104 protein-coding genes and 2 tRNA genes (1 of these 106 running past the window's edge) are annotated in these 115,343 nt (G+C 45.2%); 79 read left to right on the forward strand and 27 right to left on the reverse strand.

Features of this window, described 5'->3' with window-relative positions; all coding sequences use genetic code 11:
• The first annotated feature begins 340 nt into the window (after nt 1-340).
• The 45 genes from AWH66_RS12615 to AWH66_RS12835 all read left to right on the forward strand — a co-directional run bounded on the left by AWH66_RS12615 (nt 341) and on the right by AWH66_RS12835 (nt 43,654).
• A complete protein-coding gene (locus AWH66_RS12615; RefSeq protein ID WP_063606407.1) occupies nt 341-1,489 on the forward strand; it encodes a flagellin in 1,149 nt (382 codons plus the stop codon).
• A 138-nt stretch (nt 1,490-1,627) separates the two neighbouring features.
• Nucleotides 1,628-2,074, forward strand: a complete 447-nt coding sequence (locus AWH66_RS12620) for a flagellar protein FlaG (protein WP_063606408.1) — start codon at nt 1,628-1,630, stop codon at nt 2,072-2,074.
• Nucleotides 2,075-2,117: 43 nt separating this feature from the next.
• Complete coding sequence (fliD, locus tag AWH66_RS12625) at nt 2,118-4,040, forward strand: flagellar filament capping protein FliD (RefSeq protein ID WP_063606409.1); 1,923 nt, start codon at nt 2,118-2,120, stop codon at nt 4,038-4,040.
• Between the two features lie 27 nt (nt 4,041-4,067).
• Nucleotides 4,068-4,370, forward strand: a complete 303-nt coding sequence (locus AWH66_RS12630; RefSeq protein WP_063606410.1) for a hypothetical protein — start codon at nt 4,068-4,070, stop codon at nt 4,368-4,370.
• A 10-nt stretch (nt 4,371-4,380) separates the two neighbouring features.
• A complete protein-coding gene (gene fliS, locus AWH66_RS12635; RefSeq protein ID WP_006069957.1) occupies nt 4,381-4,791 on the forward strand; it encodes a flagellar export chaperone FliS in 411 nt (136 codons plus the stop codon).
• A 236-nt stretch (nt 4,792-5,027) separates the two neighbouring features.
• On the forward strand, nt 5,028-6,488 hold the full coding sequence (locus AWH66_RS12640; RefSeq protein WP_063606411.1) for a sigma-54 dependent transcriptional regulator: 1,461 nt from the start codon (nt 5,028-5,030) through the stop codon (nt 6,486-6,488).
• Nucleotides 6,489-6,667: 179 nt separating this feature from the next.
• Nucleotides 6,668-7,741, forward strand: coding sequence for a sensor histidine kinase (locus AWH66_RS12645; RefSeq protein ID WP_083400032.1), 1,074 nt, complete (start codon nt 6,668-6,670; stop codon nt 7,739-7,741).
• Entirely contained in the window at nt 7,741-9,156 is a 1,416-nt protein-coding gene (locus tag AWH66_RS12650; protein ID WP_063606412.1) for a sigma-54-dependent transcriptional regulator, read from the forward strand. Before AWH66_RS12645 ends, AWH66_RS12650 begins: the two co-directional genes overlap by 1 nt.
• A gap of 130 nt (nt 9,157-9,286) precedes the next feature.
• Nucleotides 9,287-9,598, forward strand: coding sequence for a flagellar hook-basal body complex protein FliE (gene fliE / locus AWH66_RS12655; RefSeq protein ID WP_006069961.1), 312 nt, complete (start codon nt 9,287-9,289; stop codon nt 9,596-9,598).
• A gap of 54 nt (nt 9,599-9,652) precedes the next feature.
• Nucleotides 9,653-11,365, forward strand: a complete 1,713-nt coding sequence (gene fliF, locus AWH66_RS12660) for a flagellar basal-body MS-ring/collar protein FliF (protein ID WP_394629034.1) — start codon at nt 9,653-9,655, stop codon at nt 11,363-11,365.
• Nucleotides 11,365-12,417, forward strand: coding sequence for a flagellar motor switch protein FliG (gene fliG / locus AWH66_RS12665; RefSeq protein WP_006069963.1), 1,053 nt, complete (start codon nt 11,365-11,367; stop codon nt 12,415-12,417). The genes fliF and fliG overlap by 1 nt, the downstream gene beginning before the upstream one ends.
• Nucleotides 12,418-12,472: 55 nt before the next feature.
• Nucleotides 12,473-13,273, forward strand: a complete 801-nt coding sequence (gene fliH, locus AWH66_RS12670) for a flagellar assembly protein FliH (RefSeq protein WP_063606414.1) — start codon at nt 12,473-12,475, stop codon at nt 13,271-13,273.
• Complete coding sequence (fliI, locus tag AWH66_RS12675; protein ID WP_063606415.1) at nt 13,273-14,595, forward strand: flagellar protein export ATPase FliI; 1,323 nt, start codon at nt 13,273-13,275, stop codon at nt 14,593-14,595. The genes fliH and fliI overlap by 1 nt, the downstream gene beginning before the upstream one ends.
• Before the next feature lie 7 nt (nt 14,596-14,602).
• Nucleotides 14,603-15,046, forward strand: a complete 444-nt coding sequence (gene fliJ / locus AWH66_RS12680) for a flagellar export protein FliJ (RefSeq protein ID WP_063606416.1) — start codon at nt 14,603-14,605, stop codon at nt 15,044-15,046.
• Nucleotides 15,047-15,166: 120 nt separating this feature from the next.
• Nucleotides 15,167-16,957 carry a flagellar hook-length control protein FliK gene (locus AWH66_RS12685; protein ID WP_063606417.1) on the forward strand — a complete coding sequence of 597 codons (1,791 nt, stop codon included), beginning with the start codon at nt 15,167-15,169 and terminating at the stop codon, nt 16,955-16,957.
• 33 nt (nt 16,958-16,990) lie between these two features.
• A complete protein-coding gene (fliL, locus tag AWH66_RS12690) occupies nt 16,991-17,485 on the forward strand; it encodes a flagellar basal body-associated protein FliL (RefSeq protein ID WP_063606418.1) in 495 nt (164 codons plus the stop codon).
• Nucleotides 17,486-17,492: 7 nt separating this feature from the next.
• A complete protein-coding gene (gene fliM / locus AWH66_RS12695; RefSeq protein WP_006069969.1) occupies nt 17,493-18,542 on the forward strand; it encodes a flagellar motor switch protein FliM in 1,050 nt (349 codons plus the stop codon).
• Between the two features lie 18 nt (nt 18,543-18,560).
• Nucleotides 18,561-18,971, forward strand: a complete 411-nt coding sequence (fliN, locus tag AWH66_RS12700) for a flagellar motor switch protein FliN (protein ID WP_006069970.1) — start codon at nt 18,561-18,563, stop codon at nt 18,969-18,971.
• Between the two features lies 1 nt (nt 18,972).
• Nucleotides 18,973-19,404 (forward strand): flagellar biosynthetic protein FliO, encoded by a 432-nt coding sequence (fliO, locus tag AWH66_RS12705; protein WP_143081506.1) that lies wholly within the window; start codon nt 18,973-18,975, stop codon nt 19,402-19,404.
• On the forward strand, nt 19,397-20,260 hold the full coding sequence (gene fliP / locus AWH66_RS12710; protein ID WP_063606419.1) for a flagellar type III secretion system pore protein FliP: 864 nt from the start codon (nt 19,397-19,399) through the stop codon (nt 20,258-20,260). Before fliO ends, fliP begins: the two co-directional genes overlap by 8 nt.
• 13 nt (nt 20,261-20,273) lie before the next feature.
• The gene (fliQ, locus tag AWH66_RS12715) at nt 20,274-20,543 is read left to right on the forward strand and encodes a flagellar biosynthesis protein FliQ (protein WP_006069973.1); all 270 of its coding nucleotides are present in this window, start codon (nt 20,274-20,276) and stop codon (nt 20,541-20,543) included.
• A gap of 7 nt (nt 20,544-20,550) precedes the next feature.
• Nucleotides 20,551-21,333: a flagellar biosynthetic protein FliR gene (fliR, locus tag AWH66_RS12720; protein ID WP_006069974.1), complete on the forward strand. Its 783-nt coding sequence runs from the start codon at nt 20,551-20,553 to the stop codon at nt 21,331-21,333.
• A gap of 18 nt (nt 21,334-21,351) precedes the next feature.
• A complete protein-coding gene (gene flhB / locus AWH66_RS12725) occupies nt 21,352-22,482 on the forward strand; it encodes a flagellar biosynthesis protein FlhB (RefSeq protein ID WP_063606420.1) in 1,131 nt (376 codons plus the stop codon).
• Between the two features lie 126 nt (nt 22,483-22,608).
• Nucleotides 22,609-24,708 carry a flagellar biosynthesis protein FlhA gene (gene flhA, locus AWH66_RS12730; RefSeq protein WP_063606421.1) on the forward strand — a complete coding sequence of 700 codons (2,100 nt, stop codon included), beginning with the start codon at nt 22,609-22,611 and terminating at the stop codon, nt 24,706-24,708.
• A gap of 28 nt (nt 24,709-24,736) precedes the next feature.
• Nucleotides 24,737-26,287, forward strand: a complete 1,551-nt coding sequence (gene flhF, locus AWH66_RS12735; RefSeq protein WP_063606422.1) for a flagellar biosynthesis GTPase FlhF — start codon at nt 24,737-24,739, stop codon at nt 26,285-26,287.
• A 12-nt stretch (nt 26,288-26,299) separates the two neighbouring features.
• Nucleotides 26,300-27,187 carry a MinD/ParA family protein gene (locus AWH66_RS12740; RefSeq protein WP_031495379.1) on the forward strand — a complete coding sequence of 296 codons (888 nt, stop codon included), beginning with the start codon at nt 26,300-26,302 and terminating at the stop codon, nt 27,185-27,187.
• The gene (locus tag AWH66_RS12745; protein ID WP_063606423.1) at nt 27,180-27,911 is read left to right on the forward strand and encodes an RNA polymerase sigma factor FliA; all 732 of its coding nucleotides are present in this window, start codon (nt 27,180-27,182) and stop codon (nt 27,909-27,911) included. Before AWH66_RS12740 ends, AWH66_RS12745 begins: the two co-directional genes overlap by 8 nt.
• A gap of 45 nt (nt 27,912-27,956) precedes the next feature.
• The gene (gene cheY, locus AWH66_RS12750; RefSeq protein WP_006069980.1) at nt 27,957-28,325 is read left to right on the forward strand and encodes a chemotaxis response regulator CheY; all 369 of its coding nucleotides are present in this window, start codon (nt 27,957-27,959) and stop codon (nt 28,323-28,325) included.
• A 31-nt stretch (nt 28,326-28,356) separates the two neighbouring features.
• On the forward strand, nt 28,357-29,073 hold the full coding sequence (locus tag AWH66_RS12755) for a protein phosphatase CheZ (RefSeq protein WP_006069981.1): 717 nt from the start codon (nt 28,357-28,359) through the stop codon (nt 29,071-29,073).
• Nucleotides 29,074-29,082: 9 nt separating this feature from the next.
• The gene (locus AWH66_RS12760) at nt 29,083-31,296 is read left to right on the forward strand and encodes a chemotaxis protein CheA (RefSeq protein ID WP_063606424.1); all 2,214 of its coding nucleotides are present in this window, start codon (nt 29,083-29,085) and stop codon (nt 31,294-31,296) included.
• A 13-nt stretch (nt 31,297-31,309) separates the two neighbouring features.
• Nucleotides 31,310-32,437, forward strand: coding sequence for a protein-glutamate methylesterase/protein-glutamine glutaminase (locus tag AWH66_RS12765; protein WP_063606425.1), 1,128 nt, complete (start codon nt 31,310-31,312; stop codon nt 32,435-32,437).
• Between the two features lie 2 nt (nt 32,438-32,439).
• The gene (locus tag AWH66_RS12770; RefSeq protein ID WP_006069984.1) at nt 32,440-33,219 is read left to right on the forward strand and encodes a ParA family protein; all 780 of its coding nucleotides are present in this window, start codon (nt 32,440-32,442) and stop codon (nt 33,217-33,219) included.
• A complete protein-coding gene (locus AWH66_RS12775) occupies nt 33,209-34,216 on the forward strand; it encodes a chemotaxis protein CheW (RefSeq protein WP_063606426.1) in 1,008 nt (335 codons plus the stop codon). Before AWH66_RS12770 ends, AWH66_RS12775 begins: the two co-directional genes overlap by 11 nt.
• 71 nt (nt 34,217-34,287) lie before the next feature.
• Nucleotides 34,288-34,782 (forward strand): chemotaxis protein CheW, encoded by a 495-nt coding sequence (locus AWH66_RS12780; protein WP_006069986.1) that lies wholly within the window; start codon nt 34,288-34,290, stop codon nt 34,780-34,782.
• On the forward strand, nt 34,782-35,285 hold the full coding sequence (locus tag AWH66_RS12785) for a DUF2802 domain-containing protein (RefSeq protein ID WP_063606427.1): 504 nt from the start codon (nt 34,782-34,784) through the stop codon (nt 35,283-35,285). Before AWH66_RS12780 ends, AWH66_RS12785 begins: the two co-directional genes overlap by 1 nt.
• 289 nt (nt 35,286-35,574) lie before the next feature.
• Nucleotides 35,575-36,192: a cytochrome c biogenesis heme-transporting ATPase CcmA gene (ccmA, locus tag AWH66_RS12790; RefSeq protein WP_006069988.1), complete on the forward strand. Its 618-nt coding sequence runs from the start codon at nt 35,575-35,577 to the stop codon at nt 36,190-36,192.
• 1 nt (nt 36,193) lies between these two features.
• The gene (gene ccmB / locus AWH66_RS12795) at nt 36,194-36,862 is read left to right on the forward strand and encodes a heme exporter protein CcmB (protein WP_006069989.1); all 669 of its coding nucleotides are present in this window, start codon (nt 36,194-36,196) and stop codon (nt 36,860-36,862) included.
• A gap of 66 nt (nt 36,863-36,928) precedes the next feature.
• Nucleotides 36,929-37,678, forward strand: coding sequence for a heme ABC transporter permease (locus AWH66_RS12800; protein ID WP_062457918.1), 750 nt, complete (start codon nt 36,929-36,931; stop codon nt 37,676-37,678).
• 5 nt (nt 37,679-37,683) lie between these two features.
• On the forward strand, nt 37,684-37,890 hold the full coding sequence (gene ccmD / locus AWH66_RS12805; protein WP_006069991.1) for a heme exporter protein CcmD: 207 nt from the start codon (nt 37,684-37,686) through the stop codon (nt 37,888-37,890).
• Complete coding sequence (gene ccmE, locus AWH66_RS12810) at nt 37,887-38,372, forward strand: cytochrome c maturation protein CcmE (RefSeq protein WP_006069992.1); 486 nt, start codon at nt 37,887-37,889, stop codon at nt 38,370-38,372. Before ccmD ends, ccmE begins: the two co-directional genes overlap by 4 nt.
• A complete protein-coding gene (locus AWH66_RS12815) occupies nt 38,369-40,330 on the forward strand; it encodes a heme lyase CcmF/NrfE family subunit (RefSeq protein ID WP_038229391.1) in 1,962 nt (653 codons plus the stop codon). The genes ccmE and AWH66_RS12815 overlap by 4 nt, the downstream gene beginning before the upstream one ends.
• Complete coding sequence (locus tag AWH66_RS12820) at nt 40,330-40,884, forward strand: DsbE family thiol:disulfide interchange protein (RefSeq protein ID WP_006069994.1); 555 nt, start codon at nt 40,330-40,332, stop codon at nt 40,882-40,884. Before AWH66_RS12815 ends, AWH66_RS12820 begins: the two co-directional genes overlap by 1 nt.
• Nucleotides 40,881-41,366 (forward strand): cytochrome c-type biogenesis protein, encoded by a 486-nt coding sequence (locus tag AWH66_RS12825; protein WP_063606428.1) that lies wholly within the window; start codon nt 40,881-40,883, stop codon nt 41,364-41,366. The genes AWH66_RS12820 and AWH66_RS12825 overlap by 4 nt, the downstream gene beginning before the upstream one ends.
• Complete coding sequence (gene ccmI / locus AWH66_RS12830) at nt 41,366-42,583, forward strand: c-type cytochrome biogenesis protein CcmI (RefSeq protein WP_063606429.1); 1,218 nt, start codon at nt 41,366-41,368, stop codon at nt 42,581-42,583. Before AWH66_RS12825 ends, ccmI begins: the two co-directional genes overlap by 1 nt.
• 195 nt (nt 42,584-42,778) lie before the next feature.
• On the forward strand, nt 42,779-43,654 hold the full coding sequence (locus AWH66_RS12835) for an MlaA family lipoprotein (protein WP_083400033.1): 876 nt from the start codon (nt 42,779-42,781) through the stop codon (nt 43,652-43,654).
• 72 nt (nt 43,655-43,726) lie between these two features.
• On the opposite strand, the gene AWH66_RS12840 is transcribed toward AWH66_RS12835, so the two are convergent.
• The 4 genes from AWH66_RS12840 to AWH66_RS12855 all read right to left on the reverse strand — a co-directional run bounded on the left by AWH66_RS12840 (nt 43,727) and on the right by AWH66_RS12855 (nt 48,054).
• The gene (locus tag AWH66_RS12840; RefSeq protein WP_063606541.1) at nt 43,727-44,965 is read right to left on the reverse strand and encodes an outer membrane protein transport protein; all 1,239 of its coding nucleotides are present in this window, start codon (nt 44,963-44,965) and stop codon (nt 43,727-43,729) included.
• Nucleotides 44,966-45,262: 297 nt separating this feature from the next.
• Nucleotides 45,263-46,534, reverse strand: coding sequence for an outer membrane protein transport protein (locus AWH66_RS12845; protein WP_063606430.1), 1,272 nt, complete (start codon nt 46,532-46,534; stop codon nt 45,263-45,265).
• A 262-nt stretch (nt 46,535-46,796) separates the two neighbouring features.
• Nucleotides 46,797-47,513, reverse strand: a complete 717-nt coding sequence (locus tag AWH66_RS12850) for a DUF3379 domain-containing protein (protein WP_063606431.1) — start codon at nt 47,511-47,513, stop codon at nt 46,797-46,799.
• Nucleotides 47,506-48,054 carry a sigma-70 family RNA polymerase sigma factor gene (locus AWH66_RS12855; RefSeq protein WP_370736766.1) on the reverse strand — a complete coding sequence of 183 codons (549 nt, stop codon included), beginning with the start codon at nt 48,052-48,054 and terminating at the stop codon, nt 47,506-47,508. The genes AWH66_RS12850 and AWH66_RS12855 overlap by 8 nt, the downstream gene beginning before the upstream one ends.
• Before the next feature lie 480 nt (nt 48,055-48,534).
• Here AWH66_RS12855 and fadI point away from each other — a divergent pair, with 480 nt between their 5' ends.
• Complete coding sequence (gene fadI, locus AWH66_RS12860; RefSeq protein WP_394628870.1) at nt 48,535-49,857, forward strand: acetyl-CoA C-acyltransferase FadI; 1,323 nt, start codon at nt 48,535-48,537, stop codon at nt 49,855-49,857.
• Nucleotides 49,857-51,974, forward strand: coding sequence for a fatty acid oxidation complex subunit alpha FadJ (gene fadJ / locus AWH66_RS12865; protein WP_063606432.1), 2,118 nt, complete (start codon nt 49,857-49,859; stop codon nt 51,972-51,974). Before fadI ends, fadJ begins: the two co-directional genes overlap by 1 nt.
• A gap of 38 nt (nt 51,975-52,012) precedes the next feature.
• Here fadJ and AWH66_RS12870 read toward each other — a convergent pair whose 3' ends face one another.
• Nucleotides 52,013-54,796, reverse strand: a complete 2,784-nt coding sequence (locus AWH66_RS12870; protein WP_063606433.1) for an insulinase family protein — start codon at nt 54,794-54,796, stop codon at nt 52,013-52,015.
• A gap of 293 nt (nt 54,797-55,089) precedes the next feature.
• Here AWH66_RS12870 and sixA point away from each other — a divergent pair, with 293 nt between their 5' ends.
• Nucleotides 55,090-55,554, forward strand: a complete 465-nt coding sequence (sixA, locus tag AWH66_RS12875; protein ID WP_063606434.1) for a phosphohistidine phosphatase SixA — start codon at nt 55,090-55,092, stop codon at nt 55,552-55,554.
• 4 nt (nt 55,555-55,558) lie between these two features.
• On the opposite strand, the gene smrB is transcribed toward sixA, so the two are convergent.
• Nucleotides 55,559-56,089 (reverse strand): endonuclease SmrB, encoded by a 531-nt coding sequence (gene smrB, locus AWH66_RS12880; RefSeq protein ID WP_063606435.1) that lies wholly within the window; start codon nt 56,087-56,089, stop codon nt 55,559-55,561.
• Nucleotides 56,090-56,151: 62 nt separating this feature from the next.
• Here smrB and prmB point away from each other — a divergent pair, with 62 nt between their 5' ends.
• The 3 genes from prmB to fusA all read left to right on the forward strand — a co-directional run bounded on the left by prmB (nt 56,152) and on the right by fusA (nt 60,615).
• Complete coding sequence (gene prmB, locus AWH66_RS12885) at nt 56,152-57,084, forward strand: 50S ribosomal protein L3 N(5)-glutamine methyltransferase (protein WP_063606436.1); 933 nt, start codon at nt 56,152-56,154, stop codon at nt 57,082-57,084.
• A 157-nt stretch (nt 57,085-57,241) separates the two neighbouring features.
• Complete coding sequence (gene aroC, locus AWH66_RS12890; protein WP_063606437.1) at nt 57,242-58,327, forward strand: chorismate synthase; 1,086 nt, start codon at nt 57,242-57,244, stop codon at nt 58,325-58,327.
• A gap of 272 nt (nt 58,328-58,599) precedes the next feature.
• A complete protein-coding gene (gene fusA, locus AWH66_RS12895) occupies nt 58,600-60,615 on the forward strand; it encodes an elongation factor G (protein WP_063606438.1) in 2,016 nt (671 codons plus the stop codon).
• Between the two features lie 97 nt (nt 60,616-60,712).
• Here the strand turns inward: fusA and AWH66_RS12900 are convergent, their stop codons facing one another.
• Together AWH66_RS12900 and AWH66_RS12905 are read right to left on the reverse strand one after the other, a co-directional pair.
• A complete protein-coding gene (locus AWH66_RS12900; RefSeq protein WP_006070010.1) occupies nt 60,713-61,183 on the reverse strand; it encodes a hypothetical protein in 471 nt (156 codons plus the stop codon).
• Between the two features lie 179 nt (nt 61,184-61,362).
• Entirely contained in the window at nt 61,363-61,986 is a 624-nt protein-coding gene (locus AWH66_RS12905; RefSeq protein ID WP_063606439.1) for a trimeric intracellular cation channel family protein, read from the reverse strand.
• Between the two features lie 194 nt (nt 61,987-62,180).
• On the opposite strand from AWH66_RS12905, the gene AWH66_RS12910 reads away from it, so the two are divergent.
• From AWH66_RS12910 to AWH66_RS12925, 4 genes are all read left to right on the forward strand, one after another.
• Nucleotides 62,181-62,711: an elongation factor P hydroxylase gene (locus AWH66_RS12910; protein WP_063606440.1), complete on the forward strand. Its 531-nt coding sequence runs from the start codon at nt 62,181-62,183 to the stop codon at nt 62,709-62,711.
• Nucleotides 62,712-62,735: 24 nt separating this feature from the next.
• Nucleotides 62,736-62,999, forward strand: coding sequence for a YfcL family protein (locus tag AWH66_RS12915; protein WP_063606441.1), 264 nt, complete (start codon nt 62,736-62,738; stop codon nt 62,997-62,999).
• A 113-nt stretch (nt 63,000-63,112) separates the two neighbouring features.
• Nucleotides 63,113-63,634 (forward strand): NADPH-dependent FMN reductase, encoded by a 522-nt coding sequence (locus AWH66_RS12920; RefSeq protein WP_063606442.1) that lies wholly within the window; start codon nt 63,113-63,115, stop codon nt 63,632-63,634.
• Between the two features lie 151 nt (nt 63,635-63,785).
• Nucleotides 63,786-64,763 carry a Gfo/Idh/MocA family protein gene (locus AWH66_RS12925; RefSeq protein ID WP_063606443.1) on the forward strand — a complete coding sequence of 326 codons (978 nt, stop codon included), beginning with the start codon at nt 63,786-63,788 and terminating at the stop codon, nt 64,761-64,763.
• Nucleotides 64,764-64,809: 46 nt separating this feature from the next.
• Here AWH66_RS12925 and AWH66_RS12930 read toward each other — a convergent pair whose 3' ends face one another.
• Both AWH66_RS12930 and AWH66_RS12935 read right to left on the reverse strand, forming a co-directional pair.
• A complete protein-coding gene (locus tag AWH66_RS12930; RefSeq protein ID WP_063606444.1) occupies nt 64,810-66,036 on the reverse strand; it encodes an MFS transporter in 1,227 nt (408 codons plus the stop codon).
• A gap of 227 nt (nt 66,037-66,263) precedes the next feature.
• On the reverse strand, nt 66,264-67,880 hold the full coding sequence (locus tag AWH66_RS12935) for a long-chain-fatty-acid--CoA ligase (protein ID WP_063606445.1): 1,617 nt from the start codon (nt 67,878-67,880) through the stop codon (nt 66,264-66,266).
• 335 nt (nt 67,881-68,215) lie between these two features.
• Between AWH66_RS12935 and AWH66_RS12940 the strand changes: the two genes are divergently transcribed.
• The 7 genes from AWH66_RS12940 (at nt 68,216) to AWH66_RS12970 (ending at nt 76,453) form a co-directional block, all read left to right on the forward strand.
• A complete protein-coding gene (locus AWH66_RS12940; RefSeq protein WP_063606446.1) occupies nt 68,216-69,052 on the forward strand; it encodes a response regulator transcription factor in 837 nt (278 codons plus the stop codon).
• Nucleotides 69,053-69,717: 665 nt separating this feature from the next.
• The gene (locus AWH66_RS12945; protein ID WP_063606447.1) at nt 69,718-71,349 is read left to right on the forward strand and encodes an ABC transporter substrate-binding protein; all 1,632 of its coding nucleotides are present in this window, start codon (nt 69,718-69,720) and stop codon (nt 71,347-71,349) included.
• A 98-nt stretch (nt 71,350-71,447) separates the two neighbouring features.
• On the forward strand, nt 71,448-72,368 hold the full coding sequence (oppB, locus tag AWH66_RS12950) for an oligopeptide ABC transporter permease OppB (protein WP_006070023.1): 921 nt from the start codon (nt 71,448-71,450) through the stop codon (nt 72,366-72,368).
• 15 nt (nt 72,369-72,383) lie between these two features.
• The gene (gene oppC, locus AWH66_RS12955; protein WP_063606543.1) at nt 72,384-73,286 is read left to right on the forward strand and encodes an oligopeptide ABC transporter permease OppC; all 903 of its coding nucleotides are present in this window, start codon (nt 72,384-72,386) and stop codon (nt 73,284-73,286) included.
• Between the two features lie 22 nt (nt 73,287-73,308).
• Nucleotides 73,309-74,280 carry an ABC transporter ATP-binding protein gene (oppD, locus tag AWH66_RS12960; protein ID WP_006070025.1) on the forward strand — a complete coding sequence of 324 codons (972 nt, stop codon included), beginning with the start codon at nt 73,309-73,311 and terminating at the stop codon, nt 74,278-74,280.
• Nucleotides 74,281-74,285: 5 nt separating this feature from the next.
• Nucleotides 74,286-75,278 (forward strand): murein tripeptide/oligopeptide ABC transporter ATP binding protein OppF, encoded by a 993-nt coding sequence (gene oppF, locus AWH66_RS12965; protein ID WP_063606544.1) that lies wholly within the window; start codon nt 74,286-74,288, stop codon nt 75,276-75,278.
• A gap of 233 nt (nt 75,279-75,511) precedes the next feature.
• Nucleotides 75,512-76,453: a glutathione S-transferase family protein gene (locus tag AWH66_RS12970; RefSeq protein WP_063606448.1), complete on the forward strand. Its 942-nt coding sequence runs from the start codon at nt 75,512-75,514 to the stop codon at nt 76,451-76,453.
• Between the two features lie 61 nt (nt 76,454-76,514).
• Here the strand turns inward: AWH66_RS12970 and pta are convergent, their stop codons facing one another.
• Together pta and AWH66_RS12980 are read right to left on the reverse strand one after the other, a co-directional pair.
• A complete protein-coding gene (gene pta, locus AWH66_RS12975; protein WP_063606449.1) occupies nt 76,515-78,659 on the reverse strand; it encodes a phosphate acetyltransferase in 2,145 nt (714 codons plus the stop codon).
• 128 nt (nt 78,660-78,787) lie between these two features.
• A complete protein-coding gene (locus AWH66_RS12980; protein WP_006070029.1) occupies nt 78,788-79,984 on the reverse strand; it encodes an acetate kinase in 1,197 nt (398 codons plus the stop codon).
• 338 nt (nt 79,985-80,322) lie between these two features.
• On the opposite strand from AWH66_RS12980, the gene yfbV reads away from it, so the two are divergent.
• The gene (gene yfbV / locus AWH66_RS12985; RefSeq protein ID WP_006070030.1) at nt 80,323-80,775 is read left to right on the forward strand and encodes a terminus macrodomain insulation protein YfbV; all 453 of its coding nucleotides are present in this window, start codon (nt 80,323-80,325) and stop codon (nt 80,773-80,775) included.
• 71 nt (nt 80,776-80,846) lie between these two features.
• Here the strand turns inward: yfbV and AWH66_RS12990 are convergent, their stop codons facing one another.
• Nucleotides 80,847-81,953: a PQQ-dependent sugar dehydrogenase gene (locus tag AWH66_RS12990; RefSeq protein WP_063606450.1), complete on the reverse strand. Its 1,107-nt coding sequence runs from the start codon at nt 81,951-81,953 to the stop codon at nt 80,847-80,849.
• Between the two features lie 391 nt (nt 81,954-82,344).
• Between AWH66_RS12990 and AWH66_RS12995 the strand changes: the two genes are divergently transcribed.
• The 4 genes from AWH66_RS12995 to malZ all read left to right on the forward strand — a co-directional run bounded on the left by AWH66_RS12995 (nt 82,345) and on the right by malZ (nt 87,101).
• Entirely contained in the window at nt 82,345-83,310 is a 966-nt protein-coding gene (locus AWH66_RS12995; RefSeq protein ID WP_063606451.1) for an ABC transporter substrate-binding protein, read from the forward strand.
• 71 nt (nt 83,311-83,381) lie between these two features.
• Complete coding sequence (locus AWH66_RS13000; protein WP_006070033.1) at nt 83,382-84,323, forward strand: ABC transporter permease; 942 nt, start codon at nt 83,382-83,384, stop codon at nt 84,321-84,323.
• Nucleotides 84,320-85,114 carry an ABC transporter ATP-binding protein gene (locus AWH66_RS13005; RefSeq protein ID WP_006070034.1) on the forward strand — a complete coding sequence of 265 codons (795 nt, stop codon included), beginning with the start codon at nt 84,320-84,322 and terminating at the stop codon, nt 85,112-85,114. The genes AWH66_RS13000 and AWH66_RS13005 overlap by 4 nt, the downstream gene beginning before the upstream one ends.
• A 154-nt stretch (nt 85,115-85,268) precedes the next feature.
• Nucleotides 85,269-87,101, forward strand: a complete 1,833-nt coding sequence (gene malZ / locus AWH66_RS13010) for a maltodextrin glucosidase (protein WP_063606452.1) — start codon at nt 85,269-85,271, stop codon at nt 87,099-87,101.
• A 10-nt stretch (nt 87,102-87,111) separates the two neighbouring features.
• Here the strand turns inward: malZ and dusC are convergent, their stop codons facing one another.
• Entirely contained in the window at nt 87,112-88,074 is a 963-nt protein-coding gene (gene dusC / locus AWH66_RS13015; protein ID WP_063606453.1) for a tRNA dihydrouridine(16) synthase DusC, read from the reverse strand.
• A gap of 123 nt (nt 88,075-88,197) precedes the next feature.
• On the opposite strand from dusC, the gene AWH66_RS13020 reads away from it, so the two are divergent.
• A complete protein-coding gene (locus AWH66_RS13020; RefSeq protein ID WP_063606454.1) occupies nt 88,198-88,800 on the forward strand; it encodes a YecA family protein in 603 nt (200 codons plus the stop codon).
• A gap of 72 nt (nt 88,801-88,872) precedes the next feature.
• Here the strand turns inward: AWH66_RS13020 and dsbB are convergent, their stop codons facing one another.
• Complete coding sequence (dsbB, locus tag AWH66_RS13025; protein WP_063606455.1) at nt 88,873-89,415, reverse strand: disulfide bond formation protein DsbB; 543 nt, start codon at nt 89,413-89,415, stop codon at nt 88,873-88,875.
• Between the two features lie 80 nt (nt 89,416-89,495).
• A complete protein-coding gene (gene nhaB / locus AWH66_RS13030; protein ID WP_063606456.1) occupies nt 89,496-91,088 on the reverse strand; it encodes a Na(+)/H(+) antiporter NhaB in 1,593 nt (530 codons plus the stop codon).
• A gap of 672 nt (nt 91,089-91,760) precedes the next feature.
• On the opposite strand from nhaB, the gene fadR reads away from it, so the two are divergent.
• Complete coding sequence (gene fadR, locus AWH66_RS13035; RefSeq protein ID WP_006070040.1) at nt 91,761-92,600, forward strand: fatty acid metabolism transcriptional regulator FadR; 840 nt, start codon at nt 91,761-91,763, stop codon at nt 92,598-92,600.
• A gap of 49 nt (nt 92,601-92,649) precedes the next feature.
• Here fadR and AWH66_RS13040 read toward each other — a convergent pair whose 3' ends face one another.
• Nucleotides 92,650-93,456: a hypothetical protein gene (locus AWH66_RS13040; protein ID WP_063606457.1), complete on the reverse strand. Its 807-nt coding sequence runs from the start codon at nt 93,454-93,456 to the stop codon at nt 92,650-92,652.
• A gap of 200 nt (nt 93,457-93,656) precedes the next feature.
• Complete coding sequence (metG, locus tag AWH66_RS13045; RefSeq protein WP_063606458.1) at nt 93,657-95,723, reverse strand: methionine--tRNA ligase; 2,067 nt, start codon at nt 95,721-95,723, stop codon at nt 93,657-93,659.
• A gap of 167 nt (nt 95,724-95,890) precedes the next feature.
• Between metG and apbC the strand changes: the two genes are divergently transcribed.
• From apbC to AWH66_RS13060, 3 genes are all read left to right on the forward strand, one after another.
• On the forward strand, nt 95,891-96,967 hold the full coding sequence (apbC, locus tag AWH66_RS13050) for an iron-sulfur cluster carrier protein ApbC (RefSeq protein WP_063606459.1): 1,077 nt from the start codon (nt 95,891-95,893) through the stop codon (nt 96,965-96,967).
• Nucleotides 96,968-97,170: 203 nt separating this feature from the next.
• Nucleotides 97,171-97,812, forward strand: a complete 642-nt coding sequence (udk, locus tag AWH66_RS13055; protein WP_063606460.1) for a uridine kinase — start codon at nt 97,171-97,173, stop codon at nt 97,810-97,812.
• 157 nt (nt 97,813-97,969) lie between these two features.
• Nucleotides 97,970-100,078, forward strand: a complete 2,109-nt coding sequence (locus tag AWH66_RS13060) for an AsmA family protein (RefSeq protein WP_063606461.1) — start codon at nt 97,970-97,972, stop codon at nt 100,076-100,078.
• A gap of 86 nt (nt 100,079-100,164) precedes the next feature.
• Here AWH66_RS13060 and AWH66_RS13065 read toward each other — a convergent pair whose 3' ends face one another.
• The 3 genes from AWH66_RS13065 to cobO form a co-directional block, all read right to left on the reverse strand.
• Nucleotides 100,165-100,458 (reverse strand): hypothetical protein, encoded by a 294-nt coding sequence (locus AWH66_RS13065; RefSeq protein WP_063606462.1) that lies wholly within the window; start codon nt 100,456-100,458, stop codon nt 100,165-100,167.
• 223 nt (nt 100,459-100,681) lie between these two features.
• Nucleotides 100,682-101,890: a NupC/NupG family nucleoside CNT transporter gene (locus tag AWH66_RS13070; RefSeq protein ID WP_063606545.1), complete on the reverse strand. Its 1,209-nt coding sequence runs from the start codon at nt 101,888-101,890 to the stop codon at nt 100,682-100,684.
• 324 nt (nt 101,891-102,214) lie between these two features.
• Complete coding sequence (gene cobO / locus AWH66_RS13075; protein WP_063606463.1) at nt 102,215-102,823, reverse strand: cob(I)yrinic acid a,c-diamide adenosyltransferase; 609 nt, start codon at nt 102,821-102,823, stop codon at nt 102,215-102,217.
• Nucleotides 102,824-102,919: 96 nt separating this feature from the next.
• On the opposite strand from cobO, the gene AWH66_RS13080 reads away from it, so the two are divergent.
• Entirely contained in the window at nt 102,920-103,369 is a 450-nt protein-coding gene (locus AWH66_RS13080) for a low molecular weight protein-tyrosine-phosphatase (RefSeq protein ID WP_063606464.1), read from the forward strand.
• A 52-nt stretch (nt 103,370-103,421) separates the two neighbouring features.
• Here AWH66_RS13080 and ansA read toward each other — a convergent pair whose 3' ends face one another.
• The gene (gene ansA, locus AWH66_RS13085) at nt 103,422-104,435 is read right to left on the reverse strand and encodes an asparaginase (protein ID WP_038229467.1); all 1,014 of its coding nucleotides are present in this window, start codon (nt 104,433-104,435) and stop codon (nt 103,422-103,424) included.
• A 113-nt stretch (nt 104,436-104,548) separates the two neighbouring features.
• Entirely contained in the window at nt 104,549-106,402 is a 1,854-nt protein-coding gene (gene sppA / locus AWH66_RS13090) for a signal peptide peptidase SppA (protein WP_063606465.1), read from the reverse strand.
• A 297-nt stretch (nt 106,403-106,699) separates the two neighbouring features.
• On the opposite strand from sppA, the gene AWH66_RS13095 reads away from it, so the two are divergent.
• The 3 genes from AWH66_RS13095 to AWH66_RS13105 all read left to right on the forward strand — a co-directional run bounded on the left by AWH66_RS13095 (nt 106,700) and on the right by AWH66_RS13105 (nt 111,396).
• Nucleotides 106,700-108,703: an NADPH-dependent 2,4-dienoyl-CoA reductase gene (locus AWH66_RS13095; protein ID WP_006070052.1), complete on the forward strand. Its 2,004-nt coding sequence runs from the start codon at nt 106,700-106,702 to the stop codon at nt 108,701-108,703.
• Nucleotides 108,704-108,794: 91 nt separating this feature from the next.
• Nucleotides 108,795-109,343, forward strand: coding sequence for an NAD(P)H nitroreductase (locus AWH66_RS13100; protein WP_038229472.1), 549 nt, complete (start codon nt 108,795-108,797; stop codon nt 109,341-109,343).
• A gap of 100 nt (nt 109,344-109,443) precedes the next feature.
• Nucleotides 109,444-111,396, forward strand: a complete 1,953-nt coding sequence (locus AWH66_RS13105) for a DNA topoisomerase III (protein ID WP_063606466.1) — start codon at nt 109,444-109,446, stop codon at nt 111,394-111,396.
• An 18-nt stretch (nt 111,397-111,414) separates the two neighbouring features.
• Here the strand turns inward: AWH66_RS13105 and AWH66_RS13110 are convergent, their stop codons facing one another.
• Nucleotides 111,415-112,101, reverse strand: coding sequence for an SDR family oxidoreductase (locus tag AWH66_RS13110; RefSeq protein ID WP_063606467.1), 687 nt, complete (start codon nt 112,099-112,101; stop codon nt 111,415-111,417).
• A gap of 54 nt (nt 112,102-112,155) precedes the next feature.
• On the opposite strand from AWH66_RS13110, the gene AWH66_RS13115 reads away from it, so the two are divergent.
• From AWH66_RS13115 to AWH66_RS13125, 3 genes are read left to right on the forward strand one after another with little or no spacing between them, the layout of a single operon-like run.
• Complete coding sequence (locus AWH66_RS13115; RefSeq protein WP_063606468.1) at nt 112,156-113,085, forward strand: histone deacetylase family protein; 930 nt, start codon at nt 112,156-112,158, stop codon at nt 113,083-113,085.
• Nucleotides 113,082-113,570: an NUDIX domain-containing protein gene (locus AWH66_RS13120; protein WP_063606469.1), complete on the forward strand. Its 489-nt coding sequence runs from the start codon at nt 113,082-113,084 to the stop codon at nt 113,568-113,570. The genes AWH66_RS13115 and AWH66_RS13120 overlap by 4 nt, the downstream gene beginning before the upstream one ends.
• A gap of 54 nt (nt 113,571-113,624) precedes the next feature.
• On the forward strand, nt 113,625-113,813 hold the full coding sequence (locus AWH66_RS13125) for a DUF2986 domain-containing protein (RefSeq protein WP_063606470.1): 189 nt from the start codon (nt 113,625-113,627) through the stop codon (nt 113,811-113,813).
• A 372-nt stretch (nt 113,814-114,185) separates the two neighbouring features.
• On the opposite strand, the gene AWH66_RS13130 is transcribed toward AWH66_RS13125, so the two are convergent.
• The 3 genes from AWH66_RS13130 to AWH66_RS13140 form a co-directional block, all read right to left on the reverse strand.
• Nucleotides 114,186-114,276, reverse strand: a tRNA-Ser gene (locus AWH66_RS13130).
• Nucleotides 114,277-114,437: 161 nt separating this feature from the next.
• Nucleotides 114,438-114,514, reverse strand: a tRNA-Pro gene (locus AWH66_RS13135).
• A 63-nt stretch (nt 114,515-114,577) separates the two neighbouring features.
• On the reverse strand, nt 114,578-115,343 hold the end of the coding sequence (locus AWH66_RS13140) for a DUF3413 domain-containing protein (protein WP_063606471.1). Its footprint extends 1,058 nt past the window's final position; 766 of the gene's 1,824 nt are visible here — the last part of the coding sequence; its start codon lies beyond the right edge, outside the window; the stop codon is at nt 114,578-114,580.

Here is a 115,343-nt window from a genome sequence, read left to right on the forward strand (position 1 = left end):
CTTCAAGTTCGATTTTGGCACAAGCAAAGCAAGCGCCAAACGCAGCATTGAGTCTACTAGGCTAAGCACCGCCTTAGATGACAAACAAAAACCAGAGCTTCGGCTCTGGTTTTTTTGCATTTGGCTTTAGAGCGTTGCAAACGCAACTATCCTCCATTCGAATCTCCGATCTAAATCACATTTATCCAATCAATTGAATTAATAGTAAAAAAAACGCCAATTTGTTCTAAAGCTTCTAAATTTATCGCCGTTACAGGGATTGAGAGAAATAAAATCGGATGTGCCAATGTGAGGTGAGAGACACAAAGGCCATCTATCCTAAATGCCTAAGGAGATCAGTATGGCAATTAATGTAAACACGAATGTGTCTGCAATGACTGCTCAGCGTTATCTGAATAACGCAGCAGAGAACACACAAAAATCAATGGAACGCTTGTCTTCGGGCTACAAAATCAACAGTGCGAAAGACGATGCAGCAGGTCTGCAAATCGCGAACCGATTGAATGTTCAAAGCCGCGGCTTAGATATGGCTGTAAAAAACGCAAACGATGGTATCTCTATTGCACAGACAGCTGAAGGTGCAATGGATGAAACAACTAACATCCTTCAACGTATGCGTGACCTATCTCTACAATCTGCAAACGGTTCTAACTCGAAAACTGAGCGTGTAGCAATCCAAGAAGAAGTGACGGCGCTCAATGACGAGCTAAATCGTATCGCGGAAACCACGTCTTTTGGTGGCAACCGTCTTCTAAATGGTACTTACGGTACTCAGTCGTTCCAAATCGGTTCTAATAGCGGCGAAGCAGTTATGCTGAGCATGAACGACATGCGCTCTGATAATGCACAAATGGGCGGATCTTCTTATAAAGCGGCTAACGCGAAAGATGAAAGTTGGACAGTTGCAGCGGGTTCAACCTTAACAATTGACCTAAATGACAAAGCGGGTAACGCAATGACTCAGATTGCTATCACTGGTAAAGAAGGTGATGACATCGAGCAACTTGCGACCTACATCAATGGTCAAACAGATCAAGTTCAAGCGTCTGTCGATGAAGACGGTGCTCTGCAAATCTTCGCAAGCAGCAACGGCGAAGCGGACAGTGCTTCACTAACGTTCGGTGGTTCACTTGCAGGCGGTTCTGAGCTTGACCTATCTGGCGCAGCAAGCGCAGTGTCAGTTAATGACATCAACGTTACTTCTGTAGGTGGTGCACAAGAATCAGTAGCGATTCTAGATGCGGCGCTAAAATACGTAGACAGTAACCGTGCAGAACTTGGTGCGTTCCAAAACCGCTTTAATCACGCAATCAATAACTTAGATAACATCAACGAAAACGTTAATGCATCTAAGAGCCGTATCAAAGATACCGATTACGCGAAAGAAACGACGGCAATGACCAAGAACCAAATCCTGCAGCAAGCGAGTACTTCAATTCTAGCTCAAGCGAAGCAATCGCCTTCAGCTGCACTTAGCCTACTAGGCTAAAAAAGGCTTACACCTTAGGCAAGTGTGTTGGTGATAGGGTTACTCTATCACCAACTTCCAATTTCAAGCTTATTGCTCAACTAGTTTTACCCCAGTTGGAGTTGGACAATAGAGAAGGTTAGAAACGGGAGAACGAAAGTGGATATCTCATCCTACGCGTCGAACATTCAGCCTTTTGCCTCTTCTAGTGGCACAGAACTTGCTTCGAAAAATACTAATAAAACAACACCATCAGTTGATACCGATAAAGGCTCACAGCCGAAAAAGGTCAATGAACTGAGAACGGCGGAAAGTGTGGCGTTTTCTAGCCAGAAAACTTCCGAATTGATTCAGAAAATTGCGACCGAGCGTCATGACCTCAATCAGGCAGAACGTGAAAATATGGTCAAACGTCTAGATGAGTTTCTCACCTCAATGAATACGGGATTATCGTTTCGAAGAGATGAAGAATCAGGGCGCGACATCATTACTGTTTATGCGAAAGACAGCGGTGAGATCATTCGTCAATTTCCAGATCAAGAGCTTCTCGACGTACTAAAGCGTGTTGAAAAACATGGCGCACTCAGCATTGACATGTTGGTGTAGTCGCATCACTAAGATGCAATAGTATTAAATTCGAAGTGGTTTGGTGAATATGGGCCCGATAGGGATGTCTTCAGGCATGGATATCAATTCCATGGTGAGCAAAATAGTCGATGCTGAGCGGATTCCGAAACAGCAACGTCTCGACTATGAGCGTAGCAAAATTGATACCGGTATAAGTGCCTACGGACGACTCAAAGAGTCACTAGATACGATGAAAAATCTTATGGCAAGCTTTCGCCAGGAGAAGGCGTTTGCGCTGAGAAGCGTCAACACCTCCGAAGAAAGCGTTGTCACGGCAACAGCGTCAACCGATGCTATTGCTGGCAAATACGCTGTCGATGTATTGCAGCTTGCTCAAAGCCATAAAATCGCTTCGGATGCTATTCCTGAAGATACGAAGTTTGGTCCAGGTAAGCTGCAAATTTCAATGGGTGATGACAGCTTTGATATTTCCCTTCGCAGTAATTCTCGCTTAACCGATGTGGTTCGTGCTATTAACGGCGCGAGTGACAATCCCGGCGTACGCGCATCTATCGTTAAAGACATTAACGGTCCTAGGCTAATCGTGGCGGCCAACCAATCAGGGGCTGAACATGCCTTGATAATTGAGGTGGACGCTGAGCCCGGCAACGATCTCTATCGATTCGAATACAAAACTATTGAGCAGCGCGTTAAGGCGTTGGAGCAAGCTCAGGCTGACGCTTTAGCTTTACTGGACATTCCATCCCCTGAGGAAGATGAAGCTAAAAAAGCAGACGAGGTGAATGAAGCCACTGCTAGTGAGTCTTTGACAGAGGAAAGCGCCAAGGAAGAGCAAAGCGCAGAATCTGTTGAGCAAGAGGCAACATCTGGCCGCCCTGAAGACACTATTCCCGGTTGGACAGAAACTGCATCAGGAACATTGATGGATTCCTATCAAGCGCCAGAGCCGGAGCTTGACCAAAAAGCACTAGAGAAATCGGGTGAGGTCCCGGGTTGGAGTAATACGGCCTCAGGCACTTTGACCGACTCTTATGTAACACCAAGTGAAGCGCAGGCTCAGTTAGAGCAAGAATTGGCCGATGAAAAAGCGGCTATTGCCCAAGCCGTTGCGGACGGTGATATGACCGAAGCGGAAGCCAAGCAACTAGAGCGCGCTAAGCTATCACCGGAAGAACGTGAACGTTTAGAAAAAGTAGAATCCGTTCAAGCTGAACTTGCCGAAGCACAACGGTCGCTGCAAATCTACAATGGCATGTCACAAGTCCAAGCGGCACAAGATTCAAAAGTTATACTCGACGGTATTGCTGAGCTATCAAGTCACAACAATGTCATTGAAGGTGCTATTGAAGGTGTGGATTTAACGTTGAAAGGCACGACCAAGCAAGGGGATCGTCCAGCTGAAATTGGTGTGGAATATGACCGTGCCAGTGTGCGTGCCGATATTGAGCAATTTGTCGCCGCCTACAACCAGTTTTATCAAGTGTCCAAAGAGCTTTCTAGTGCAGACCCCACAACAGGTCAAACCGGCCCGTTGGCGGGAGACAGTGTGGTGAGAAGTGCGGACTCGCGTTTGAAAAGTGTCTTTTCATCTGCAGTAGAAGGTGCTCCTGAGGGACTGGAGACATTAACTGAGTTTGGTGTCACTACGACACGCCAAGGTAATCTCGAAATAAACTATCAAATGCTCGATAAACAGTTGAATAATAACTTCAACAAGCTGGGCGAATTTTTCGGCGGCAACAACGGATTTGCCAAACGCGTCGAAGATGCCATTCACAGTATGACTGGCGTTACTGGGACGATTCGTACTCGAGAACAAAGCTTAGTTGAACAAAATTATCGACTGAATGACCAACAGGTCAATCTAGACCGTCGAATGGACAGCCTACAGAAGCGAACTCACGACAAATTTGCCGCCATGCAAGACGCCACAGGAAAGATGCAGTCGCAATTAGCGGGCATGATGAGCGCGATGGGTGGGTAAGCTGATGTTAAGAGTAGGGTCTACTAATTGAGCATATTCAAACAATTAGGTGATTTGGATCACCGTTTACAATCTGTTTTAGAAAATGATGAGCTGGATACTGAAGAAATTCACCTTCTGGTCGATAAGAGAGAACAGATAATCACGAAGTTAATAGCCGCTTGCCAAAGGAATCCGAACCTAAAGCAGAGTGATGAGTGGCTGCAAGTGGAACAGTCGACACGTCGAATTGCGATCCAGATGCAAACTAAAACGGATCAATTGGGACTGGAACTCAGAAAGTACCGACATGGTAGAAAGTCCCTACAGCAGTACCAAAAATTTATTTGAGAGGATAGTGATGCGTGGTTCATTACAAGCATATAAGAAAGTATCTGTAGACAGCCAATTGAGTGCTGCGTCACCGCACAAAGTTATCCAAATGCTAATGGGTGGTGCGATAGAAAGACTGATTCAAGCCAAAGCAGCGATGGAACAAGGCAATGTACCTGTGAAAGGCGAGCGTATCGGCAAAGCTTTAGACATCATTATTGCACTACGTAGTTGCTTGTCTATGGATGATGGCGGCGACATCGCTAAAAACCTCGATCAGTTATATGAATTCATGATTGCTCAAATCACAACGGCCAATCACGAAAACAACCCAAAACCAATTGATGATGTGATAGAGATCATACGAGAGATAAAATCTGCTTGGGATCAAATTCCTAGTGATTACCACAACTTAACAGCACAAGAAGTTGGAATCTAAGCGGAATTAACCTCTTAAAGTCAACGTGACAAAGTTGCTATATCAGAATAATGTCAATAGAATAGACGCCATTCCCAGCCTAATGGCGTTTTTTTATATCTAACCACTTGTTTTATAAATTGCTTGTCAATTTTATAAGGTGTTTTTTGGCTTTTGTTAGCTCGGCGTAAAATTGACGAATGACAAAAAATTGACGCCACTGTGGTTGGTTTTGATCAAGGCATAATTCCTGACTCATGCAAGGCTTAGCTAAACTTCTTGTTATTGCTGATGATCCGCAAATTCGCACTAATCTAAACACCATTTTGGAGTTTGTTGGTGAGCATTGTGTGGCGATTCCATCTACTGACATAAACCAAATCGATTGGTCCCAGACGTGGTCGGGTTGCATCGTAGGTGCTTTGGAAAGCCCAAATCTATCTCAAGTCTTGTTATCGCAGCTTTCGCTGTCTAATCATGTTCCTTTACTGGTGACGAGTGAATTTACTGGCGCGGTTGAGCCACTTTCCAACTTTGTTGGCGAGTTAGAGCTCCCTCTCAACTACCCGCAGCTCAGTGATGCACTGCGCCATTGTCGCGAGTTTTTGGGGCGTAAAGGCGTTCAGGTTCCGTCGAATCTTCGTAAAAATACGTTATTTCGTAGTTTAGTTGGACAAAGCCCTGGTATCCAGGAAGTCCGTCATCTGATTGAACAAGTCTCTGGTTCAGAAGCGAACGTGTTGATCCTGGGCGAGTCCGGCACGGGTAAGGAAGTTGTTGCTCGCAACATTCACTACCATTCAACTCGTCGTAGTGGGCCGTTTGTTCCAGTGAACTGTGGCGCGATTCCACCGGACTTGCTAGAAAGTGAGTTGTTTGGTCATGAGAAAGGCGCCTTTACGGGGGCGATCACTTCTCGTAAAGGACGTTTTGAGCTTGCTGATGGTGGTACCTTATTCCTTGACGAAATTGGTGATATGCCAATGCCGATGCAGGTCAAGTTACTGCGCGTATTGCAAGAGCGCGTGTTTGAGCGCGTTGGCGGCAGTAGTGTGATTAAAGCCAATGTGCGCATTGTTGCCGCAACGCACCGCGATCTTGAAAGTATGATCCAACAGGGTGACTTCCGTGAAGACTTGTTCTATCGCTTGAACGTTTTCCCGATTGAAATGCCATCGCTTCGAGAGCGCAAAGAAGATATTCCTCTGTTGTTGCAAGAGCTGCTAGCGCGAATGGAAGCAGAAGGGGGGCAACCTATCTGTTTCGCACCTCGTTCCGTTAATTCGTTAATGGAACATGATTGGCCGGGTAACGTTCGTGAACTTGCCAACCTTGTTGAACGTATGGTGATCTTGTATCCAAATAGCTTGGTGGATGTGAATCACCTTCCGGTTAAATACCGCTATAGTGATATCCCTGAATTCCAGCCAGAAATGAACGCGTTCAAGACGATTGAAGAACAAGAGCGTGATGCGCTCGATAGTATATTCGCGGAAAACTTTACCTTTGAAGAGGCTGAACTGGAAAGTCACAACGCACCTCAATCGTTACCACCTGAAGGTGTTAACCTGAAGGAAATGCTGGCCGACCTCGAAGTGAATATGATCAGCCAAGCTTTGGATGCTCAAGAAGGTATCGTTGCTCGTGCTGCTGATATGCTTGGTATGCGTCGTACCACCCTTGTTGAAAAAATGCGTAAGTATAACTTACACCGCTAGATTGGCGTTGTTTGCGATGTGATTCAACTCACACTTAATTTGTGGCGACAATTTATTGACGCGTCTAACCTGTTGAAATATATGAACTTAAGCCCGGCATGCTTTTTGCATTTTCGGGCTTAAGTCTTTTATGGGCTACATATTTCTGCGAGTCGTATTTGAGAAGGAACATCTCGTAAATGGATCAGATGGCAACGGGCGTATCACAACAAGATGAGCAATCAAGCTCGCACTTAGACTCCTTGGAATCGCAAGTAGAACGATATCAGCAGGTGATAGAAGCGATGCCTGCAGGTGTTATTTTGTTGGATACACAAGGCGTGGTCAGGGAAGCGAACCCAGAAGCGCACCGTATTCTCGATATTCCTCTTGTTGGACAGAAATGGTTTCACCTAATTCAAGTCGTTTTTGACCCCAAAGAAGACGATGGTCATGAAGTCTCTCTGCGCAATGGTCGCAAGGTTAGACTGGCTATTTCTGCTTCTTCAACCGGACAGTTGATTCTCATTACCGACCTGACTGAGACGCGCTTGTTGCAATCAAGAGTCAGTGATTTACAGCGTTTATCGTCTTTGGGAAGAATGGTCGCTTCACTTGCTCATCAGGTTCGTACGCCGTTATCCAGTGCTATGTTGTATGCCTCTAACCTTGGCGCGCCTAACCTTCCACAACCTACTCGTGAACGCTTTCAAATCAAGTTGGTCGACAGGCTCCATGATCTTGAGAAGCAGGTCAATGACATGTTGTTGTTTGCAAAGGGGGGCGACAATAAGGTCATAAAGCCGTTCACCTTAAAACAGCTGGTGGATGAGTATCAGCCGATGGTTGAGACCACACTAAAAAGCAACAACATCGACTATTGCTTAGAAGTAGAGCAAGAAGAAGTGGCGCTGCTTGGTAACGTCAATGCGGTTGCTTCTGCCTTGAGTAACCTTGTACTTAATGCCGTGCAAATTGCAGGTAAAGGGTCGCAAGTGGATGTGTTTTTCCGTCCAGTTAATAACGAATTAAAAATCTCTGTTCAAGACAGTGGACCAGGCGTGCCTGCTGAACTGCAACAGAAAATAATGGAACCGTTTTTTACTACTCGTTCACAAGGCACGGGCCTTGGTCTTGCGGTAGTGCAAATGGTTTGCCGTGCTCATGAAGGACGGCTTGAATTGATATCAGAAGAGGATGATGGCGCATGTTTTACCATGTGTTTGCCATTGGCAACGTCATCTCAAGAAGTAACAAATGAAGGAATAAGCTGATGGCTCAAAGCAAAGTACTTATCGTAGAGGATGATGAAGGTCTTCGCGAAGCTCTCGTCGATACATTGGCTCTTGCAGGTTATGAGTGGGTCGAAGCCGATTGCGCTGAAGATGCCCTAGTGAAACTCAAAACTCAGCCGGTAGATATTGTTGTTTCCGATGTGCAGATGGCGGGTATGGGCGGATTAGCGCTCCTGCGAAATATTAAGCAGCATTGGCCTAATTTACCTGTGTTGTTAATGACAGCTTATGCCAACATTGAAGATGCCGTCGCCGCCATGAAGGAAGGTGCGATTGATTACATGGCGAAACCTTTTGCGCCGGAAGTGTTGTTGAATATGGTCAGTCGTTATGCGCCAGTGAAGTCAGATGATAATGGTGATGCGGTCGTTGCGGATGCTAAGAGTATTCAATTGCTTTCTTTGGCTGAAAAAGTTGCTAAGACTGACGCCAGTGTCATGGTGTTGGGGCCGAGTGGCTCAGGTAAGGAAGTCATGTCACGCTATATCCATAACAAATCGCTACGTGCGGATGGCCCTTTTGTTGCAATCAACTGTGCGGCGATTCCTGACAACATGTTAGAAGCGACCCTATTTGGCTATGAGAAAGGGGCGTTTACAGGTGCTATTCAAGCTTGTCCGGGCAAATTTGAACAAGCTCAAGGTGGCACCATCCTGCTTGATGAAATCAGTGAAATGGACTTAAACCTTCAAGCTAAATTACTTCGAGTACTACAAGAGCGTGAGGTGGAACGTTTAGGCAGTCGTAAAAGCATTGCGCTAGACGTTCGTGTATTGGCGACCAGTAACCGCGATCTTAAACAATATGTTCAGGAAGGTAACTTCCGTGAAGACTTATATTATCGTTTAAATGTGTTCCCAATTGCGTGGCCAGCTCTATGTGAGCGACCTGGAGATATCGCGCCTCTCGCTCGTCATTTAACCGAGCGCCACTGTAAGAAATTGGGAATGCCAGTACCAGAATTTGGTCAGTCAGCGTTAGCAAAACTCATGAGCTACCCTTGGCCGGGTAACGTTCGCGAGCTAGATAATGTAGTGCAACGCGCTTTGATCTTATGTGACGAGTCGACTATTTCCGCTGAGCATATTTTATTAGAAGGTGTGGACTGGCAAGATGCGTCGAGCTTACAACAAGTAGTGTCGAGCCCTGAACAAGTTGCACCGGAGATTGCTCCTGTTGCTCAGGTTTCAAGTGATATGATGGGCCGCAGCGCAGCATCAAGTGAAGGCCTGGGCGGTGAACTTCGTGACCAAGAGTTTTCAATTATTCTGGAGACGCTCAAAGAGTGCGAAGGTCGCCGTAAAGAAATGGCGGAGAAACTTGGTATTAGCCCACGAACCTTGCGCTATAAGTTAGCAAAGATGCGCGATGCTGGTATTGAGATCCCGAGCTAAGATGTGACCTTTAGTGTTGGTTTAGAGCTAACACTTTAGGTTTAAACCATGGCATAATTTTTGCAATTTTCAGGAAAGAATCAAGATATTGTAAGGACACTGTCAAAAGATTGACGGCGATTGATAAAGCATGAAAGTAGACGGATTACACAATGAAATGCAGACCATGATGTTGGAAGCGGCCAACTCAAAGCCTGCAGCAAACGCCCACCAGGTTGGTGCTAACTTTGGCGACATGCTTTCTCAAGCGGTGAATAACGTGAATGGTCTGCAAAAATCATCCGGTGATCTGCAAATGCGTTTTGACCGAGGGGATGCAGACGTATCTCTTTCTGATGTCATGATCGCTCGAAATAAGTCTAGCGTCGCCTTTGAAGCAACCATTCAAGTGAGAAATAAGCTTGTAGAAGCTTATAAAGAACTCATGAATATGCCCGTTTAATCTAGGTAGTAAAAAGTAGTGGCTCAAGAAAATCATTCGACAGACGTAGCGTTAATGGATAGTGGTTCAGATACCGCAATGGTGACGAGCTCAGACATCGCCGCAGAAAGTCAAAATCCAGACATCAACGAGAAAAGCAGCTCTAAGTTTGACTTAGCCGTAGGCGATCTCGATCTTCTCAGACAAATCGTGCTAGTGCTGTCTATCTCTATTTGTGTGGCGCTCATCGTGATGTTGTTCTTCTGGGTTAAAGAGCCAGAGATGCGCCCGTTAGGCGTATATGAGACCGAAGAGCTTATTCCAGTTCTTGATTATCTTGACCAAAAGAAAGTGCAATACAAGTTAGAAGGTAATGCGTTGAGTGTTCCTGCGAGTGAATACAATAACCTCAAACTTGATATGGTGCGTGCAGGAATAAATCGGGCATCAAACACCGGAGACGATATCCTGATGCAGGATATGGGATTTGGTGTTTCTCAGCGTCTTGAACAAGAACGTCTTAAGCTAAGCCGCGAAAGGCAATTAGGCAAAGCTATCGAGCAGATGAAGCAAGTGCGCACCGCTCGTGTGCTTTTGGCACTGCCAAAACAAAGTGTTTTTGTTCGCCATAATCAAGAGGCATCCGCTTCAGTCTTTCTCACCCTAGCCACAGGCGCTGTATTAAGGCAGCAAGAAGTCGACTCCGTTGTGGATATGGTGGCGAGTGCGGTACCGGGCATGAAGCCATCACGTATTACCGTTACTGATCAGCATGGTCGCCTATTGAGTTCGGGCTCTCAAGATGCCGCTTCTATGGCGCGTCGAAAAGAGCAAGAACTAGAGCGAAATCAAGAGCAAACGCTACGTGAGAAAATTGATTCGGTATTGATTCCGATTCTTGGTTTAGGTAACTACACCGCGCAAGTTGATATTGAACTCGACTTTAGCGCCGTTGAGCAAACGCGCAAGCGCTTTGACCCAAATACGCCAGCAACTCGAAGTGAATACACCTTAGAAGACTACAACAACGGCAATGTTGTGGCCGGTGTACCGGGTGCACTTAGCAACCAGCCACCTGCTGATGCTTCTATTCCTACCGATGTCGCGCAAATGAAAGATGGTTCAATCATGGGGCAGGGTTCAGTTCACAAAGAAGCGACACGTAACTTTGAACTCGATACCACGATTAGTCATGAGCGCAAACAAAGTGGTGTGGTAAATCGCCAGACCGTTGCGGTTGCAATCAAAAACCGTTCAAGCGTGGACCCAGATACGGGCGAGGTCACCTATCAGCCGCGTTCAGAGAGTGAACTGGCTGCAATTCGACAAGTACTTATCGGTGCCGTTGGTTTTAATGAAAACCGTGGTGATTTACTCAATGTCTTGAGTATGACGTTTGAAGAGCCTGCCGCGGATCTATTACCAGATGTACCAATCTGGGAGCACCCTAATTTCAATGATTGGATTCGCTGGTTTGCGAGTGCCTTGGTGATCATCGTTGTGGTCTTTGTTCTAATTAGACCGGCAATGAAGAAACTGCTTAACCCGGCAGCTCAGGAAGACGACGACCAGCTTTACGGTCCAGATGGTCTGCCGCTTGGCGCTGATGGTGAAACCAGCTTGATCGGTACTGATATTGACGGCAGTGAGTTGTTCGAGTTTAGTACCGGTATTGACCTACCAAACCTACACAAAGATGAAGATGTGCTTAAAGCAGTGCGAGCGCTGGTGGCGAACGAACCAGAACTAGCTGCACAAGTTGTTAAAAATTGGATGGCTGAAAACTAATGGCAAATGAGATCGTGGCAGCAAATGGCGGCCAACTTGCAGAAACCAGTGTCGACATTTCTAGCATTGGTGGAGATGAAAAAGCGGCTATTTTGCTACTCAGTTTGAATGAATCCGACGCGGCCAGCATCATTCGTCATCTTGAACCTAAACAAGTTCAGCGTGTAGGTAGTGCTATGGCGAAAGCCAGCGATCTGAGCCAAGATAAAGTGGGGGCGGTTCACCGCGCCTTCTTAGAAGATATCCAAAAGTACACCAATATTGGTATGGGTAGTGAAGACTTCATGCGCAATACTTTGGTAGCTGCGCTAGGTGAAGATAAAGCCAACAACCTTGTGGACCAAATCCTTCTGGGCACGGGCTCCAAAGGTTTGGATTCATTGAAATGGATGGACCCACGTCAAGTTGCCAGCATCATTGTCAACGAACACCCACAAATTCAAACGATCGTACTTTCTTACTTGGAAGCTGATCAATCGGCAGAAATTCTTTCTCAGTTCCCTGAGAGAGTTCGTCTTGATTTGATGATGCGTATTGCGAACTTGGAAGAAGTTCAGCCGTCTGCTTTAGCAGAACTGAACGAGATCATGGAGAAGCAGTTCGCAGGCCAAGCAGGAGCTCAAGCGGCGAAAATTGGCGGCCTGAAGGCGGCAGCGGAGATCATGAACTACCTCGACAACAACGTCGAAGGGATTCTTATGGATCAAATTCGCGACCAAGACGAAGATATGGCGACTCAGATTCAAGATCTTATGTTTGTATTCGAGAACCTTATCGAAGTGGACGACCAAGGTATCCAAAAGCTGCTTAGAGATGTGCCGCAAGATGTGTTGCAACGTGCTCTTAAAGGAGCCGATGATGCGCTTAAAGAGAAGATTTTCGACAACATGTCGAAACGTGCTGCTGACATGATGCGTGAAGATATTGAGGCAATGCCGCCAGTACGTGTTGCTGATGTAGAAACGGCACAGAAAGAAATTCTCACGATTGCTAGACGAATGGCGGACAACGGTGAGCTGATGCTTTCTGGTGGCGCAGATGAGTTCCTATAAAAATTCATAACATATTCACTTAGAACACTTTCTGAAGAATAAAAGGGAAGGCTTGATGTCTGGAGATAGAAAACGTGGCTTTTTGCGTCCGTCAGAAGACAATACCATAGAGTCTGCTCATTCTTGGGGGTTACCAGATTACACCTCTCAAACTAATCAACATGCCAAAGAAACTGCGCTGAACTACGATCCTGGCTGGGCTCCTCTAGAAGAAGCACCAGCTGAAGAAGAGCCTCTGATGCTCACTGAAGAACAGATTGAGCAGATCAAACAAGGTGCTTATCAAGAGGGCTTGTTCCAAGGCCAAGAAGCCGGTTTTAAGCAAGGCTACGACAAAGGCAAGGACGAGGGGACTCAAGCAGGACATGCAGAGGGACTTGAGTTAGGCAAAGCGGAAGGCGTTGCTGCGGGTGAAGAGTACATTAAGCAGCAGGTTGAAGTCTTCATGAACATGGCGAACCAATTTGCTCAACCGTTAGAGCTAATGAACAACCAAGTTGAAAAACAATTGGTCGACATGGTGCTCGCGTTGACTAAGGAAGTGGTGCATGTTGAGGTACAAACCAATTCGCAAGTCATTCTCGATACCGTTAAGCAATCGGTCGACGCGTTACCGATTGTGGGTCATGCAATTACGTTAAAACTTCATCCGGCTGATGTTGATATTATCCGTGCCGCTTATGGTGATGAAGAGCTTGATATTCGCAATTGGACGCTTGTTATTGAACCGTCACTCAATCGTGGTGATGTATTTATCGAAGCGGGTGAATCGAGCGTGAGTTACAAACTCGAAGAGCGCGTGAAAAGCGTATTACAAAGTTTTTGTGGGACCAATCGCCATCAGGGAGGCGAGTGATGCAAGCACTTGCCGAGCGACTGGCCAATTACAAAATTGAAGGGCATAAGTCTCGCGCGATTGCGTCTGGCAAATTGGTTCGTGTTGTTGGATTAACGCTCGAAGCCGTCGGTTGCAAAGCGCCCATTGGTAGTGTGTGTAAAGTGGAAACCATGCACGGCGAAATGGACGCTGAAGTGGTAGGTTTCTCCGGTGAACATTTGTACCTGATGCCAAGTGAACAGATTACCGGTGTGCTTCCTGGCGCTCGGGTAACGCCAATGACTTCTGATGCTGGACTTCCAGTGGGAATGGAACTACTCGGTCGAGTTATTGATGGCGTGGGGAACCCACTTGATGGACTGGGTGAAATCTATACAGATAAACGCGCGTCGTTCAATGCAGAGCCTATCAACCCACTAGCACGCAAACCTATTTCCGAACCACTTGATGTTGGCCTTAAAGCCATTAATGGCTTACTGACCGTTGGCAAAGGCCAGCGTATTGGTCTTTTTGCAGGTTCAGGTGTTGGTAAGTCGGTCACGCTAGGTATGATGACCCGTGGTACAACGGCACAAGTGGTTGTGGTGGGACTGATTGGTGAACGTGGCCGAGAAGTTAAAGAATTTATCGAAGAGATTCTAGGGACATCGGGTCGTGAGCGTTCGGTGGTCGTTGCAGCACCGGCTGATGCGTCACCACTTATGCGTTTGAAAGGCTGTCAAACCGCTTTAACCATTGCTGAGTACTTCCGTGATCAAGGGCTTGATGTCTTACTCCTAATGGACTCGTTAACTCGTTTTGCGCAGGCGCAGCGTGAGATTGCGCTTTCAGTAGGTGAGCCACCTGCGACCAAAGGTTATCCGCCGTCGGTCTTTGCCAAGCTCCCTGCTTTAGTTGAGCGTGCGGGCAACGGCGATGTGAATCAAGGCTCCATTACTGCGTTCTTCACTGTGCTTACCGAAGGGGATGACTTACAAGATCCTATCGCTGATGCGGCGAGGGCGATTTTGGATGGTCATATCGTGCTGTCTCGTGAAATGGCAGATGCTGGTCACTATCCGGCCATTGATGTAGAAAAATCGGTGAGTCGTGTCATGCCACAAATTACCGATGATCAACATGTACTAATGTCTAAAGCTGTTAGGCAGGTGCTATCGGTTTGCCGCAAAAATCAAGATCTGGTCTCCATCGGTGCTTACAAACCTGGAACCGACCCTGCTATTGATAGCGCCTTTACGCTCAAACCTAAACTTGACCAGTATTTACAACAAAGTATGCGTGAAACTGTGCCATACGATATGTGTTTGGGTATGCTCAAGCAACTGTTGCAGGTAAACTGATTCGGTTATGGATAATGCTCTCGATTTTCTTCTAGAACAAGCCAAAGACAGCGAGCAACAAGCGGTGTTAGCTCTCAACAAAGCACTATCAGAGCTCGAAGACTATTACAACCAAGTAAGGCAAATTGAGCAGTATCGCCTGGATTACTGTAACCAGCTTGTAGAGCGTGGTAAAGGAGGACTGACGGCGAGTGAGTATGGTCACCTAAATCGTTTTTTGACACAGCTAGATGAGACGTTAACCAAGCAAAAATCCGCAGAAAGTCACTTCAAACAACAGGTCGAAGACTGCCAAGACTACTGGCACAACACTCGTAAACAACGTCGTTCCTATGAGTGGCTTATCGATAAAAAAGCCACAGAGAAACAACTGCAAGAACAAAAGCTTGAGCAAAAGCAGATGGATGAGTTTTCTAATCTGCTTTTCGCTCGTCGTCGCTCTGCTCGTTAACCCTATCCTTAAGTAAAATTTACGCTTCGGTACAAATTTTGCATCGTTAGATGACATAACTGTAAGCGGCGGCATTTTGCCACCTAGCGTATTTAACTCTTCTTTACGGGCCTTAATGGAATGAGTCTGGCAATTACTAACAACAGTATTTCAGCGACACCAAATGCTAAGTCTAGTGACAAAACCACCTTGGTCGATTCCGTCGATAACGCGGAAGAACAGGGCTTTTTTGATAAGCTTAAAAGCGCAATTTCTTCAGAAAATACTGAGGAAAACCAAAAGGTTGAAGGAAAAAAGCTAGGAGATAAGGTGACGTCGAATTCGACGGGCGCTTTATTGGAAGATGGTGCTGAAGTAAGTGGTGAGGTAGGAAAAGCTACTGAGACCACTAAGTCTTCACAAGACGCCTCAACGGTAGTAAAGAGTCAGGCGAGTGATGAAGATGCGGAGGGCGCGGAAGATAAGGGCGTCAAAAAAATGGCGGCGACCGGAGGTGCTATAGCTGTTAGCGATGAGACGCTTCGCTCGGATTCTCAAGGCAGTGGTGTCGAAGCCAAAAAAACCGTGAATGACAGTGCTGAATTGCTCAATCGTTTAGATGAATCGAATAGTGCGTTAAAACCCAAATCAACGTCAGTTGAGTCTCAAGATGAAGCCAAATTAGCAGGAGCCGCGATATTAGGGGCTGCGACTGTAAACGCTCAAAGCACTCAAACGACGAATCAAGTCGATGGAAGCGTAGCATCAATGAGTGGCGACGGCTCGTCATTAGAGAAACAAAGCAAAAATGCTCTCGCTGCTGATGGAGTTACCAATGACGCTACCGCAGAAGAAATGGCGGCTGGAGTCGTGGCACTTTCAGCGTCTCAGGGTAATCCTTCGCAAAGTGGGTCTACGTCACATAACCCTACACAAGGTAGTGCTTCGGTTTCTAGCAATAACCTCGAAGGGTCGAATACATCTAAGGCGGTCGCTGCAGGAGCGGCAGCACATTTAACGTCTGGCCAAGAAGCGAAAACAACCACGGTTGATGGGGACACAAAAGCTAGCATACAAAACCAGATTGCCTGGTCTAAGCCTGATGCAGAGCATGGCAGCAAATTGGACGCCAAAACTCTAGCAGCGACGGCTTTTACTGCAGATAAGCTGCATTCGAGTACGAGTCAAAGTGCCGCTATGGCGACGTCGGCGACGCACGCAACAGCAGTGCCATTACATAGTGCAAGTCAAGCTGGCTCAGAAGGCGCGATGACTGCGAGTGTATTAGCAGCTAATGCGGCCAAAACAAGTAACAGTGCCAATAATCCATCGTTAACCTCGGGCAGTGCGAGTTTAGCTGGCGTGCAAAAACAAAAAGGAGCAGCTGGCCTTGGACAAGCAAATGACGGCTCTGCCGGCATAACGCATGCAGCTGCAGGCGTGACTGCTAATCAACTGCGAGCTGAGCAATCACAAGCACCTGCAAACGTACAGTCGCCTTTGGTACTCACTAAAGAGAACGCGAGTGACCAAGTGGCAGAGCGCGTTCAAATGATGATGGCGAAAAACTTGAAGCATGTGGATATTCGTTTAGATCCACCAGACTTAGGTCGAATGCAAATTCGCATGAGTTTAAATAATGATTCTGCAACGGTGCATTTTACGGTTCAAAACCAACAAACGCGCGATATGGTTGATCAAGCGATGCCAAGGCTTCGTGAAATGCTGTCTCAACAAGGGATTCAACTGGCGGATTCGTCGGTTCAGCAACAGAGTCAAGGTCAGCAACAACGTCATGCTTCTCACGAGTCTAGTGGCTCTGGCTCTCAGTCTGGTAGTCAGTCGAATCATGGTGTCGATGATACTGAAGAAAGCGTAAGCTTGAACGTGAATGTTGCCAATAAAAAAGATGGTATTAGTTACTACGCCTAAGGCGAGTAATCTCATGGAAAATAGAAGAACACAATGGCAGAAGAGACTTTAGAACAACCTAAGAACAACAAAAAACTGTTGTTCATAATTATCGCGGCGTTGGTGCTATTGCTGGCTGCTGGTAGTGTTGCCTATTGGTTGCTTGGCTCTGAAGAGACGTCAGTAAGTGCACCAGTGGCACAAAGCGGCGCAGCAGCGGTGACAGTCGACCCAATCTCGTATGTGAATATCGCCCAACCATTTATCTTTAATGCCACTGGTAAACAACGCGATCGTGTTGTTCAGATCAAAGCACAGCTTATGGTGCGCGGCCTAGATAACGAAGAAGTGGCGCGTTATCACTCCCCTTTAATTGAAAGTACATTGCTGTCGACGTTTGCGTCGGCGACGGTTGAGCAACTACGCAGCACGAATGGCCGCGTTGAATTACGTGACCAAGCTACCGCGGATGTTCAAGCCAGTTTGTCTCAGGTTGTCGGTAAGCCTGTAGTCGAAAGAGTGTTATTTACCGATTTTGTAATCCAGTAGGTATTGTGTGACCGATTTATTAAGCCAAGACGAAATTGATGCGCTTCTCCATGGAGTAGACGATGTCGATGAAGTTGAAGATGAGTTAGATCAAGACCCCAATGATGTGGTGCATTTTGACTTCTCGTCGCAAGACCGCATTGTTCGTGGTCGAATGCCTACGCTCGAGCTTATCAATGAACGTTTTGCGCGCCATATGCGAATCAGCTTATTCAATATGTTGCGAAAAACCGCTGAAGTGTCGATTAACGGCGTTCAGATGATGAAGTTTGGTGAGTACCAAAACACCTTATACGTGCCAACGAGCTTGAACATGGTACGTTTTAGACCGCTAAAAGGGACCGCTCTCATTACTATGGAAGCTCGTTTGGTCTTTATTTTGGTAGAGAACTTCTTTGGTGGCGACGGCCGTTTTCATGCCAAGATTGAGGGTCGAGAATTTACCCCAACAGAGCGCCGTATCATTCAGTTGTTGATGAAAACCGTTTTCGAAGACTATAAGGAAGCGTGGTCGCCAGTTATGGGGGTTGAGTTTGAGTATTTGGACTCAGAAGTGAACCCTAGCATGGCGAATATTGTCAGCCCAACCGAAGTTATTGTGGTCAGCTCGTTCCATATCGAAGTGGATGGCGGTGGTGGTGATTTCCACGTAGTGATGCCGTACTCTATGGTAGAGCCTATTCGCGAATTACTCGATGCAGGTGTCCAGTCGGATAAGATGGAAACCGATGTCCGTTGGAGTAGTGCCTTGCGTGAAGAAATCATGGATGTTCCGGTGAACTTCCGTGTAAACCTGTTAGAAAAAGACGTATCACTTCGCGATCTTATGGAGTTGCAAGCCGGAGATATCATTCCTATCGATATGCCGGAAAATGCCACCATGTTTGTCGAGGAATTGCCGACGTTCAGAGTGAAGATGGGACGAACTGGCGAGAAAGTTGCCGTACAAATTTCCGAAAAAATAAGACGCCCAGATGTAGTGAAAACCGACTTAGCTTTCCTTGGTAAGGATATTATGGCTGAGTTGGAACATGTGGAAGACGCAGACGAAGAATAACCAGAGTAGATATAAATAATGACGATTAGTGACGACCAAAAACTTGCAGACGAATGGGCAGCCGCTTTGGGTGAAGATCCAATGGCACCCGAAATTGATGTGGATGAAGTACTCGCCGCACCACTGGACGAACTGCAAGACTCGCCAGCGCCGATTTCAGAGGATGAGCGTCGTAAACTGGATACGATTATGGATATTCCAGTGACCATCTCTATGGAAGTTGGCCGTTCACAAATTAGTATCCGCAACCTACTACAACTGAACCAAGGTTCGGTGGTGGAATTAGACCGTATTGCCGGTGAATCACTTGATGTCATGGTGAATGGTACCTTGATTGCCCATGGTGAAGTGGTTGTAGTAAACGACAAGTTTGGTATTCGTTTGACGGATGTCATCAGTCAAACCGAGCGAATTAAGAAGTTACGTTAATATGGCGATAAAGCTTTTGTCTAAAGTTCTGCTAGTGGCAGCTTCAGTGGGAGGGGCTTCGACGGCGGTTGCCTCTCAAGAGAATGCTCCACTAAGCGCTTCTGGCTCTCCATTTGACCTAGCGACTACGCTAGGTTCTTTAGTGTTAGTCATTCTAATAATTCTTGGTTTGGCATGGGTGTTAAAACGCATGAAAGTGCCCTCGTTGGTCAATCAGCAAGGGCTTAAGATTGTTAGGCAAATTCCGGTCGGGACAAAAGAACGTATTGCTATAGTGCAGGCGGGCGAAGAGCAGTTTTTGGTGGGCATTACCTCGCAGTCGATTCAGCTCATTTCAAAGCTGGAGACACCACTAGAGGAAGCCGACACAGCTCAACCTGCGTTTGCTGCGCAGCTATCGAAATTGATGAAGAAACCGAATTCCCATGACTAACTTAACTCGACTGATTTTTATCTGTTTGACGTTGCTTCTTGCGCCGCTGTCATGGGCAGAAGAGGCGGTAGCGACACCAGTACCGAGTAATGCTGCGTTAGATACGGGTGTAACTGTCACCGCTATGCAGAATGACCGCGGGGCAGGGGGCAGCGCCACCTCAAGCTCGTTTGGTACTGGGCCTGGTATTCCGGCGTTCACCATGAAAACCAATCCTGATGGCAGCGAAGACTACTCAGTAAACTTGCAGATTTTGGCACTGATGACGATGTTGGGCTTTTTGCCTGCCATGGTTATTTTGATGACTTCATTTACCCGTATCGTGGTTGTGATGTCGATACTACGACAAGCGATGGGTCTGCAACAAACTCCATCTAATCAGGTGATTATTGGTATCGCGATCTTCTTGACGTTTTTCATCATGTCACCGGTATTGAATCAGGTGAATGACCAAGCAATTCAACCCTACTTGAATGAACAAATCACGGCAAAAGAAGCGTTTGATCAAGCACAAGGTCCGATGAAATCCTTCATGCTGAAGCAGACGCGAGTAAAAGATTTGGAAACGTTTGTTGAAATGTCCGGTTCGACGGCACAAAACCCAGAAGATGTGTCAATGGCGGTATTGATTCCGGCATTCATTACTTCAGAGTTGAAAACAGCATTTCAGATCGGCTTTATGTTGTTCTTACCATTTTTAATTATCGACTTGGTAGTAGCGTCGATACTAATGGCGATGGGTATGATGATGTTGTCGCCAATGATCGTATCGCTACCATTCAAATTGATGTTGTTCGTGTTGGTGGATGGATGGAACTTAATACTGTCCACGTTGGCCGGCAGTTTTGCCTTGTAGCTGGAGATAATCGATGACTCCAGAGGTATTTGTTGAACTGTTTAGAGACGCATTATGGATGGTGTTGATCCTCGTCTGCGCCATTGTAGTGCCAAGTCTCCTTGTCGGTTTAGTGGTGGCAATTTTCCAAGCTGCTACGTCTATCAACGAACAGACGTTGAGTTTCCTACCAAGATTGATAGTCACCATATTGGCGTTGATTGGCTTTGCTCACTGGGGTACTCAGATGATGATGGAGTTTTTCTATGAAATTATAGAGAGACTGCCACAGGTACTCTGGTAATAACGTTATGGAGTACCCTACCAGCGCTGTACTCGAATGGATCAGTAATTACTTTTGGCCTTACGTCCGTATTTCCGCCATGTTGATGGTGATGTCGGTAACGGGAGCCAACTTTGTGTCACCTAGAATTCGATTGTTTTTGGGGTTAGCGCTGACACTGGCTGTCATGCCTTCTATCCCTGCCGTTCCGCAAACTATCGAGTTGTTTTCTTTCCAAGGCTTTCTTACCGTCGCAGAACAGATACTGATTGGCACTGCGATGGGGATGACGACTGTCTTCATGATTCAGACATTTGTTATGCTAGGTCAGATCCTCGGTATGCAATCGAGTCTGGGTTTTGCTTCTATGGTCGACCCGGCAAATGGTCAAAATACTCCTTTGCTTGGTCAGCTGTTTATGTTCCTTGCCACGATGTTTTTTTTGGCAACGGATGGTCATTTGAAAATGATTCAACTGGTGGTGATGAGCTTTAAGACGCTGCCTATTGGGTCTGGGCATCTTTCGAGCGCTGACTTTCGCGAGATGGCTGGTTGGTTGAGTATTATGTTTCAAACTGCGTTGAGTATGGCCTTAGCCGGGATTATCGCTCTATTAACAGTGAACTTGTCGTTTGGTGTGATGACTCGTGCGGCACCGCAGTTGAATATTTTCTCTCTTGGTTTTGCCTTTGCATTGTTGATTGGTTTGATGATTTGTTGGTACATCATGGCTGGCCTGTACAGTCACTACCAATTGTATTGGCTCGAAGTGGAAGGTCAGGTATGTCGCTTGATCGACCTGAACTGTTAAGCGAGTAGGAGGCTGACGATGGCAGAATCAGATGGCCAAGAACGCACCGAAGACGCCACACCCCAGCGGCTTAAACAAGCTCGTGAAAAGGGGCAGGTGGCACGTTCGAAAGAGTTAGCGTCCGTCTCTGTGCTTATTGTAGGTGCGCTTTCGCTTATGATGTTTGGCGAAGGGCTCGCGCGCGCTTTGTTTGGTTCTATGTCTAGGCTGTTCGACTTGAGCCGAGAGGAAATCTACGATTCAACCAAACTGTTTGATGTGGCGCTTGGTGCACTTTCTAGTCTACTGCTCCCACTTCTGCTTATCCTGTTTGTTTTATTTGTTGCGGCGCTAATCGGCGCTGCTGGTGTTGGCGGTATTAATTTTTCCGCAGAAGCGGCCATGCCGAAGTTATCTAAAATGAACCCGCTTAGTGGCCTTAAACGCATGGTCGGAATGCAAAGCTGGGTCGAGCTGATCAAGTCGATTTTAAAGGTAACGCTGGTGGCGGGGATGGCGTTCTATCTGGTTAACGCCTCCAGGGCGGACTTGTTCCAGCTTAGTATGGAAGTCTTTCCACAAAACATTTTTCACGCGCTTGATATTTTACTTAACTTTATCTTGTTGATTAGTGCGACACTTTTAATTGTGGTCGCCATCGATATTCCATTCCAGATTTGGCAGCATGCGAATCAACTTAAAATGACCAAGCAAGAAGTCAAAGATGAGTTTAAAGATACCGAAGGTAAACCCGAGGTGAAGGGACGGATTCGAATGTTACAAAGAGAAGCCGCCCAGCGAAGAATGATGGCAGAAGTGCCGCAGGCCGACGTTATTATTACCAACCCGGAGCACTTCTCTGTAGCGCTGCGCTATAAACAAGGACAAGACAAAGCGCCAGTTGTGGTTGCGAAGGGTATCGATCACATGGCACTCAAGATACGAGAAGTGGCTAGAGAGCACAGCATCTATGTCATTCCTTCGCCTCCGCTAGCGCGTTCTCTTTATCATACAACAGAACTGGAACAGGAGATTCCAGATGGTTTGTTTGCCGCGGTTGCTCAGATATTGGCGTATGTGTATCAGCTAAAACAATACCGTAAAAAAGGCGGACAACGGCCGACATTGCAAAACGACCAAATCAGTATTCCTAAAGATATGCGCTACTAGCCCAATTTTCGGCATTGGTGTCAAAATAATGACGCCTTTCTTGGCTTAATTCTTGCTTTTTCTCAAGTCATTATAGGAAAAACAATACGCCGCTTAATATAGAGTGGTAGTGCAGTGATGTAGTACATGAAGTTAACTTTACCTTTTGCCGACAGGTTACCGACGATTCCTCGTCGTGCATTACCTGCGATTGGTGCGCCAGTGATGGTTCTCGCAGCGCTTGCGATGATCGTACTGCCGATCCCGGCATTTCTTCTCGACCTGTTTTTTACCTTCAACATCGCGTTAGCGATGGTGGTGCTATTGGTGTCGGTTTATACCCGTCGTCCTCTCGACTTTGCTGCTTTTCCGACGGTGTTGCTCATCGCTACTTTGCTGCGTTTGGCACTAAACGTTGCTTCGACTCGAGTGGTGTTACTGTATGGTCACGAGGGAAGTGGTGCAGCGGGTAACGTTATTGAAGCCTTTGGTAACGTAGTGATTGGCGGTAACTACGCGGTTGGTTTAGTCGTGTTTATGATTTTGATGATCATTAACTTTATGGTGGTTACCAAAGGTGCGGGGCGAATCTCTGAAGTCAGTGCTCGCTTTACTTTGGATGCCTTGCCAGGTAAGCAAATGGCCATCGATGCAGACTTAAACGCCGGTCTTATTGATCAAGAGCAGGCTAGGACGCGTCGATTTGAAGTAACCAAAGAAGCGGATTTCTACGGTTCGATGGATGGTGCATCAAAGTTCGTCAAAGGCGATGCCATCGCCGGTATTCTGATTCTGTTCTTAAACATTGTTGGTGGCTTGAGTATTGGTATGATGCAGTACTCACTCAGTTTTGGTGAAGCCATCCAAATCTACACGCTATTGACCATTGGTGATGGTCTCGTAGCACAGATTCCATCACTTCTCCTCTCTATAGCTGCGGCAATCATGGTAACCCGTCAAAATACTGACGAGGATATGGGCCAACAGGTTGTTTTCCAACTGTTTGATAATCCAAAAGCTCTAACCATTACGGCGGGGATCCTAGGCGTGATGGGTATTGTGCCTGGCATGCCTCATTTTGCTTTCTTGATGCTGGCATTGATCGCGGGCTTAGGCGCTTACTGGTTACACAGAAAACAAGCTAAGAAAGAGGAACAGAAGAATCTTCCTGCTGAGATCAGCAGCAACGAAACCTCGTCAACACCCAAAGAACTGTCTTGGGATGATGTGCACCCTGTGGATGTTATTGGCTTGGAAGTGGGTTATCGATTGATACCACTTGTTGACCGAGACCAAGGTGGTGAATTACTCGAGCGTGTTAAAGGAGTTCGTAAAAAGCTGTCACAAGACTTTGGCTTCCTCATTCCTGCTGTTCATATTCGAGATAACCTAGAGCTAACACCAAATTCCTATCGAATCACGTTGATGGGTGTCGCGGTGGGTGAAGCGGAAATTCGCCCTGACCAAGAGTTAGCCATAAACCCAGGACAAGTTTATGGCTTGATCGATGGAGAACAAACTATCGATCCAGCATTTGGACTTGAGGCGGTCTGGATTCAGGAAGCACAGCGAGAGCATGCTCAAGCACTAGGCTATACCGTTGTGGATTCATCTACCGTGTTGGCAACTCACTTAAGTCAACTGCTGACCAACAATGCGGCGCAATTGCTTGGGCACGAAGAAGTGCAAAACCTTCTTGAAATGCTGGGACGCAGTGCGCCAAAACTGGTCGAAGATTTTGTACCAGAACAATTGCCTTTGGGAACTGTGGTGAAAGTCCTGCAAAACTTGCTACATGAAGCCATACCAATCAGAGATATTCGAACTATTGTGCAAACTTTGGCCGAGTATTCCGGTAAGAGTCAAGAACCTGACGTTTTAACAGCAGCAGTTCGGATAGCGTTGAAACGACTAATTGTTCAGGAAATCAATGGAATAGAGCCAGAATTGCCAGTAATTACTCTTATTCCTGAGCTGGAACAAATATTGCATCAAACAATGCAAGCTTCCGGTGGTGAATCAACCGGAATTGAACCTGGATTAGCCGAACGACTGCAAGCATCGCTAACTCAAGCGACACAAGAGCAAGAGCTAAAAGGTGAGGCAGCAGTGCTGCTGACATCAGGGGTATTACGTTCGACATTGGCGAAGTTTGTGAAAAATACCATTCCAAACTTACGTGTATTGTCTTACCAAGAAATTCCAGATGAGAAACAAATCAGAATTGTGCAAGCCGTTGGTAATTAGCGGTTTGGATGGAAAATGGATGTAACAGTTGAAAATTAAACGATTTTTTGCCAGAGATATGCGTCAGGCACTGCTCCAAGTGAAAGAAGAACTTGGTGCTGAAGCAGTGATCATGTCCAATAAAAAAGTGGCGGGTGGGGTAGAAATCGTTGCTGCCGTCGATGGTGATAGTTCATCATCGGAACCACGTCAGATGCAAAGCAACGCATTGGCGGCGCCAACACGTCCACAAAGCGGCTATGACGGTGGTCGCCAGACCAATGACCGTTATGCTGATGGTAGAAGCCAGAACAGTGGACGCAACCTCAAGGATGACGTTGTGAATCTCAATCAAAAAAGTTCAGCAAGCACACCGTCGGTCACCGATCGATTTGCCAATATGCTTAAGAATTATCGTGGTGCTGACAGCAACGCGAGTAAAAGCGCATCGACACCGCCAGATTCTCTTTCCGCTTTGTTAGAAAGACAGTCGGAGCGAACCAAGTCGGTCAGTGATGGCTATCAAAACAGCGACCGATATCAATACGCGCAAGAAAATCGCTCAGATTTTGACACTCGTGATAATCGTTCGAGCCTACTTTCCACAGGACGTCATCAATTGGCTGAAAATAGCTCAGATGCACCGCGCCGAGGCTCCAATCCACGTGACGCTAAAATCGGTGAAGAGCTCGAAGCGATGAAGGAAGATATGTCATCTATCCGTCGTCTTCTTGAACATCAGGTGTCCGGTTTAATGTGGCAAGAAGTTGAGCGACGAGAGCCACTTCGAGCCATGCTAATCAAACGATTAGAAAGAATGGGTCTGTCCCCAGAGCTTTCCGACCAGCTTGCTTGTTATATCCCAGAAGATACGCCTCCTCAAAAAGCATGGAAAGCGTTATTGTCTTTAGTCTCAGATCAAATCGTAGTGAGCAAGCAAGATATTCTGCGCAAAGGTGGGATAGTCGCGTTACTTGGGCCTACAGGGGTTGGTAAAACGACGACGGTGGCTAAGCTAGCGGCAAGAGCTGCCATGGAATATGGCTCTGACAATGTAGCGCTAGTCACAACGGACACCTACCGAATTGGTGCTCATGAGCAATTATCCATTTATGGCAGAATTATGGGATGTCCCGTCAGAGTTGCTAAAGATTCTGAAGAACTTGCCGATGTACTATATCAGTTAAGAAACAGACGATTAGTGCTAATTGATACCGCAGGTATGGGGCAGCGAGACGTTAGGCTTTCCGAACAGCTCGATACGCTGATGCAGGAGAGCGGAGAAGTAATACATAGCTACTTGGTGCTACCGGCGACAGCGCAGCGTCAAGTGTTGCAAGAAACGTTAGACCACTTTAGACGCATCCCGTTATCAGGATGCATTATGACTAAGTTGGATGAGTCGTTAAGCTTGGGCGAATTTATCAGTGTTGTAGTACAAAATGCGCTACCAGTCACCTATATTGCCAATGGACAACGGGTGCCAGAAGACATTGTAATTGCGCAGCCCAAATATATGGTCGCGAAAGCGAACGAACTATTAGAGAAGTCGACAGAGAATGAACCCCACTTCTGGAACAGCGATATGGAGGGGGTTTAGGTGCAAGCGAATATGACAAATAACATGATACATGACCAAGCGAGTGGCCTAAGACGTTTGACTCAGCCAACGTTGACGAAGGTAATTTCAGTTACTGGCGGTAAAGGTGGTGTTGGTAAATCCAATGTGACGCTTGGACTTGCAATCTGTATGGCTCGTCAAGGTAAAAAAGTAATGGTGTTGGATGCCGACTTAGGTCTGGCAAATGTCGACGTCATGCTTGGTATTCGACCTAAGAAAAACCTCGGCCATGTATTAGCAGGCGAATGTGATTTAAAAGATGCTATTGTCGAAGGTCCTCACGGCATTCGAATTATCCCAGCGACATCTGGCACGCAAAGCATGACGGAGCTAAGTCATGCTCAACATATGGGATTGATTCGAGCGTTTGGTAGCTTAGAAGAAGAAATGGACGTCTTGCTTGTTGATACCGCAGCAGGCATTTCCGATATGGTGGTGAGTTTTTCTCGCGCAGCGCAAGATGTAGTAGTGGTGGTTTGTGATGAGCCAACCTCAATTACCGACGCTTACGCGCTTATCAAGCTACTTAGTCGAGAGCATCAAGTTCAGCGCTTCAAAGTGGTGGCGAATATGGTTCGTAGCTATCGAGAAGGGCGAGAATTGTTTACAAAATTGACATTAGTCACAGAACGATTCCTCAATGTGAGTCTTGAGTTAGTCGCATGTATCCCATTAGATGATAAAGTGCGACAAGCAGTGAAGAGACAAAAAATAGTAGTTGATGCATTTCCACGCTCACCTGCTGCTTTAGCGCTAAGTTCTTTGGCGAACAAAGCGTTAACTTGGCCAATTCCAAAAGTACCAAGTGGACACTTAGAGTTTTTTGTCGAAAGGTTACTAAATAGACCAGAAGCGCTAGAGGAACCGTTTAGTGAATAAAGCTTTGACCTATGACCAACATGCCAATTTGAGTGGTCAGCAAGCTTTCTTAGAGAAGTACTCAGTATTGGTGAAGCGTATTGCCCACCATTTAATTGGGCGACTTCCACCGAACGTGTTGGTTGAAGACTTGATTCAGGCTGGAATGATCGGCCTGATTGAAGCACAAAAAAATTACGATTGCAGTAAAGGCGCGAGCTTCGAAACCTATGCAGGGATTCGGATTCGAGGAGCCATGCTTGATGATATTCGTCGCGGTGATTGGGTGCCACGTTCGGTACATAAACATAGCCGTGATATCTCCCAGGCCATTTCGGTGTTGGAAGTCGAACTTAATCGAGATCCAACCGATTCTGAGGTGGCTAACTATTTGGGGCTGAGTCTTGCTCAATACCACAAAGCTCTGACCGATATTAATTGTTCGAAGTTGGTGGGAATAGAAGATTTAGGCGTTTCGGAAGATTCTGTCTCTGTTTCAGATGAAGAAGATAATACTCCGTTTCAAGGTGTCGCGGACGATGCGTTCCGTGAAGCGTTAATAGAATCAATAAAATCGCTACCAGAGCGTGAAGCATTAACGTTATCCTTGTATTATGACGAAGAGTTAAATTTGAAGGAGATAGGTGAAGTATTGGGCGTCAGCGAATCGCGCGTTAGTCAAATATTGAGCCAATCGATGCAGCGTCTTCGCACCAAGCTAAGTGCTTGGACAGATAATAATTAATAAACACTGATCTTGCTTTCAGTGGAGGCAATTTTGAATAAAAACATGAAAATCCTTATTGTTGACGACTTTTCAACAATGCGCCGTATTGTCAAAAACCTTCTACGCGACTTGGGCTTTAGCAACACGCTAGAAGCTGATGACGGTTTAACGGCACTACCAATGCTCAAGAAGGGCGATTTTGACTTTGTCGTAACCGATTGGAATATGCCAGGCATGCAAGGTATCGATCTACTACGACACATCCGAGCGGATGAAGAACTTAAACACCTACCCGTTCTTATGATCACTGCAGAAGCTAAACGCGAGCAGATCATCGAAGCGGCGCAAGCTGGTGTAAATGGTTACATCGTTAAACCATTTACCGCAGCAACACTAAAAGAAAAATTAGACAAAATTTTCGAGCGTTTATAACGCGCTCATCATAGCGAATGGCTATATCAGAATGATTTCATTAGAACAAGCTAAGCAGCTTGTTGATTTGTTGGAAAACGACAAACAACAAGAAGCCAATGAGCTGGTCATGATGATTCAAGGCGGCAACGAAAGTCGAGTACTTCAAGAAGTTGGCGCTCTGACTCGTGACCTGCACGATGCTTTAAAGGAATTCAGCATTGATACGCGTCTTAATGAGATTGCCAATGATGAAATCCCTGAAGCTCGCGACCGCTTAGAATACGTCATCAACAAGACGGAAATTTCTGCCAATACCACAATGGACGCGGTAGAACGTTGTCTGCCTATGGCGGACAATCTCCATGAATGTTTATTACAAGTTCGTCCACAGTGGAACGAGCTAATGCATGGCAGGCTTGAGCTAAAACAATTTAAAGACCTGTGTCATCGTATTGATGATCTACTTAGTCAGGTGGAAGGGGATGGTACCGAACTGCGTACTCAGCTCACCAACATTCTAATGGCGCAGGATTTTCAAGACCTTACTGGACAAATCATTCGCCGCGTTATCACTTTAGTCAGTGAAGTGGAAACGAGGCTGGTGGAAATCTTGAAAGTGTTCAGTGACGAACAACAACCAATAACAACAAAACCAAAGCAGGCACCAGTTGGCGTCGAGGGACCGATTATTAACCCTCATGAGAGAGACGATGCCGTCTCTTCGCAAGACGAAGTCGATGATTTGCTTTCGAGTCTTGGGTTTTAGGGGTGGACAATGAGCTACGAATTAGATGAAGAGATTCTACAGGACTTTCTAGTAGAAGCGGGTGAGATACTCGAGTTGCTTTCAGAGCAGCTAGTCGAACTAGAGAACAACCCTGAAGATAAAGATCTTTTGAATGCGATATTTAGAGGCTTTCATACCGTAAAAGGTGGTGCGGGATTTCTAGCATTAACTGAACTTGTTGATACCTGCCATGGTGCCGAAAACGTCTTCGATATCCTTCGAAACGGCCAGCGCTCAGTGAGTGCCAGTCTGATGGATACCATGCTTAAAGCGTTAGACACCGTTAACCATCAGTTCCAATCAGTTCAGAACATGGCTCCGATTGAACCTGCCGATCCTGCACTGCTCGAGGAACTTCATCGCCTAAGTAAGCCAGAGTCCGCAGATGAGGCTGTAGCTCCTACGGTTGAAATCCCAGAACCTCCGACCGTCTCTGAGCCAGAACTCAGTGTGGTTGAATCTACAACGGTGGTGCAAGGCGACTCCATCGATGACATTACTCAAGATGAGTTTGAGCGTCTTTTAGATGAGCTTCATGGCAAAGGCAGTGGCCCGAGTAAAGTTGCGGCTGCGCCTACCATTTCCGCGGTGGATAGTGCGCCCGTGGCGCCAGCGGAACTTAGTTCGTCAGACATCACGGACGATGAGTTTGAAAAACTGTTGGACGAACTGCATGGTGTTGGGAAGGGACCTTCTGCGTCAGATGTTGCCCCAGCGGCGACACCTGTAGTGGCCTCTAAGCCAGAGATTAAAGATACACCTGCAGGATCTGACAGCGGTGATTTGATGACGGACGAAGAGTTCGAAAAACTGCTGGATGAATTGCATGGTGTCGGCAAGGGGCCTTCTCCAGATGAACTGGATGTAGCAACAAAACCTGCTTCTCAAAACGTTGCAGCGGCGACGATTGAGCCTAAAGTAGCAGAACCTACCAAAACGGCGGCACCCGCTGTTGCACCAGCCCCAGAAAAATCCTTACCAGCGGAAAGCAAGAACACGGCAGTACAGGTCAAGAAACCACAGGCCGAAGCAACAGTTCGCGTTGATACTTCAACATTGGATACCATCATGAACATGGTTGGTGAGCTGGTGTTGGTCCGTAACCGCTTAGTAAGTCTTGGTCTAAACAGCAATGATGAAGAGATGTCTAAAGCGGTATCCAATCTCGATGTTGTGACAGCAGATCTGCAAGGCGCGGTAATGAAAACCCGCATGCAGCCTATCAAGAAAGTCTTCGGTCGCTTCCCACGAGTGGTGAGAGACTTGGCGCGTAGCCTTAACAAGGACATCGTTCTTGAAATGCAAGGTGAAGATACCGACCTTGATAAGAACTTAGTTGAAGCCCTAGCGGATCCGCTGATTCACTTGGTTCGAAACTCGGTTGACCATGGTGTGGAGATGCCAGATGTTCGTGAACAGTCAGGTAAATCTCGCACAGGTAAGATAACGCTTTCTGCCTCGCAAGAAGGTGACCATATCGAACTTGCCATTATCGATGATGGCGGTGGTATGGACCCTGAGAAGTTGCGCGCTATCGCAGTAAAACGCGGCATGATGGATGAGGATGCCGCGTCTCGTCTAACCGACAAAGAATGCTTTAATCTTATCTTTATGCCGGGCTTCTCAAGTAAGGAAAAGATCTCGGATATATCGGGTCGCGGCGTAGGCATGGATGTGGTGAAGACCGCCATTAATACCTTAAACGGCTCTATCGATATTGACTCAGAGCTCGGCAAAGGCACCAAAATTACCATTAAAGTTCCGCTTACATTAGCGATACTTCCGACCTTGATGGTGGGCGTGGGGGGTAATCCATTTGCACTGCCTTTGGCAAGCGTGAATGAAATTTTCCACCTAGATTTAAGCCGTACCAATGTGGTTGATGGTCAGCTGACGATCATTGTTCGTGATAAGTCTATTCCTCTGTTCTATCTGCAAAACTGGCTCGCACCGCATGCGGGTCGAGCGGAACAGCGCACGGGTCATGGGCATGTGGTTATTGTTCAGATAGGCAGTCAGCGTGTTGGCTTTGTTGTGGATACTTTGATCGGCCAAGAAGAGGTGGTGATTAAACCGCTAGATAGCCTATTACAAGGTACACCGGGCATGGCTGGCGCAACCATAACCAGTGATGGCCACATTGCATTGATATTAGACGTACCTGACTTACTTAAGCAGTACGCAGCGGCATCGCGTATCTAATTTAAGGAAGTCTATGTCACTTAAAGTACTAGTCGTCGACGACTCGAGTTTTTTCCGCAGACGTGTTAGCGATATTATTAATGCGGCACCTCGCTTAGAAGTGGTTGATGTTGCTGTGAATGGCAAAGAGGCAGTCGAAAAGGCGCTGTCTCTAAAACCCGATGTGATCACAATGGATATAGAGATGCCAGTTATGGATGGCATCTCTGCAGTACGTGAGATCATGGCGTCTCAGCCGACCCCGATACTTATGTTCTCGTCTTTGACGCATGAAGGTGCGAAAGCGACTTTGGATGCGCTGGAAGCCGGTGCTTTAGACTTCATACCAAAGAAGTTTGAAGATATTGCGCGTAACAAAGACGAAGCTGTCAACTTGTTGCAGCAACGTGTGCAGCAAATTGCTAGCCGCCGTGCATTGTTACGCCGAACACCTATTCGCCCAATCTCAAGACCAACAGGCACGGTAACATCAAGAATTGCTGCTTCACGTGTTGAACCTGCAACTAGTGCTGTCAAGACTGCCGCGCCAGTGACCTCAGCCGCACGTTTTCGTGCTAGTGGTAAATCATATCAACTGACAGCGATTGGTACTTCAACGGGCGGACCGGTCGCTCTGCAAAAGATCTTAACCAAGTTACCTGTTAATTATCCTCACCCGATTTTGCTTGTTCAGCATATGCCTGCGACGTTCACTGCGGCCTTTGCGGCACGACTTAATTCCCTTTGCCAAATTACGGTCAAAGAAGCGGCGGATGGCGATATGTTGCAACCTGGCGTTGCATATTTGGCGCCCGGCGGAATGCAGATGATGCTTGAGGGACGCCCTGGGAATACCAAGATCCGCATCATTGATGGTGGCGAACGCATGAATTATAAACCTTGTGTTGATGTCACTTTTGGTTCTGCTGCCAAGATTTATCAAGACAAAGTGCTGTCGATGATATTAACTGGAATGGGTGCAGATGGCAGAGAAGGCGCTCGTATGCTTAAAGCTGCGGGATCGACTATTTGGGCTCAAGACGAAGAGTCTTGCGTAGTTTATGGCATGCCTCAGGCTGTAGCGAAAGCAGGTATTTCGACGGAAGATCTGCCGTTGGAGCGCATCGCCGAACGTATTTTAGTAGAGCTCAAGAGGCACTAACTATGATTGTTTGGAGCGTGGCTAACCAAAAAGGTGGAGTGGGAAAAACCACTACCACGGTAACTTTAGCGGGACTATTGAGTCAAAAGGGGCATCGAGTTTTGTTAATCGATACCGACCCTCATGCGTCATTGACCACCTATCTGGGTATGGATTCGGACGAGCTGACTCATAGCTTGTTTGATTTGTTCCAACTGAAAGAATTCAGTGAGACACGCGTTAAAGCGTTAATTCACCAGACCGAGATAGATAATATTGATATTTTGCCTGCTCATATGTCGCTGGCGACACTCGATCGCGTTATGGGCAATCGCAGTGGTATGGGACTTATCTTAAAACGCGCATTATTGGCACTTCGTGATGAGTACGATTATGTGTTGATAGACTGTCCACCAATACTAGGTGTGATGATGGTTAATGCGTTGGCGGCGAGTGATAGGATTTTAATCCCAGTGCAGACCGAGTTTTTAGCTATGAAAGGGCTGGAAAGAATGGTGCGGACGTTGGCTATCATGCAGAAGTCACGTCAACGTCCATTCAAAGTAACTATTGTCCCTACCATGTATGACAAACGGACTCGTGCATCTTTACAAACCCTGACTCAGCTTAAACACGATTACCCATCGCAAGTTTGGAGCTCCGCAGTACCTATCGATACTAAATTTAGAGATGCAAGTCTTAAGCACTTACCTGCGTCGCATTTTGCCGCAGGAAGTCGTGGCGTATTTGCCTATAAGCAGTTGCTGATTTATCTAGAGAGGTTGGCTCAAGATGAAAGCTGATACGGCTCCCCTCTCCAGCGAACAGGCGCTAGACGATTACTTTACGTCATTATTGGGGCTAGAAGATGGCTTTGATCTCGATAATGGTGAGTCTGAGCAAATCGAAGAGAGTGAACCGGGTTCTCATGTTGAATCTTCAGAAGCTGAGGCATCCACAGAGATCCAAAACTCACAATCTACGTGGCAGCCTGAAGTTCAGTTAAGCCAACCAAAAGAAGTAGCACGCTCCTACGACGAACTTATCGCGGAAGCTGAACAGCCCGATCTGCAACATCTTGAGAAGCTGTTTAGTGGATTGCAGCATCAGCCAGAAGTTCAGGCTCTCGAAGAGTCAATAGTTACTGAGCCAGAGGTGGCAGTTCAGGTTGAGTCAGGGCAAGTTGTTGTTGAACCAGCAACTGAAGAGATTCAATCGTGGGATCTTGAAGTAACCTCTGATGTAACTCGTGGCATTAAAGTTGACTCTGAAATTGCCGATACAGTTGAGGTAGAACTTGATACCGCAGATGCTGGTTCTATTGAACAGAACGTTTGGCAAAATGGCGAACGCACAGAGGGTTTTCAGGTGCTGTATTTTGACGTCAATGGTATGACGTTTGCTGTACCTCTGGATGAGCTGGGTGGTATCCACCAGATTGGGGAATTAAACCATTTGATTGGTAAACCCGCTTGGTATCTGGGACTGCAGTCGAGTCGTGATAGCCAACTTGATGTGGTGGATACGGCGATGTGGGTAATGCCAGATGTTCTCAATGACGATAGCTACAAAGATGCCTATGAGTATATTGTGATGTTAGGTGAGAGTCATTGGGGACTCGCATCCACAGAACTTAAAGGTACTGAGCTACTTAGGCCAGAAGCGGTGCGCTGGAGAGAGAAATCCGGTAAGCGTCCTTGGCTTGCTGGGATGGTAAAAGAACAAATGTGTGCGTTAGTTCATGTGTCTGAGCTAATTGACATGCTTAATGCTGGATTAGATGTTAAATCGGTACAGTAACCAACAAAATTAATGCTATTTGCTTCCATTTTTATCATGAAGCAAGGCAGAAATGAATTGAGAGGAAGACTATGTCTCAAACGATGGATGTTGAACTAAGAAAAGATCAAGCTAACGATGAAGTACTGCAATGGGTGACGTTTCAGTTAGAAGAAGAAACCTACGGCATCAATGTTATGCAAGTTCGAGAAGTACTTCGTTATACAGAGATAGCGCCTGTACCTGGAGCACCAGATTACGTATTGGGCATTATTAACCTGCGTGGCAACGTGGTCACGGTGATTGATACTCGTTCACGCTTTGGTCTGATGCCTGGTGAAATCACTGATAATACTCGTATCATTGTTATCGAATCTGAACGTCAAGTTATTGGCATTTTAGTCGACAGCGTGGCTGAAGTAGTTTATCTGCGCTCCTCTGAAATTGATACTACGCCAAGTGTTGGTACAGATGAAAGCGCGAAGTTCATTCAAGGGGTGAGCAACCGTGAAGGCAAACTATTGATTCTTGTTGACCTAAATAAACTGCTCTCGGAAGATGAGTGGGACGAAATGGCTTACCTATAATGATTGACTCTGTGTCTTTGATGTCACCACTGCTTTGGGGAGCGGTGGCATTAGCAATTATTCTCTTTGTATGGTTGGTAAAGGTTCATCGTGGCCTGAATCTGCATAAGGCACATGCTCGTCAGCAAAAGCGAGCGTTAGAGAAAGATGTAGAAAAGTGCAATAAACAGCTTCTTGAAGTACGTTCAGTGCTAGTTGGACTTGGTCAGAAAGTATCTGAACAAGAGGAAATTATAGCTCACTTAACCGAGCGTATTATTGAGCTGGAAAATGTCGATAGTGATGGTCGTTTGTACACTCGCGCTAACAAAATGGTCAAACTGGGAGCGGATATCAACGAGCTTATCGAAGAGTGCGAACTACCAAAGGCGGAAGCAGAGCTGATGCTTTCGCTGCAGAACAAAATTGCGGGCAAAGAAAAAGTGCCGCCTTTACACAAGGCAAAACAACCTGTTCGAGTACCTGCTAACCAAGGTTATTCCTCCCTTAAAAAGAATAGATAGGCGTAACGGAACATCAATAACCCATTGATGTTCTTGTTCTATTTTAATAACAACGTTAACAATTCTTTACCTTTTTCTAGTCGTCATAGGTATACGGTTTGCTATTCTATGGTTCGGTATGATATGACAGATTAAGAAAATATATACTACTTTGTGGGTATATATTTCGTTTTAAGAACAGCAATTTATAGTTTCTTACCAAGTTTCGTGAAGCGAGTTTGATCATTATCGTTTAACGCTATTTTAGCTATGGTAAGATGGACGCCCTGTCGAACCAGTACGTAAATGAATGTTAGAAGTAACAAAATTAACAGCGATTCGCGATGACCGCGTATTATTTGAGAATTTATCTTTTTCTTTACAATTAGGCGATCTCGTACAGATTGAGGGCCGAAACGGTACCGGTAAAACTACGCTGATGCGTATTGTTGCTGGACTGGGAGATAAAGAAGAAGGTGAGATCAAATGGAACGGTGAAAAAATCGAATCCAGTCGGGAAGATTATCACCAATCTTTGTTGTTTCTAGGACACCAAACTGGCGTCAAACGCGATCTTACCGCGTTCGAAAATCTAAAGTTTTATCAGTCTATTCATGCTCCTGACACATCGACGGAACAGATTTTTTCTGCGTTAACTCAAGTCGGCCTTGCTGGTCGAGAAGATGTACCTGTTGCTCAACTTTCAGCAGGTCAACAACGCAGAGTAGCATTGGCTCGTCTTTGGCTCAGTAAGCAACCATTGTGGATTTTGGATGAACCACTGACAGCGATCGACAAGCAGGGTGTTAAAGTGCTAGAAGATCTATTTCTCAATCATGCGGAACAGGGCGGTATCGTATTGTTAACGACTCACCAAGATATGTTTAGCGACAATCCTAAGCTCAAAAAGATCAAACTTGGAGAGTAGTATGATTGCGTCCATGATGAAAATAATCCGTCGAGAGCTACTCATTGCATTTCGTCGTCAAGCCGATATTTTCAATCCACTATGGTTTTTCATCATAGTGATTACTCTTTTTCCATTAAGTATCGGGCCTGAGCCAAACTTACTGGCGCGTATTGCTGCTGGTATTGTGTGGGTAGCCGCTTTGCTTTCTGCACTCTTGTCATTGGAGCGACTGTTTAAAGATGACTTCCAAGATGGGTCTCTTGAACAGATGATGCTCATGCCTATTCCCCTGCAACTGGTTGTTATAGCTAAAATTATCGCTCACTGGTTGCTGACAGGACTGCCTCTTATCATTATTAGTCCACTGCTGGCGATTTTGCTATCACTGGACTCAAATACATGGATTGCTGTCGTCTTAACTTTATTGGTGGGGACACCTACCTTGAGTTTTATAGGCGCTATCGGTGTTGCATTGACTGTAGGGTTGCAAAAAGGTGGGGTGCTACTGAGCTTGCTCGTATTGCCTCTCTATATTCCTATTCTAATATTTGCTACTTCTGCGATTGATGCTGCATCATTGGGTGTTGCGTATAATGGTCAGTTAGCTTTGCTAGCTGCTATGTTAGCCGGAGCCATGACTCTGACTCCGTTTGCTATCAGTGCCGCACTAAGAGTTAGCGTAAACTAAAAATATACCACGCTTACATTGCCGATTCGGCGATGAGAGAAATGTCGTCAAAGAGTGAGAAACACTATGTGGAAATGGCTCCATCCTTATGCCAAACCCGAAACCACTTACCAATTGTGCGGTAAGCTTTTACCATGGTTTGCCACGATAGCATTGCTATGCTTATCTATCGGCACCATCTGGGGGCTTGCGTTTGCACCTGCAGATTATCAACAAGGTGACAGCTTCCGTATTATCTATATTCATGTCCCTTCTGCGATCTGGTCTATGGGTGTGTATATGTCGATGGCGATTGCAGCATTTATTGGCTTGGTGTGGCAAGTTAAACTGTCTAGCTTAGCCGCACTAGCTATGGCGCCGATCGGTGCTGTATTTACATTTATTGCCTTACTTACTGGCGCAGTTTGGGGTAAACCGATGTGGGGAGCATGGTGGGTTTGGGATGCTCGTTTAACTTCCGAGTTGATTCTGTTATTCCTCTACTTGGGTGTTATCGCTCTTTACCATGCGTTTGACGATCAAAAAACTGCGGCTAAGGCGGCGGGCATTTTGGCGATAGTTGGTGTCATCAACCTACCCATTATCCATTTCTCGGTAGAATGGTGGAACACGTTACACCAAGGTGCAACGATTACTAAGTTCGCTAAGCCATCTATTTCGAGCGACATGTTATGGCCACTGCTACTGAATATTTTCGGATTTGCCTTCTTCTTCGGAGCTGTGACGATGATTCGTTTACGTAATGAGATCATCAATAAAGAGGGGCATCGCCCGTGGGTGATCAAACTGGCTGAACAAGCCAAGCAAAGAGGTTAGATATTATGCATTTTGAATCTTTGGGTGATTTTTTCGCTATGGGAGGTTATGCCTCCTATGTTTGGAGTGCATTTGGCATCACCTTTTTGTCCATGATTATTCTTCTTGTGACTAGCGTGTCACGAGGAAAAAAACTACTTAAAGACGTTCAAGCTAAAGTCGATAGGCAGGCGCGTATCGAAGCAGCGAAAAATATGGAGAACACTCTATGAACCCAAGGCGTAAGAAAAGGCTCGGCATTATTCTGGCCATTTTCATTGGTATCGGTGCGACTGTTGGCTTGATCATTTATGCACTTAATCAAAACATGGATCTGTTCTATACACCAACGGAATTGGTGAATGGTAAGAAAGACGGCTCAAAACCTGAAATTGGCCAACGTCTGCGTATTGGTGGAATGGTGGTTGCAGGTTCGGTAAGTCGTGATACAGAATCACTGCGCGTCAGCTTCGATTTAGCTGATGTCGGTCCTAAGGTGACAGTGGTTTATGATGGTATTCTTCCTGACTTGTTCCGTGAAGGGCAGGGCATTGTTGCTCAAGGAGTATTAGTGGAGCCTACTAAGATTGAGGCTTTTGAAGTACTAGCTAAGCACGATGAAGAATACATGCCTCCTGAAGTAGCAGAAGCTATGAAGAAGACGCATGAACCACTGCAATATTCTCAAGAACAGAAACAAGGAAGCGGTCAATGATTGCTGAAATTGGTCACTTTGCACTGATACTCTCGTTGAGTTTATCTGTGCTACTCAGTATTTTGCCGCTCATAGGCGCATCGAAAAACAACACATTGCTAATGAACACAGCAAGGCCCCTCTCTTGGGGTATGTTCATTATGCTGCTGTTGTCCTTTGTTATTCTCGAGTGGGCGTTTTACGTTAACGACTTTACGTTGCAGTATGTGGCGAATAACTCGAATACTCAGTTGCCTTGGTACTACCGTCTAACGGCAGTATGGGGTGCTCACGAAGGCTCACTGTTACTTTGGGTGCTGATTCAAGCGGCTTGGACCGTAGCTGTAGCTAGCTTTAGCCGTGGTATGCCTCAAGAGTCAGTCGCGCGAGTGCTAGCAGTGATGGGCATGATTACAGTAGGTTTCTTACTGTTTATTATTGTTACGTCAAACCCATTCTTAAGAACGTTACCTTTCTTCCCAGTTAACGGACGAGATCTCAACCCACTGTTGCAAGACCCTGGTTTGATCATCCACCCTCCAATGCTTTATATGGGTTATGTCGGCTTCTCGGTTGCGTTCTCATTTGCGATTGCATCATTGATGTCAGGTCGCTTGGATACTGCCTGGGCTCGCTGGTCTCGACCTTGGACAACCGCTGCATGGGTTTTCCTAACGCTAGGTATCGCACTGGGTTCATGGTGGGCATATTATGAGCTTGGCTGGGGTGGCTGGTGGTTCTGGGATCCAGTTGAAAATGCCTCGTTCATGCCTTGGTTAGCGGGTACCGCATTAATGCACTCATTGGCAGTGACTGAAAAACGCGGCACGTTCAAAGCTTGGACGGTATTGTTGGCGATTTCAGCATTCTCTTTGAGTTTGTTGGGTACCTTCTTAGTACGTTCCGGCATTTTGGTCTCAGTACACGCATTTGCCTCCGATCCGTCGCGCGGTATGTTTATCCTTGGTTTCTTAGTATTCGTGATAGGTGGTTCATTACTGCTGTTTGCTTTGAAAGGTGCCTCGGTGAGAGTACGTGGTAACTTCGACTTGCTGTCACGTGAAAACGCGCTGTTGGGAAACAATGTTCTGTTGATGGCAGCACTCGTCGTGGTGCTTGTTGGTACTTTGCTACCACTTGTTCATAAACAGATTGGTTTGGGCTCGGTATCGATCGGTGCGCCATTCTTTAATATGTTGTTTACTTGGCTAATGGTGCCATTCGCGTTCCTACTGGGTATTGGCCCTCTGATTCGTTGGAAGCGTGACAAAATGTCGACGCTTATTAAGCCAATGGTCATCTCTGGTGTTATCTCACTCGCTTTCTCTGCGCTGATGGTAACCGTTTTGGCTGAATACTTTACAGGTCTCGCATTCCTTGGATGGTTGATGGCATCTTGGATCATTACCATGCATGGTTTTGAACTTTACGAGCGTGCAACTCACCGCCACAGTTTTGCTAAAGGCATTACTAAGCTACCTCGCAGCCACTGGGCGATGATGTTGGGTCACATCGGCTTAGCGGTAAGCGTGATTGGTATCGCTATGGTGCAAAACTACAGCATTGAGCGCGATGTGCGTTTAGCACCGGGTGAGCATTACCAGATTAATGACTACGATTTCTACTTCAAGGGTCTGCGTGACAAAGATGGCCCTAATTACGATGGTTATATCGCTGACTTTGAAATCACCAAAGATGGTAAATACATCAACACCCTTCATGCAGAAAAGCGTTTCTATCGCACTGCTAAGTCTATGATGACTGAAGCCGCTATCGACCGTGGAGTGACTCGTGACTTGTATATTGCGATGGGTGAGCGTCTAGATGATGGTAAGTCATGGGCAGTTCGTATCTACCACAAACCGTTTGTTCGTTGGATTTGGTTAGGTGCACTGATTATGTCTATCGGTGGTGCATTAGCTATCAGTGATAAACGTTACCGTTTCAGAAAGACAGCGAAGGCGGAAGGAGACGCATAATGAATAAGAAGATCCTATTTATTCCTTTAGTCGCATTTCTAATTCTGGTGTCGGTCTTTGCCGTTCAGCTAGGGCGTAACCAGGCTGGGGACGATCCTACCAAGCTAGAATCGGTGCTGATTGGCAAACACGTTCCAGAGTTTCGTTTAGAAGATCTTGCCGAGCCTGGAAAGCTATACAATCAGGATATCTTCAAAGGTGAGCCTTTACTGCTTAATGTTTGGGCCACATGGTGTCCAACTTGTTATGCCGAGCACCAATATCTCAATGAGCTTGCGGGGAATGGCGTTAAAATCATCGGTTTGAACTACAAAGATCAACGTAACAAGGCGATTCAATGGCTTAATGAGTTGGGTAATCCTTACTTGATTAGCCTGTTCGATGGTGATGGCATGCTAGGTCTCGATTTAGGGGTTTACGGTGCGCCGGAAACCTTCTTAATCGATGCTAATGGTGTGATTCGTTACCGTCACGTTGGCGATGTGAACGCTCGTAACTGGAGTGAGAAACTTCAGCCTCTATATCAGCAAATGTTAGAGGAGGCGAAAAAATGAAAAAGTGGTTAATCGCTTTAGCTTCTTCATTAGTGCTCGCGTTGGCAGCTAATGCTGCAATCGAAGTTCATGAATTTGACTCGTTAGAACAGGAAAACCAGTTCAAAGAGCTAAACCACACGCTGCGTTGCCCTAAGTGTCAAAACAATACTATAGGTGACTCTAATGCTGAGCTTGCTGTAGACCTTCGTCAGAAAGTCTATGAGATGACCAAAGAAGGTAAATCTAAGCAAGAGATTATCGACTATATGATCGCTCGCTACGGTAACTTTGTGACTTATAATCCACCGCTGACATTCGCAACGGCGATCCTCTGGGTTGGCCCGTTATTTGTCGTGGTGTTCGGTTTTGGTCTGATTGTGATGCGCAGTCGTAAGAACCGCGCTAAGCAAACTGAGCAAGCAGGCAGCGAGTGGAGCGATGAAAAAGAAGCTCAACTGAAAGCGTTGCTGGATGAAAAAGAGACTGGAGATAAGCAGTAATGACACTTTTTTGGATATCAACAGTCGGTCTTGTTGTCGTTGCAATCGCACTGCTGGCAATCACTCTTAGCAGTAAGAAAACCAACAACGATGAACAGCTTCGTGATGAATTAAACAAGGCATTCTATAAAGATCGTCTTTCAGAGTTGGAAGTAGAAAACGAAGAAGGCTTGGTAGAGAACCAACAAGACTTAATCGATGACCTTAAACAATCACTGCTTGACGATATTCCACAACAGCAGCAACAAACCGAGAAATTCAATATTTCGCCAATGGCGATACTGATTCCTTCAGTTGCTTTGGTTGTGATCTTGACTTACGGCATGTACATGCATTTTGGTGGCGCAACCAAGGTGAAAAATTGGCAAGAAGTCACAGCTAACCTTCCTGAATTGTCCAAGAAGCTGATGGCGGGTTCGGCTGAGCCAATGACTGAAGATGAGATGCAAGATCTTACTTTGGCATTGCGTACACGTTTGCACTATCAGAAAGACGATGCAACGGGCTGGTTGCTATTAGGTCGAATCGCCCTTGCGAATCGCGACGTGACAACCGCAACAGACGCGATGGAAAAAGCCTATCGCTTAACGCCTAATGATGCGGATGTTAAGTTAGGTTACGCTCAAGCTCTGATGATGTCTCAAGATGAAATGGACAATAATCGTGCAAGAAGCCTGCTTACTAGTTTGATTCAAGAAGAGTATGTAGATCTTCGCGTGTTCTCGCTATTAGCATTTGACGCATTTGAGCGTGAAGACTTCTCTGGTGCTATCCGTTACTGGTCGATTATGCAGAAAATGATTGGTCCAGAAGACAGCCGCTATGAAATGCTTTCTCGAAGCATTGAGAGCGCTAAAGCTCGTATGGGTGAGCCGATTGTTCAAGGTAAGTCTGTGGCGGTGACGATTTCACTAAGTCCCGATGCTCGTATTCCCGAAGATGCAGCACTAATTGTCTCAGTACACCCAGCAGACGGTTCGCCAATGCCAGTTGCGGCAGCGCGCTATCCGCTAGGTACTTTCCCACGCACTGTTGTTTTGGATGACAACAACAGCATGATGGAAGGCCGTAAGCTATCAAGTTTAGATGGCCTTATCGTGAGAGTACGCATTGACAGTGATGGCAATGTTGCGACTCGCGATGGCGATTGGTTTGGTGAAAGCCAGCCTGCTGAATTAGGTGATACCGTGGAGGTGTCCATTAATCAGCAGTACTAATGCCTATAACATATAGTCATACTGATTAATAAATATTGGCCTAGATTGTTGCTTTAACTAGCCTGTGTAGTTGCATACCGCTATACTCATTACTAGTGGTTATAACAACAATCTAGAGCTTAATTCCTAATTATCAAAGCATTAGGACAAAAAAATACGAAACTGCTCAGATTGTCATGGCTTATGGATGAGGTTATGCAGTCAGCATCAACCGGCAAAAAGATCACTCTTTTTGCCGTTTTTGTTTCTTGCGTATTTCTGTTTGGTTGCTCTTCATCTCCTGAAGATACCCAACCAATAGAAGGCCAAGAGGCAACTTCGACTTTGGATTCTAGCTCAAGTGAGTCCAGCGATCTGCAAGTCGAGAACAATGAACAACAACCTGACAATGATACGACTCAGGTTGGAACCGACGTCTATGATCCCTTCGAGAGCTTTAACCGAGCAATGTGGGCGGTTAATTATGACTATTTAGACCCCTATTTTGTGCGTCCCGTCTCTCTCGCCTACGTAAACTACACACCGGATCCAGTAAGACTAGGGGTACGTAACTTCCTAGCGAACCTTGATGAACCATTTAGTGCTGTGAACAACGCTGTCATGGGTAATGGTGGAAAAGCGCTGGATCACTTCAATCGATTTTGGATAAACAGCACATTAGGTTTATTGGGCTTTATTGATATCGCGTCCGCTGCTGGTATTGAAAAGCGCGATAAGAAAGAGTTCGGTGATGCTATTGGACATTATGGAGTTGGTACGGGTCCATACTTTATGATACCGGGTTACGGACCGATTACTTTGCGTGAAGGTGCAGATGTTGTTGATGGATTATATCCGCCAATATCCTTCTTGAACTTTTGGGCTAGCTTTGGCAAGTGGGCCTTGGAAGGAATGGAAAAACGCGCGCTAGTCGTCCCTCAAGAAGCAACACTCGAACAGTCGCCAGATCCTTATTCGCTTACTCGGGATATTTATATCCAACGTCAGAACTACAAAGCAGAAGTGGTGGATGATGAAGTGGATGCGGAGGAAGAAGCTTATATTGATGACTACTTGGAGGATTTCGAGTAGTTCGAGAAGGAACTTTGTAAAGAGATCCTCATTATGAATAATAGAGGATCTCTTAGTTAGCCTTAGAGACTATTAGAAACGATAGTTCGCTTGTACGCCTACAATCCAAACATCACCTGAGATTTCACCAGTGAAATCACCAAAAACTGACGCGGCTTGGTCATGTGAGTCGCGAGGTTCAACAATCGGAGCTTTACGCGCCATAATATAAGTTAAACCACCATCCAAAGTGAACTGCTCTGTAAATGCATAGCTAGCACCAGCACTTAACCATGTGCGATCTGTTTCCGGAATGGTGGTTGTACGATACTTATCATCAACAGCTGACATATCGTAAGCAACACCACCACGCAACGTAACTTTTTTATTTAAACTGTACGTTGTACCTAGAGCGAAACGGTAGCTATCTTTCCAGTATTCACCTTTAATATGATCACTCATACCATTGTCGTATTCGGCAACAAGTTTGTCGAAGTCACTCCATTGAGTCCAGTTGATGCTTCCGTGAATTGCCCATTTTTCATTTAGTTGATGGAATGAAGCTAGTTCAAGAGTTGCTGGTAGAGGGACTGATAGCGTTCCGCCAATACTTTGGTTTGGTACTAATAAACCACTAGCGTCACCTTCAAAGTCCATAGTCACTTTCGACTTATATGCAATACCAATACGGTTGTCAGGATTGATCTGCCAAGCAGCACCAAGTTGGTAGCCCCAAGAGCTATCTTTTCCTTCCATATACTTCAGGTCAGTACCTGCTACGGGAACTGATGCGCCAAAATGTCCTTCTCCAGTGACGAAACGAATACCGCCACCAATACTAAATTGCTCATTGATTTTATAACCTAAGCTAGCGACAGCTTCTACAGTCATTACTTTCGCTTGATTGCCATATTGAGTCGCAAGAAAGCTACTATCAAGCTCTGTTTCCATACCGTAGTTTGACCCTAGAGCGAGGCCAGCAGTAAAACTATCATTAATTTGATGTGACACGTATAAGTTAGGTACAGGTGCACTATGAGCAATGTCTTTAGCTTCAGTGTAGCCAAATTTAGAAGAGGTACCGGTAACGTCTATATTTGGGTCGACATAAAGCACACCCCCAGATATCTGAGTCCCCTCTAGATACGTCAACATTGCTGGGTTACGCCATTGTGCGCTTGCATTGTCAGCCATTGCTGCCTCACCTGCAAATGCACGCCCTAGACCAGTCGCTGAATATTCTGCTAGTTGAAAACCTGCCGCTGAGACCTGTGAAGAGGATAGCAGCCCCAAAACCACTGCAAGAGATAGGGGAGTTCGTTTTGAAATTATCATTGTTGTTCGCTCAAAGTATTTCCATTTAGAGCGGTGATTCTATTTTTAGAGTAAATGCTTTAAAACTAATTTATTACAAATACATCATTTTTGAATTTAAATATCGTATAACTAAATTTTTATGGGTTAATAATCTAGATGTTATAGTGATGTTTCAAAAATTCAGCTTACACCTGTATACAAAAATCAAGAAAAGGTATGACCAGTTGTATGCTGAAAGTGAGGGGGAGAGTAGGGCGGGGAGATAGAAAAAAGGGTCGGAATACCGACCCTTAAGAAGTTTAGCTGTTTAGCTTAGAAGCTGTAGCTGTATTGGATACCTGCTAGCCATGCGTTAGCATGTGTAGTTGCCGTTAGCATTGTACCTTTAGTTGGGTCCAGCGTTTCTTCGACTTTAACATCTTTGCCCATCAAGTACGTTAGGCCAAAATCAACAGTGTGGTGTTTCTTAAAGTTGTAACCAAAACCAGCCGATAACCATTGGCGGTCAGAGTCTGGAACTGAGATAGAGGTTAACTGGTCTTGCGCGGCGGTATCATACATATAACCCGCTCTCAACGTCCACTCGTCGTTCAGGTAGTAAGTACCACCAATAGCTGCATGGTAGCCATCTTTCCATTCGTAATCCTTGATTGGAACACCACCGTCAGTCTCTAGTGTGTCAAATACACTCCAACCAATCCACTGTACACTATAGTGGACTGCAAACTTGGTATCTTCAATTCTGTGGTACCCAGAAAACTCAGCCATACTCGGTAGAGATAGCTTTAGCTTTTGCCCATCGATAAGGTTGGCACCAGGAGTCAATGTCGGGTTGTAATACATATCACCCGAAGCTTTGATTTCTGGGCTATAGTGATAAGCGAAACCAAATCGGTTATTTTCGTTATACTCAAAAACCGTACCTAGATTGAAACCAACTCCAACGCCATCTGCTTCAATATCAAGTGCTTTAACGCCAGGAGCTGCTGAGCGAATGAGTTTTCCGCTTCCCTGAACAATATCAATACCGCCACCAACGCTCCACTGTTCATTGATTCGGTATGCTGCATTCAAAGTGTAATTAATACTTGAAATTTCGGTAGTACCACCGAAGATACTGGCATTAGGTACTCCTTGGGCTAAGTTGCCGCTATTAGCGCCCCAGCTATCATCAAAGTTATTATTAGTTCCGAAGTTTGAGTATATGCCGGCACCTAAAGCCCACTTGTCATTAAGTCGGTGGATATAATAGATGTTAGGCACAGGTGTGCCACTGCTATTATTTGCATCTTGTACTGGTGCACCAGTAAAGTAGTTAACGTCCTTAACATCAATACTAGTTTTAATATAATTCACACCACCAGAAAACTGGTGCGAATCAAACAACGTCATCGCTGCCGCGTTACGCGCCATTACCGAAGCGTTATCCGCAATTACTGCATCACCCGCAAAAGCACGGCCTAGACCTGTTGCTGATTGAGAGTTAAGTTGGAAACCTGCTGCTGCTGCATGTTGAGAGGCGAAAGTGAGTGACGAGACTGCCACTGCTAATAGTGTTTTTTTATACAGACGCGAAGTAGTCATTTAGTATACATCCTTTTTTGTAATCGCCTCTTTGGGCGTTAGTGAAAATTGAGTTAATGCTCAATTTCGGGGCTGATCCTAATCGCTAGTATAGGCAATAGAAATCAGACCAGTAACTAAAATCGCGTAAAAAGTATATAAATGATGACTATTTGGCAGGAAATGCATCGAAAAAGGTTATTTCTAGAGTTTGTACTCTAAAAATGGCGATATCAATAAAAAAAGAGCCCTACTCAGAAATAGGGCTCTTTTATCGGTAAAATTAAGCAGGGTTAAGTATTTTCTTAATGTTTTCGCCGATTTTACTAAAGTCTTCGCCTTCTTCACCAACAAGGATGAAACTGGCGTCGCCAATCGGTTCGACCATTCCCGCCATTCCATCTTTATCGAAAGACTTAGTTTGCTGGCTCGCAATGCCTGTTAAGAACAGGGTAACTTTGCCTTTTTCGCCTTGGAATACCATATGCATTGCATTGGCTTCACCAAAACCGCAGTGATTCAAATAATAAACATGGTAAGGAAAGCTCTGGCCGATCTGATACGCAAATGGTAGCAACTTAGCATTGATTTGAGCCTTAGAGACGTTTTCATCAAGCGGCTCGATAAAGCCCATCTCTTCATGAACGTGTTTCATAGCAGTATCAGATAACGAAGCTTGTGCCGGTGAAACGACTACATTTCCCCAATTAACTTGGCCTACTAGTAAGCCAAATGCGAAAGCGATGGACGCCGCTAACGAAAGCGCGCGCTTACCGAATTTCACTTTGACCACATTGCTTTCTGGTTGGCTAAATAAGATCCGGTCAGCTAAATCATCGGGAACATCGACTTTCATCGCTTGTTCGATGCGAGCGTCCAATGACAAAATATCGTCCATATATTTCGCATTGCTTTCACTTTGTTGGATCGCTTCTAATAACTCAGCATCTTTCGCCTTCGGATCGGACATAATACGACGACGGAATTCTAACTCATCCATTGTGTTGCCCCCTAGGTGAATCCGCAGACTCCAACATTTCTTTGAGCTGGTTGCGTGCTCTAAATAATCGAGTCATTACAGTATTTTTGTTAAGGTCGAGGATCGAGCCGATTTCTTCACCACTAAAGCCACCAACGACTTGCAGAAAGAGCGGTTCGCGATACTCAACATCGAGTTTCATAATTTGTGCTTGAAGCCATTCCTGCTGATGGTGCGGATCATCAGAAACCTTTGCATCATTGCCGTAATCATCGATATCAACGAGATCAAATTGCTTACGTTCAAAACGTCGAGCATTCTCTCTACGTAGAATCGTGATAAGCCATGACTTCGCGGCTTTTTCGTCTTGGAGACTATCCAGAGACTTCCAAGCTCGCAAGCAAGTTTCTTGTACGAGATCTTCGGCGACCGGCTTATCTTTGCACAACCAATAAGCGTATCGATACAAATCTCTATGATAAGCACGAACCAGTGCTTCGTATTTTCTTTGTTTGTCCATATTCGAGTTGACCGGACCACTCGAAGATTTCTTTCCAAACATTTTAATAAATGCCACAGGAGTCCCCATTTTGCTCTGTGATTCGTGTTTTTTTCCCTGGATTGATGGCAAAGTCACTCAAAATTGATCTAGTTCAAAATTAAGACCTGAGGAGCGGTTATATTAACCCTTGTCATCTCGTTGGTCTTTCGGGACTAACATGTTGAGCAAGATGACACTTCCTTTTGAAGGCTGACTTTACTTTCTCCTAATCAGGAAACTGATTATTTTCAATTGGCGCAAGTTAATTGCTTTATAGATTCCAACCACACAATTTACTGTGTGGTTTTTTTTTGCTCGTAGAATCTATCTTCTTGTTTTAACTGTTCCTATTGTCGCTTAGCTTACGTCATTCTCATATTCCATTTTGGTCGACCATATCACGTTATTCAATAAATCCATCAAGTTTTATTAAACGACTGTTTTAAATTCTTAACATCTTCGTTACAATGCTGTGGTCAGACCTCTTAGGAAGGAGAAATTATGAGCAGTAAGGAAGTGGGGAAAATCGATCTCACCACCCGTAACGGCGAACGTATCGCTGTAGTTGCAGGTTTGCGCACCCCTTTTGCGCGCCAAAGCACCGAATTTAGCCAAGTACCCGCTGTTGACCTCGGAAAGATGGTCGTTGCCGAAATGATGGCACGTACCGATATCGACCCTAAGTTAATCGACCAAGTGGTATTTGGTCAGGTTGTTCAGATGCCAGAAGCCCCAAACATTGCGCGAGAAATTGTTCTTGGTACAGGTATGAACATTCATACTGACGCTTATAGTGTGACAAGAGCTTGTGCGACAAGTTTCCAAGCCGCTGCCAATGTCTGTGAAAGTATTATGGCTGGCACTATAGATGTTGGGATTGCTGGTGGCGCCGATTCATCTTCTGTTTTACCTATTGGGGTCTCTAAAAAACTGGCGGCGAACCTACTTGCTTTGAGTAAAACCAAAACAGTCGGCCAAAAACTTAGCATTCTTAAGAAGTTGTCTTTCAAGGACCTTATGCCTGTGCCACCTGCAGTCGCTGAGTATTCGACTGGTTTATCTATGGGACAAACGGCTGAGCAGATGGCAAAATCTCATGGAATCACCCGCCTTGAACAAGATGAGTTAGCGCATCGCTCTCACTCCCTTGCAGCGCAAGCTTGGAAAGAGGGCAAAGTGCGTGATGAGGTAATGACGGCCTTCCCTGAACCGTATAAGAACAGCCTAGATCAAGATAACAACATTCGTCATGACTCAGAGCTTGCTAGCTATAGTAAGCTTCGTCCAGCATTCGATCGCCAATATGGCACCGTAACTGCGGCTAACAGTACGCCGCTGACCGATGGCGCTGCAGCTATTATGTTGATGCGTGAAGGCCGAGCTAAAGAGCTGGGTTTAGAAATCAAGGGCTATATCCGCTCGTATGCGTTCTCCGCAATTGGCGTTCGTGAAGATATGCTGATGGGACCATCTTATGCGACACCTATGGCACTCGATCGTGCTGGTATCTCGCTATCAGATTTAACGCTTATCGACATGCACGAAGCCTTCGCTGCCCAAGCACTTTCTAACGTCAAGATGTTTGCAAGCGAGTCATTTGCTAAAGAAAAGCTTGGCCGTTCGAGTGCAATTGGTGAAATCGATATGGAGAAATTCAACGTACTTGGTGGTTCACTTGCCTATGGCCACCCATTCGCAGCCACTGGTGCACGAATGATTACGCAAACACTGAACGAACTTAAGCGTCGCGGTGGTGGATTAGCGCTTAACACCGCTTGTGCGGCTGGTGGTTTAGGTGCGGCAATGATTCTGGAGGTAGAATAATGAGTGAGCAAAAAGCCTTTCATCTTAATGTTGATGAGCAGAACATTGCATGGCTTGGAATAGATGTTCCAGGTGAGAAAATGAATACCCTTCAAGCTGCGTTTGCCGATGAAATGGCACAAGTTTTTTCTGAGCTTGAAGAGAAAAAATCGGCACTTAAAGGGTTGATTGTCCACTCGTTAAAATCGGATAACTTTATTGCCGGAGCAGATGTGAGAATGCTTGACGCATGTACATCTGAAGAAGAAGCACAAGCGTTAGCTGCAAAAGGGCAAGAGATGTTTCAGCAGCTTTCCGATCTCCCATTCCCTGTTGTTGCTGCGATTCACGGTCCCTGCTTGGGCGGTGGTCTAGAACTCGCACTTGCCTGTGATTACCGAGTATGTAGTGACGCGGATATTACTAAGCTAGGACTACCAGAAGTTCAGCTTGGTCTGCTTCCTGGCTCAGGTGGCACACAGCGACTACCGAGACTTATTGGGCTACTGCCTTCTCTTGACCTTATTCTTACGGGTAAGCAACTTCGCGCCAAAAAGGCCAAGAAACTTGGTGTCGTCGATGCGAGTGTACCGCACACTATCTTGTTGGACGTGGCAAAAGATTTCTTAGATAAGGGCAAAAAGCGCAAAGCGAAAAAGCTCTCCAAGAAAGAAGTGTTGATGTCAGGTACCGGTCTTGGTCGTAAAGTTATATTTGATCAAGCTGCGAAGAAGACCAACGAAAAAACACGTGGTAACTATCCTGCCGCCGATGCCATTTTAGATGTGATTCGTTATGGTCTCGAAAAAGGCATGAAGAAAGGGCTGGAGAATGAAGCTAAACGCTTTGGCGAATTAGTGATGACTTCAGAATCTAAAGCGCTACGTTCTATTTTCTTCGCTACCACAGAGATGAAGAAAGAATTTGGTAGTGACGCACAGCCTAAAGCCGTCGACAACGCTGTGGTACTTGGTGGTGGCTTAATGGGGGCAGGTATTACTCACGTCACCGTATGCAAAGCGAAAGTGCCAGTTCGCATTAAAGATGTTGCTAATGAAGGCATTGTGAATGCGCTTAACTACAACTTTAAGTTGTTAGAGAAAAAGCGTAAGCGTCGCATTATCTCTAAAGCGGATCTACAAGCGCAAATGTTGCAAATGGCTGGCGGCACAGACTTTACCGGTTTTGCCAAGGCCGATGTTGTGGTCGAAGCGGTATTTGAAGATCTGTCGTTGAAACAGCAGATGGTGAATGACGTAGAGACCAACGCCAAGCCAGAAACCATTTTTGCTACCAACACTTCATCCATTCCTATTGCACAGATTGCTGAAAAAGCGGAACGCCCGGAAAATGTGGTTGGTCTGCACTATTTTAGTCCAGCCGATAAAATGCCGTTGGTGGAAGTGATTCCGCATGAAGGTACATCGGATGAAACTATAGCAACTATGGTTAAGTTTGCCAGAAAGCAAGGTAAAACACCGATTGTTGTTAAAGACCAAGCAGGCTTCTACGTAAACCGTATTCTAGCGCCTTATATGAATGAAGCGGCAAACGTCCTACTATCAAACGAGCCGATTGAAGCACTTGATAACGCTTTGTTGGACTTTGGTTTCCCTGTCGGACCTATCACATTGTTAGATGAAGTAGGTGTTGATATTGGCGCGAAGATCATGCCGATTCTAGTCGCCGAGCTAGGCGAGCGATTCCAAGGTCCGGATGTCTTCGACAAGCTATTAAACGATGGTCGTAAAGGCAGAAAAACAGGTAAAGGTTTCTATACTTATAAAGGTAAGAAGAAGTCGGTGGACAGTTCGGTATACAGCGTTCTTGGGCTGAAACCTGAAGCTAAGATGTCTGAGAAGGATATCGCTATTCGCTGTGCTCTACCTATGTTGAACGAAGCCGTGCGCTGCTTAGACGAAGGCATTATTCGCAGTCCACGTGATGGTGACATTGGTGCGATCTTCGGTATTGGTTTCCCACCATTCTTAGGTGGTCCTTTCCGCTATATGGATACGATTGGAATTAAGAAAGTCGTTGAGTTGATGAACCAGCACGCTGAGAAATATGGTGACCGCTTCGCGCCATGCGATGGCTTGTTGACTCGAGCTGGACTTGATGAAACCTTCTACAAATAAGCGTTAAAAAAGAAAACCCCTCGAATGAGGGGTTTTTATTATCCTAAATCCGTATCCTTCGGCCTTAATTGAAACTCTTCAATTGAGCCTATCTCTAAACCTAGGTCTAAACGCGGCGCATTTATATGCGCTTTACCTTGGCTGTGCATGATCAGTCGATTGGCGGTTCTTGGCTTTAGCTCATTCACTACAAAACGAATCATATCAGCCCTTGTGAGTGATTTAAGTTCAGCTAACACCTTCTCTCGTTGGTTAAACTCGGTGTCTTTGTTGCCAATAGCAATCCACAGTCGCTGAGCTCGTCCTCGCAATGTGGTATCAGGGGTTGAGATTTGATTCCAAAGCCCTTTCTTACTGCTGTGCCACTGGTAATCATTAAGTTCTAGTAACACCATGTAGAAGGCGTTAAGAAACTCATCGATTGAGCGAATCAAATCGTTGGGCGCCGCATTTGGCGATTGGACATACAACACAATACCAGGGTGGCGGTTAAGCGGCATATTACCGGTGCCAACCATATAGCCGAGTTGCTGCTTGGTACGAATTTCATGGAAGAAGGTGGCGGACATTAGGTGGTTCGCCAACGAGTACAGCGCAATGCTTCTTGGTTCAATATCTTCACACTGATAGTAAACCACGATGGCAGAATCATCTTGGTCGCAGAACACTTCTTTTTGGAAACTGCCATTCTCCCCAAGCATGACCAAAGGACGTAGGCTTTCTTCGTATTTTTGATTATTCAGTCTAAGGGCATCTTTCAAAGTAGTGGCGATATCGAGCGCGCCTTGACGATGCCAATCACCGTAGACAAACATTTCAATATGCAGCTCGGACAAAATAGACTGAACGAAGTTCGGTAGCTCGTCCACCTCGATAGACTCAAGTGCTTCGATTAGCACCGGATAAGGTGGGTTGTTCGGTTGCAATATCCCGGTCATGGTGTTGAACAGCTGAGAAATAGGACGATCTTTTGCGGTATTGCGCCAGCTTCTCAGCAGTTGAGATTTGATGCTTTCGAACCGGGCAGGGTTAAATTCCCTAGACGCAAATCGTTTAAGAATCATTTCCAGTAACTGCGGCTGTTTCTTACTGAATCCTGAGATGGACAGTGTAACGCCACCTTGGTGTGCATACATATCATACCCAAGGCCAGCGACTTCAGCGGGATAAGTTTCTTCAGACAATGAGTCGAGGAACATTTCAACACATAAGCGAGTCTTGACAATGTTCTTGGGCGAATTGACAGAGTGAGGACTATCGATAGCAATAAACACTACGCCTTTTGGGACGTTGAATTTATCGTCTTGTAGGTGCCACAGCCTAAAGCCATCAAGGTCTTCAATTAGCTCAGGGTGCTCACCATTGGACTCAACAGGGTAGGTCTTTAAATCGTAGTTAATAAATGGGTTTTTCTCTGGCAATCCAAATGGAAGCTCAGAAAACGCAGGCAACTGATTAAAGAATGCTAACTGTTCGTCAGTAAAACGCGTTACAGAATAGGGTGTAAAATACCACTTCGCTTGTTGGTCGTAATGTTGCTCTTTAGCGACTAAGGTTGCTTTCAAATTGTCTGTGGTGAGATAGGAACCATATTGTTTCAATAGCTCTTCATCATAACCAGACATTTTATAGTCGCCGTAGACAATATCTTCTGGCAAATAGTTTTGCATGTTCATTACGAGGTGGCTAACGAGATCTAATGGGCGTGCAGGTTCTTGAAACTGGAACGCTGATTCGGTGACAGCCCTTTTTTCATCGTAGCGCCATTCATCCATGCCGTCGGACTTTATTAGCGCGGTAAACTGGAAAACGGCTTGGATGATCTCATCGACATGCTCTAAGCCGACAGGTGTCAAAGAGACGCTGACACTGAACTCACGAAAGTTACTGCCTGACGCTCCACCACCCGCAGAGAGCGAGGTAATCCACCCTTTGTTTTTAAGATAAAGCATTAAGCTGCCTTGACCTTCGTAGCCCAGTAAGTTGGCGAAGTATGACATTGGCTTTTGATGATAATGCTGATTCGTGGCCGGCAATGGGAAAGAGAGAATCAGCTTGCGGATCTCTTTAATAGGTTCTACTTGAATTAGAACTTCGGTATGTTCTTCAGTCGTAAAAGGGACATCAACGACTTTACCGTGTAATTGATTATTACCCACATCACTAAACTTGCCAGCAGCCCATTGCTCTAGCTCATCAAGCTCATGAGGACCTATGAGTGCCAATGTCATAAGGTCAGCAGAGTATTGTTCGTTATGAAAACGAACAATTTCTTCGCGAATACTTTGCCCATTTCTATCACTTAGCGTGTCGATATTGCCGACGGAAAATTTAGAAAATGGGTGAGCTTGGTTAATAGTCTCTTTTTGGACCTGATACAAACGTCGTCCATCTTCATTCAGCTTTAGTTTGTACTCTGAATCTACCGCTTGACGTTCTTTGTCGAGCGCTTCCTCATTAAAAAGAGGGGCAGAAAAAAACTGGCTGAAACGGTCGAGACCTTTTTCAAAGGCGTTTGGATAAATATCGAAGAAAAAGCACGAGTGCTCAGTGCCTGTCCACGCATTATTTGAGCCACCATGTTGGTTAATAAAAGACTGGAATTCACCAACTTTGGGGTATTTGTCTGTGCCGAGAAACAGCATATGCTCCAGGTAATGAGCTAGCCCTTCACGATCGTCAGGATCGTCAAAATGACCGACATTAACGGCCAGAGCGGCGGCCGATTTTTGAGCCTGCATATCTTGAATAAGCAGCACTCTTAGCTCATTGTTGAGAGTAAGGTAGCGATAGGAGCGACTATCATTAGGACTTAGATGCACTTATCTTCTCCAGATTAAGCGGAAGCTTGGACAGCTCAACCAAGCACCTGGCAACAAAAGCAATGTCTCACTATTGGTACTAACAGGGTTTACCAATACTTAAGTAAAATAATTATGACGATAAATAAGAGACACGCAAAAACAAAGTTACAAATATTTTTAGACTACTTATTAAATTGTTAAGAAAGTCGAAGCCTTTAGCAAGTGAATTGATATAATTAATTTTTTTAAATAAGTATAGCTCTGTATCGATGGAACGATGAAGTTAACCATCAGTAGAATCAGGTAAACATATGAAAGTTTTTATAATGCGCCATGGCGAGGCTGTCCATTACGCGCCTAGTGACGAAGAGCGCGCTCTAACATCTCACGGTAAAGAATGCTCGGTAATCGTTGCGAGAGCTTGCAAACAGCAAGGTTACGCGGAGTTTGACAAAGTACTGGTGAGCCCATACCTGAGAGCGCAACAAACTTGGGCTGCAATTAGTAGTGAGTTTAGTAGTAGCGATGTAGTGACTTCTGACGGTATTACGCCTTATGGCCAAGCGGAAGACGTTGTTGAGTATGTTTCAGCTATTGCTGAATTAGAAAATCTAGAATCAATTTTACTGGTGTCGCACTTGCCGTTGGTTGGTTACCTAACCGCCGAATTTGTCGGTGATATCAGTGCGCCAATGTTTCCAACATCCGGCCTAGTGTGTATTGAGTATAATGTGGAGAGACGGCAGGGCGAAGTGCTCTGGCACATTCACCCTTAGTACGTTACTTTTCTGGTATTGAAAGCAATACCAACAGAGCACCATCACCACCAAATTCGAGTGGTGCTTGGTGAAACGCCATTACGTCTGGATGCTGCGCCAACCAAAGAGGCGCCTTTTGTTTCAGAATATGCTTGCCGATGCCATGCATAACGCAAGCACAATGAATGTTCTCTTTCACGCAATGAGCAATCATTGCGCCTAATTCACGTTTTGCTTCTTGTTGTGTCATGCCATGCATGTCTAAGAAAACATCAGGCACATAGACGCCACGACGTAACCTCTTTACTTCATACGTAGACACATCATCGCGAGCATAGCGCGTTGGCCCTTCATCGCTTAAGTGCGGAACAAACTCGTCCGAGAAGTAAAACTCTGCGTCTTTCGCTTCTCTATTGGTTCTTTTCGCTTCTTTTTGTTTCTTATTTCGGTTTGGCTGCTGGACTATGGTATCCTGTCGCAACTTTTTTACGCCTTGTACTGCGTCCCGGAATAGACCGAAATCATCATCGGCATTGTCGTCTTTCTGGCTCATTAATGGGAACAACTCATTAAATTAGGTTATTAGCAGTATTGTAGCGCTTTTTGGAGGCAATTTTGGATAAGATTTTTGTGGAAGAAGCCGTTTCTGAGCTTCACACATTACAAGATTTGATTCGTTGGACGGTTAGTCGTTTCAACGCAGCGGGTCTTTTTTACGGCCACGGCACCGACAATGCTTGGGATGAAGCGGTTCAGCTGATTCTGCCAACGCTGTACTTACCTATCGATGTGCCACCGCATGTTTTGAACTCACGCTTAACAAGTAGTGAGCGTCTTCGAGTCGTTGAGCGTGTGATTAAGCGTATTAACGATCGCACTCCAACAGCTTACTTGACTAACAAAGCGTGGTTCTGCGGTTTAGAGTTCTTCGTTGATGAGCGAGTATTAGTGCCGCGTTCTCCAATTGGTGAATTAATTGAGGCGCAGTTCCAGCCATGGTTAAGTGAAGAACCGGTACGCATCATGGACCTGTGCACTGGCAGTGGCTGTATTGCGATTGCATGTGCACATGCTTTCCCTGATGCCGAAGTGGACGCGATTGATATCTCTACCGATGCATTGGAAGTTGCAGAACAAAACGTTCAAGACCACGGCCTCGAGCAACAAGTGTTCCCAATTCGTTCTGATTTGTTCCGCGATCTGCCGAAAGAGAAATACAACCTGATTGTCTCTAACCCACCATATGTGGATGAAGAAGATATGAATTCTTTACCAGAAGAGTTCACTCATGAGCCGGAGCTTGGCCTTGCAGCAGGGACTGATGGATTGAAATTGGTGCGTCGTATTCTTTCTAATGCACCAGACTACCTAACTGATAACGGTATTCTTATTTGTGAAGTGGGTAACTCCATGGTTCACATGATGGAACAGTATCCTCATATTCCATTTACTTGGCTTGAGTTCGAGAACGGTGGCCACGGCGTGTTTATGCTGACACGAGAGCAGCTTGTTGACCACGCTGAGGAATTTGCAATCTACAAAGATTGATCGTTAACGAGATGACTGAAGGCGCCGCAATGAGAATTGCGGCGTTTTTTTGTTTGGGGGTTTACAACGTCTGCCTTTGTCGTCACTATGAAATCACGAAGAACAGACAGGCATTGAACAAGCTCGGTATAGCTTGTTCTGACAGACAGAGGAAGTAATGGCAGGAAATAGCATCGGACAACATTTTCGTGTAACAACATTTGGAGAAAGTCACGGTATTGCATTGGGTTGTATCGTTGATGGTTGTCCTCCAGGGTTAGAAATTACGGAAGCCGATCTGCAAGTAGACTTAGATCGTCGCCGCCCAGGTACCTCAAAGTACACTACTCAGAGACGTGAACCTGATGAAGTGAAAATTCTCTCTGGGGTGTTTGAAGGTCAAACGACAGGTACATCCATTGGCCTGCTGATTGAAAACACCGATCAGCGTTCTAAAGATTATTCGGAAATTAAAGATAAATTCCGTCCCGGCCATGCTGACTATACCTATCACCAAAAGTATGGTGTGCGTGATTATCGAGGTGGTGGTCGTTCATCAGCTCGAGAAACCGCAATGCGTGTTGCGGCTGGTGCAATTGCAAAGAAATACCTGAAACAAGAATTTGGTGTAGAAATTCGCGCTTACTTGTCACAAATGGGCGATGTGTCTATCGATAAGGTCGATTGGAATGAAATCGAAAACAACGCGTTCTTCTGCCCTGACGTTGATAAAGTCGAAGCATTTGATCAGCTGATTCGTGACCTAAAAAAACAGGGTGATTCCATTGGCGCTAAGCTGCAAGTAGTGGCAACCAATGTACCAGTTGGCCTTGGTGAGCCTATCTTTGATCGTCTTGATGCCGATATTGCTCATGCATTGATGAGCATTAATGCTGTTAAAGGTGTCGAGATTGGCGATGGCTTTGATGTGGTAAACCAAAAAGGCAGCGAACATCGTGACCCTTTAACGCCTGAAGGCTTTTCAAGCAACCACGCTGGGGGCATTTTAGGTGGTATTTCTACCGGACAAGATATCGTTGCGAATATTGCTCTAAAACCAACATCAAGTATTACCGTTCCGGGAGACACAATTACTCGAACTGGTGAGCCAACTCAGCTAATTACTAAAGGTCGCCACGACCCTTGCGTGGGCATTCGTGCTGTGCCAATCGCGGAAGCGATGCTTGCGATTGTTCTCCTTGATCACTTATTGCGTCATCGTGGTCAAAACCATGGTGTAACAACAGAAACTCCCTTTATCTAGTTGGAATAAGTAACAGACTTGAAGCCTCGCAGTACTGCTGCGAGGCTTTTTTTGTACCTCATCACGTCTTGGACAATAAATGCTCAAAATTAATGATGATATGAAATTAGTCACAATATTTTTAGGGGTATAGGGTCACACTAGAACTTCATCGAGAAAAGGAGTGCATTTATTGGACAGAAGGATCCGAAAAATGACTTGGAAGACGAGCTGGCGGGTAACCGCCGACTCGATGCAACTGTGCTTGTTTCCAATCATTTTAGGAGTCCATTATGTCTCAACATGAAATCAGAAATATTGCCTTTGTCGGTCAAACAGGAACCGGTAAAACCAGCCTAATTGAACGCCTGCTTTTTGAGTCCCATTCCAGCCAACATCTTGGTCATGTGGAAGATGGTGACACCATCACTGATTTTGATGATCAATCCATACACTACCAGCATAGTGTTGAAGCAACCCCCATCACGCTCTCTTGGCAAAAACACCAGATGAATATTATTGATACTCCGGGACAGGCTGAGCTGCTTGGCCGCACTTTGAGTATCTTTCCTGCTGTTGAAACGACAGCATTGATTCTTGATGCCAGTTTACCGATTAACCAAGTGTCAGAACGCCTTTTCAAATTTGCTCAAGAGCAGAAAAAATGCCAAATGATCGTGGTGAACAAGATTGACCAACACTCCGATAAATTAGCGGCACTATTAGAAGATATTGAGCAACGTTTTGGTGCTCAGTGTTTACCAATAAACTTACCATCCGATAAACCCGCAGAGGTCATAGACTGTTACTTCGAACCTAACCCAGAGCAGGCGACCTTGTTTAGCGGAGTTGAAGATGCCCATGAACTACTTATCGATCAAGTAGTAGAGGTAGATGAAGCTTTGATGGAGCTTTATCTAGAACAAGGCTCAGAGTTAACACCAGAGCAGCTTCATGACCCATTTGAGGAAGCATTGCGCACTGGGCATGTGATACCAGTATGTTTCGTATCGTCCGATACGGGGGCAGGTTGTGATCTTCTGCTTCGTACATTGGCAGAAATTATGCCAATGCCTGATGAAGGTAACCCACCTTTATTAGAGAAAAATGGCAAACGAGTATCAATAGATTGTGATAAACGAGACCATACGGTAGCACATGTCTACAAAATAAATGTAGATCCATACATGGGCAAGCTTGCTTATGTTCGAGTTTTCCAAGGAGAGCTCACAACAGGTAGCCAGTTGTTTGTTGGAGATAGCAGCAAGGCATTCAAAGTGGGCCATTTATATAATCTGCAAGGTAAAAAACGCCAAGAGATAAGCAGTGCTAAGGCCGGCGATTTATGTGTGCTTGTTAAGGTGGATGACCTGGAGTTTGATTCAGTCATTCATGACTCCCATGATGAAGATGGAGTGGCGTTTAAAACTCTAAACTTCCCTGAATCTATGTACAGCCTAGCCCTGCGCCCCATAAAACGCGGGGATGAGCAGAAGCTATCTGATGTTCTAGCTAAGATTGCCGCAGAAGATCCGACGCTGAAAATTGAGCATCGTACCCGCACCAATGAAACGGTCTTGAGTGGACAGGGCGAGTTCCACCTCAAAATTGCGCTCGAAAAAATGCTTAAAGTGTTTAAGTTGGACGTTGAAACCAGTCAGCCAAGCGTTGAATACTTCGAGACCATTACTAAGCCAGCAGAAGCTCAATATCGTCATAAGAAACAAAGTGGTGGAGCTGGGCAGTTTGGAGAGGTACAGCTAAAAGTAAAACCGCTGGCGAGAGGTACAGGGTTTAAGTTTGTCAATAAAGTGGTAGGTGGTGCCATTCCAACGGCATTAATCCCAGCTGTGGAGAAAGGCATTCAACAGGCCCTTGAAGAAGGGGCGATTTCCGGTAACCCAATTCGCGATATTGAAGTGACAGTGTTTGATGGCAAATACCACTCTGTTGACTCAAAAGAAATTGCCTTTGTTATCGCAGGCAAGAAAGCCTTTTTGCAAGCGGTTGAGGAGGCAGGTCCAATAGTATTGGAGCCGATTGTGGATTTAACACTTGAGATACCAACTGCGTCAGTAGGTGATGTATCTGGCGACTTGTCCGGTAATCGCGGGTTGATTGTTGGCAGCGAACAGGGGGCGTTTGGTAGTACATTACTGGAAGCCAAGTCGCCAATTAACGAACTACAAGATTACTCGAGACGCCTCAAAGCACTGACGGGTGGCGAAGGACGATTTAGTATGACGCTCAGCCACTACGAACCTGCACCGCCAACGATACAGAAGAAAGTATGTGAAGGCGCTGATTGATTCTGATATTTCCTAAACTATGAAAAAAGCCCCGCACCTCGAATGAGGTTGCAGGGGCTTCCAACCGACGTTGTTGTTATTCTTCAAACGCTATAAGTTAGGATCTGTCACTCTCTTGTTGTGATTCTAGTTTAGTTGTAGTTTGGTCATTTTCCGAATCCGTGGCTTGTTCTTGCTGCTCCATCTCTGCGATTTGCTGCTCAAGTTCTTTAATTCGAATTTCTGCTTCAAGCTCGGCAACACGTTTTTCTGATTCGCTGCGCGTATCTTTGTCCAAGCTCTCGGCAAGGATCTCGGTACGTTCAGTTTCTCTCGCTTCTGCGGTATCTTTCATGGAGCCCGATACGCCACCGGCAACCGCACCCATAGTGCCAGCTTTTACCGCGACTTCAGGGCTACCAGTTAAAGCACCTGCTGTGACGCCAATAAGTGCACCACCAATAGCACCACGATTACGCGCTGCATTTCGATTCTCTTCCTCGCCATCCGTAGCTTTATTAGACGCGCATCCCGTTGCGAAAATAGCCATAACGATCGCGAGTGCTTTTAAAGAATTAGACTTAAACATAGTTGAGTACCTATTGTGCGGCCACGAGCAAACGTTGCTGCGCAGCTAACATTTAATGTTGGTTGCTTTGGATGAGTCTTACTATAAAAGCAGAAGAGAGTAGGAGCGATAGAGCGGAGAAGATAGCTGATATTTACTTAGTAAATATCAGCTAAGAGAAAAGTGGTGTTGAATTGGGCTTAGTGGACGGCTTCTTCACTATCAAGTTGGAAAGAAGGCAAACGCCATTTAAACCGAACCGCTGCCATGCGCAGGGTATAACCGATCACTAAGGTAACTATCGTTGTGGTCAAAGTGCTCACACCGTATTCCAGAAGAACAAGGTACAAACAAGCAGCGATGACGGAGATCGACGCGTAAAGCTCTTGGTGTAGTACCAGAGGTGTCTGACGACAAATCAAGTCACGCAACAAGCCACCAAAAACGCCGGTTACTAATCCGGAAACGATACAGATAAACGGGTGTAATCCCATGCCAAGCCCGACGTTAGTGCCAATGATGGTGAAGACAACAAGACCAAGTGCATCTAAACGAATGAACACCCCTTTGAACTTGATGATCCATTTGGCAAGCCCAGTAGTGAGAACACCTGCCACACACGTGATGGCGAGAAATTCAGGGTGTTTTACCCAACCAAGGGGGTAATGACCAAGCAGAATATCGCGAACGGTACCACCGCCGATAGCGGTAGCACTCGCTACTAACATAACTCCAAACCAGTCCATATTGCGACGGCCAGCGCTCAGTGCGCCAGTCATTGCTTCGGCGGTAATCCCAATAATATATAAGACACTTAGCAACATGACACGATACTCGAAAATAAAAGATGCGCTAGTGTAGTGGCATAAAGGCGTTGTGACGAATGAAATATTATATAAAGGAAACGTTTTTCTGATTAATAAAACTAATGATACGACTTGTTCCTTCACCTCAAGACTTTACCTCTAGCAAAATTCCATAGACAATACGCCCCAATTGTTTTCGCTTAACTGTCACTATGCAGCATCAGTACCAAGATTTAATTACTATTTTTAACCAAACTTTCTATCAGGAATTCAACACTAAGCTAGAGCTTGGTGGAGATGAGCCTATCTATTTACCTGCCGACGAAACAACGGAATATCATCGTATTGTCTTTGCACGGGGCTTTTACGCTTCAGGCTTACATGAGATTGCACACTGGTGTGTGGCGGGACCTGAAAGAAGATTATTGGAAGATTTTGGCTACTGGTATCATCCTGATGGGCGTACTCAGGAAGTGCAGAGTGAATTTGAGAAAGTAGAAATTCGCCCTCAAGCTTATGAATGGATTTTATCGGTCAGTGCGGGTTTTCCGTTTACCGTAAGTTGTGACAATCTAAGCGGCGATTTTGAGCCAGATAGAGTGGCATTTATGAGTAAAGTACACGACGAGGTAATGGTGATACTTTCTAAAGGTATCCCTAAGCGGGTATTGGCACTTTCTCAAGCACTAAGACAGTTTTATCAAACCCCTGAACTTAGCCGTGACCAATTTGCGGTTCGTTAGAGCAAACTAGGAAAGACCTAAACTATGATCATCGAATATGAAGAAAAACTTCTAGAGACCATTGATTCTCGCATCCAAGACGCATCCGAAGATGAGTTGTTTGCTGGTGGGTATCTTCGCGGCCACATTTCGTTGTCAGCGGCTTCTTGTGAGGAAGAAGGAGTAGTGGATCTGGCAGAGTTCAAAACTCGTATTCAGGCTAGCATTGATGAAGCGAAATCTGAATTGTCACCAGCCGATAGAATCATAGTGAACGATCTTTGGACCGAACTACAAGCCGAGATCTAATCTTGTTCGAAAAAATTGATTGATTTGATTGGTTTTACTCGCTTGTTGAAAATGATGGATAGGTTAACCTTTAAACAACTTCTTAAAACGTTGTCACTAATAAGGAACTTGTCATGAAAGTAATCGCATTCGGAGCCAGCACGAGCAGTACTTCTATCAACAAAGCATTAGCTACTTATGCTGCAAATTTGATTGAAGGCGCGGACGTTGAAGTACTCGATCTTACCCAGTTTGATGTGCCAATGTTTAGCGAAGATAAAGAAAAAGAAATTGGCCAAGCAGAAGGGGCAAAGACGTTTTTAACGGCTATTCATCAAGCTGATGCTTTGGTTATTTCTTTCGCAGAACACAATGGCCATCATCCTGCGGCGTATAAAAACTTGTTTGATTGGGCAACACGTATTGAGCGCGAAGTATTCAAGGGGATTCCAGCAATTTACTTAGCGACTTCGCCAGGCCCTGGTGGCGCGAGCAACGTTCTTGCTGCTGCGGCTAACTCTGCACCTTATTTTGGCGGTAACGTGAAAGCCACAATCTCGGTGCCAAGTTTTTACGACAACTTTGACTTGGAAGCGGGAAGTTTGCGCAATGCAGAACTCGCTGAGCAAATTCAAACCGCAGTTAAACAGTTATAAATCGATATAGGCGGCATTGGCCGCCTATATACTCTTCATAGAACCTGTCACCTTCGTCCTGACTTTACTTTATCAATAATCACTAATTCATTTGGTGTTTGGCTTACCGAAGGAGTACCCTAACAACAAACTAAAATCATAAGGATGTATCATGATTAAGCTTGCGATAGTAGGAACCAATTGGATTAGTGAGAAGTTTGCCCAAGCGGCACTAGAAAGTGGAAAATTCACCGTGCGTGGCGTTTATTCTCGAGCGCTAGAGACAGCAAAGCGTTTTGGTGAGCCTCTTGGAGCGACGTCGTTTTTTGATAGTTTAGATGAGCTCGGTATATCGACAGACATTGACGCAGTTTATATTGCTTCTCCTAACAGTCTGCACTGCCAGCAAGCGATTCAACTTATGCGCGCGGGCAAACACGTGATTTGTGAAAAGCCGTTAGCTTCGAATATTAAAGAAGTTGAGCAGATGTTGGAGGTTGCCAAAGAGAACGGCGTCATCCTAATGGAAGCCTTCAAAACGGCGTACTTACCTAACTTTATCGAGTTAAAAAAAGCCACGAAGGAACTAGGTCGCCTACATAAGGTTCATTTGACCTATTGCCAATATTCCTCCCGTTACCAAAGATACCTTGATGGCGACAATCCAAATACATTCAATCCTGAGTTTTCTAATGGCTCTATTATGGATATTGGTTTTTACTCCGTTGCTGCAGCGGTTGAGTTATTTGGCGCCCCAAGCAAGATTCAAGCGTCTGGCCATTTACTGGAGTCGGGCGTTGATGCGCACGGCACTGTATTACTAAGTTATCCGGACTTTGATGTGACGCTGGAGCATTCAAAGGTGAGTAACAGTTACGCGGCGAGCGAGATTCAAGGTGAAGAGGCGAGCTTATTACTTACTCACTTTTCTGAGTGTCTAGGCTTTGAAAAGCGCGAAAGAAGCGGTGAAGTTACCAGCGTGTCGCTTCCACAAGTAGAGAACAGCATGATGTATGAAGCTGAGGCGTTTGCTTCTATGATTATTGCGCAAGAAATGGATCCGCATGCGATGCAGCGTTCGTTGGATATTTCGAGAATAATTACTGAAGTACGTTTGCAGACGGGTGTGGTGTTCCCAGCTGACAAATAACCGATAGAAAAAGTAAAGGAGCCGATAAGATATCGGCTCCTTTACTTTATGCTTTCTGATGATTTGAATCAGTTGACGTAGCTAAAGAGCGTTCTATGATTTTGGATTTACCAAGGCCTATGAACACCATCACTGTGGCGACGACAATGCAGATAGCGCCGACACCGACTTGTCCTTGAAAATCACCAGTTGCCGTAGCTGACTGGGCGACAATTGGCCCAAGTGCAAGACCTACTGTACCAATCTCTGGCCCGTAGGAACTGAAATACCCCGACTTATCGGTGGTGGCTAATGCGGTGTAGTAACGTGCATACATCATGTTCCATAGCATGATGTAAAATGCTGAAAAACCGAGGAAAGAGGTGGTGTCATTGGTGCTAGCCATACCAAAGCAAACTGCGGCATTGATGATACTTAACGAGACAATTATAGTGGTATGACTGTACTTTTTATCCACTACAGCCGTCAAAATACCACCAACAACTGCCATTACCGAACCAACCGCCAATACTAAACCGACATCTTCGGTGGAGGCTTGCATATCATCGCCAATAATTTCGATGTACGGGTAAATAATTCCTAGACTCAAGCTGTACACAAGAAATGCACCGCCAACCCATATCATTGGGACGACAAATGTTTTCTTATCCACCTTGCTCTGACTACCTTCTGATATCTCAAGATCTTTGTCGAGACGACCATTATCTGGGTAGAACCAAAATGCCACTAAGCAAAGAGCGGATGCGAACATAAAGAATTGATATAGCGCATTCAAGCCATAGGTTGCCATTAACTCAGGAATGAGGATAAACCACGTGATCAACCATACATTCAGAGCTGCAATCATATAGCCAAAATTTCGACCCGGGTGACGAGTAACACTCATTCCGACAAGACCTAATGAGTAACCAATACCTTGACCACTACCTGCAATGAGGCGACTTAGTATAAAACTGTCAAAATCTTGTGCAGTCATACTTAAATAGTTGCCAGCAATCAGTGCAAGTGCAGCAAGGTATCCAATATAGCGCCAATTAGTACGACGAATGAGTAGCAACGAGAAGAGGAGTGATGAAAGGGCGGTGGCTAATAATTCGTACATGGCAATACTTTCGATTTGTGCGTCATTTAATGACATCACTTCGGCCGCACCACCTAACATAAAAGGTAGAAAGTTAAAGGCATTTGGGGCGAACATTACCAGCATCATGGCAGCAATGATCAGGGCTTTGGAGTCGATTGTCCTGGCGGGGCTCACAAAGTGTTTTAACATAGTTATCTCCTATCCATCCTAGATTAGGTTTGTTAATGATATGTTAATCATGAGTGTTATTGATGAATTACAGTAGTACCCTTATGGGTTACAAAAATGTTGCAATTGTACTTGTTGTGTAAAGTGTTACTTCCCTCAATATCTGTTCATCGAACACATATTGAGGGCGGGAAGGTTTAGAGGGGCGTTATCTATGTGGCGTGTTATCGTTTAACTCAAAGCGACGATCAACCGAGAACATAGTCTTTAAAGTGATCTCGCAGATCTTTTTTACTGAGTTTGCCAGTGGCGGTGTGGGGAAGTTCGTTAATAAACTCAACGGCATCGGGGATACAGAATTTTGCGACTTTACCATCGAAGTGAGCCAAGAGCTCTGATTCTGTTACAGTCACATCATGAGTTACTGCAATAAGCAGCGGGCGTTCGCCCCACTTGTTGTGCGAAACACCAATCACTGCTGCTTCTTTGATATCAGGGTGCCCTACGGCAATGTTCTCCAGTTCAATTGAGCTAATCCATTCGCCCCCTGACTTAATGACATCTTTTGAACGATCGGTGATTTGCATATAACCATCAGAATCAATACTGGCCACGTCTCCGGTATCAAAGTAGCCGTTGCTATCAACACTCTCACCCTGCTTGTAGTACCCTGAGGCAATCCACGGGCCTCGTACTTTGACCGAGCCAAATTGGTGACCATCCCACGGTACCTGATTGCCTTGCCAATCTTCTATTCGCATGTCTACGCCAAACACAATGCGACCTTGTTTAAGCTGGTACCCCATCTTTTTTTCGTCAGCAAGTGAACGTAGCTTTGGCTTGAGTTTATTGAAGGTGCCAAGAGGGCTCATTTCAGTCATACCCCACGCATGGTGCATCGAGACATTAAATAATTCATCGAACTCCCTTATTAACACTTCAGGACAAGCAGAGCCCCCGACGACGATTCGCTTGAGACTTGGTATTTGCAGCTCTGACTGTTTTAAGTGCTCCAACAACATCAGCCACACCACCGGCACACCCGCTGTCATGGTCACACCTTCATTGTTAATAAGCTCAGTCAATGTGGCACCATCTGCCATTTTTGGTCCGGGCATAACGAGCTTAGTCCCAGTCATTGGGGCACTGTACGCCAGCCCCCACCCGTTGACATGAAACATAGGTACGATAGGCATTACGCATTCATCGATGGAAAGCCCAAACGCATCAGGTAGAGCACTGCCTAATGAATGAAGGACTGTCGACCGATGTGAGTAAAGCACGCCTTTGGGATGACCTGTTGTCCCCGAGGTATAGCATAGAGAACTGGCGTCATCTTCTTCTAGCTCTGGCCAAGTAAATACAGTGCTTCGGTCTGCGATAAAACTTTCGTAGTCCAATAGGTTTTCGATTTGAGATTCAGGTAAGTGAGCATGGTCCGTTAGTGCGATGAAGTGGTTAACGGTAGCGAGTTTGCTTTGCAGTTTTTCAATAAGAGGTGCGAAGAGTGGGTCAAAGAACACTATGGTGTCTTCTGCATGATTAATGATGTACTCAATTTGTTGTTCAAAGAGTCTAGGGTTGACGGTGTGTAATACCCCCCCAGAACAAGAGATGGCGTAGTACAGCTCAAGATGTCGGTAGTCATTCCATGCAAGCGTAGCGACACGCTGACCCTTTTTTAATCCCAATGATTTGAGGGCATTCGCCAATTGTCGAGTTCGCGAAAAGGCGTCAGACAAAGTATAGCGGTGTCTAGGGTTGTCGTAGGTTACCGAGACTATTTCGGTATCGCCATTGACGCGGTCGGCGTGACGCATGATTTCAGTGATGGTGAGGGGGACGTTCATCATCTGTCCTTTCATTATGCAACTCCATTTGTGTTGATGAAATGTAAACAGTATGTGATCGCTTTTCTTTTGGGTATGTACCCTGATGGGGTTACGTGCTCGAGGTGACTTAAGAGGTCTACGTTGGAACTAGGTTCAATCTGTGATGGCTTTCATCAAAACGCAGGTATTTTACTTTTTATCATCAACAATATTTGCCATTGTGTGCTAAATAATGTCCAAAAATAGTCGCGAGTTTGACAAATCGAATAGGTCGTTAGGTCATCGTTTGAGATATTTAATTGGTGGATTTGAGCTCGTTCCCTTGACGTGGTATTTCATCAGGGAGCGATACGTGATAAGGAGTGTCTATGTCAATTTTTATGGACGGGTGGATGGAGTTTAGCCATCGCTATCCTCCTCTTATTGAAGCAATAGGTGAGCAGTGCTTTTTGGAAAAACTGTCTCAGCTAATCACCAATATTGTTGACTATGAAAGTCTGGTTGTTATGGGCTTTAGCGAAGATAAAGCCCCTGTGGTCATCTATAACGATACCAACTTCTTTGCCGAACAGAGCAGAGATAAAGAATTTATGGGGGCGTTAGTTTTGGATCCGTTTTACCAACTGATCCGCAGAGGCGTGAGAGAAGGGGTGTATAAACTGGATGAAATCGCTCCGGACGAGTTTTATAGCAGTGATTATTACCATCAGATATACAAAAAGACTGGCTTACAGCAAGAAATAGGATTGATTGTGACTTGTACCGAAGGATTCACTTTGGTGCTTTCTGCTGGGCTGAGAAATAAACAGAGCGTTGAATGTGATGAGAAGTACCGTCTGAATTTATACTTTGACATGCTTAAATCAGCCATTCGTAAACATTTTGAGTTGGGTAGCCCAGAAGAAAGAACGATTGGGCATCAGCTCAATGACATTTTTAGTAACTTTGGGAAAGACTTCCTCAGTGAAAGGGAATGCCAAGTGACGCAACTGGTTCTGCAAGGCTATTCAACCAAAGCGATTGCACCATTGTTAGAAGTCAGCACCGAAACGGTCAAAGTTTACAGAAAGCGGATTCATAACAAACTCAAGATATCATCCCAATCCGAGTTGTTTTCTCTTTTTCTTGAGGCGGCATCGACGGTTCCTGCTGATAGTAATATCGATCCATTGACGGTCTATTTCGGAGGCAAACATGTCCACTGATGATGATGGTACTGTCACCTCATTGGGGAATTCAATTTCTACCGAAAGCGCGGAACAATAATGATGTTGGCACGGGCAAGCAGCAGCAATCAAGCTGCGGCAATGAAGTTTGCTAGTGACACATCTCCTTATCTGAACTCACGCTTGAGCCGCGTGAAAACATCAGTTTCCCCGACCTCCTGGTAGTCAGAGGTCGGGTCTTTTTGTGATCTCTATCCTAGGGTTTTTGTGCGTCATTCACTTGTGTGTGATTATGTTCACATTTAGGTTTTTTTTGACATTTGATAATTCTACAGCAAGGGTAGAATGAAAACGAATTGTTAAACTTGTTGCTGGATAATTGGCACAATGTGCTGAATAATCGTTAACAAATAGAATTATCAATATTAATTTCTGGCAATATTTCTCAGAGTAGAGAGAAGTTGTCAATTCACCTTCACATTACAGTATATTCATCTAATTTTTACCTATTGCAGGAGAATTATGCCATTTTTGCTACAAAAATATGGCAAATTAGTTCGAAGGTTGGTAATGTGAACCGCAATCTTTGTATGGATTTAGAATTAAATGCTCAAAAAATGAGCTAAATAAATCTAAAATGCTGTCCGTTCTAGCAATCCTACGAAGAAGTCATGGATGCAAAATTAAAACTTGGAGTTAAATGCATGTATAAGAATAAAATCACGCAAGCCCTTCTTCTAGGTGCTGGTATGGCAGTGGCTGCCACTTCTTTTTCTACTCTTGCCGCAGATGTACCAGCGGGCACTAAACTAGCAGAGAAACAAGAGCTTGTTCGTGGTAACGGTACCGAGGTAGCAACACTCGATCCACACAAATCTCAAGGTGTTCCAGAGTCACACGTAATTCGTGACCTTCTTGAAGGCCTAGTTAACCAAGATGCAAATGGTAAGACTATCCCAGGTGTTGCCGAAACTTGGGAAACGGCAGACAACCAAACTTTCACTTTCCACCTACGCAAAGACGCAAAATGGTCTAACGGCGATCCTGTAACGGCGAATGACTTCGTATACAGCTTCCAACGCGCGGTTGACCCAGCAACAGCATCTCCATACGCTTGGTATATGGAATATACCAAAATGGCGAACGCTAAAGACATCGTTGCTGGCAAGAAAGACAAGAGCGAGCTAGGTGTTAAAGCAGTAGACGACTACACGTTAGAAGTGACACTAGATACAGCAGTACCTTACTTCGTAATGATGATGGGTCACACAACGGTTAAGCCAGTTCACCAAGCAACGGTAGAAAAATTCGGTGACCAGTGGACTAAGCCAGAGAACTTCGTTGGTAACGGCGCATTTGTTCCAAACAAATGGGTAGTTAACGAGCGTCTAGAGCTTGTACGTAACGCTAAATATTGGGATAACGAGCACACTGTTCTTAATAAAGTAACGTTCTTGCCTATCGAGAACCAAGTTGCTGAAATGAACCGTTTCCTTTCTGGCGAACTAGATTTCACATACGAAGTACCTAACGAGCACTTCCGTCGTCTACAAAAAGAGTACCCACAAGATGTAAACATCAAGGGTAACCTATGTACTTATTACTACCAGTTCAATGCACAAAAAGCACCGTTTAACGACGTTCGCGTACGTAAAGCAATGTCTTATGCAATGGACCGCGATATCGTTACTAAAGCTATCCTTGGCCAAGGTCAAAAACCAGCTTATTTCCTAACGCCAGAGATCACTGCAGGCTTCGACCCTGTAACTCCTGAGTACGGCCAGCTTTCTCAGAAAGAGCGTATCGCTGAAGCGAAGCGTCTTCTTGAAGAAGCAGGTTATACGAAGAGCAACCCTCTAGAATTCAACCTACTTTACAACACATCTGAAAACCACAAGAAGATTGCTGTTGCAATCGCCTCTATGTGGAAGAAAGAGCTAGGCATCAACGCAAAACTTGAAAACCAAGAGTGGAAATCATACCTAGACAGCAAAGACACTGGTAACTTCGACGTTGCTCGTGCTGGTTGGTGTGGTGACTACAACGAAGCGTCTTCATTCCTAACGCTAATGGTTAGCCAGAACACAACTGCTGGTCAGCACTATAAGAGTGCAGATTACGACAAGATTATCGATAAAGCACTGCACTCAACTTCGGAAGAAGAGCGCACTAAGCTATACATCGATGCAGAGAAGCTGCTAGCGAAAGACATGCCGATTGCACCTATCTATCAGTATGTTACAACACGTCTAGTATCACCTCAGCTTGGTGGTTACCCAGAAGGTAACGCTGAAGATAAGATCTACTCAAAAGATCTATACATCAAAGCAAAATAATTCCCTATAAAAAATATAACTAACTAAGACCTGTGTGTGCATAAGCACACGCAGTGTCTATTTTATTTTTAATTGTCACAGACTGGATGGATGAGTTTATGATTAAATTCATACTTAAACGGATATTTGAAGCAATACCAACACTGTTGGTATTAATTACTGTCTCCTTTTTTCTGATGCGATTCGCACCAGGAAACCCTTTTTCAAGTGAGCGCCCACTTCCACCGGAAGTTATGGCTAACATTGAAGCAAAATATGGCCTTGATAAGCCAGTATTCGAACAGTACACCACTTACTTGACCAACATCTTACAAGGTGACTTTGGTCCATCTTTTAAATATCAAGATTACACAGTAAATGAGCTTATTTCGGTTGCTCTACCTGTATCGGCCAAAGTAGGTCTGATTGCCTTCATCTTTACCGTTATCATGGGTGTAACCGTAGGGACTATTGCCGCTTTACGGCAAAACACTTGGCTCGATTACACGATTATGTCCACGGCCATGCTTGGGGTCGTTATGCCTTCTTTCGTATTGGCACCAGCACTGATTTATCTGTTCTCGCTGCATTGGAATCTTTTCCCCGCTGGTGGCTGGCATGATGGTGGCTTCCAATACATCGTATTACCCGTGATCGCCATGTCACTGCTTTATGTTGCAACGTTTGCACGTATTACCCGTGGTAGCATGATTGAGACATTGAACAGTAACTTTATCCGTACAGCTCGCGCAAAAGGTTTGAGCTATCGTTATATCGTTCTTAAGCATGCTCTTAAGCCTGCACTGCTGCCAGTAGTATCCTACATGGGCCCTGCGTTCGTAGGTATCATTACCGGTTCGGTAGTAGTAGAGACTATTTTCGGATTACCTGGTATCGGTAAGCTGTTCGTAAACGCAGCCTTTAACCGAGACTATTCGTTAGTAATGGGTGTCACCATCTTAATTGGTTTCCTATTCATTCTATTTAACGCCATCGTAGACATCTTGCTTGCGATGATCGACCCGAAAATTCGTTACTAAGGGAGTGTGGTAATGATGCTAACGAAAAAAGAAAACTTGGAAGCGATAGAGAAGTTTTCCGAAAATTTAGAAATTGAAGGTCGTAGCTTGTGGCAAGACGCGCGTATCCGTTTTATGCGTAACAAAGCTGCGATGGTGAGTTTATTTATTCTAACCCTAATGACATTAGCAGTAATTTTCCTGCCAATGTTTGCTCAATACGCGTTTGATGATACAGATTGGTATGCCATGCATGCTGCGCCAAGTGCTGAGCACTGGTTTGGTACTGATAGTCTTGGTCGAGACCTGTATGTGCGTACACTAATGGGTGGCCGTATCTCTCTAATGGTAGGGGTTCTAGGTGCATTTGTTGCGGTACTGATTGGTACACTTTACGGTGCTACATCAGGCTTTATTGGTGGCCGTGTTGACCGCGTTATGATGCGTGTACTTGAGATCCTTTACGCTGTACCGTTTATGTTCTTAGTTATCGTACTAGTGACATTCTTCGGTCGTAACATTGTGCTTATCTTTGTAGCTATCGGTGCGATTGCTTGGCTAGACATGGCGCGTATCGTACGCGGCCAAACCCTCAGTTTACGTAGCAAAGAGTTTATCGAAGCGGCACACGTTTCCGGCGTGAGTAATTGGAAAATTATCACACGTCATATTGTTCCTAACGTACTTGGTATCGTAGCGGTGTACTCAACACTACTTATCCCAAGTATGATTTTGACGGAATCTTTCCTTTCATTCCTTGGCCTTGGTGTACAAGAGCCAATGACCAGTTGGGGCGCACTGCTTCAAGAGGGTTCTCAAACAATGGAAGTGGCTATTTGGCAGTTAATTTTCCCTGCTATTTTCATGGTCGTAACCTTGTTCTGCTTTAACTATGTTGGCGATGGTCTTCGTGACGCGCTGGATCCAAAAGACAGATAAGAACTAGTAGAAAGGATTGAATATGAGCTTATTAGATGTCAAAGATCTGCGTGTTGAGTTCACCACGCAGGACGGTATTGTTACCGCTGTAAACGACTTGAACTTCTCCCTTAACCAAGGCGAAACGCTGGGTATTGTAGGTGAGTCCGGTTCAGGTAAATCGCAAACTGTATTCGCTATCATGGGCTTGTTAGCGAAAAACGGTATCATCTCGGGTAGTGCACAATTTGAAGGGCGCGAAATTCTCAACTTGCCAGAAAAAGAGTTGAACAAAGTTCGCGCTGAGCAAATTGCGATGATTTTCCAAGACCCAATGACGTCGCTTAACCCATACATGAAAGTTAGCGACCAATTGATGGAAGTACTTATGCTGCATAAAGGCATGGGTAAAGCAGAAGCATTCGAAGAGTCTGTGCGTATGCTTGAAGCGGTAAAAATTCCAGAAGCGCGCAAGCGTATTACTATGTATCCACACGAATTCTCAGGCGGTATGCGTCAACGTGTGATGATTGCGATGGCACTTTTGTGTCGTCCAAAACTGCTGATTGCTGATGAACCGACAACGGCATTGGATGTGACGGTTCAGGCTCAGATCATGGACCTTCTGAACGAGCTTAAATCGGAGTTCAACACGGCCATTATCATGATTACCCATGACTTGGGTGTTGTTGCAGGCTCATGTGACAAAGTACTGGTTATGTACGCAGGTCGTACGATGGAGTACGGCACGGTAGATGAAATCTTCTATAACCCTAGCCACCCTTATGCGGAAGGCCTGTTGAAGGCAATCCCTCGTTTGGACACGGAAGGGGAGATCCTACCAACGATTCCAGGTAATCCACCAAACTTATTACGTTTGCCACCGGGCTGTCCTTACCAAGAGCGCTGCCACCGTGCAACTCCACAGTGTAGCGTGTCTGCGCCAACACTAGAGAACTTTGGACAAGGTCGTCAACGTGCGTGTTTTTCTGATTGGGAGGCTTGGGCAAAATGAATGCAATGACAAACAACAAATCACTATTACTTGATGTAAAAGAGCTAAAAGTACACTTCAGCATTGCATCGAAATCAGCTTGGCCTTGGTCAAAGCCTGCACAGCTTAAAGCCGTAGATGGCGTAAACGTACGTTTATACGAAGGTGAAACACTTGGCGTAGTAGGCGAATCTGGTTGTGGCAAATCTACGTTTGCACGTGCCATTATTGGTCTAGTGGAAGCAACAGACGGTGAAGTGATGTGGCTTGGTCAAGATTTGACTAAGATGCAAGCGGTTGAGCGCCGAAACACTCGCAAAGAAATCCAAATGATTTTCCAAGATCCTTTGGCATCACTTAACCCTCGTATGACGGTAGGTGACATCATTGCCGAGCCATTAGAGACCTTTTATCCAGAGCTCTCAAAACAGGAAGTGAAAGATCGCGTCAAAGAAATGATGGCGAAAGTAGGTCTGCTACCAAACGTGATTAACCGTTATCCGCACGAGTTCTCAGGTGGTCAGTGTCAGCGCATCGGTATTGCGCGTGCACTTATTTTACGCCCTAAGATGATAATCTGTGATGAGCCTGTATCGGCATTGGATGTATCTATCCAAGCGCAGGTGGTTAACCTACTGAAAGAGCTGCAAAAAGAACTAGGTTTGAGCCTAGTGTTTATTGCGCATGACCTGTCAGTCGTGAAGCACATTTCTGATCGTGTTTTGGTAATGTATCTTGGCAATGCTGTTGAGTTAGGTGAGGCAGAAGCACTATTTGCCAATCCGTCGCATCCTTATACTAAAGCGCTAATGTCAGCAGTTCCGATTCCAGATCCAAAAATTGAACGCACTAAAACCATTCAGATGTTGGAAGGGGATCTACCATCTCCGATCAGTCCTCCATCAGGTTGTGTATTCAGAACACGCTGCCCACAAGCAACGGAGCAGTGTGCTCAACAGAAACCAACAATTCAGGGAACGGACGTACACGCAGTGTCGTGCCTAAACGTTACGGTTTAGGGAATCCCAATTACCAGCAAGGAAAGGCTCTACTTACTTGTGTGTGAGTAATTAGAGCTGCTATTTCAGCCTGTGACGGGCCTAAGCGCGGCAATTTTTTTTAGTCGCGCTTTTTTTGATCTCATTACTGCCTCTTTCAACTAATTCGAACGACTTCTTTCAAACTATCCCCTCAAGTTCTTCACGCGCGCTTCATATAATGTCATCACTAAACGAAGAGAAGGAATGAAAGCATGGGTAAATTGGTTGAAGGTGTTTGGCATGATGTGTGGTATGACACTAAGACGTCTGGTGGTAAATTCGTGCGTGAAGATGCTGGCTTTCGTCATTGGATAAACAATAGCCCACATGCAGAATTCCAGCCTGAATCTGGTCGCTATCATTTATACGTATCACTTGCGTGCCCTTGGGCTCATAGAACACTGATCTTTCGCGCTCTTAAAGGTTTGGAACCGCACATTGATGTTACGGTCGTGTGTCCTGACATGCTTTCAGAAGGGTGGTCTTTTGGACTTCCTGAACCTCTATTTGGATTCACCAAACTTCACCAAATTTATACACAAGCTAAACCGGACTATACCGGTCGAGTTACTGTACCTGTTTTGTGGGATAAAAAGACCAATACTATTGTGAGTAATGAGTCATCGGAAATCATCCGAATGTTCAACTCGGAGTTCAACCATCTGACAGGTAATAGTGACGATTTTTATCCGGAGAAATTGCAGTCCGCGATTGACGAGTGGAATGAGTTTATCTACCCAAACATTAACAATGGGGTATACCGTTGCGGTTTTGCAACTACTCAGGAGGCGTATGAAGAAGCTTACAATAGCTTGTTTGCTGCTTTGGATAAGGTAGAAGCGCAGTTGGCGACCCATCGATACTTAACGGGTGAGCAGATAACGGAAGCAGATTGGCGATTGTTTACCACATTAGTGCGTTTTGATGCGGTGTATGTGGGACACTTTAAGTGCAACAAAAAACGTATTGCTGATTACGAAAATATCCAAGGTTTCCTCAAAGAGCTATACCAAGTTAACGGTGTTAAAGAGACCACTGATCTCTACCACATTAAACGCCACTACTACTTCAGTCATACGGGTATCAACCCAACTCAAATCGTCCCGGTTGGTCCAGATTTAGACTTGGATTCGCCTCATGGAAGAGAGCGTTAAATTGCGTGCAATAAAAAAGCCTCCGATGATGGAGGCTTTTTTCATTCAGTTAGAGAGCAGATTACTTTTGCTCTTGACCTGATTGAATCGCAGTTAGTGCTACTGTGTACACGATATCGTCTACTAGTGCGCCACGAGAAAGGTCGTTAACTGGCTTGCGCATACCTTGCAGCATTGGACCGATAGAAACTAGGTCTGCTGAACGCTGTACCGCTTTGTATGTTGTGTTACCAGTGTTTAGATCTGGGAATACAAATACAGTCGCTTTACCAGCAACTGGAGAGTTAGGTGCTTTAGAAGCCGCTACGTTCTCCATGATCGCTGCATCGTACTGTAGAGGACCGTCGATGATAAGATCAGGACGTTTCTCTTTTGCTAGTTTGGTTGCTTCACGTACTTTATCTACATCAGCACCTTTACCAGACTCACCAGTAGAGTATGAGATCATTGCAACGCGTGGGTCGATACCGAATGCTGCAGCAGAGTCTGCAGATTGGATAGCGATTTCAGCAAGTTGCTCAGCTGTTGGGTCAGGGTTGATTGCACAGTCACCGTATACCAATACTTGATCAGGCAGCAGCATGAAGAAGATTGAAGATACGATAGATGTACCCGGAGCTGTTTTGATGATTTGGAACGGAGGAACGATAGTATTTGCTGTTGTGTGAACAGCACCAGATACTAGACCGTCTACTTCGTTTGCTTCAAGCATCATTGTGCCTAGGTAAACAGAGTCTTGTAGCTTCTCACGAGCCACAACTTCAGTCATACCTTTCGCGCCACGCAGCTCTACTAGACGAGCAACGTAGTTTTCACGTACCGCATCAGAATCGATGATAGTAACACCAGTACCTAGCTCAACACCTTGTTGTGCAGCTACGCGTTTGATTTCGTCAGGGTTACCAAGAAGCACACATTCCGCGATGCCACGCTCAGCACAGATAGCCGCAGCCTTAACTGTACGAGGCTCATCACCTTCAGGAAGAACGATACGCTTGCCGGCCTTACGAGCAAGTTCTGTTAACTGGTAACGGAATGCTGGTGGGCTTAGTTTACGAGTACCGATAGTACCTTCAAGTAGAGAGTCAATCCATGGGCCGTCGATGTGACCAGCAACGTGCTCGTTAACGAACTCGATACGCTCTTTATCGTCCGCAGGAACTTCTAGGCTAAAGCTCTGTAGGTTCAGAGACGTTTGCCATGTGTTACCTTGAGCCTTAAAGATTGGCAGGCCAGTATCTAGTGCTGGCTTGATTAGGTCAGCAATCTCAACAGGAACATCGTAGCCACCTGTTAATAGGATAGCGCCGATTTCTACGCCGTTCATTGCAGCAAGTGCCGCAGCGACGATAACGTCTGGACGGTCTGCTGAAGTAACAAGTAGAGAACCTGGTTTGAAGTGCTCGATCATGTTTGGTAGAGAACGTGCACAGAACGTGATGCTCTTAATACGACGCTTCTCAATATCGCCCGCGTTAATCACTTCAGCATTTAGGTGCTGAGCCATGTCGATTGCACGCGTTGCAATTAAATCGATCTTCCAAGGCACGCAGCCAAGAACGCGGATTGGGCTAGTGTTGAAGATTTGCATTACTTCAAGGTTAGCTTGCTGCGCGGTGTCTGCGTCGTCAAAGATTTCAGAAAGATCTGGACGAGTGCGGCCTGCTTCATCAACAGGAGCGTTTAGCTTGTTGATGATAACGCCAGAGATGTTCTTGTTTTTAGTACCACCGTAGTTAGTACATGCAACTTCGATACGCTCTTTAAGCTGACTTGGGTTGTCAGTACCTGGCGTTGCTACGAATACGATCTCTGCACCAAGTGTTTTTGCGATTTCTGCGTTAACTGCGTTCGCAAATGGGTGTTTACGAGTCGGTACTAGACCTTCGATAAGCGTTACTTCAGCGTCTTTGCTTACTTGATTGTAACGTTCAACAATTGTCTCAAGTAGTACATCAACTTTTTCGCTACCGTATAGGTTCTCAACGTCAGACATTGGAAGTGGTTGGCCCACTTTCATATCGCTGCTGTTACCAACGATAGTTGAAGTTAAGTCTGGTTGATCGCCACCGTGGCGAGGCTGAGCGATAGGCTTGTAGAACGCAACGTTCACACCTTTGCGCTCCATAGCACGCAATACACCCATGCTAACACTGGTAAGACCTACGCCAGCGCTAGTTGGTACAAGCATAATAGTACGGGACATTCTTTGAGTACCTCAAACTATATGTAGGGAAGAAACTCAGCGTGGTGAACGTCCTTTTTAGGAGAAAAGCAGACGGTCGGCTGAGCCCAATAAGAAAACTGGCTAACCTAAGTTAGCCAGTTTGAAAATTAAAGACCTGCTAGACGTGCAGTGTCTTCAGCAATTACTAGCTCTTCGTTAGTAGAGATAACCATTGCTGGGATACGACTGCTTGCAGCAGTGATAGTGCCTTCGCCGCCGAAACGAGCTTTAAGGTTAGCTTCACCGTCAACTTCGATGCCGAATACGCCTAGACGGTTTAGAACCATCTCGCGGATTGGAGCAGAGTTTTCACCGATACCACCAGTGAACACGATAGCGTCTAGACGACCGTCAAGAGATGCAGTGTAACCCGCTACGTATTTCGCTAGACGGTGACAGAACACGTCCATTGCACGAGTTGCTTCTTCTTTCTCACCGTAGTTGTCTTCAACGAAACGGCAGTCAGAAGTCACTTCAGTTAAACCTAGAAGACCAGACTCTTTAGTTAGCATGTTGTTGATTTGCTCAACAGAGTAACCTAGTGCGTCGTGTAGGTGGAAGATGATCGCTGGATCGATATCACCACAACGGGTACCCATTACTAGACCTTCAAGAGGAGTTAGACCCATTGAAGTGTCTACTGATTCACCGTTCTTGATAGCACAAACAGAAGCACCGTTGCCTAGGTGGCAGTTGATGATGTTCAGTTCGTTAGCTGGCTTACCAAGTAGTTCAGCTGCTTCACGTGCGATGAATAGGTGAGACGTACCGTGCATGCCGTAGCGACGGATACCGTGCTCTTTGTACAGGTTGTACGGTAGAGCGTATAGGTAAGACTCTTGAGGCATAGTTTGGTGGAACGCAGTGTCAAATACTGCTACGTTCTTAAGCTCTGGGAAGTTGTGCTTCGCCGCTTCGATACCGATGATGTGAGCTGGGTTGTGAAGAGGTGCAAATGTTGCAGAGTCTTCGATACCTTTAAGTACATCGTCTGTAATTAGAGCAGAAGATGTGAATTGCTCACCACCGTGAACGATACGGTGACCGATAGCGCCTAGGTTAGCTTTTAGCTCAGGTTTAGAAGCAAGGATAGTTTCTACCATGAACGCTAACGCTTCTTCGTGAGCAGCGCCGTCGCCTAGTTGAGCTTCGTGTTTACCATCAAGTTTCCACTTGATACGAGCTTCTGGAAGGTGTAGACATTCAGCAAGGCCTGTTAGGTGCTCATCACCGTTTTCTGCATCAACGATGGCGAACTTAAGAGAAGAACTACCGCAGTTTAAAACTAAAACCAGCTTAGACATTAGAGGTTACCTGTATTTTATTGATCATGGATCATTGGGGTATAAAACGTATCTCAAGGCTGAGAAGGTACAAAAGATTTACCATTCAGTCTTGGTCAAAAATTCATCAATTGCCGTATAATAATATGCGATTTCTTCATTAAAATCACACTTGCGTCCTTGCGACGTTCATCTCTTGGTTGCCTTATTTGTAAATAAAGACAACAATGAGATTGAGGAAACGCAAAGAATAACGATAATGACAGAAGATAACAAAATAAATTTGAAAGAATATTAACTTCAGTCAATATTTTGCTGATTTAGTTGAAGAGTTCAACTTTTTTTTAGTGAGGTTGCCTATGAGCGAGCGAGTAAGTCTGACTCAGAGTATAAAAAATGGCCAAAAGTACATGGAGCTGTGGCCAATGAGAAAGGAACTCACACCATTGTTCCCAGAGCAGCGCATAATCAAAGCAACAAAGTTTGGTATTAAAGTCATGCCTGCGGTTGCCGCTATTAGCGTATTAACGCAAATGGCGTTTAGCAATGCTCAAGCCATGCCACAATCTATAGTTATCGCGCTGTTTGCTATCAGCTTACCAGTTCAAGGTATGTGGTGGCTTGGAAACCGCTACAACACACAACTACCTCCAGCACTTGCGTCTTGGTATCGAGAGCTGCATCAAAAAATCATTGAGACGGGCTGTGCGATGGAGCCAGTTAAAGCCAAGCCCAAATATAAAGAACTTGCTGTCACTCTAAATAGAGCGTTTAGACAGCTCGACCGTAGCGATTTTGACCGTTGGTTCTAATCTAATTGGTTTCAAAACAAAACCCCGCGTCAATGCGGGGTTTTGTTTTGTAGGGGCTTGTCTTGTTACCACTATTCATATGCTCGACGGATCTTGTAGACGCTGCCACTGTCTGTCGTAAACCATACGTTACCCGCAGTATCAGAAGTAATATCGCGGATACGTTCCCCCAGTTCTTCATAATAACGGCGTTCTTCGAGTACTTGGCCAGCTTCATTGACATCGAGGACGTTCATATGAGTGAGCTTTAATGCGCCAATCAGAAGTATGCCGTTTAATCGAGGGAACTTGTCTCCCTGATAAAGATGCAGTGAACTAGGTGCGATAGAGGGGATGTACACTTTCTTCGGCGACTCTATTCCATCTTTTTCTTGAGCTTCACCCGCATTAATCGGCCCCCAATATTCCTTTCCATGAGAAGTGATTGGCCAGCCATAGTTTGCGCCGGCTTTGATTAGGTTGAGCTCATCTCCGCCTCGTGGTCCGTGTTCAATGGCCCAAAGCTGCTTTCTTTTACTGTCGTAGATTATGCCTTGTGGGTTTCGGTGACCATACGAGTATATCTCGGGGGCAAAGCGCTTGTTATCAATAAATGGATTGTCTTTAGGCATGCTGCCATCATGATTGAGCCGAATGATAGTGCCCGCGTGATTGTCGGTTTGCTGCGCATTATCTCGTTCCCCAGCGTCTCCGATAGTCATGTAGATATACCCCTCATCATCAAAAGCAAGACGACTGCCAAAATGTCGCCCCGAGGTGACGACAACATTGCTGGAGAATAAGTCCTGCCATGACTCTAAGGTTGACCCGTTTAAACGTGCTTTGGCAAGTGTCGGGGCACCGCCTTTACCGTCGGGTTTGGCATAAGTGAAATAAAAAACACTTTTTTCTTTAGGGCTAGCGACGATGTCCATCAAACCGCCTTGACCTGACGAATACACGTCTGGCGCACCGGAGACAGGGGATGCCTTTCCGGTTTCCCCATCAAGGATAACAAGACTGCCTTGGCGTAAAGCTATCAAAAAACGTTTATTATCAATGGGCTCTATTGACCACGGCACGCCTTCAATGACGGCAACTTTATCGAGCTTGCTGCTTTCCAATTCCCTAGCAAGCCCGAATACAGAGAACATACAAACGAGAGATATAAACAGAGCTTTTTGAATATGTAGGTTCATGAAGGTCTTCCTTGGTATCTATCGGGAACAAGCATATATGAAGCAGAACGCTATCTGTATGAATATAGACACCTTTCACAAAAAATCACTCACAATCCTTCACTTTTGTCAAAAATGCATTACGCTAAGATTTGACCAAATATTAGTCGCATGTATCGTAATGTGTACATCTTGATTAAAATGTATGTCTTTAAATCAATCTTTCAGCACGTTTATCTGGTCGGATTGTTAATATTATCTTTCAATTTGGTAAGCTTACTGGTAGAAATAGCAGTAAGTCGAAAATTAAATAAATATTCGATGCTGAATGTAAAACAATAATTACACCTAATTTCCTCTCGAGTGAGTGCTTTCTGCCTCACAAGGAAAATTGCTGAATCAAGGAGTGAAGATGAAAGCAAGCAAGTTACTTGTCACAGCAGCACTAACTGGCGTAGCTCTACTATCGTCTACGAGCATTATGGCAAAGACGGCAAAAGTGGCAGTATCCCAAATCGTTGAACACCCAGCGCTTGATGCGACTCGCCAAGGCTTAGTGGATGGTTTAAAAGCGAAAGGGTATGAGCAAGGAAAGAATCTAGAATTTGACTATAAAACAGCGCAAGGCAATCCAGCTATTGCGGTACAGATTGCTCGCCAATATGTAGGTGAGCGCCCTGACGTTCTTGTTGGTATAGCAACTCCAACGGCTCAGGCTCTGGTATCAGCAACACGTGATATACCGGTTGTCTTCACCGCCGTTACTGACCCTGTGGGTGCAAAGTTAGTGAAGCAGCTTGAGCAACCAGGTAAAAACGTGACAGGTCTGTCTGACCTTTCTCCTGTTGATCAACACATTGAATTAATTCAAGAAATTATGCCAAATGTAAAAAGCATTGGTGTGGTTTATAACCCAGGTGAGGCTAACGCGGTTAGCCTCATGAAACTGCTTAAAGAGAGTACCGATAAGCGCGGTATTGAATTGGTAGAAGCAACCGCACTTAAAAGTGCCGATGTGCAAACTGCCACTCAAGCGATTGCCGCTAAATCAGACATCATCTACGCACTTATCGATAACACGGTTGCCAGTGCGATTGAAGGCATGATTGTTTCCGCAAACCAAGCGAAGAAACCGGTATTTGGTGCAGCAACGTCCTATGTTGAGCGTGGTGCGGTAGCAAGTCTTGGGTTTGATTACTACCAAATTGGTGTTCAAACCGCAGACTACGTGGCAGATATCCTAGATGGTAAAGATCCAGGCCAAATGGATGTCAAAGTTGCGAAAGGCTCTGACTTGGTTATCAACGAAACAGCAGCTAAAAAACTGGGTTTAGCGATTCCTAAATCAGTGATGGATCGTGCAACAAGCGTGAAGTAACGCGCGAATGATAGTGGCTGGGCTTTATGACTTAAGGCCCAGCTTTTTTATTAAGCAGAAGAGGAGTTGTTATGTCTGCTTTCGCTTTTTTCGGCGCTCTAGAAATCGGTCTTATCTATGGACTGGTAGCGTTGGGTGTCTATCTCACCTTCCGAGTTCTTGATTTTCCAGATCTTAGTGTTGATGGCAGTTTCCCTATGGGAGCGGCTGTTGCAGCGACCGCAATTGTGGCTGGAATCGACCCTTGGATAGCAACGGGGATGGCCATCGTTGCTGGTGCAGCAACGGGTTGGGTGACTGCATTCTTAGCCGTTAGGTGTGGCATCCTTCATCTTCTTGCATCTATCTTGACTATGATCGCAGCGTTTTCGATCAACATTCGAATCATGGGACGCCCAAATATCGCACTACTTGGTGAAGATACCATTTTAACGCCATTTGAAATGATGGGTGATGCCATGTATATCAGGCCGTTAGTGGTGGGTGTACTTGTTCTGGTATCGGCATGGTTTGTTGTTCGCCTCCTTAACAGTGACTTCGGTTTGGGGCTACGAGCGACTGGCGTCAATGCACGTATGGTTAAAGCTCAAGGTGCAAGCACTTCTTTTTATACCTATTTTTGTCTCGCTTTATCTAATGGTTTTGTGGGTTTTGCGGGTGCGCTGTTCGCTCAAACCAATAGCTTTGCGGATGTGACTTCTGGTGTGGGTACGATAGTGGTTGGTCTTGCCGCTGTTATTCTAGGTCAGACGTTGATTCCGGGTAAAAAGATTTGGGTAGCGGTCACTGCTGTGATTGTCGGTTCCGTTTTGTATCGTCTAGCTGTGGCGTTCGCATTAAGTTCTGGCATGTTTGGACTGCAAGCATCGGATCTTAACTTAGTGACGGCGGTCTTGGTTGCAATCGCACTGATTGCTCCGAAACTAAAAGGAAACCTCAAAGCAAAAAAGGGCGTTAAGCCTGTAAAGAGTCAAGCAGTATCTAATTCAGGCAAAGCGGGGAAAGTAGCATGATTCGTTTGGAAGATATTCAAGTTACCTTCAACCCAGGTACCATCCTAGAAAACCAAGCACTAAAAGGCGTCAATCTAGAGGTTCCAGAGCATCAGTTTCTAACGGTGATTGGTTCAAACGGAGCGGGTAAATCTACGTTACTTGGCGCTGTTACTGGTGAAACACCTATGATTGGCGGTCGAGTGCTCATTGACGAAATGGACGTGACCAGACAAACGGTAGATCAGCGAGCAAACCAATGCGCTCGTGTATTCCAAGACCCCTTGGCCGGGACGTGTGGTGACCTTTCTATTGAAGAAAACATGGCCCTAGCATACATGCGTGGTAAAAAACGTGGTTGGAGTTTGTCGTTATCGTCAAAGCGTCGCAAGCTATTTCAAGAGCGCATTAGTATTCTTGGTTTAGGTCTTGAAGACCGATTGAGTGACAATATTGGGTTACTTTCTGGCGGTCAGCGCCAAGCGGTAAGTCTGGTGATGGCAACGCTGTCGGATAGTAAGCTGTTACTGCTTGACGAGCATACAGCGGCACTTGACCCGCGTATGGCTGCTTTTGTTATCGACTTAACTAAAAAGGTGATCAAGGAATTTAACCTAACGGTTATGATGGTAACGCACTCGATGAAAGATGCGCTGGCCTGCGGTGATCGAACCGTAATGCTACACCAAGGTGAAATCGTCTTAGACGTAGAAGGGGAACAGCGCGCTAATATGCAAGTTCCAGATCTATTAGAAATGTTCTCAAAAGTTCGTGGTGAAGAGCTGGCAGATGACAGTTTGCTATTGAGTTAACAGTCTATTTTAAACATCAATAGTCGAGCTGTTTCTAAGCCTCAGCGCTACGCCTACAGACTGTGATCCCTCTTCAATTTGAAGGGGGATTTTTTATTGCAGTTATTCAACTAAGATAACGTAACCTTGTTCCCTCTATTTAAGAAGAATAACAATGACACAGCCTTTTTTATTTCATCCACAGACTCATGATGGGGTGGTGCGCGTCGAAGATAAGCTAACCATTACTTTGTTTGCTGAAGCAAAAGATTATGAGTCGGTCAGTCTTCGTCATGAGCCTGACAATGAAGAGTACATAGTCCCTATGTCTAAAGTGGGCACGAAAGGACGACTTGATATTTGGCAGGCGACGCTTCCTCTTAGCGAAGATAAAGATGTCACTTACTACGTGTTTAAAGCTCTGACGCAAAAAGAGCAGTATTGGTTAGATGCACGAGGTGTTCAAAAACGTATGCCGGGGCGAGAGTACCATTTTAAGTACAATCGCTGTCATCAGCCACCTAGTTGGGTAGCCGAACAAGTTTTCTACCAAATCTTCCCTGAACGTTTTTGCAACGGTGACCCAGACTTAGCGGTGGAAACGGGTGAGTATCAATACCCTGCTCGGAATAGACAGTCTGTGAAAAAACAGTGGGGAGAGGGTGTTGGTACTCATGGCGATACTGGTGCGGTAGAGTTTTTCGGTGGTGACCTTGCGGGCATCGAAAGTAAACTCGATTATCTTCAAGATTTAGGTATCACTACGCTTTATCTGAATCCTATATTCACTTCATACTCTAACCATAAATACGATACGGTTGATTACTACTCTATTGATCCAAAATTTGGCACTAATGAACAATTTGCCCGATTGACGGATAAGATTCATCAACGGGGCTTGAAAGTGGTGTTAGATGCGGTACTCAATCACACATCTATCTCTCATTCATGGTTCGATATTCTTGGTCATGGTAATGGGGCTTATACATCGCAAGACAGTCCGTATCGTGATTACTACTTTTTTGAAGGTAATTCAGATAAGTACGTTGGCTGGAAAGGGATTGACACATTACCAGTATTGAATTTCCACAGCCAAGAAGTACGCAATCAGATTTATCTGGATGATAGCTCAGTCATCAAGCATTGGCTCAAGCCTCCTTACAATATCGATGGCTGGCGTTTTGATGTGATTCATATGTTAGGTGAAGGAGAGGGAGCAACTAATAATGCGCACTATGTGAAAGCATTCCGTGATTCGATGAAGTCGGTGAACCCAGATTCTTATATGCTCGGAGAGCATTTCTTCGAGGCGACTCAGTGGTTACAGGGTGATCAAGAAGATGGAGCGATGAACTATTATGGATTTGCGCATCCCGTTAGAGCTTTGCTAGCAAGCAAGGACATCCAATTTGATCCAATAAACATTGACTGTCATGACTTTCTTGAATGGCTTCAGGAAGCGAGTGCAAAGGTACCATGGAGTAATCAGCTGTCACAACTCAACCAGTTAGATAGCCATGATACTGAACGCTTTATTACAACACTTAGTGGCGACAAAGCGAAGTTTACCATCGCAAACCAAATGTTGATGTCTTATGTGGGAACGCCGTGTTTGTATTACGGTGCCGAGATTGCTTTAGAGGGCTCTCATGACCCAGACAACCGTCGCTGTTTCCCTTGGGAGCAGGTTGAGCACAGCGAATGGCTACCGTACTTTAAAAAGATGATTGCCGTTCGTCGGAGCTCGAAAGCACTGCAAAAAGGTAGCTTTATGCCTTTGTATGTTGATGAAGCCTGTTTAGTGTTTGCTCGCCAACTAGATAGTGAGGTGGTGCTAAGTGGCTTCAATCTAGGAAAACAGTCTAACCAAGTAGAATTGCCCGTATGGAAGCTGGGGATTGAACAGGGAACGTTTCGTTGTCCAATTACCGAGAAGATGAGCTCTGCTAACAAAGGAATGCTCACCGTCTCGATAGAAGGCGAACATTCACTGCTACTAACCCATTAGCCTGAGTAAACTACTGTGGCAATGTCTCAAGTACATTGTCACGGTAGTTCTGTATATGCTCAACGATAGGTGCAGCCTTATTGAAAATGCGGATCTCTCGGAACAACTCGTTCGCTTGAGGATATTGCTGACGAAGATATGAGAACCATTGTTTTACTCGGTTAGGGTAGTAAAGCCCTTTGTCGCCTTTGATTTCATAGGTCGAGTAGACCAGCAACAAATCAACCACGTCCTGCCATGGCATCACGGTGTGGTTATGTTTCACTACATTGCCGAGGTTAGGGACATTAAACGCGCCACGGCACACCATGAGTGAATCGATACCGGTGGTTTCTATACAGCGTTGACCATCTTCGAAGTTCCAAATTTCACCATTGGCAATGAGGGGAACTGACGTTTTCTTACGGATCTCATTGATATATTCCCACTTGATCTCGCTTGCTTTATAGCCACCAGTTTTGGTTCTAGCATGAACGGTTAACTCGTTGGCTCCAGCTTGCTCAATCGCATCGACAATCTCAAAGCAATCATCCGGGTTTTCCCATCCTAGGCGGATTTTCGCTGTCACCGGAATATTTAGGTCAACGGCTTCACGACACGCTTTAACGACGTTATGAATAAGCTCGGGGTGTTGCAGTAGGGCAGCTCCACCTTTGCTTTTGTTAACAAGCTTTGCTGGGCAGCCGAAATTAAGATCGATACCTTTAGCGCCAAGGCTTGCCGCTCTTACAGCATTTTCTGCCATCCAGCGAGGGTCTTGACCCAGTAATTGAATATGAACGGGTGTACCGGACTTGGTCATCGAGCCTTGCGCTAGCTCAGGGCACAGTCGGTGGAATACGTGATCGGGTAGGGTTTGGTCAACTACACGAACAAACTCAGTCACACAGAGATCGTAATCGTTGATCTCTGTAAGAATCTCTCGCATTAGATGATCTAAAACGCCCTCCATTGGGCCCAAAACAACACGCATACCAGTTCTCACTATACTCAGGGAGCGAGGATTCTACCTGTTATAGGGTAAAGAATCGACCATTGAGTTCAGCGACGTAGCCAAATATACTTGCTGCAAATTTTTAAGATAAAAGATCAACGTATGAAATTCATCGAGCTACCTGCTGATTGGACAGGTGAGTCTAGTGCATTTATTGAAGGTGCAATCTTGGCGGCAAACTTTGCTGTTGAACCATTAAAGCCGGAAAGCTGGTTAGCTAATGTAGTCGGCGACTATTCGGCTGAGCAAGAAGCATGGATTGTAGAACATCTAAATGCTCAATACGCCCAATTGAAGACGGCTCAATACCATCTTACGGATTTTATTGGCAGTAATACTGAACAGTTAGCAGACGTAGCCGAAGGGTTTATGACTGTGTGGCCTACTGTTGAACAGCAATGGATTAACAAGCAGTTTGCAGATGGCACGCAGCGCATGCTTCAAGCGCTGCTGACTACGTTTATGCTGGCTATTGATGAAGAGCAGACGCATAACGAAATGCGTCAAGCAGGGTACGAACAGCTACCACAACTAACGGAATTTCTACCACAGTTAGATGCGATGATACACGAAGTAGGTATGGCGGCTGATGAAATGATGATTGGACATCAATCTCAAACCGTTAACCCGTTTAAAGACGTGGGCCGTAATGACACTTGTCCTTGTGGTAGCGGCAAAAAGTTCAAGAAGTGCTGTGGTCAGTAATCTCTGACAACCATATAAAAACAAAGCCTCCAATTTGGAGGCTTTGTTTTATCAATCAGTTACCGAAAATCGTTACTGAAAACCACGTGCTCTGGAGCCAGACAGTTTTGCGCTTTGAGAGATAATGATAACAGCCAGCGCGACTAAGTTACCCGCGAAGATAATCACCAGCCATTGCGGCATTGATAGTGTTAGGAACTGCCAAACGACTTTAGAGCAGTCACCGTAGGCTTCAAATAACCAAGGAGCCCATTGATTTAAAGGTGCCCAATCTGGGAAGGTGACGAACAAATCACAGGTCTTGAATGGTGATGGATTGAACTGATAGTCCACGTGTTCAAGCGCCAATGTTAATCCTTTGATTGCCGAAGCGCCCCAAGCGCCAAATCCAATCCAACGCATTACTGTATTTTTGGGATTGATCATACCGATCAGCGCAGCACCAGTAATACCAAACATGGCAACCCGTTCATAAATACACATCACGCATGGGCCAAGCTGCATAACATGTTGGAAGAATAAGGCACAAAGCTCGAAGAAAATAGTGCAGATAAAAAGCAGGCCCCAAGACAAGCGAGTTTTGGAAAATGCTTTGATGTTGGAAAGAACCGTCACGAATACGTCCTTGTTGAAATAAAAAAGCTCTGAATACTCAGAGCTTTTTAACGCGGATTAGTTTCACAATCAACTAAAAATTAGTGCCCAGATGAGACACTCGCCTCAATTACTTTGCCTGTGGCTTCGGTAATCCAGCCTAGATCATAGAATATCGCTGTCATAGGCTCTAAGAGGTAAGCAATACCAAATAAGCCGACCAAAGCGAGAACGATAGTGTATGGCAGGGCCATGACTACCATCTTGCCATAAGATAAACGGATTAGTGGTGCTAAAGCAGACGTAAGCAGGAATAAGAAGGCTGCTTGTCCGTTCGGTGTTGCTACTGATGGTAGGTTAGTACCTGTGTTGATAGCGACGGCCAATAAGTCAAACTGTGCACGGTCAATGACACCCTCGACCAATGCTGTTTTCACTTCGTTAATATATACCGTACCAACGAAGACATTATCAGATACCATCGACAACAGACCGTTCGCAACATAGAACAGCGCTAACTGAGTACCCTTGTCTTCGATATGCAGCACGGCATCAATGATTGGCTTGAACAGCCCTTGGTCAATAATCACAGCAACAATTGAGAAGAACACTGCAAGTAGTGCTGTGAATGGTAGTGCTTCTTCGAACGCTTTACCCATTGAGTGCTCTTCAATAACACCGGTAAAAGACGTTGCAAGAATAATCACAGACAGGCCAATTAAGCCAACAGCGGCTAAGTGCATTGCAAGAGCAACAATCAACCAAATTGCTATAGCACCTTGAATCCAAAGCTTGGCAACATCTTGTTTAGTACGTGTTTTACGTTCTTCGCGGTCGAAATCAACAAGGATTTGACGAACGTTGTCTGGTAGCTTGGCGCCATAGCCAAATACCTTGAATTTCTCAACAAGTGCACAAGTAATAAGGCCACAAACGAATACTGGCGCAGTAACTGGCAGCATTCGCATGATGAACTCACCGAACAGCCATCCTGCTTGATCGGCAATAATCAGGTTCTGTGGCTCACCAACCATGGTCATTACGCCACCCAGTGCGGTACCAACACCAGCGTGCATAAGTAGCGAGCGTAAGAACGCGCGGTAATCTTCTAAGTCATCACGAGTTAGTTCAGATAAGTGTTCATCTTGAGTATGGTCATGAGAAGAACTGCTAGGTTGACCAGACGCGACTTTGTGATAAATCGAGTAGAAACCTACAGCCACGCTGATAACAACAGCGATAACGGTCAGAGCATCTAGGAACGCAGACAGAAAAGCGGCTGCGAAACAGAATGCGAGAGACAACATTGTTTTAGAGCGGATACCGAGAAGTATTTTGGTAAAAATGAACAGCAAAAGCTGCTTCATAAAGTAAATACCGGCAACCATAAACACTAGAAGTAATAGAACTTCAATGTTGTTGACGATTTCATGCTTCACCATACCCGGGCTGGTCATCCCAATTGCAACCGCTTCGATTGCAAGTAGACCACCAGGCTGTAATGGGTAGCATTTTAGCGCCATAGCAAGCGTGAAAATGAACTCAATGACCAACAGCCAACCAGCGGTAAACGGGTCAATGAAGAAGAAAACGATAGGGTTGATAATTAGGAAAGCGATGATCGCTACTTTATACCAATCGGGAGCCTTACCAAGAAAGTTCTTGATAAAAGCATTTCCTAAAGACATCGGCATAGTAATACTCTTATGTTGTTATTAATCGACAAATGCAAGGGTACGAGAGTATTTGAGAGGGCTTCCAAAATATCTAACTTAAAAAACTTAGTAAACGAACAATGCTTACATGGAGTGGAGACCATTGTTCACTTGCCAAGTCCCTCAGTTGCTAAGCACTCCTTGCTTCGCCCGAAACTCTACTCTTCGGTAAGATATAGTCAACAAAAATTACAAATTCAGATTGGTAAATTTCTACTTTTTGTTAAAAACGCGATCTATGTGTAATAAGCAAAACATAGACCTATACAATAGTTGCGTTTTTAGCCTCTAGGTGGCTGACCACCTAAAACATGACTCATGGATAATATTCGAAACATAGTCTTCAAAAAAGTATGTTTTTTAGCGTGATTTGCGCCTAATACTCGATATAAACGTATTGATTAGTTTTGGCTATGTTAGGTTGAATAACCATAATCTATAAGGGGTTTGAGGTTAATAGAACATTAATAAATATGTAATACTTATGCCTCGTACCTATAAATGGTTATGCTGAGAAAATTGTTAAAATGGAGCATTTGCTCTATTTTGGTATTGTTACAGATATAAGTAGTGTAGGTTTACCAAATTCTCGAAGTAGTGGTATGATGAGTTCTATACACGAATAAATAAAATGATTGGATACACCCCATAATGGTAATTAAGGCGAAGAGCCCAGCAGGGTTCGCTGAAAAGTATATTATTGAGAGCATCTGGAATGGCCGTTTTCCTCCTGGTTCCATTCTTCCAGCTGAGCGAGAGCTATCTGAACTAATTGGGGTAACAAGAACCACGCTTCGAGAAGTGCTACAGCGCCTAGCAAGGGATGGTTGGTTGACAATCCAACATGGCAAGCCAACAAAAGTGAATCAATTTATGGAGACGTCTGGTCTTCATATCCTAGATACGCTGATGACACTTGATGCAGATAACGCGACTTCTATCGTAGAAGATTTGTTAGCAGCGAGAACGAACATCAGTCCAATCTTCATGCGCTATGCGTTTAAAGCTAATAAAGAGAATTCTGAGCGCACGATTGAAGGTGTGATTGATTCTTGTGAGAGTCTGTTGAAAGCGGAGTCGTGGGACGAGTTTGTTGCTTCTTCCCCATACGCTGACAAGATCAAACAGAACGTAAAAGATGAAGGTGAGAAAGATGAAGCTAAGCGCCAAGCCATGCTGGTAGCTCGCACTTTCAACTTTTATGATTACATGCTTTTCCAACGCCTCGCGTTCCATTCTGGGAACCAGATCTATGGTTTGATCTTTAACGGTCTTAAGAAGCTTTATGATCGTGTAGGTAGCTACTACTTCTCGAATCCAGAAGCACGTGCGTTGGCTCTGAACTTCTATAAAGAGCTTTTAGATGTTTGCCAAACGGGTAATAGAGACAAATTACCATTGGTTATTCGTCACTATGGTATTGAGAGTAGTCAGATTTGGAATCAGATGAAGACCACTCTTCCGACTGATTTTACCGAAGACGACAGTTAAAAATGAAAAGGCCACAATCGTGGCCTTTTTTGTGAGTGCAAGTCTGGCTTCAGACGATGACCGAATTTGGTATAGGCTGGTATAGTTCTTCTGCTAGCTCTTTAATGATGCCATCGTAGTTGGTGAATATCAGTTCAGAGAGCTCCGACGTGAGCTGATACATAAATTCTTTATCGAGCTCGGCTTTGGGATGGTCAATCAACGCCTCTATTTTGCCTATAGCAGTGCTGTACATAGGAGAGGGAATAGACATCGGACCTACTAAGCTAAGTTGGTTAACCTTGCGATGGATTTGGTTGCAGTAATGCAAGGCGCGTTGTTTGCCGAGCTCAGAATCAATACTTTCAATGCAAAGTCTTAACTGAGTTAAGCAGTCAAGTGAGTCAATAACACTCTGCCACAGAGTACGATACTCTTGTTCTAAGTCCTCTCTTTCCACAGCCATCAACCAAGCGACTAGAATGTCATCGATCAGCAGTAATGTCTGGCGGATGAGCTTACCATGCACAATTTGGTTTTTGTTGACGCTATGTTTCTTCCAAGAACGACTTAACAGCTTAATATTGCTGTGCAGCACACGGTACATAGGTTTGTTGTCGAAGTGAGCAATGTCAGTCAATTCAAGACAGCACTCTTCCATAGCAACTTCAATTTTCTCCAGCTGCTTATTTTTCTTTTGCTCAAACATTAATGTGTAGTGAGTAGCGGTGCGGTGCTGTCTGACTAATGTGACTAACTCACGCAGATGAACGATGAGTTGATATTTACGCTCAGTTTTTGCTTCGGTGACTTTGGCATATCGATAGATAGCTGCAAGAATAGCTAAAGATAGAAGTAGAGACAGTAATACAAACATAACGACCTCCTTTGTCGAACAATATCTACTGTCTATGTCTCAGCAAGCTCAATGCCAATTAATTATCTAAATAAAAACAATGAGTTAGATATTATTCAATCAATAGGAGTGCGACTAATTGGTGCAGATGCACATTTTGTGTGAATTACGTCACAAAAAAAGCCAGCACGAAGGCTGGCTTTTAGTAATAAAAGAGAAGGTTACATCACTCGCATACCTGGCTGCGCGCCTTCATGCGGTTCAAGGATCCAAAGATCGCTGCCACCTGGTCCCGCTGCTAGGATCATGCCTTCAGACATGCCAAACTTCATCTTACGAGGTTTTAGGTTTGCAACCATCACGGTTAGCTTACCCTCAAGCTCTTCTGGCTTATACGCGGACTTAATTCCTGAGAATACTTGACGCGTTTCACCACCAATATCAAGCTGGAATTTCAATAGCTTGTTCGCTTTTGGTACTTCTTCGCAAGAGATGATACGAGCAATACGCATGTCAACTTTAGCAAAAGCATCAAACTCGATCTCTTCTGCAATTGGGTCTTTGCTTAGTTCAGTTTCCGTCTTAGCTGCTTCCGCTTTTTCCTTCGCAGCTTGCTCTGCCGCTGCGTCTTCTTTAGACGCTTCGATCATTGCTTCTACTTTCTTAGGATCAATACGGTTGAACAGAGCCTTGAACTTAGTGATCTCATGAGCAGTGAGTGGCTGCGCAATGCCATCCCATGATAGCTCTTCGTTTAGGAAAGCTTCGGTGCGAGCAGCAAGAGCAGGCATTACAGGCTTGAGATAAGTCATCAGCACACGGAATAAGTTAATACCAACAGAGCAGATATCTTGTAGCTCTTGGTCTTTACCTTCTTCTTTCGCGACAACCCATGGCGCTTTTTCATCAACATATTGGTTTGCTTTGTCGGCAAGCGCGGTGATTTCACGAATTGCACGACCAAATTCGCGAGCTTCATACAACTCGGCAATGCGCTCAGCTGCGGCTACAAAATCGTTGTATAGCTCTGGCTCAGCGAAGTTTTCAGAAAGCTTGCCTTCGAAACGCTTAGTAATGAAACCTGCATTACGTGAGGCCAAGTTAACAATCTTATTCACCACATCGGCATTTACACGTTGCGTAAAGTCTTCAAGGTTAAGGTCAAGATCGTCGATACGGCTGTTCAGTTTTGCAGCGTAGTAGTAACGTAGACATTCTGGGTCTAGGTGGTCAAGGTAAGTGCTTGCTTTCACAAATGTACCTTTAGACTTAGACATTTTCGCGCCGTTAACCGTTACGTAGCCGTGAACGAATACGTTGTTTGGCTTGCGGAAGCCCGAGCCTTCAAGCATTGCAGGCCAGAACAAGCTGTGGAAGTAAACAATGTCTTTACCGATGAAGTGGTAAAGCTCAGTGCTACTGTCTTTGTTCCAGTACTCTTCGAAGTCTAAGTCGTCACGCTTGTCACATAGGTTTTTGAATGAACCCATATAACCGATAGGTGCATCTAGCCACACGTAGAAGAACTTGTCTTTTTCGCCAGGGATTTCGAAACCGAAATACGGTGCATCGCGAGAGATGTCCCACTGTTGAAGACCAGATTCAAACCACTCTTGCATCTTGTTTGCAGTTTCAGTCTGTAGTGAGCCAGATCGAGTCCACTCTTTCAACATGCTTTCAAATTGAGGCAAGTCGAAGAAGAAGTGCTCAGAATCCTTCATGATTGGCGTTGCACCGGATACCGCAGACTTCGGATTAATAAGTTCTGTCGGGCTATAAGTTTCACCACAATTGTCACAGTTGTCACCGTATTGGTCTTCAGACTTACACTTAGGGCAAGTACCTTTAACAAAACGGTCTGGAAGGAACATCTCTTTCTCAGGGTCAAACAACTGAGAAATAGTGCGGCTTGAAATAAAGCCGTTCTTTTTCAATTCCAGATAGATGTGAGATGCAAGCTCGCGGTTCTCTTCTGAGTGCGTGCTGTGGTAGTTATCAAAACTGATATCGAAGCCAGCGAAATCTTTTTGGTGCTCTTCGCTAACTGCTGCGATCATTTCTTCTGGCGAGATCCCCATCTGCTGAGCTTTCAGCATGATTGGTGTGCCGTGAGCGTCATCAGCACAAATGAAGTTTACTACGTTGCCACGTAGACGTTGGTAGCGCACCCAGATATCCGCTTGGATATGCTCAAGCATATGTCCTAAGTGAATAGAACCGTTAGCGTACGGTAGCGCGCAAGTGACCAACAGTTTCCTTGAGTTAAGGTTTCTTGGATCGGTTGCCATACTTTAGTTTCGCTTTCTTTATTCAGAGTAAAATATTCGCTAATACTACATGATGACTGCCATGACTCCAAGGTATCCAGAGTCAATCCCCATAACTTTTTTGGGGTTCTGGTTCTGGCGACGTAATGCTAATCTTAACAGGACTAAAAAATAATAAGGAAAGCAAGATGCGCACGTTCGAATCAAAACAAGATTTTTGCCATTGGCTCGGGGAGTTTCGTGGGGAAAACCTAAAACTGGGTTGGAGCGAGTCACCGGATGTAGTGTCTGTTTCGGCATCTGGTGAGTTTCAGATTATATTGCCTTTCGCTAATCAATCATTGATTTCAGAGCTGACGACTTGGATTGAAACGCAGCAACAATCAAACCAAGTAGCGGCATTTGAGTTTTCTGTATCAAGCAAAGTGAAAGCACTGGAAACTACGGTGGCGTCAGAAATCAAAGGCGTGAAGAACGTTATCGCGGTAACGTCCGCAAAAGGAGGGGTCGGGAAATCGACAACAGCGGTGAACCTAGCGCTCGCGATTAGTAAGCTTGGGGCAAAAGTTGGCATTCTTGATGCCGACGTTTATGGTCCATCTATTCCAATGATGTTTGGGCAAATCAATGCGCACCCCGAAGTTCGTGACGGAAAGTGGATGCAACCTATAGCTGCGCACGGTATCTACACTCAATCCATCGGCTACCTTATTAGCTCTGATGATGCTGCGATTTGGCGTGGTCCGATGGCATCCAAAGCGTTAGCTCAGCTGCTTAATGAAACCGAATGGCCAGAACTTGATTATCTGGTGATTGATATGCCGCCAGGTACTGGCGATATCCAACTAACCCTGTCTCAGCAAATCCCGGTGACTGGCGCATTGATTGTCACCACTCCACAAGACTTGGCGCTAGCGGATGCTATCAAAGGTGCCGCCATGTTTGAAAAAGTGTCTGTTCCTGTGGTGGGTATCGTCGAAAATATGAGTTATCACATTTGTAGCCAATGTGGTTCGAAAGAACATATTTTTGGCGCAGGTGGTGCTGAATGGATGGCTTCGAAATTTGGCCTTAACCTGCTAGGTCAAGTTCCGCTTCATATTGATATTCGAGAATCCATTGATAATGGTGCGCCAACTGTGGTGTCAAACCCAGAAGGAGAGCATGGTCAGATATACACACAATTGGCTGAAAGAGTGTGTGCAGACCTGTATTGGAATGGTAAAGCTAAACCGGAATCCATCTTGTTCAAAATGGTGGAATAACGGAGAAACCGAGCTAGTTGTGAGCTCGGTTTCTTATTGTCTTCTACTTTGTAAAATGAAGTAATCGATTGCAATTTCCTATTTCTTGAGCGAGGGCAAAATTGGGCATCAAATAAGTGAGATCTCGACTAGTATCTAAGGGTTGATGTCCATATAATTACCCGGTTTTGTCCTCACCACCATATATGTACTAGGTGCAAAGAATGTCTGATAATAATCAATGTGTCATCGTAGGTATCGCTGGCGCTTCTGCTTCCGGAAAAAGCCTCATTGCGAGCACAATCTATAACGAACTTCGCGAGAAGGTAGGCGACCATCAAATCGGAGTGATCACGGAAGATTGTTACTACAATGACCAAGGTCATTTGAGTATGGAAGAGCGTGTAAAAACGAACTACGACCACCCAAGTGCACTGGATCATGACTTGCTTTGCGACCATCTTGAAAAGCTGATTAAAGGCGAAGCAGTAGAAGTGCCAGAATACAGCTATTCTGAACACACTCGTACTGCAAACACTACGTCGCTGACACCAAAGAAAGTGATCATCCTTGAAGGTATTCTTCTTCTTACTGATCCTCGTCTTCGCAAGCTGATGCATGCGACGGTATTTATGGATACTCCTCTTGATATCTGTCTACTACGTCGTGTTAAACGTGATGTTGAAGAGCGCGGTCGTACCATGGAGTCAGTCCTTCAGCAGTACCAGAAAACGGTTCGTCCTATGTTTATGCAGTTTATTGAACCGTCAAAACAGTACGCTGATATTATTGTTCCACGTGGCGGTAAAAACCGTATTGCAATCGATGTGCTTAAAGCACACATTGCAAAGCTGTTAAAAGCGTAATCCTTACAATATTCGGATTGAATTCTTACGTTATAAGTAACCAAACTGTTCTATACTGAACGGGTGCACGTATAACGTTTAAATTGCTTTATTTTTTAATAGATTAGTGGCACTTTATGTGCCACTTTTTGTTTTCCGCTTTGCAAGGAAGATGCGAATGAAAAAACTACTCCTTATCTTGGCGATCCCGATTGTGCTTATCGTCGTCGCTATCGCCGCTCTGGTGATGTTTGTAAACCCTAATCAGTTCAAACCCATGATAACTGAGCAGGTTCAGGCACAAACTGGTCTAGAACTTGAAATAAGCGGTGACATCAGTTGGCAGTTCTTCCCATCACTTGGATTTGAACTTGGCCAAACAAATCTTAAGAATCCTCAGGGCTTTAAGAACCCCAATCTATTCAGTGTCAGCCAAGTTGGCGTGAGTGTTGGGGTGATGCCTCTGCTCGATAAAACTCTAGAAATTGGTTCTGTGACGCTGGATGGTGCGCAAGTTCACTTAGAAACATTAAAAGACGGAACGTCTAACTTGGACGCGTTGACTGCGGCTAGCAAAGAGGCTGAATCTGCAACACCAGCAGATAAGGCAACGACTGAGCCAGAAACTACGTCGTCTACATCTGCCGCACAAGGTTGGAGCATTTCACTTTCTGGTGTAACGGTTTCGAATGCGTTACTTGAGATTTCTAACGAAGAAACTGGGGCATTTACCAAGCTTTATGATGTCGGTTTAAATATCTCTCAGTTCGCGGCGGACCAATGGACCACTGCTGACTTTGATTTAAAAGGTCAAAACAACGACCAAAGATTCACTGCTAAAGGTACTGCGGACTTTAAATTGAGCAAGGACTTTGCTGAGTACGCACTGAAAAATATCAAGTTCGATGCTACATACCAAGATACGGTCAATAATGTTGAGCAAGCTCAGCTTACGCTAGCGACATTTGAATTTGATAAACCAAACAGTATTGAGTTTGCAGTTAAAGGTAAAACGCCAGATCTTAGTTTCGATGCCAAAGGTGGTACGTCATTTGAAATTGATAAAGCGATGAGCATGCTTAAGTTAAGCGCGTTGACACTTGACTCTACCTTAGAGGGTAAGCCTTTACCTCAGTCCCCAATGAAAGTTGGTATGTCATCAGATCTTAGCTTTGATCTTAAGAAGAACTTCTTGAACTTTGTGCTTCAAAAACTAGCACTCAATAAAATGGAGCTAGATGGGAAGGCGACGGTTCAATTGGCTGATATTCCGAAAGTCCGCTTCTCACTGCATAGTCCTAATATTGACCTTGATGAGTTCTTAGGACTAAACCAAACTCAGACCGACAATAAAACAGCCAATACTGGTGGTCAGCCAACCGCTTCTTCAGGTAAATCTGCACCTGTGAAAGAGGTAGAACCTGACTTAAGTGCACTTAAAGGCTTGGATGTAAAAGGCAGCGTAACGATTGATAAATTTAAAGCGGCTAATGCGCACATGCAGAAAGTAAAAGCCGACTTTTATGTTAATCGTGGCGTAGCAGAACTAACGTCATTTAGTTCTCAACTGTATAGCGGATCAATTACAGCAAAAGCAAAACTGGATGCGCGTAAATCACCAGCGTCTTATAGTGCCGTGAAGCGCATTAAAGGCGTAAAAGTACAACCGCTTCTAAAAGATGTTGCTAACAACGACATGCTCGAAGGTACCGGTAATATCGATGTGAATGTTACAGGTAGGAGCTTAACCCCAACGGGTATTAAGAAAAATCTAGCGGGTACGGTGAAGATCAATTTTGCTGATGGTGCCGTGAATGGTATCAACGTTGCGCAGATTATCAGAGAAAATTACGCTCGCTTTAAAGGTCAGTCTGTTGAAGCTGAGAAAGGGCCTAAGAAAACTGACTTTAGCGCGATGAAAGCCACACTCAAACTAGCCAAAGGTGTCGTTTCTACCAAAGATATGTCAGCAGAATCGCCGCTACTGCGTATTCAAGGTGAAGGCTCTGCGAATTACATTAATGAGACGGTCGACTTTTTGGTGCGCACTTCTATCGTGGGGACACTAGAAGGGCAAGGTGGTCAAAGCATTACGGAGCTGCGTGATGTTACGATTCCAATCAAGGTGACCGGCGCTTGGACTGATCCAAAGTTCGCTCTTGTGTTTGACGATGTGTTGAAACAGAAAGCTCAAAAAGAAGTGGAACGCGCAACTGAACGTCTTGGTATTAAAGATGAAAAAACTAAGAAGGCCGTCGATGGACTACTTAAAGGGCTGTTTAACTAAGCTAGCCAACTACAAGTAAAGTCAATGCCAGCGTGTATCACGCTGGCATTTTTCGTATTGGCGAACAAATTACGTTAGAGGTGTCGCTACCAATGGTAGTCAAGATCTTGTTCTTCTTCGGTCTCTTCTACTGCTAGAAGTTGCCATGATTCTATGAATCTTGCGGCTTCGGCCATTGTGATATTTTTGTGCAGATCGTGAGTAGCGTGTGGAGGCGATCCGTCGTATCGCAGAGCAATCGAATAGCTACTCTTCTGTTGGCTATTTTCGATATTTTGCCAGTCTAGCTTCAGCTGCTTGATGGGTTGAGTTGAACTTTGGCCAAGTATAAATCGGTGCTCATTACTACCTATCCATAGGATCAAACGACCACTTTCCATGAAACTCTCCTTGTTACTGCAATGTTGCACTGGTGTTAATTTAAACGATTGTAACGACAGTTTCACGCCAAGTTGGTTGTCTGATTGTACCTAAATGGGGTTACAGAGTATCGTTGCAGGGAGAGAGGAGCAAGTAAGTGAGAATTAAGGCGAAGGTAGCAGATTCAAGGTGCTAACAAGCTGACACCTTAAACTGCTACCCTAAAGCTAGGTTTATCTTGCGTTAAAGCGCAATGAAAATGCCCGCTAAACAAGCACTCATAAGGTTGGCTAACGTACCGGCTAGCACGGCTTTAAGGCCCAAACTTGCCACGTCAGAGCGGCGCTCCGGCGACATTACACCGATAGACCCTAGTTGAATGGCAATAGAGCCAATGTTGGCGAAGCCGCAAAGAGCGAAAATCACGATAACTTGGCTGTGTTCCGATAAGCTAGCTTGGTGCTGAATGAAGTCGATGAAAGCAACAAATTCGTTCATGACTACCTTTTGGCCGATAAATGACCCTGCCATCAGCATCTCACTTTGATCGACACCAATAAGCCAAGCTACTGGAGCGAAGAGGTAACCGAATAGCAGTTGTAATGTGATTCCTTGCGCACCAAACAGCTCCGCTATGGATTCAATAGCGGCGTTGGCCATCGCAATCACACTGACAAAAGCGATAAGCATCGTACCCACTGCGACCGCAACTTTTACTCCGTTCATTGCCCCCGCTGCTAAGGCATCAATCACATTACTTTGATCGCCAGTATCTAAGTCGACAGAGTCATGAGCTACCGGAGTTTGTTGCTCAGGTACGATAAGCTTTGCCATCATTAGAGATCCTGGCGCGGCCATAAAGCTTGCTGCGATTAAGTACTTTAGCTCTACGCCTAACCCGGCGTAGCCACCAAGAACACTACCAGCCACAGACGCCATTCCGCCCGCCATGACTGCGAACAGTTCCGAGCGTGTCATAGTTGCAAGGAAAGGACGAATAAGCAGTGGGGACTCACCTTGTGATAGGAATATGTTGCCGGTTGCCACCAACGATTCCGCTTTGCTTGTGCCCAAGAACTTCTGAATTAAACCACCGAGTACGCGGATAACCGCCTGCATGATGCCAAGGTAGTAAAGTGCCGAAATAAGAGCGCTAATAACGATGATGATAGGAAGAACACGGATGGCAAAAATAAAGCCTTCAGAAGCTAAATCACCAAATAGAAATTGAATACCTACGTCGGAGAAGCTAAGTACTTTGGCAACGCCAGAACTCATCGCGCCAAGAACATGTTGACCAAAAGGAATGTAAAGAACAAAAGCAGCAAACAATGTTTGAAGGAGGAGTGCGCGTAATACGGTATTCCAGTTAATTGCTTTACGGTTTTCCGAGAAAATAAAACCGATGGCTAACAACGAGATAATGCCTACAAAACCAAACAGGATAGTCATTACCATTGGGTCACCTCACCGTAGCTTAGACAGTTAAGCATGGAATACGATGACCAAGAGGAAACAGCGGAAAGCTGAGGAAACCACTGATTGTGGTAACTGAAGATAAATTTGCCCATTTTTATACCCTTTACAAGCGTGGAGATTGCAGCTGGTCCAAATCCTTGGGTCGTTCACAGTTCCTTGGTGACGGCTTGTATTGGTGTATAGCTAGAAGATTACGCAACATTGCGAAGTGCCCTAGCAAACGGGGGGGCAGTATACAGTAAAAAATGAGACTTACATCTCATTTTTTTTACTCTTTTGGTTCGATTGGTTAGAACATCACCAATCGACACCTTTTAGCGCTTTTACGCCTGATTCGAAGGCGTGTTTGACATTTTTAACCTCTGAAACGGTATCTGCAATGTCAATGAGAGTTCGGTGGGCACCGCGACCGGTGATAATGACAGACTGCATTTTTGGTCGGTTGGTTAACGCTTCTACTACTTCTTCTAAATCGATATAGCCATAGCTCACCATGTAGGTCAGTTCGTCAAATAGAACCACATCAAGTGATTCGTCTTTAAGCATGTGTTTACATTCTTGCCAAACTAACTGAGCTGCTTCCGTGTCAGCGGTTTTGTTTTGGGTCTCCCAAGTAAAGCCTGTTGCCATCACTTGAAACTCAACACCTAACTTCTCGAGTAGGTTACGTTCGCCGTTATCCCATGTTCCTTTGATGAACTGAGCAACCGCGCACTGCTTTCCATGACCAACGGCTCGGGCAATGGTACCAAAGCCAGATGTTGACTTGCCCTTACCGTTTCCGGTGATGACCAGCAACAAACCTTTTTCTTCTTGAGCGTTGGCGATCTTTTTATCAACGTTTTCTTTTACTTTCTGTTGTCGTGCTTTATGACGATCTTGTTTTTGCTCTTCGGAGAGTGACATGGTGATTCCTTATGTTTAGCTGCTAGTCCTCTGTGTTCGGTATATGATAATGAAATAGAAACAGAAAAAAACAAGACAAAGTTTAGGGGTAATAGGATGAAAAAGATATTGGTGGTCTGCATGGGCAATATTTGTCGCTCACCAACGGGCGAAGCGGTATTGCGTTCTAGAGCTGCGAGTCAAGGGATTGATGTCCTCATCGATTCAGCAGGGACGATTGGCTACCATCACGGTGACGCCCCTGATAAGCGAGCGCAAGCCGCTGGCGAAGCTCGTGGTTACTCGTTTTCTGGAATAAAAGCGCGACAAGTGACAGATGAAGACTTTGAGATCTTTGACATGATTCTAGCCGCAGATAAGGATAACTTGTCCGACCTAAAACAACGTTGTCCTCAGCATCTTAAGTACAAACTTTCGTTGTTTCTTAGCCATGGTCGTTCATCCTACAGTGAGATCCCCGACCCTTACTATGGAGGGGAGCAGGGATTTGAGTTGGTGTTAGATCTCATCGAAGAAGCGGCTGATGCCGTTTTAGTCAAAATCTAATGACAAAAAAACGCAGCTTAGCTGCGTTTTTAATATGACCAATAGTTGGGATTTATTTGCTCATTTCACCACGTAGTACTTCTAACATTTGGGCTTTGACTTCTTCGTAGCCCAAGTTTTGGCTAAGTAGATAGTGTAGTTTGGCCAGAGCTGCTTCTGGGGTCATGTCAAAACCACTGATAACACCGGCATCGGCTAGGGCACAGCCAGTGGCATAACCGCCCATATTGACTTTACCTGCTAGACATTGGGTAAGGTTGACCACAATCACTCCACGTTCAGAGGCTTCTTTTAGGTGTGCGAGAAGCTCAGGGTTTTGTGGTGCGTTACCTACACCGAAAGTGAGCAATATCATAGCGTTAACAGGTTGAAGTAGAGTGTTACGAATCACTTCATGTGAGATGCCTGGGTACATAGTAATGACCCCAATAGGCTGTGGTGTGATGTCGTGTACTTTAAACTTGCCCTCAGGCATTTTGTTCAGTTCTACACCACTACCTAACTGAATATTGATACCCGCTTCTAAAATCGGCGACATGTTTGGAGACGTAAACGCGTTGAAACCATCGGCGTGAGATTTGGTACTGCGGTTACCACGCATCAGTTGATTATTGAAGAACAGTGTGACTTCGTTAATCGGATAGTTAGCCGCAATGTGCAGTGCATTCAGAAGGTTAGCTTGTCCATCAGAACGTAGCTCCGCTAAAGGAATCTGTGAGCCGGTGACAATGACTGGCTTACCTAGATTTTCTAGCATAAACGATAGTGCCGATGCGGTATACGCCATCGTATCGGTGCCATGCAGAATAACGAAGCCGTCATAGTTGTCGTAGTTATCACGAATATCGTCAGCAATCTGTTGCCAATCTGCAGGTGTCATGTCTGAAGAGTCAATCAACGGCTCGTATTCGTGAATAGTAAACTCTGGCATTTCAGGGCGATGGAATTCCGGCATACTAGCCAGTTGCTTTTCCATAAAACCGGCGACGGGAATATAGCCGTGATCGGACTTTTGCATGCCGATGGTACCACCAGTGTACGCAATATAGATGTGTTTTCTTGTCATGCCAGGGATCGCTTTATTATCAAGGGGAACAGATGCAGGCGATTATAACCAAAACAAACAAAAGAGCCACCGATTGGTGGCTCTAGATAAATGAATTTGTTAGCTCGGCATGCCTACTGGATATTACAGGTCAAGCACAGTACGTACTGGCCTTTGGGGTCGTTAAAGCTTTCCAGCAAACTGGCTTGTTGTTGCAACTGAGTTGCGACAGGCAGTAAGCTTTGTGGGACCCAAGCTGATATGTCGAGTCCAAGACTCACTTTCACCTGCTGCATAATATCTTGGACGAACTGTTGCGCTGGGCTTAACGGTTCTTCGACCCAGTAGATATCGTACTTCTCCATACCTCCGAGTTCAGCAGCGAGAGCGACAGCATCATCAAAATCGCCAATCTGGTCAACCAAGCCTCGCTCTAATGCGTCTTTACCAGTCCATACTCGACCTTGCGCGACAGAGTCGACATCCGTGACAGACATGTTGCGGTTATTCGCGACTAACGTAATGAAGCGCTTATATCCATTTTCGATGCCCATTTGGAATGCTTTTGACGCGCCTTCACTGATGCCTGTGGTTACACCAACGCCAGAGAATGGTGATGTACCAACGCCATCGGTATTAATCCCAATATTGTTTAACCCTTTCTCGAAGGTTGTTACCACACTAAATATCCCGATTGAACCAGTGATGGTCGTTGGCTGTGCCATGATCTTATTAGCGTTCATAGAAATCCAATAACCACCGGAAGCAGCAACACTCGACATGGACACCACAACAGGCTTACCGGCATCGCGCAGTGCTTGAACCTCGTTGCGAATTACTTCTGAAGCAAACGCACTTCCACCTGGGCTATCAACACGCAAGACTACTGACTTGACGGAGTCGTCTTCACGAGCCTGCTTGAGAAGGGCGGCTGTTGTATCACCGCCGACAGTACCACGTGGTTGCTCACCATCCATGATGGTGCCGCTCGCTACGATGACGGCAACTTGGTTGTCTGGCTGCTCAGGTAGGTCGTATGGCATGGATGCCAAGTACTCGTAATAACCCACAGCGTTAAAGCCACCATCACCGTCGCTACCAAATGCCTCGACCATAGCCTGATTAACTTGCTGTTTAGTAACAAGTGCGTCGACCAATCCTAGCTGTTTAGATAACGCGGCTAAATCCCCGTCAGCAGCTTCTAGCTCTTTAAGAAATTCATCCATGGTTGGCGTTAGAACGCTGGTTTCGATTTGACGGTTAGAGGCAACATCATCTACGTAGGCGCCCCATAGCTGTGAAACCCAGCGAGTGGCGGATTCTTTCGCCGCATCAGACATGTCATCACGAAGGAATGGTTCGACCGCTGATTTGTACGTACCGACTCTGAATACGTGTGTTGTCACATCGAGTTTTTCGAGTAATGTCTTGTAGTACATTGAGTACGCGCTGTAGCCTTTGATAAGCACCGCACCATCAGGAGCAAGGTAGACTTTGTCGGCATAACTGGCTAAATAGTATTGGCTTTGATTGTAAAACGCGCCGTAGGCATAGATAGGCTTGCCTGTCGCTTTAAACTCATTCAACGCTTTAGCAATATAGCGAAGTTTGGTTAAGCTAGTTTCTGGCATGTCTCTCAACGATAGCACTAATCCTTTTACAGAATCATCAGTCGATGCGTGACGGATTGAATCTACTATGTCAAACAGAACGTTTTCTTTTGGAAGGTCGCGCCCGAACAATGAGCCAGTGACTGAATCCATAGGATTCACATAACTGCTTTGCTCAACGATAGGCCCAGAAATGTTCAGGACTAACGCTGACTCTTTTTTGACGGTAGCTGGCGCAGGTTCGACTTGAGTGAACGCAAAATAGATCATTGCGAGCACAGCAAAGAAGAGCAGGTTAACAATGGCAAGTCTGGTAAAGTTAATGACTTTCCAGAACCCTTTGAAGATCAAACCGATAAATCGAAATACTTTTTTCATCATCTCTCCACATCACCAATTGGTGAGTGTTTTTGTCCCTAAACATCAATTACTAGTGTAGCCTTGGCGTGGCAGATTCGCTGTATGAATAATGTAATTCTACGTGTATGTAGCCACTACCACTCAATCAAGGTTTTAAGTGAATAAAAATTAAAGACTTAACATACTAGATTAAGTTCAAAGATTCAGGAAAAATTTTTAATAATGTTGAGAAAATGTAAACGCTAGTTTGATTTTTTAACCTTTACATAATATTCTGGTCAGACCACAACTATAACAACGGAAGTGAAGTCTGCTATGTACCCGAACTTACTTAAGCCTCTGGATTTAGGATTTACCCAACTACGTAATCGTGTGCTAATGGGATCGATGCACACAGGTCTTGAAGAACACAAGGAAGGACTGCATAAGCTTGCTGCATTTTATGAAGAGCGAGCCAAAGGTGGAGTGGGACTGATTGTCACTGGTGGATTTGCGCCAAACCTTCGCGGACGTCTTGCCCCTTTTGCTGCTGAATTTAGTAAGCCAAAACATGCTAAAGCGCATAAGGTTGTTACTGAAGCTGTTCATAAGCATGGCGGTAAAATCGCATTACAAATTCTTCACGCCGGACGTTATGGTTACCACCCGTTTTCACAAAGTGCATCGAAAATAAAATCACCTATTTCTCCTTTTGCGCCTAGTGAAATGAGCAGCCGTCAAATCTGGAAGACTATCGACGCTTATGCAAACAGCGCATCACTGGCGCAAGAAGCAGGGTATGACGGTGTTGAAATCATGGGTTCAGAAGGTTATTTCATCAACCAGTTCATCTGCAAGCGCACCAATGTTCGTTACGATGAATGGGGTGGCAGTTATGAAAACCGCATTCGTCTGCCGCTAGAAATTGTTAAAGCAGTAAGAGCGGCTGTGGGTAAAGAGTTTATTATCATTTTTCGACTCTCGATGCTGGATCTGGTTGAGCAAGGCAGTACTTTTGAAGAAGTGGTACAGCTTGGACAGGCGCTCGAGCAAGCTGGGGTGACGATAATTAATACCGGCATCGGTTGGCACGAAGCAAAAGTACCGACAATTGCTACGCAAGTTCCTCGCGGTGCTTTTACCTGGGTAACCGAAAAAATCCGTCCTTATCTCAATGTGCCTGTTATTACGACCAACCGAATAAATACACCGGAAGAAGCCGAGCGGATACTCTCATCAGGACACGCTGATATGGTATCGATGGCGAGACCTTTCTTGGCCGATCCAAACTTTATTGCGAAGGCCGAGCAAGGCAAGTCACAACTAATCAATACCTGTATTGGTTGTAACCAAGCGTGCTTGGATAATGCATTTAAAGGCAAGCGCGCCACTTGCCTGGTCAACCCTCAAGCGTGTTATGAAACGGACTTAATCGTCAAGAAGGCCGTAAATAGTAAGACCATTGCCGTTGTAGGTGCCGGGCCTGCCGGATTAGCGTGTGCGACCATGTTGGCGGAAAAAGGCCATTCTGTGGATCTTTTCGAGAAGAGTGATCGCATTGGTGGTCAGTTCCGTTTAGCGATGCAAATCCCAGGCAAAGAAGAATTCAGAGAAACTATCCGTTACTTTGCCAATCGCATTGAAGAGACCGGCGTCAAGCTACATCTTGACACCGAAGCGACCGCCGACCTGCTACGCGAATATGATGAAGTAGTGATGGCGTCCGGTGTTCAGCCAAGAATGCCCAAGCTTGAAGGTATCGATAACCAAGATAAAGTCATCGATTATCAAACGTTGATTCGCGATAAGACACCAGTAGGTGACAATGTGGCGATTATGGGAGCAGGCGGTATTGGGGTCGATGTTGCGAGCATGATTACTGAACCTCATGGTCAGACGTTAGATGACTGGTTACACGAATGGGGCATCGACAAAACCATCGAGCATCCAGGTGGCCTATTCCCATTCCCGGAAGAAGTGACAGATACCAATGTCTGGGTAATGCAGCGCAAAGAAGGCAGAGTAGGTAAAGGTCCGGGTAAAACGACAGGCTGGATCCACAAGAAAACCCTTGAAAAGAGAGGTGTACATCTTTTAGGTGGCGTGACTTATAACAAGATTGATGATCAAGGTCTGCACATCACTGTCAAAGGTGAAGAGCAGTTGATTCCCGCAGATAAAGTGGTTATCTGCGCTGGGCAAGAGTCTGTAAAACCATTCGAAGACCAATGGCAAAGCTTTGGTGACAAACTGCATGTTATTGGTGGCGCTGACTATGCTGGTGAACTGGACGCGGTTAGAGCGATTCGCCAAGGTGTCGAATTAGCTGCCAAGCTATAAAGTACATTGAGAACAATTCTCACTTTTGCTGTCATGACGTTAACGTTTTGTTATAATGAGCGTTATTACAACAAACAAAAAGGGAAGTGTTATGGATGCCCTAGAACTGTTACTCAATAGGCGCTCGATTGCTCGACTATCAGAACCTGCTCCTGAAGGAGAAGCGTTAGAAAATATTATTAGAGCGGGCCTGCGTGCTCCGGATCATGCTGGACTTACTCCTTGGCAGTTTGTTCTGGCGCAAGGTGATGGCAGACAGAAATTGGCTGATATCTTAAGTGATGCTGCTGCTCAAGCGGGAAGTGAGGAGGCGGTGATTGAAAAAGCTAAGAAAGCCCCTTTTCGTGCTCCTTTAGTCATCACCGTCATTGCGAAAGTGACGCAACATGACAAGGTACCAGCGATGGAGCAACATCTCTCTGCTGGCTGTGCAGTTCAAGCAATGCAAATGGCAGCTGTGGCTCAAGGCTTCCAAGCATTTTGGCGTTCGGGCAAATGGATGTTTGATGAACACGTTCGTCAAGCGTTTGGCGTTGAGGGTGATGATCAAATCGTTGGTTTTCTTTATGTTGGTACGCCAGGCTGTACACCAATGAAAGCACCAGAGCGTGATCTAAATAAATACGTTAAGTTCCTTTAGCAGGTTATTTAACTGGCTATTTATACAGTTTTTCTTGATTCTTAAAGGTAAGCTTAGTTAAGCTTACCTTTATTTTTTCAAATACCAGTGACCCTTCTCTATGACTCGTCTCTTTATCGCAGAAAAACCCAGCTTAGGGCGTGCTATTGCCGCCGCTTTGCCAAACCCTCAAAAGAAAGGCGACGGATACATCCAATGTGGAAATGGTGATGTGGTCACATGGTGTATTGGTCACCTGCTTGAGCAGGTAGAGCCAGATGCCTACGATGAGCGTTATAAAAAGTGGAATCTGAATGATCTGCCCATCGTGCCAAATCAGTGGCAACTTAGACCTCGAAAAAGTGCTTCAAAACAGCTAACTGCGGTAAAGAAACTACTAAAAACGGCGACCAGCATTGTTAACGCTGGAGACCCAGATAGGGAAGGGCAACTTCTGGTTGATGAGGTCATCGATTATTGTAAGGTTCCGAAAGCCAAGAAAGATACCGCTCAGCGTTTGTTGATTAGCGATTTAAACCTTCCGGCGGTAAAAAAAGCGCTCAATTCCATGCGTATGAATCAAGAGTTTATTCCACTTTCAATATCGGCATTAGCACGTTCGCGAGCGGATTGGCTTTATGGGATGAATATGTCTCGGGCCTATACGCTTCTCGGACAAAAGGCGGGTTATCAAGGTGTGCTATCTGTTGGGCGGGTACAAACACCCGTATTGGGGTTGGTGGTTCGCCGTGATGAAGAAATCGAGAACTTTGTTCCTAAAGACTATTACACTTTACACGCCTTGATTCCTTACCAAGATTCGCAAGCGGTCTTTGACATTCGTGCCAAATGGAAACCAAGTGAAGCCTGCCAACCATGGCAAGATGAAGAAGGAAGAGTGCTGAATAAAAAGCTGGTGGAAAATGTCGCGAGTCGTATTCAAGGACAGCCAGCAACAGTCACTAAGTCAGAGCATAAGTCGACAAAACAGAATGCGCCTTTACCGTACTCGTTATCTGCTTTACAGATTGATGCGGCCAAGCGTTTTAATATGAGCGCGCAACAAGTATTGGATGTTTGTCAGGCTCTGTATGAGAAGCACAAACTGATTACTTATCCGCGTTCTGATAACCGATATTTGCCTAAAGATCACTTTTACCAAGCGAATGATGTCCTAAGCGCAATAAAGAACAACAGCAAAGAGCACGCTAGGGCTGTCGATGATGCGGATAGCAGTCGTAAATCCAAGGCATGGAACGACAGCAAAGTGGATGCACACCACGCTATTATTCCGACACCAAAGAAAACCAGCAGTGTGCTATCTGGGTTTGAAGAGAAAATCTATGGGTTGATCGCGCGTCAGTATTTAATGCAGTTTTATCCAGCCGCGGTGTACGCCGAAGCCATGTTAGAGTTTGATATTCAAGGTGGCTGTTTTATTGCCAAAGGCAAGCGCTTGCAGCAACCTGGGTGGCGAGTCTTGTTAGGGAACTCTGCTAATGAGCAAGAGGAGGGCGTAGATGCCGTTCCGCCTTTGGAAGTCGGTACCGAACTCATCTGTCGCGAAGGTGTGATCGCAGAGAAGAAAACCGAGCCACCAAGACATTTCACCGAAGCGACATTACTACAGGCGATGACAGGGATCAGCCGCTTCGTTGAAGACAAATCGCTGAAGAAAATCCTGCGTGACACCGATGGTATCGGAACTGAAGCAACGCGTGCGGGTATTCTTGACACACTTTTTAAACGCAAGTTGCTTAATCGTCAGGGTAAGTCAGTTATTAGCACTTCTGCAGGAAGAGGTTTAATTCATGCGCTACCTGATGAATCGACCTATCCTGATATGACAGCCCACTGGGAGTTTCAGCTGCAAGGCATGGCTGAGAAAACGCAGTCCTATACGCCATTTATGGCAGAGCTCAATAACCGCCTTGAACAGCTCATGCAACAAGTGAAGTCAGGTCCTGTGCCGGATTCTCTCAAAAATTTGCCCAAAGTTGAGAGACCGGCATTTAAGAAACGACGTTTTAGTAAGGGAAAAAAAGCGCCTAGTAAGACCAAGAGCCGCAGCTAATATCGAATGACTAATTGCCTACCAAGGAAGTGGTTGACCATCGAAGTTAATAAATTGGCCTGACTGGTTGGCGTCAGTGTTTTCGATGACCTTGAACAAGCCAGATGCTGATTCTGTGGTTGAGATAAGAGCATTTGGACCGCCCATCTCGGTTTGAACCCAACCTGGATGTAATGCCAGAACGGTAATACCTTCTTGGCTTAAATCGTTACTCAAACTCTTAACTACTGAGTTCAGTGCGGCTTTTGAGGAGCGATAGATGTACCCACCGCCTGATGTGTTTTCTGTCATGCTACCGACTTTAGAAGATAAGCACGCAATTTTCCTAACTGCGGAGCGTTGAATTTTGGGGTACAGCGCTTCCACCAATTTAAGCGGAGCGATGGTGTTTATTTCTAACACCTTGCGCCACTCATCGATGTCTGTATTGCCGAAACCGTAGCCTTTGGGGCCATAATAGCCTGCATTATTGATTACAATATCTAGGTTGGGTAACTGTGCGAGAAGTTGCGGATAGGTTGGATAATCGGTGACGTCAAAGCAGTATGTAGACAGGTTTGACTCGCTTACCTCCAGAGACAGCAGCTCCTTAGCGCTGCATGCACTGCGATAAGTGGCGTGTACTTGGTAGCCAGATTGAAGGTATCTTTTGGTAAGAGCAAGACCAATACCTCGATTTGCCCCTGTAATGAATACGGTTTTCATATGTGCTCCCTAACGATAAGATGCTCCCATTATAAATGAAATCTAGAGCGCCTGATGCACAACAACGTTGTTCCTTTGATTTATCACCCTATCTATTCTGATCTACCATTGCCAGAAGGACATCGTTATCCTATCAACAAATACCGTTTGCTGTATGAAGAGGTTGAGCGAAAGTACTTACGCTTGGCCGAATCTCCTTTTGTCATAAAAACACCTAGCCCGTTGACGGTAGAGCAAGTGCAACAGGTTCACTGTAAAGACTATGTCGAGGGTTTGGTCAGAGGAAGCTTACCTGCAGCGAAGATAAGAAGAATAGGCTTTCCTTGGACAGAGCAGCTTATTCAACGAACACTGACCTCAGCTGGTGGGACGTGTTTAGCAGCACAACAAGCGATGGAATATGGGTTAGCGATTCACTTAAGTGGTGGTTATCATCACGCCCATTACGATTTTGGAAGTGGTTTCTGCTTGTTCAATGACCTTATTATCGCAGCGCAGAATGCAATAGAGCATGGGGCGGAGAAAGTATTGATTGTTGATAGTGATGTTCATCATGGTGATGGGAGCGCAACCCTTGCCGCAGACACTGATCAAATAGTGACCCTATCACTTCATTGCGATAAGAACTTTCCCGCGCGAAAACCGTTATCTGATATGGATGTGCCTTTAAGTCGAGGTGCGAGTGACAAAGAGTTCTTGGCAAGCTTCAAACAGGTGGTTGAACTAGCAATACGACTGCATCAACCCGATCTGATTATTTATGATGCTGGTGTAGATATTCACGAGGACGATGAACTAGGCTATTTACAAGTGACCTTGGATGGAGTCTGCCAGCGCGATTTATGGATGCTGGACTACGGTCGAAATAAAGGTATCCCCGTAGCTTGTGTTGTTGGTGGCGGTTATCGAACAGAGCATAGCGATTTAATTCCTATTCACATGTCACTTATCGATGCGGCATACCAGCAAAGGAGCGGCAAATGAAGCACAGAATAAGAGCGGCAGGTATCGCGTTACAAAATAATAAGATACTAATGCTTCGTGTGCGCGACCAATACTCAGGAGAATATTGGATACCACCAGGTGGTGGTCTTGAGGATTCGGATGTGTCTTCCAAGCAAGCGTTAGTGCGTGAGTTTCGCGAAGAGACTGGACTTGATGTGACCGTTGGGCCGTTATTGTGTGTACGGGAGTTTCATGAGACTTCATCAGACCGCTACCACGTTGAGTTGTTTTATTTAATCGAGTCGTGGAGAGGAGAGCTTTCTCTAGTTAACCTAGAGGGACTTAATGACTCTGAGTACATTCAACAAGTAGCTTGGGTTGATGTTGAAAATCTCAATCATTACAAAGTCTTTCCAGCTGACATTGTGTCTACGGTACTTCCACTGATTCAAGCTAAGCAGTTTGCGACCCATTTAGGAAGTTATGTCCAAGGAGAGAATGACGAAGTGAACCACCTAGATTAACGGCAATAACCTCTGTATGATGCACGACCAACACAGAACCAATGAGTACCTGCGATGAACCGTAAGAAAAAAATCAACCAGATTCATAAAGCGCGAATGAAAAAAGCGAACGCTAAAAAGAATGGCGCAGGGAAGAATAAACCGCGTTACATATCTAAAGCCGAACGTGCGAAGATGGAAGCGGAGCAAGAAGCACAAGATAATAATGAAGTGTTAGATGCGCCTGAACAGGCAACATCATAACGTTTAGCAAGTCTGGTTGAGCAGTTTAAAACAGCTCAACCCCAACCATATCAACTACTTCAGCTCCTACTCAAACATTGCGCACTGCAAAAAGCATCACCAGAAACTCTTAAGCCAAGATACCTTAAATGAGACACACAACTTCATGTGTGCGTTTTTAGAAAAAGGAATCATCATGGCCTTAAATCGACCTGCATATTCTATTAATACTAGCTTTACGCCATGAGTCGTGTTTGCTTAGTCGGTATAAACCATCGCGTCTATACGTTTGTAGATAAGCACACTGTTGATATTAGGGAAACGCCGTTAAGTGGGTATATAAAAACGCTAAATGCAAAAAAGCCGCTACAAAGTAACGGCTTTTTCTGAATGTGGCGGAGAGATAGGGATTTGAACCCTAGATACGCTATTAACGTATGCCGGTTTTCAAGACCGGTGCTTTCAACCACTCAGCCATCTCTCCGTTGTTGATGCGCATAATAATAGGCATCTTACTGTTTGTAAACCCTTATTTTAACTGTTTGCTGCAATTATAAGCGCTTGAATTAAAAAATAGGTTTGGGTGTCTATAAACTAAACATTTCTTTAGTAAAAAGCCCCTAGTTTTCACTAGGGGCTTGAATATGGTCGGACTGACTGGATTTGAACCAGCGACCCCCGACACCCCATGACGGTGCGCTACCAAGCTGCGCTACAGTCCGATGGGATTAATCTAAACCAGAGGATTTTCTAGGTCAAGAGTCGAGAGTTATTAAATCCTTGATTTACTGACTTTTTGCGTAGAAACGTTGTAGTTCTGTGAAGCCTTGCATTAGTATCGGCAGCTTTGGATTCTTATCGTCCAGTTTACGATAGTTGTGATCGTATAAGCTGTAGTTACCAAATTTATCGACAACAGTAGTATCTGTTGGCGTAATTAATGCGAGCTCTCTGGTATCTCCTGCAATAATCCATTTGCGTTTACGTTCATCAAACAAGTTACGACCACTGCTGTAGTTTTTCACATTCGTGGAGACGCCACTTAAGTCTTGCATGATGGTTGCTGAGAGATCAAGGTGACTGGTCATATGGGTATAGTCTGCAGCCAGTTTCCCGGGCCAATGGACCACCATCGGAACGCGCAGTTGATATTGACTGTAGTTGGTATTAGAGCCCCAACTGCGTGTCTTTGTTTCATTGAATTCAGTGCCGTGATTAGACGTAAGAATAATTACGGTATTGTTCATCAATCCTTGGTCAGCGATTGTTTGCAATATTTTAGCAAACTCACCATCTGCTGCGGTCGCTGCTGCAGAATAAGCGGCAATAAACTGCTGTTCCGGTGATAGGTTCGTGCCTTGTGGTTGATAGGCGTCAAAGTTATCAACGGTCGTGATTTCGATGTAACTGAACCAAGGCTTTCCTGCCCCCGATTCAATATCAGCTTGCCAGCGTTTGATAGCAGTGAGGTCAGAGACGACAGGTGGGTTCGTTTCACCTTCTTGCTGAACGGTTAGATCTACCATAGGGAATTTGCGGAATATGGTATCT

Origin of the sequence: Vibrio barjaei (genome assembly GCF_001639065.2) — a bacterium.
Taxonomy (GTDB): domain Bacteria; phylum Pseudomonadota; class Gammaproteobacteria; order Enterobacterales; family Vibrionaceae; genus Vibrio; species Vibrio barjaei.

Bases quoted from the DNA above. Each gene is read 5' to 3' on its own strand.
- fliN (WP_006069970.1), top strand. From the start codon at position 18,561: ATGACGATTAGTGACGACCAAAAACTTGCAGACGAATGGGCAGCCGCT.
- AWH66_RS13000 (WP_006070033.1), top strand. From the start codon at position 83,382: ATGTCTGCTTTCGCTTTTTTCGGCGCTCTAGAAATCGGTCTTATCTAT.
- fliJ (WP_063606416.1), top strand. From the start codon at position 14,603: ATGGATAATGCTCTCGATTTTCTTCTAGAACAAGCCAAAGACAGCGAG.
- AWH66_RS12615 (WP_063606407.1), top strand. From the start codon at position 341: ATGGCAATTAATGTAAACACGAATGTGTCTGCAATGACTGCTCAGCGT.
- malZ (WP_063606452.1), top strand. From the start codon at position 85,269: ATGACACAGCCTTTTTTATTTCATCCACAGACTCATGATGGGGTGGTG.
- fliE (WP_006069961.1), top strand. From the start codon at position 9,287: ATGAAAGTAGACGGATTACACAATGAAATGCAGACCATGATGTTGGAA.
- fliL (WP_063606418.1), top strand. From the start codon at position 16,991: ATGGCAGAAGAGACTTTAGAACAACCTAAGAACAACAAAAAACTGTTG.
- smrB (WP_063606435.1), bottom strand. From the start codon at position 56,089: ATGAGCCAGAAAGACGACAATGCCGATGATGATTTCGGTCTATTCCGG.
- dusC (WP_063606453.1), bottom strand. From the start codon at position 88,074: ATGCGTGTTGTTTTGGGCCCAATGGAGGGCGTTTTAGATCATCTAATG.
- sppA (WP_063606465.1), bottom strand. From the start codon at position 106,402: ATGAAAAAAGTATTTCGATTTATCGGTTTGATCTTCAAAGGGTTCTGG.
- AWH66_RS12925 (WP_063606443.1), top strand. From the start codon at position 63,786: ATGATTAAGCTTGCGATAGTAGGAACCAATTGGATTAGTGAGAAGTTT.
- AWH66_RS12980 (WP_006070029.1), bottom strand. From the start codon at position 79,984: ATGTCTAAGCTGGTTTTAGTTTTAAACTGCGGTAGTTCTTCTCTTAAG.
- fliG (WP_006069963.1), top strand. From the start codon at position 11,365: ATGGCAAATGAGATCGTGGCAGCAAATGGCGGCCAACTTGCAGAAACC.
- fliR (WP_006069974.1), top strand. From the start codon at position 20,551: ATGGAGTACCCTACCAGCGCTGTACTCGAATGGATCAGTAATTACTTT.
- AWH66_RS13040 (WP_063606457.1), bottom strand. From the start codon at position 93,456: ATGTTTGTATTACTGTCTCTACTTCTATCTTTAGCTATTCTTGCAGCT.
- AWH66_RS12780 (WP_006069986.1), top strand. From the start codon at position 34,288: ATGTCTCAAACGATGGATGTTGAACTAAGAAAAGATCAAGCTAACGAT.
- AWH66_RS12855 (WP_370736766.1), bottom strand. From the start codon at position 48,054: ATGTTTGGAAAGAAATCTTCGAGTGGTCCGGTCAACTCGAATATGGAC.
- AWH66_RS13060 (WP_063606461.1), top strand. From the start codon at position 97,970: ATGAAAAAACTACTCCTTATCTTGGCGATCCCGATTGTGCTTATCGTC.
- AWH66_RS12845 (WP_063606430.1), bottom strand. From the start codon at position 46,534: ATGACTACTTCGCGTCTGTATAAAAAAACACTATTAGCAGTGGCAGTC.
- metG (WP_063606458.1), bottom strand. From the start codon at position 95,723: ATGGCAACCGATCCAAGAAACCTTAACTCAAGGAAACTGTTGGTCACT.
- AWH66_RS12930 (WP_063606444.1), bottom strand. From the start codon at position 66,036: ATGTTAAAACACTTTGTGAGCCCCGCCAGGACAATCGACTCCAAAGCC.
- AWH66_RS12645 (WP_083400032.1), top strand. From the start codon at position 6,668: ATGGATCAGATGGCAACGGGCGTATCACAACAAGATGAGCAATCAAGC.
- AWH66_RS12850 (WP_063606431.1), bottom strand. From the start codon at position 47,513: ATGGATGAGTTAGAATTCCGTCGTCGTATTATGTCCGATCCGAAGGCG.
- ccmE (WP_006069992.1), top strand. From the start codon at position 37,887: ATGAACCCAAGGCGTAAGAAAAGGCTCGGCATTATTCTGGCCATTTTC.
- AWH66_RS12995 (WP_063606451.1), top strand. From the start codon at position 82,345: ATGAAAGCAAGCAAGTTACTTGTCACAGCAGCACTAACTGGCGTAGCT.
- fliQ (WP_006069973.1), top strand. From the start codon at position 20,274: ATGACTCCAGAGGTATTTGTTGAACTGTTTAGAGACGCATTATGGATG.
- AWH66_RS12825 (WP_063606428.1), top strand. From the start codon at position 40,881: ATGAAAAAGTGGTTAATCGCTTTAGCTTCTTCATTAGTGCTCGCGTTG.
- AWH66_RS13110 (WP_063606467.1), bottom strand. From the start codon at position 112,101: ATGAAAACCGTATTCATTACAGGGGCAAATCGAGGTATTGGTCTTGCT.
- AWH66_RS13020 (WP_063606454.1), top strand. From the start codon at position 88,198: ATGAAATTCATCGAGCTACCTGCTGATTGGACAGGTGAGTCTAGTGCA.
- AWH66_RS12835 (WP_083400033.1), top strand. From the start codon at position 42,779: ATGCAGTCAGCATCAACCGGCAAAAAGATCACTCTTTTTGCCGTTTTT.
- fadJ (WP_063606432.1), top strand. From the start codon at position 49,857: ATGAGTGAGCAAAAAGCCTTTCATCTTAATGTTGATGAGCAGAACATT.
- AWH66_RS12775 (WP_063606426.1), top strand. From the start codon at position 33,209: ATGAAAGCTGATACGGCTCCCCTCTCCAGCGAACAGGCGCTAGACGAT.
- AWH66_RS12970 (WP_063606448.1), top strand. From the start codon at position 75,512: ATGGGTAAATTGGTTGAAGGTGTTTGGCATGATGTGTGGTATGACACT.
- AWH66_RS12990 (WP_063606450.1), bottom strand. From the start codon at position 81,953: ATGAACCTACATATTCAAAAAGCTCTGTTTATATCTCTCGTTTGTATG.
- AWH66_RS12910 (WP_063606440.1), top strand. From the start codon at position 62,181: ATGCAGCATCAGTACCAAGATTTAATTACTATTTTTAACCAAACTTTC.
- sixA (WP_063606434.1), top strand. From the start codon at position 55,090: ATGAAAGTTTTTATAATGCGCCATGGCGAGGCTGTCCATTACGCGCCT.
- ccmA (WP_006069988.1), top strand. From the start codon at position 35,575: ATGTTAGAAGTAACAAAATTAACAGCGATTCGCGATGACCGCGTATTA.
- AWH66_RS12815 (WP_038229391.1), top strand. From the start codon at position 38,369: ATGATTGCTGAAATTGGTCACTTTGCACTGATACTCTCGTTGAGTTTA.
- fliP (WP_063606419.1), top strand. From the start codon at position 19,397: ATGACTAACTTAACTCGACTGATTTTTATCTGTTTGACGTTGCTTCTT.
- oppD (WP_006070025.1), top strand. From the start codon at position 73,309: ATGAGCTTATTAGATGTCAAAGATCTGCGTGTTGAGTTCACCACGCAG.
- udk (WP_063606460.1), top strand. From the start codon at position 97,171: ATGTCTGATAATAATCAATGTGTCATCGTAGGTATCGCTGGCGCTTCT.
- AWH66_RS12940 (WP_063606446.1), top strand. From the start codon at position 68,216: ATGTCAATTTTTATGGACGGGTGGATGGAGTTTAGCCATCGCTATCCT.
- AWH66_RS13105 (WP_063606466.1), top strand. From the start codon at position 109,444: ATGACTCGTCTCTTTATCGCAGAAAAACCCAGCTTAGGGCGTGCTATT.
- fliI (WP_063606415.1), top strand. From the start codon at position 13,273: ATGCAAGCACTTGCCGAGCGACTGGCCAATTACAAAATTGAAGGGCAT.
- cobO (WP_063606463.1), bottom strand. From the start codon at position 102,823: ATGTCACTCTCCGAAGAGCAAAAACAAGATCGTCATAAAGCACGACAA.
- AWH66_RS12755 (WP_006069981.1), top strand. From the start codon at position 28,357: ATGATTTCATTAGAACAAGCTAAGCAGCTTGTTGATTTGTTGGAAAAC.
- fadR (WP_006070040.1), top strand. From the start codon at position 91,761: ATGGTAATTAAGGCGAAGAGCCCAGCAGGGTTCGCTGAAAAGTATATT.
- AWH66_RS12905 (WP_063606439.1), bottom strand. From the start codon at position 61,986: ATGTTGCTAAGTGTCTTATATATTATTGGGATTACCGCCGAAGCAATG.
- AWH66_RS12785 (WP_063606427.1), top strand. From the start codon at position 34,782: ATGATTGACTCTGTGTCTTTGATGTCACCACTGCTTTGGGGAGCGGTG.
- flhA (WP_063606421.1), top strand. From the start codon at position 22,609: ATGAAGTTAACTTTACCTTTTGCCGACAGGTTACCGACGATTCCTCGT.
- AWH66_RS12820 (WP_006069994.1), top strand. From the start codon at position 40,330: ATGAATAAGAAGATCCTATTTATTCCTTTAGTCGCATTTCTAATTCTG.
- AWH66_RS13115 (WP_063606468.1), top strand. From the start codon at position 112,156: ATGCACAACAACGTTGTTCCTTTGATTTATCACCCTATCTATTCTGAT.
- AWH66_RS12765 (WP_063606425.1), top strand. From the start codon at position 31,310: ATGTCACTTAAAGTACTAGTCGTCGACGACTCGAGTTTTTTCCGCAGA.
- AWH66_RS13065 (WP_063606462.1), bottom strand. From the start codon at position 100,458: ATGGAAAGTGGTCGTTTGATCCTATGGATAGGTAGTAATGAGCACCGA.
- AWH66_RS13005 (WP_006070034.1), top strand. From the start codon at position 84,320: ATGATTCGTTTGGAAGATATTCAAGTTACCTTCAACCCAGGTACCATC.
- AWH66_RS12920 (WP_063606442.1), top strand. From the start codon at position 63,113: ATGAAAGTAATCGCATTCGGAGCCAGCACGAGCAGTACTTCTATCAAC.
- ccmB (WP_006069989.1), top strand. From the start codon at position 36,194: ATGATTGCGTCCATGATGAAAATAATCCGTCGAGAGCTACTCATTGCA.
- ansA (WP_038229467.1), bottom strand. From the start codon at position 104,435: ATGACAAGAAAACACATCTATATTGCGTACACTGGTGGTACCATCGGC.
- AWH66_RS12945 (WP_063606447.1), top strand. From the start codon at position 69,718: ATGTATAAGAATAAAATCACGCAAGCCCTTCTTCTAGGTGCTGGTATG.
- fliS (WP_006069957.1), top strand. From the start codon at position 4,381: ATGCGTGGTTCATTACAAGCATATAAGAAAGTATCTGTAGACAGCCAA.
- oppF (WP_063606544.1), top strand. From the start codon at position 74,286: ATGACAAACAACAAATCACTATTACTTGATGTAAAAGAGCTAAAAGTA.
- AWH66_RS12800 (WP_062457918.1), top strand. From the start codon at position 36,929: ATGTGGAAATGGCTCCATCCTTATGCCAAACCCGAAACCACTTACCAA.
- AWH66_RS13070 (WP_063606545.1), bottom strand. From the start codon at position 101,890: ATGACTATCCTGTTTGGTTTTGTAGGCATTATCTCGTTGTTAGCCATC.
- nhaB (WP_063606456.1), bottom strand. From the start codon at position 91,088: ATGCCGATGTCTTTAGGAAATGCTTTTATCAAGAACTTTCTTGGTAAG.
- AWH66_RS12770 (WP_006069984.1), top strand. From the start codon at position 32,440: ATGATTGTTTGGAGCGTGGCTAACCAAAAAGGTGGAGTGGGAAAAACC.
- AWH66_RS12740 (WP_031495379.1), top strand. From the start codon at position 26,300: ATGACAAATAACATGATACATGACCAAGCGAGTGGCCTAAGACGTTTG.
- AWH66_RS12915 (WP_063606441.1), top strand. From the start codon at position 62,736: ATGATCATCGAATATGAAGAAAAACTTCTAGAGACCATTGATTCTCGC.
- AWH66_RS12640 (WP_063606411.1), top strand. From the start codon at position 5,028: ATGCAAGGCTTAGCTAAACTTCTTGTTATTGCTGATGATCCGCAAATT.
- ccmI (WP_063606429.1), top strand. From the start codon at position 41,366: ATGACACTTTTTTGGATATCAACAGTCGGTCTTGTTGTCGTTGCAATC.
- AWH66_RS13120 (WP_063606469.1), top strand. From the start codon at position 113,082: ATGAAGCACAGAATAAGAGCGGCAGGTATCGCGTTACAAAATAATAAG.
- AWH66_RS12760 (WP_063606424.1), top strand. From the start codon at position 29,083: ATGAGCTACGAATTAGATGAAGAGATTCTACAGGACTTTCTAGTAGAA.
- oppC (WP_063606543.1), top strand. From the start codon at position 72,384: ATGCTAACGAAAAAAGAAAACTTGGAAGCGATAGAGAAGTTTTCCGAA.
- fadI (WP_394628870.1), top strand. From the start codon at position 48,535: ATGAGCAGTAAGGAAGTGGGGAAAATCGATCTCACCACCCGTAACGGC.
- pta (WP_063606449.1), bottom strand. From the start codon at position 78,659: ATGTCCCGTACTATTATGCTTGTACCAACTAGCGCTGGCGTAGGTCTT.
- oppB (WP_006070023.1), top strand. From the start codon at position 71,448: ATGATTAAATTCATACTTAAACGGATATTTGAAGCAATACCAACACTG.
- AWH66_RS13100 (WP_038229472.1), top strand. From the start codon at position 108,795: ATGGATGCCCTAGAACTGTTACTCAATAGGCGCTCGATTGCTCGACTA.
- cheY (WP_006069980.1), top strand. From the start codon at position 27,957: ATGAAAATCCTTATTGTTGACGACTTTTCAACAATGCGCCGTATTGTC.
- ccmD (WP_006069991.1), top strand. From the start codon at position 37,684: ATGCATTTTGAATCTTTGGGTGATTTTTTCGCTATGGGAGGTTATGCC.
- flhB (WP_063606420.1), top strand. From the start codon at position 21,352: ATGGCAGAATCAGATGGCCAAGAACGCACCGAAGACGCCACACCCCAG.
- AWH66_RS13080 (WP_063606464.1), top strand. From the start codon at position 102,920: ATGAAAAAGATATTGGTGGTCTGCATGGGCAATATTTGTCGCTCACCA.
- AWH66_RS12900 (WP_006070010.1), bottom strand. From the start codon at position 61,183: ATGTTTAAGTCTAATTCTTTAAAAGCACTCGCGATCGTTATGGCTATT.
- AWH66_RS12650 (WP_063606412.1), top strand. From the start codon at position 7,741: ATGGCTCAAAGCAAAGTACTTATCGTAGAGGATGATGAAGGTCTTCGC.
- aroC (WP_063606437.1), top strand. From the start codon at position 57,242: ATGGCAGGAAATAGCATCGGACAACATTTTCGTGTAACAACATTTGGA.
- AWH66_RS12685 (WP_063606417.1), top strand. From the start codon at position 15,167: ATGAGTCTGGCAATTACTAACAACAGTATTTCAGCGACACCAAATGCT.
- fusA (WP_063606438.1), top strand. From the start codon at position 58,600: ATGTCTCAACATGAAATCAGAAATATTGCCTTTGTCGGTCAAACAGGA.
- fliO (WP_143081506.1), top strand. From the start codon at position 18,973: ATGGCGATAAAGCTTTTGTCTAAAGTTCTGCTAGTGGCAGCTTCAGTG.
- fliF (WP_394629034.1), top strand. From the start codon at position 9,653: ATGGATAGTGGTTCAGATACCGCAATGGTGACGAGCTCAGACATCGCC.
- fliH (WP_063606414.1), top strand. From the start codon at position 12,473: ATGTCTGGAGATAGAAAACGTGGCTTTTTGCGTCCGTCAGAAGACAAT.
- apbC (WP_063606459.1), top strand. From the start codon at position 95,891: ATGCGCACGTTCGAATCAAAACAAGATTTTTGCCATTGGCTCGGGGAG.
- AWH66_RS13095 (WP_006070052.1), top strand. From the start codon at position 106,700: ATGTACCCGAACTTACTTAAGCCTCTGGATTTAGGATTTACCCAACTA.
- AWH66_RS13125 (WP_063606470.1), top strand. From the start codon at position 113,625: ATGAACCGTAAGAAAAAAATCAACCAGATTCATAAAGCGCGAATGAAA.
- AWH66_RS12935 (WP_063606445.1), bottom strand. From the start codon at position 67,880: ATGAAAGGACAGATGATGAACGTCCCCCTCACCATCACTGAAATCATG.
- yfbV (WP_006070030.1), top strand. From the start codon at position 80,323: ATGAGCGAGCGAGTAAGTCTGACTCAGAGTATAAAAAATGGCCAAAAG.